105 protein-coding genes, 2 tRNA genes, 1 other RNA gene and 1 pseudogene (2 of these 109 only partly in view) are annotated in these 112302 nt (G+C 70.5%); 43 read left to right on the forward strand and 66 right to left on the reverse strand.

Annotated features, from left to right (window positions below; all coding sequences use genetic code 11):
• On the forward strand, positions 1–37 hold the end of the coding sequence (locus tag BM041_RS08665) for a histidine phosphatase family protein (RefSeq protein ID WP_092958416.1). Its footprint begins 542 nt before the window's first position; only the last 37 of its 579 coding nucleotides appear in the window; its start codon lies beyond the left edge, outside the window; the stop codon is at positions 35–37.
• Between the two features lie 3 nt (positions 38–40).
• Here BM041_RS08665 and BM041_RS08670 read toward each other — a convergent pair whose 3' ends face one another.
• The 4 genes from BM041_RS08670 to BM041_RS08685 are packed head-to-tail and all read right to left on the reverse strand — an operon-like array spanning position 41 to position 3990.
• Positions 41–1390 (reverse strand): LLM class flavin-dependent oxidoreductase, encoded by a 1350-nt coding sequence (locus BM041_RS08670; protein ID WP_092959001.1) that lies wholly within the window; start codon positions 1388–1390, stop codon positions 41–43.
• Between the two features lie 16 nt (positions 1391–1406).
• Positions 1407–2114 carry an ABC transporter ATP-binding protein gene (locus BM041_RS08675; RefSeq protein WP_092958418.1) on the reverse strand — a complete coding sequence of 236 codons (708 nt, stop codon included), beginning with the start codon at positions 2112–2114 and terminating at the stop codon, positions 1407–1409.
• Positions 2111–2977 (reverse strand): ABC transporter permease, encoded by an 867-nt coding sequence (locus tag BM041_RS08680; protein WP_092958420.1) that lies wholly within the window; start codon positions 2975–2977, stop codon positions 2111–2113. The genes BM041_RS08675 and BM041_RS08680 overlap by 4 nt, the downstream gene beginning before the upstream one ends.
• Positions 2974–3990, reverse strand: coding sequence for an ABC transporter substrate-binding protein (locus BM041_RS08685; protein ID WP_092958422.1), 1017 nt, complete (start codon positions 3988–3990; stop codon positions 2974–2976). Before BM041_RS08685 ends, BM041_RS08680 begins: the two co-directional genes overlap by 4 nt.
• Positions 3991–4261: 271 nt before the next feature.
• On the opposite strand from BM041_RS08685, the gene BM041_RS08690 reads away from it, so the two are divergent.
• Both BM041_RS08690 and BM041_RS08695 read left to right on the forward strand, forming a co-directional pair.
• Positions 4262–6154: a primary-amine oxidase gene (locus BM041_RS08690; protein ID WP_092958423.1), complete on the forward strand. Its 1893-nt coding sequence runs from the start codon at positions 4262–4264 to the stop codon at positions 6152–6154.
• 106 nt (positions 6155–6260) lie between these two features.
• Positions 6261–7334 (forward strand): branched-chain amino acid aminotransferase, encoded by a 1074-nt coding sequence (locus BM041_RS08695; protein WP_092958425.1) that lies wholly within the window; start codon positions 6261–6263, stop codon positions 7332–7334.
• Positions 7335–7367: 33 nt separating this feature from the next.
• Here the strand turns inward: BM041_RS08695 and BM041_RS08700 are convergent, their stop codons facing one another.
• Entirely contained in the window at positions 7368–8654 is a 1287-nt protein-coding gene (locus tag BM041_RS08700) for an ATP-binding response regulator (protein WP_092958427.1), read from the reverse strand.
• A 303-nt stretch (positions 8655–8957) separates the two neighbouring features.
• On the opposite strand from BM041_RS08700, the gene BM041_RS08705 reads away from it, so the two are divergent.
• The 3 genes from BM041_RS08705 to BM041_RS08715 are packed head-to-tail and all read left to right on the forward strand — an operon-like array spanning position 8958 to position 13202.
• Complete coding sequence (locus tag BM041_RS08705) at positions 8958–10463, forward strand: ATP-binding protein (protein WP_092958429.1); 1506 nt, start codon at positions 8958–8960, stop codon at positions 10461–10463.
• 43 nt (positions 10464–10506) lie between these two features.
• Positions 10507–12222, forward strand: a complete 1716-nt coding sequence (ggt, locus tag BM041_RS08710) for a gamma-glutamyltransferase (RefSeq protein ID WP_281244516.1) — start codon at positions 10507–10509, stop codon at positions 12220–12222.
• Between the two features lie 11 nt (positions 12223–12233).
• Positions 12234–13202 carry a 2-hydroxyacid dehydrogenase gene (locus BM041_RS08715; RefSeq protein ID WP_092958433.1) on the forward strand — a complete coding sequence of 323 codons (969 nt, stop codon included), beginning with the start codon at positions 12234–12236 and terminating at the stop codon, positions 13200–13202.
• Positions 13203–13283: 81 nt separating this feature from the next.
• Here BM041_RS08715 and BM041_RS08720 read toward each other — a convergent pair whose 3' ends face one another.
• The 10 genes from BM041_RS08720 to BM041_RS08765 form a co-directional block, all read right to left on the reverse strand.
• Entirely contained in the window at positions 13284–14096 is an 813-nt protein-coding gene (locus BM041_RS08720; RefSeq protein ID WP_245761985.1) for a creatininase family protein, read from the reverse strand.
• Between the two features lie 17 nt (positions 14097–14113).
• Positions 14114–15088, reverse strand: a complete 975-nt coding sequence (locus tag BM041_RS08725; protein ID WP_092958435.1) for an oligopeptide/dipeptide ABC transporter ATP-binding protein — start codon at positions 15086–15088, stop codon at positions 14114–14116.
• Positions 15085–16908, reverse strand: coding sequence for a dipeptide/oligopeptide/nickel ABC transporter permease/ATP-binding protein (locus BM041_RS08730; RefSeq protein ID WP_092958437.1), 1824 nt, complete (start codon positions 16906–16908; stop codon positions 15085–15087). The genes BM041_RS08725 and BM041_RS08730 overlap by 4 nt, the downstream gene beginning before the upstream one ends.
• Positions 16905–17855 carry an ABC transporter permease gene (locus BM041_RS08735; protein WP_092958439.1) on the reverse strand — a complete coding sequence of 317 codons (951 nt, stop codon included), beginning with the start codon at positions 17853–17855 and terminating at the stop codon, positions 16905–16907. The genes BM041_RS08730 and BM041_RS08735 overlap by 4 nt, the downstream gene beginning before the upstream one ends.
• Positions 17855–19387, reverse strand: a complete 1533-nt coding sequence (locus BM041_RS08740; RefSeq protein ID WP_092958441.1) for an ABC transporter substrate-binding protein — start codon at positions 19385–19387, stop codon at positions 17855–17857. Before BM041_RS08740 ends, BM041_RS08735 begins: the two co-directional genes overlap by 1 nt.
• A gap of 97 nt (positions 19388–19484) precedes the next feature.
• Positions 19485–20543 carry an ABC transporter ATP-binding protein gene (locus BM041_RS08745; RefSeq protein WP_092958443.1) on the reverse strand — a complete coding sequence of 353 codons (1059 nt, stop codon included), beginning with the start codon at positions 20541–20543 and terminating at the stop codon, positions 19485–19487.
• Positions 20540–21340 (reverse strand): ABC transporter permease, encoded by an 801-nt coding sequence (locus BM041_RS08750; RefSeq protein WP_092958445.1) that lies wholly within the window; start codon positions 21338–21340, stop codon positions 20540–20542. Before BM041_RS08750 ends, BM041_RS08745 begins: the two co-directional genes overlap by 4 nt.
• Entirely contained in the window at positions 21340–22521 is a 1182-nt protein-coding gene (locus BM041_RS08755) for an ABC transporter permease (protein WP_092958447.1), read from the reverse strand. Before BM041_RS08755 ends, BM041_RS08750 begins: the two co-directional genes overlap by 1 nt.
• A 28-nt stretch (positions 22522–22549) precedes the next feature.
• Complete coding sequence (locus tag BM041_RS08760; RefSeq protein ID WP_092958449.1) at positions 22550–23575, reverse strand: extracellular solute-binding protein; 1026 nt, start codon at positions 23573–23575, stop codon at positions 22550–22552.
• A gap of 6 nt (positions 23576–23581) precedes the next feature.
• A complete protein-coding gene (locus tag BM041_RS08765; RefSeq protein WP_175533824.1) occupies positions 23582–24532 on the reverse strand; it encodes an aminotransferase class IV in 951 nt (316 codons plus the stop codon).
• Between the two features lie 102 nt (positions 24533–24634).
• Between BM041_RS08765 and BM041_RS08770 the strand changes: the two genes are divergently transcribed.
• From BM041_RS08770 to BM041_RS08785, 4 genes are read left to right on the forward strand one after another with little or no spacing between them, the layout of a single operon-like run.
• Entirely contained in the window at positions 24635–26053 is a 1419-nt protein-coding gene (locus tag BM041_RS08770) for an amidase (RefSeq protein ID WP_175533825.1), read from the forward strand.
• Positions 26050–27024 carry a Bug family tripartite tricarboxylate transporter substrate binding protein gene (locus tag BM041_RS08775; protein WP_092958452.1) on the forward strand — a complete coding sequence of 325 codons (975 nt, stop codon included), beginning with the start codon at positions 26050–26052 and terminating at the stop codon, positions 27022–27024. The genes BM041_RS08770 and BM041_RS08775 overlap by 4 nt, the downstream gene beginning before the upstream one ends.
• A 1-nt stretch (position 27025) precedes the next feature.
• A complete protein-coding gene (locus tag BM041_RS08780; RefSeq protein ID WP_092958454.1) occupies positions 27026–27919 on the forward strand; it encodes an SMP-30/gluconolactonase/LRE family protein in 894 nt (297 codons plus the stop codon).
• Positions 27920–27964: 45 nt separating this feature from the next.
• A complete protein-coding gene (locus BM041_RS08785; RefSeq protein WP_092958456.1) occupies positions 27965–28939 on the forward strand; it encodes a Bug family tripartite tricarboxylate transporter substrate binding protein in 975 nt (324 codons plus the stop codon).
• A gap of 91 nt (positions 28940–29030) precedes the next feature.
• Here BM041_RS08785 and BM041_RS08790 read toward each other — a convergent pair whose 3' ends face one another.
• The 6 genes from BM041_RS08790 to BM041_RS08815 all read right to left on the reverse strand — a co-directional run bounded on the left by BM041_RS08790 (position 29031) and on the right by BM041_RS08815 (position 35615).
• Positions 29031–30827 (reverse strand): DEAD/DEAH box helicase, encoded by a 1797-nt coding sequence (locus BM041_RS08790; protein ID WP_092958458.1) that lies wholly within the window; start codon positions 30825–30827, stop codon positions 29031–29033.
• 98 nt (positions 30828–30925) lie between these two features.
• A complete protein-coding gene (locus BM041_RS08795) occupies positions 30926–31891 on the reverse strand; it encodes a tripartite tricarboxylate transporter substrate-binding protein (RefSeq protein WP_245761986.1) in 966 nt (321 codons plus the stop codon).
• Complete coding sequence (locus tag BM041_RS08800) at positions 31888–33309, reverse strand: amidase (protein ID WP_092958460.1); 1422 nt, start codon at positions 33307–33309, stop codon at positions 31888–31890. Before BM041_RS08800 ends, BM041_RS08795 begins: the two co-directional genes overlap by 4 nt.
• Complete coding sequence (locus BM041_RS08805; protein ID WP_092958462.1) at positions 33302–33511, reverse strand: hypothetical protein; 210 nt, start codon at positions 33509–33511, stop codon at positions 33302–33304. The genes BM041_RS08800 and BM041_RS08805 overlap by 8 nt, the downstream gene beginning before the upstream one ends.
• A complete protein-coding gene (locus BM041_RS08810) occupies positions 33508–34350 on the reverse strand; it encodes an HpcH/HpaI aldolase/citrate lyase family protein (protein ID WP_092958464.1) in 843 nt (280 codons plus the stop codon). Before BM041_RS08810 ends, BM041_RS08805 begins: the two co-directional genes overlap by 4 nt.
• Positions 34350–35615, reverse strand: a complete 1266-nt coding sequence (locus BM041_RS08815; RefSeq protein ID WP_245761987.1) for a CaiB/BaiF CoA transferase family protein — start codon at positions 35613–35615, stop codon at positions 34350–34352. The genes BM041_RS08810 and BM041_RS08815 overlap by 1 nt, the downstream gene beginning before the upstream one ends.
• An 86-nt stretch (positions 35616–35701) precedes the next feature.
• On the opposite strand from BM041_RS08815, the gene BM041_RS08820 reads away from it, so the two are divergent.
• Positions 35702–36628: a polysaccharide deacetylase family protein gene (locus tag BM041_RS08820; RefSeq protein WP_092958468.1), complete on the forward strand. Its 927-nt coding sequence runs from the start codon at positions 35702–35704 to the stop codon at positions 36626–36628.
• Positions 36629–36632: 4 nt separating this feature from the next.
• Here BM041_RS08820 and BM041_RS08825 read toward each other — a convergent pair whose 3' ends face one another.
• Positions 36633–37601: a Bug family tripartite tricarboxylate transporter substrate binding protein gene (locus BM041_RS08825; RefSeq protein ID WP_175533826.1), complete on the reverse strand. Its 969-nt coding sequence runs from the start codon at positions 37599–37601 to the stop codon at positions 36633–36635.
• A gap of 129 nt (positions 37602–37730) precedes the next feature.
• Here BM041_RS08825 and BM041_RS08830 point away from each other — a divergent pair, with 129 nt between their 5' ends.
• The 3 genes from BM041_RS08830 (at position 37731) to BM041_RS08845 (ending at position 40192) form a co-directional block, all read left to right on the forward strand.
• Positions 37731–38444 carry a cysteine hydrolase family protein gene (locus tag BM041_RS08830; RefSeq protein WP_092958471.1) on the forward strand — a complete coding sequence of 238 codons (714 nt, stop codon included), beginning with the start codon at positions 37731–37733 and terminating at the stop codon, positions 38442–38444.
• The gene (locus BM041_RS31775) at positions 38441–39190 is read left to right on the forward strand and encodes a GntR family transcriptional regulator (protein ID WP_175533827.1); all 750 of its coding nucleotides are present in this window, start codon (positions 38441–38443) and stop codon (positions 39188–39190) included. Before BM041_RS08830 ends, BM041_RS31775 begins: the two co-directional genes overlap by 4 nt.
• 63 nt (positions 39191–39253) lie before the next feature.
• On the forward strand, positions 39254–40192 hold the full coding sequence (locus BM041_RS08845) for a LysR substrate-binding domain-containing protein (RefSeq protein ID WP_092958473.1): 939 nt from the start codon (positions 39254–39256) through the stop codon (positions 40190–40192).
• Positions 40193–40195: 3 nt separating this feature from the next.
• On the opposite strand, the gene BM041_RS08850 is transcribed toward BM041_RS08845, so the two are convergent.
• Positions 40196–40978, reverse strand: coding sequence for a class II aldolase/adducin family protein (locus BM041_RS08850; protein WP_092958475.1), 783 nt, complete (start codon positions 40976–40978; stop codon positions 40196–40198).
• A gap of 13 nt (positions 40979–40991) precedes the next feature.
• Positions 40992–41960: a Bug family tripartite tricarboxylate transporter substrate binding protein gene (locus BM041_RS08855; protein WP_175533828.1), complete on the reverse strand. Its 969-nt coding sequence runs from the start codon at positions 41958–41960 to the stop codon at positions 40992–40994.
• 184 nt (positions 41961–42144) lie between these two features.
• On the opposite strand from BM041_RS08855, the gene BM041_RS08860 reads away from it, so the two are divergent.
• The 6 genes from BM041_RS08860 (at position 42145) to BM041_RS08885 (ending at position 49273) form a co-directional block, all read left to right on the forward strand.
• The gene (locus BM041_RS08860) at positions 42145–43263 is read left to right on the forward strand and encodes a type 2 periplasmic-binding domain-containing protein (protein ID WP_092958477.1); all 1119 of its coding nucleotides are present in this window, start codon (positions 42145–42147) and stop codon (positions 43261–43263) included.
• Positions 43264–43325: 62 nt separating this feature from the next.
• Positions 43326–45281 (forward strand): tripartite tricarboxylate transporter permease, encoded by a 1956-nt coding sequence (locus BM041_RS08865; RefSeq protein ID WP_092958479.1) that lies wholly within the window; start codon positions 43326–43328, stop codon positions 45279–45281.
• Between the two features lie 10 nt (positions 45282–45291).
• Complete coding sequence (locus BM041_RS08870) at positions 45292–46404, forward strand: 4-oxalomesaconate tautomerase (protein ID WP_175533829.1); 1113 nt, start codon at positions 45292–45294, stop codon at positions 46402–46404.
• Positions 46401–47441 carry an Ldh family oxidoreductase gene (locus BM041_RS08875; protein WP_092958481.1) on the forward strand — a complete coding sequence of 347 codons (1041 nt, stop codon included), beginning with the start codon at positions 46401–46403 and terminating at the stop codon, positions 47439–47441. The genes BM041_RS08870 and BM041_RS08875 overlap by 4 nt, the downstream gene beginning before the upstream one ends.
• Positions 47442–47469: 28 nt before the next feature.
• Positions 47470–48447, forward strand: a complete 978-nt coding sequence (locus BM041_RS08880; protein WP_092958483.1) for a Bug family tripartite tricarboxylate transporter substrate binding protein — start codon at positions 47470–47472, stop codon at positions 48445–48447.
• Position 48448: 1 nt separating this feature from the next.
• Positions 48449–49273, forward strand: a complete 825-nt coding sequence (locus BM041_RS08885) for an NAD-dependent epimerase/dehydratase family protein (RefSeq protein ID WP_092958485.1) — start codon at positions 48449–48451, stop codon at positions 49271–49273.
• Here BM041_RS08885 and BM041_RS08890 read toward each other — a convergent pair.
• Positions 49266–50027, reverse strand: a complete 762-nt coding sequence (locus BM041_RS08890) for an MBL fold metallo-hydrolase (protein WP_175533830.1) — start codon at positions 50025–50027, stop codon at positions 49266–49268. The genes BM041_RS08885 and BM041_RS08890 overlap by 8 nt on opposite strands.
• Complete coding sequence (locus BM041_RS08895) at positions 50024–51076, reverse strand: Ldh family oxidoreductase (protein ID WP_092958489.1); 1053 nt, start codon at positions 51074–51076, stop codon at positions 50024–50026. Before BM041_RS08895 ends, BM041_RS08890 begins: the two co-directional genes overlap by 4 nt.
• Before the next feature lie 206 nt (positions 51077–51282).
• Between BM041_RS08895 and BM041_RS08900 the strand changes: the two genes are divergently transcribed.
• On the forward strand, positions 51283–53283 hold the full coding sequence (locus BM041_RS08900; protein ID WP_092958491.1) for a PhoX family protein: 2001 nt from the start codon (positions 51283–51285) through the stop codon (positions 53281–53283).
• Here BM041_RS08900 and BM041_RS08905 read toward each other — a convergent pair whose 3' ends face one another.
• Positions 53284–54426 carry a MalY/PatB family protein gene (locus BM041_RS08905; protein WP_092958493.1) on the reverse strand — a complete coding sequence of 381 codons (1143 nt, stop codon included), beginning with the start codon at positions 54424–54426 and terminating at the stop codon, positions 53284–53286.
• Complete coding sequence (locus BM041_RS08910; RefSeq protein WP_092958495.1) at positions 54423–55271, reverse strand: sulfurtransferase; 849 nt, start codon at positions 55269–55271, stop codon at positions 54423–54425. The genes BM041_RS08905 and BM041_RS08910 overlap by 4 nt, the downstream gene beginning before the upstream one ends.
• An 86-nt stretch (positions 55272–55357) precedes the next feature.
• Here BM041_RS08910 and BM041_RS08915 point away from each other — a divergent pair, with 86 nt between their 5' ends.
• The 4 genes from BM041_RS08915 (at position 55358) to BM041_RS08930 (ending at position 61100) form a co-directional block, all read left to right on the forward strand.
• Positions 55358–56644 (forward strand): MFS transporter, encoded by a 1287-nt coding sequence (locus BM041_RS08915; RefSeq protein WP_092958497.1) that lies wholly within the window; start codon positions 55358–55360, stop codon positions 56642–56644.
• Between the two features lie 133 nt (positions 56645–56777).
• Positions 56778–58151 (forward strand): LLM class flavin-dependent oxidoreductase, encoded by a 1374-nt coding sequence (locus BM041_RS08920; RefSeq protein WP_245761988.1) that lies wholly within the window; start codon positions 56778–56780, stop codon positions 58149–58151.
• A complete protein-coding gene (locus tag BM041_RS08925; protein ID WP_092958501.1) occupies positions 58148–59725 on the forward strand; it encodes an ABC transporter substrate-binding protein in 1578 nt (525 codons plus the stop codon). The genes BM041_RS08920 and BM041_RS08925 overlap by 4 nt, the downstream gene beginning before the upstream one ends.
• 16 nt (positions 59726–59741) lie before the next feature.
• On the forward strand, positions 59742–61100 hold the full coding sequence (locus tag BM041_RS08930) for an LLM class flavin-dependent oxidoreductase (protein ID WP_092958503.1): 1359 nt from the start codon (positions 59742–59744) through the stop codon (positions 61098–61100).
• Between the two features lie 50 nt (positions 61101–61150).
• Here the strand turns inward: BM041_RS08930 and BM041_RS08935 are convergent, their stop codons facing one another.
• The 5 genes from BM041_RS08935 to BM041_RS08955 all read right to left on the reverse strand — a co-directional run bounded on the left by BM041_RS08935 (position 61151) and on the right by BM041_RS08955 (position 64485).
• Positions 61151–61471, reverse strand: coding sequence for a hypothetical protein (locus BM041_RS08935; protein WP_092958505.1), 321 nt, complete (start codon positions 61469–61471; stop codon positions 61151–61153).
• A gap of 79 nt (positions 61472–61550) precedes the next feature.
• Positions 61551–61623: transfer RNA gene (locus tag BM041_RS08940), tRNA-Glu, on the reverse strand.
• A 41-nt stretch (positions 61624–61664) separates the two neighbouring features.
• Positions 61665–62744: an NAD(P)/FAD-dependent oxidoreductase gene (locus BM041_RS08945; protein WP_092958507.1), complete on the reverse strand. Its 1080-nt coding sequence runs from the start codon at positions 62742–62744 to the stop codon at positions 61665–61667.
• Positions 62741–63424 carry a methyltransferase domain-containing protein gene (locus tag BM041_RS08950; RefSeq protein ID WP_092958509.1) on the reverse strand — a complete coding sequence of 228 codons (684 nt, stop codon included), beginning with the start codon at positions 63422–63424 and terminating at the stop codon, positions 62741–62743. The genes BM041_RS08945 and BM041_RS08950 overlap by 4 nt, the downstream gene beginning before the upstream one ends.
• A 2-nt stretch (positions 63425–63426) precedes the next feature.
• A complete protein-coding gene (locus BM041_RS08955; protein WP_092958511.1) occupies positions 63427–64485 on the reverse strand; it encodes a type III polyketide synthase in 1059 nt (352 codons plus the stop codon).
• A 383-nt stretch (positions 64486–64868) separates the two neighbouring features.
• Here BM041_RS08955 and rpoD point away from each other — a divergent pair, with 383 nt between their 5' ends.
• Complete coding sequence (rpoD, locus tag BM041_RS08960) at positions 64869–66674, forward strand: RNA polymerase sigma factor RpoD (RefSeq protein WP_245761989.1); 1806 nt, start codon at positions 64869–64871, stop codon at positions 66672–66674.
• A 44-nt stretch (positions 66675–66718) separates the two neighbouring features.
• Here rpoD and BM041_RS08965 read toward each other — a convergent pair whose 3' ends face one another.
• The 7 genes from BM041_RS08965 to BM041_RS08995 form a co-directional block, all read right to left on the reverse strand.
• Positions 66719–67099, reverse strand: a complete 381-nt coding sequence (locus BM041_RS08965) for an H-NS histone family protein (RefSeq protein WP_092958515.1) — start codon at positions 67097–67099, stop codon at positions 66719–66721.
• Between the two features lie 616 nt (positions 67100–67715).
• Positions 67716–67791, reverse strand: a tRNA-Lys gene (locus BM041_RS08970).
• Positions 67792–67875: 84 nt separating this feature from the next.
• A complete protein-coding gene (gene rodA, locus BM041_RS08975) occupies positions 67876–69027 on the reverse strand; it encodes a rod shape-determining protein RodA (protein WP_092958517.1) in 1152 nt (383 codons plus the stop codon).
• Positions 69024–70916, reverse strand: coding sequence for a penicillin-binding protein 2 (mrdA, locus tag BM041_RS08980; protein WP_092958519.1), 1893 nt, complete (start codon positions 70914–70916; stop codon positions 69024–69026). The genes rodA and mrdA overlap by 4 nt, the downstream gene beginning before the upstream one ends.
• Positions 70917–71088: 172 nt before the next feature.
• Positions 71089–71622, reverse strand: a complete 534-nt coding sequence (locus tag BM041_RS08985) for a rod shape-determining protein MreD (RefSeq protein ID WP_092958521.1) — start codon at positions 71620–71622, stop codon at positions 71089–71091.
• A gap of 112 nt (positions 71623–71734) precedes the next feature.
• Positions 71735–72598 carry a rod shape-determining protein MreC gene (mreC, locus tag BM041_RS08990; RefSeq protein WP_092958523.1) on the reverse strand — a complete coding sequence of 288 codons (864 nt, stop codon included), beginning with the start codon at positions 72596–72598 and terminating at the stop codon, positions 71735–71737.
• A 32-nt stretch (positions 72599–72630) separates the two neighbouring features.
• Complete coding sequence (locus tag BM041_RS08995; protein WP_092958525.1) at positions 72631–73674, reverse strand: rod shape-determining protein; 1044 nt, start codon at positions 73672–73674, stop codon at positions 72631–72633.
• A gap of 248 nt (positions 73675–73922) precedes the next feature.
• Between BM041_RS08995 and BM041_RS09000 the strand changes: the two genes are divergently transcribed.
• Together BM041_RS09000 and BM041_RS09005 are read left to right on the forward strand one after the other, a co-directional pair.
• On the forward strand, positions 73923–74159 hold the full coding sequence (locus BM041_RS09000) for a YMGG-like glycine zipper-containing protein (RefSeq protein WP_092958527.1): 237 nt from the start codon (positions 73923–73925) through the stop codon (positions 74157–74159).
• An 80-nt stretch (positions 74160–74239) separates the two neighbouring features.
• Positions 74240–74875 carry a hypothetical protein gene (locus tag BM041_RS09005; RefSeq protein WP_139226003.1) on the forward strand — a complete coding sequence of 212 codons (636 nt, stop codon included), beginning with the start codon at positions 74240–74242 and terminating at the stop codon, positions 74873–74875.
• Between the two features lie 8 nt (positions 74876–74883).
• Here the strand turns inward: BM041_RS09005 and BM041_RS09010 are convergent, their stop codons facing one another.
• The 4 genes from BM041_RS09010 to BM041_RS09025 all read right to left on the reverse strand — a co-directional run bounded on the left by BM041_RS09010 (position 74884) and on the right by BM041_RS09025 (position 78453).
• Positions 74884–76743 carry an ABC transporter ATP-binding protein/permease gene (locus BM041_RS09010; RefSeq protein ID WP_092958531.1) on the reverse strand — a complete coding sequence of 620 codons (1860 nt, stop codon included), beginning with the start codon at positions 76741–76743 and terminating at the stop codon, positions 74884–74886.
• A 4-nt stretch (positions 76744–76747) separates the two neighbouring features.
• On the reverse strand, positions 76748–77284 hold the full coding sequence (locus BM041_RS09015; protein WP_217648664.1) for a hypothetical protein: 537 nt from the start codon (positions 77282–77284) through the stop codon (positions 76748–76750).
• Positions 77285–77447: 163 nt separating this feature from the next.
• Positions 77448–77612 (reverse strand): DUF1328 domain-containing protein, encoded by a 165-nt coding sequence (locus BM041_RS09020; protein WP_092958535.1) that lies wholly within the window; start codon positions 77610–77612, stop codon positions 77448–77450.
• An 82-nt stretch (positions 77613–77694) separates the two neighbouring features.
• Complete coding sequence (locus BM041_RS09025) at positions 77695–78453, reverse strand: PhyR family response regulator anti-anti-sigma factor (RefSeq protein ID WP_092958537.1); 759 nt, start codon at positions 78451–78453, stop codon at positions 77695–77697.
• A 56-nt stretch (positions 78454–78509) separates the two neighbouring features.
• Between BM041_RS09025 and BM041_RS09030 the strand changes: the two genes are divergently transcribed.
• The 4 genes from BM041_RS09030 to BM041_RS09045 all read left to right on the forward strand — a co-directional run bounded on the left by BM041_RS09030 (position 78510) and on the right by BM041_RS09045 (position 81629).
• Positions 78510–79049, forward strand: a complete 540-nt coding sequence (locus BM041_RS09030; protein ID WP_245761990.1) for a sigma-70 family RNA polymerase sigma factor — start codon at positions 78510–78512, stop codon at positions 79047–79049.
• Between the two features lie 65 nt (positions 79050–79114).
• Positions 79115–79699 carry a sigma-70 family RNA polymerase sigma factor gene (locus tag BM041_RS09035; protein ID WP_092958541.1) on the forward strand — a complete coding sequence of 195 codons (585 nt, stop codon included), beginning with the start codon at positions 79115–79117 and terminating at the stop codon, positions 79697–79699.
• A 63-nt stretch (positions 79700–79762) separates the two neighbouring features.
• Positions 79763–79984 (forward strand): NepR family anti-sigma factor, encoded by a 222-nt coding sequence (locus tag BM041_RS09040; protein WP_139226004.1) that lies wholly within the window; start codon positions 79763–79765, stop codon positions 79982–79984.
• A 22-nt stretch (positions 79985–80006) separates the two neighbouring features.
• A complete protein-coding gene (locus BM041_RS09045; RefSeq protein WP_139226005.1) occupies positions 80007–81629 on the forward strand; it encodes a sensor histidine kinase in 1623 nt (540 codons plus the stop codon).
• On the opposite strand, the gene BM041_RS09050 is transcribed toward BM041_RS09045, so the two are convergent.
• Entirely contained in the window at positions 81598–83220 is a 1623-nt protein-coding gene (locus BM041_RS09050) for a 2-isopropylmalate synthase (RefSeq protein ID WP_092958547.1), read from the reverse strand. The genes BM041_RS09045 and BM041_RS09050 overlap by 32 nt on opposite strands.
• Positions 83221–83518: 298 nt before the next feature.
• Here BM041_RS09050 and BM041_RS09055 point away from each other — a divergent pair, with 298 nt between their 5' ends.
• Positions 83519–84496 carry an NAD(P)-dependent oxidoreductase gene (locus BM041_RS09055; RefSeq protein WP_092958549.1) on the forward strand — a complete coding sequence of 326 codons (978 nt, stop codon included), beginning with the start codon at positions 83519–83521 and terminating at the stop codon, positions 84494–84496.
• 6 nt (positions 84497–84502) lie between these two features.
• Here BM041_RS09055 and puuE read toward each other — a convergent pair whose 3' ends face one another.
• From puuE to miaA, 9 genes are all read right to left on the reverse strand, one after another.
• Complete coding sequence (puuE, locus tag BM041_RS09060) at positions 84503–85441, reverse strand: allantoinase PuuE (protein ID WP_092958551.1); 939 nt, start codon at positions 85439–85441, stop codon at positions 84503–84505.
• A gap of 33 nt (positions 85442–85474) precedes the next feature.
• Positions 85475–85834: a hypothetical protein gene (locus BM041_RS09065; RefSeq protein WP_139226006.1), complete on the reverse strand. Its 360-nt coding sequence runs from the start codon at positions 85832–85834 to the stop codon at positions 85475–85477.
• Complete coding sequence (locus BM041_RS09070; RefSeq protein ID WP_092958555.1) at positions 85777–86394, reverse strand: SOUL family heme-binding protein; 618 nt, start codon at positions 86392–86394, stop codon at positions 85777–85779. Before BM041_RS09070 ends, BM041_RS09065 begins: the two co-directional genes overlap by 58 nt.
• A gap of 52 nt (positions 86395–86446) precedes the next feature.
• Positions 86447–87070 (reverse strand): aspartate/glutamate racemase family protein, encoded by a 624-nt coding sequence (locus BM041_RS09075; RefSeq protein WP_092958557.1) that lies wholly within the window; start codon positions 87068–87070, stop codon positions 86447–86449.
• A 73-nt stretch (positions 87071–87143) separates the two neighbouring features.
• Complete coding sequence (gene ilvC / locus BM041_RS09080) at positions 87144–88160, reverse strand: ketol-acid reductoisomerase (RefSeq protein WP_092958559.1); 1017 nt, start codon at positions 88158–88160, stop codon at positions 87144–87146.
• 15 nt (positions 88161–88175) lie between these two features.
• On the reverse strand, positions 88176–89210 hold the full coding sequence (locus BM041_RS09085) for a zinc-binding metallopeptidase family protein (RefSeq protein WP_092958561.1): 1035 nt from the start codon (positions 89208–89210) through the stop codon (positions 88176–88178).
• A 55-nt stretch (positions 89211–89265) separates the two neighbouring features.
• Positions 89266–89790, reverse strand: a complete 525-nt coding sequence (gene ilvN / locus BM041_RS09090) for an acetolactate synthase small subunit (protein ID WP_092958563.1) — start codon at positions 89788–89790, stop codon at positions 89266–89268.
• A 71-nt stretch (positions 89791–89861) separates the two neighbouring features.
• On the reverse strand, positions 89862–91664 hold the full coding sequence (locus BM041_RS09095) for an acetolactate synthase 3 large subunit (protein ID WP_092958565.1): 1803 nt from the start codon (positions 91662–91664) through the stop codon (positions 89862–89864).
• Positions 91665–91730: 66 nt separating this feature from the next.
• On the reverse strand, positions 91731–92720 hold the full coding sequence (gene miaA, locus BM041_RS09100) for a tRNA (adenosine(37)-N6)-dimethylallyltransferase MiaA (RefSeq protein WP_092959015.1): 990 nt from the start codon (positions 92718–92720) through the stop codon (positions 91731–91733).
• Positions 92721–92768: 48 nt separating this feature from the next.
• Between miaA and serB the strand changes: the two genes are divergently transcribed.
• Positions 92769–93665: a phosphoserine phosphatase SerB gene (gene serB, locus BM041_RS09105; RefSeq protein ID WP_092958567.1), complete on the forward strand. Its 897-nt coding sequence runs from the start codon at positions 92769–92771 to the stop codon at positions 93663–93665.
• 83 nt (positions 93666–93748) lie between these two features.
• Here serB and BM041_RS09110 read toward each other — a convergent pair whose 3' ends face one another.
• From BM041_RS09110 to hflK, 3 genes are all read right to left on the reverse strand, one after another.
• Positions 93749–95284, reverse strand: coding sequence for a DegQ family serine endoprotease (locus BM041_RS09110; protein WP_092959017.1), 1536 nt, complete (start codon positions 95282–95284; stop codon positions 93749–93751).
• Positions 95285–95469: 185 nt separating this feature from the next.
• On the reverse strand, positions 95470–96369 hold the full coding sequence (gene hflC, locus BM041_RS09115; protein ID WP_092958569.1) for a protease modulator HflC: 900 nt from the start codon (positions 96367–96369) through the stop codon (positions 95470–95472).
• Complete coding sequence (gene hflK, locus BM041_RS09120) at positions 96366–97457, reverse strand: FtsH protease activity modulator HflK (protein WP_342713787.1); 1092 nt, start codon at positions 97455–97457, stop codon at positions 96366–96368. The genes hflC and hflK overlap by 4 nt, the downstream gene beginning before the upstream one ends.
• Positions 97458–97851: 394 nt before the next feature.
• On the opposite strand from hflK, the gene BM041_RS09125 reads away from it, so the two are divergent.
• On the forward strand, positions 97852–99012 hold the full coding sequence (locus BM041_RS09125) for an Mrp/NBP35 family ATP-binding protein (protein ID WP_092958572.1): 1161 nt from the start codon (positions 97852–97854) through the stop codon (positions 99010–99012).
• 4 nt (positions 99013–99016) lie between these two features.
• Here BM041_RS09125 and BM041_RS09130 read toward each other — a convergent pair whose 3' ends face one another.
• The 5 genes from BM041_RS09130 to BM041_RS09150 form a co-directional block, all read right to left on the reverse strand.
• The gene (locus BM041_RS09130) at positions 99017–99910 is read right to left on the reverse strand and encodes a ribokinase (protein WP_092958574.1); all 894 of its coding nucleotides are present in this window, start codon (positions 99908–99910) and stop codon (positions 99017–99019) included.
• Entirely contained in the window at positions 99907–100503 is a 597-nt protein-coding gene (locus tag BM041_RS09135) for an HD domain-containing protein (protein ID WP_175533831.1), read from the reverse strand. Before BM041_RS09135 ends, BM041_RS09130 begins: the two co-directional genes overlap by 4 nt.
• A 25-nt stretch (positions 100504–100528) precedes the next feature.
• A complete protein-coding gene (locus BM041_RS09140) occupies positions 100529–100756 on the reverse strand; it encodes a hypothetical protein (protein WP_092958578.1) in 228 nt (75 codons plus the stop codon).
• Positions 100746–101684, reverse strand: a complete 939-nt coding sequence (gene thyX, locus BM041_RS09145; protein ID WP_092959019.1) for an FAD-dependent thymidylate synthase — start codon at positions 101682–101684, stop codon at positions 100746–100748. The genes BM041_RS09140 and thyX overlap by 11 nt, the downstream gene beginning before the upstream one ends.
• A gap of 73 nt (positions 101685–101757) precedes the next feature.
• Positions 101758–102633 (reverse strand): alpha/beta fold hydrolase, encoded by an 876-nt coding sequence (locus BM041_RS09150; RefSeq protein WP_245761991.1) that lies wholly within the window; start codon positions 102631–102633, stop codon positions 101758–101760.
• Positions 102634–102702: 69 nt separating this feature from the next.
• On the opposite strand from BM041_RS09150, the gene ssrA reads away from it, so the two are divergent.
• The 4 genes from ssrA (at position 102703) to BM041_RS09170 (ending at position 105712) form a co-directional block, all read left to right on the forward strand.
• Positions 102703–103031: a transfer-messenger RNA gene (ssrA, locus tag BM041_RS09155) on the forward strand.
• Between the two features lie 74 nt (positions 103032–103105).
• Positions 103106–103615 (forward strand): SspB family protein, encoded by a 510-nt coding sequence (locus BM041_RS09160; protein WP_092958580.1) that lies wholly within the window; start codon positions 103106–103108, stop codon positions 103613–103615.
• Positions 103616–103855: 240 nt separating this feature from the next.
• The gene (locus BM041_RS09165) at positions 103856–105457 is read left to right on the forward strand and encodes a fumarate hydratase (protein WP_092959023.1); all 1602 of its coding nucleotides are present in this window, start codon (positions 103856–103858) and stop codon (positions 105455–105457) included.
• A 3-nt stretch (positions 105458–105460) separates the two neighbouring features.
• Entirely contained in the window at positions 105461–105712 is a 252-nt protein-coding gene (locus BM041_RS09170) for a DUF1272 domain-containing protein (protein WP_092958582.1), read from the forward strand.
• Here BM041_RS09170 and BM041_RS31170 read toward each other — a convergent pair whose 3' ends face one another.
• The 3 genes and pseudogenes from BM041_RS31170 to BM041_RS09185 all read right to left on the reverse strand — a co-directional run bounded on the left by BM041_RS31170 (position 105713) and on the right by BM041_RS09185 (position 107876).
• Positions 105713–106000, reverse strand: coding sequence for a BrnA antitoxin family protein (locus BM041_RS31170; protein WP_092958584.1), 288 nt, complete (start codon positions 105998–106000; stop codon positions 105713–105715).
• Positions 105981–106253: pseudogene (locus tag BM041_RS09180) on the reverse strand (BrnT family toxin); the annotation flags it as partial. The pseudogene BM041_RS09180 and the gene BM041_RS31170, both read right to left, overlap by 20 nt.
• A 75-nt stretch (positions 106254–106328) precedes the next feature.
• A complete protein-coding gene (locus tag BM041_RS09185; protein WP_139226007.1) occupies positions 106329–107876 on the reverse strand; it encodes an ABC transporter substrate-binding protein in 1548 nt (515 codons plus the stop codon).
• A 386-nt stretch (positions 107877–108262) separates the two neighbouring features.
• Between BM041_RS09185 and BM041_RS09190 the strand changes: the two genes are divergently transcribed.
• The 4 genes from BM041_RS09190 to BM041_RS09205 are packed head-to-tail and all read left to right on the forward strand — an operon-like array spanning position 108263 to position 110821.
• The gene (locus BM041_RS09190; RefSeq protein WP_092958590.1) at positions 108263–108661 is read left to right on the forward strand and encodes a RidA family protein; all 399 of its coding nucleotides are present in this window, start codon (positions 108263–108265) and stop codon (positions 108659–108661) included.
• A gap of 1 nt (position 108662) precedes the next feature.
• Entirely contained in the window at positions 108663–109073 is a 411-nt protein-coding gene (locus tag BM041_RS09195) for a VOC family protein (RefSeq protein WP_092958592.1), read from the forward strand.
• 60 nt (positions 109074–109133) lie between these two features.
• Positions 109134–110555, forward strand: coding sequence for a class II fumarate hydratase (locus BM041_RS09200; RefSeq protein ID WP_092958594.1), 1422 nt, complete (start codon positions 109134–109136; stop codon positions 110553–110555).
• Positions 110552–110821, forward strand: coding sequence for a ribbon-helix-helix domain-containing protein (locus BM041_RS09205; protein ID WP_092958596.1), 270 nt, complete (start codon positions 110552–110554; stop codon positions 110819–110821). Before BM041_RS09200 ends, BM041_RS09205 begins: the two co-directional genes overlap by 4 nt.
• A 34-nt stretch (positions 110822–110855) precedes the next feature.
• Here BM041_RS09205 and BM041_RS09210 read toward each other — a convergent pair whose 3' ends face one another.
• Positions 110856–112302: the 3' portion of an AsmA family protein gene (locus BM041_RS09210; RefSeq protein WP_092958598.1), read on the reverse strand. It continues 1397 nt past the right edge of the window; only the last 1447 of its 2844 coding nucleotides appear in the window; its start codon lies off the right edge, out of view; the stop codon is at positions 110856–110858.

Below are 112302 nucleotides of genomic sequence, written 5' to 3' on the forward strand. Positions count from 1 at the left end.
GCTGCGGCACGGCTGGCGGCCCATCGACCGGCGCTGAGGGTCAGGCCGCGGCGGCGATCCCGGTTGCGGGGAAGAACTGGCTGTCCGGCCGCCTCAGGCCGAGGTGGTCGCGCAGCGTCGTGCCGCTGTAGCCCTGCCGGAACAGGCCGCGGCGGCGCAGGATGGGCACGACCTCCGCCACGAAGGCGTCGAACAGCGCGGGCAGCACGGGCGGCATGACGTTGAAGCCGTCCGCCGCGCCGGTGGTGAACCAATCCTCGATCACCGCCGCCACCTGTTCCGGCGTGCCGGCCAGGCTGAAATGGCCTCGGGCACCGGACAGGCTGTGCAGCAGGGCCCGCAAGGTCGGGCGTTCCCGCGCCACCAGCGCGGTGATGACGGCGGCGCGGCTCTGCGCGGCCTGCACCGTCGCGGGGTCGGGGAAGTCCTCCACGCGCAGCACCTGGTCGAGCGAGAGGTGCGAGAAATCATGCCCACCGAAGCGTGCAGACAGCCGCGCCAGGCCGACGGCGGGGTCGGTCAGCTCGTTCAGCTCGCGTTGCAGGCGCTGCGCCTCTGCCTCCGTCCCCGCGATGACGGGGCTGATGCCAGGAAGGACCAGGATCTGGGAGGGATCGCGGCCGATGGCCCGCGCGCGGGCCTTGAGGTCCGCATGGAAGCCCTGCGCGGCCTGCTTCTCCAGATGCGCGGTGAAGACCGCCTCCGCATGCCGCGCCGCGAAGCCGCGCCCGGTGTCGGAGGAGCCGGCCTGCACCAGCACGGGCCTTCCCTGCGGGCCGCGCGGCAGGTTCAGCGGGCCGGCGACCTGGTAGTGCGGGCCCTGGTGGTCGAAGCGGCGGATGCGCGCGGGGTCGGCGAAGCGGCCGCCTTCCCGGTCATCCAGCACCGCATCATCCGCCCAGCTGTCCCAGAGCTTCTTGACCACGTCGAGGAAGTCATCGGCCTGGGCATAGCGTTCGGCATGCGGGGTCTGCTTCGCCTCCCCGAAATTGCGCCCGGCTTCTGGCAGCCAGGTGGTGACGATGTTCCAGCCGACGCGCCCGCCGCTGATGTGGTCGATGCTGGCGAATTGCCGGGCGAGGTTGAAGGGCTCCGTATAGCTGGTGGAGGCGGTGGCGATCAGGCCGATATGCGTGGTGGCGCCGGCCACGGCGGCGAGCGTCGTGATCGGCTCCAGCTGCCCCTTCGCGACATGCGCGGCCTCATCGCCCAGGGCCAGGTGGTCGGCGAAGAAGATGCTGTCGAAGGCCGCGGCCTCCGCGGCGCGGGCGAGGTCCTGGTAGTAGCGGATGTCGGTCAGCGCGCGCGGCGTCGCGCCGGGGTGGCGCCAGGCGGCCTCATGATGGCCGCGGCTGTTGATGAAGAGGTTCAGGTGCAAGTCGCGGGGCATGGTCATGCTCCTCCGGTCAGGCGTGTTCGGGAACGCCGAGGGCGTTGAGAAGAAGGCCGCGCAGCGCGTCGAAGCCGGCATCGCTGCGGCGGCGCGGCGGCGGCAGGGCGATGGGCAGGTCCCGCGTGATGCGGCCCTGGTCCATCACCAGGATCCGATCCGCGAGGGTCAGTGCCTCATCCACATCATGCGTCACCAGCAGGACGGTCGGGCGGTGGCGGGCCACCAGGGCGGCGAGCAGCGCGTGCATGCGCAGCCTGGTCAGCGCGTCGAGCGCCCCGAAGGGCTCATCCGCCAGCAGCAGCGCGGGTTCGCGCACCAAAGCGCGGGCCAGCGCCACGCGCTGCTGTTCGCCGCCGGACAGCGTGCCGGGCCAGGCATCCTCCCTTCCCTCCAGCCCCACGGCGGCCAGCACGCGGCGGGCGCGGGGTTCGGCATCCGCGGCAGCGAGGCCGAGGGTGACGTTGGACAGCACCCGCTCCCACGGCAGAAGGCGGCTGTCCTGGAACAGGATGGCCTTGCTGCGCGGCGCCTCCACCGTGCCGCCGCCGGCCACGCCGTCATCGAGGCCCGCGATGGCGCGCAGCAGCGTGGATTTGCCGCAGCCGCTGCGGCCGATCAGCGCCACGAACTCCCCGGGCTGGATCGCGAGGTCGATCCCGTCCAGCACCACGCGGCCGGCGAAGGCGCGGGTCAGCGCCTCGATCCTCACCGCGGGACTCATGCGCCGAGTGCCTTGCGCCAGGACAGCGCGCGCCGTTCCAGTGCCCGCACCGCCATGTCCGACGCCAGGCCCAGCACGGCATAGACCGCGAGGCCGACGACGATGACATCCGTCTGCCCGTAGTCCCGCGCACGGTTCATCAGGTAGCCGATGCCCTCCGTCGTGTTGATCTGTTCCAGCACGACCAGCGCGGTCCAGCAGGCCGTGACCGCCAGGCGGAGCCCGGTGAAGAAGCCCGGCAGCGCACCCGGCAGCGCCACGCGCCGCAGGAACTCCGCCCGGCCGAGGCCGACGGAGCGCGCGAGTTCGACGAAGCGCAGGTCGATGCCGCGCAGCGCCGCATGCGTGTTGATGTAGACGGGGACGAGGACGGAGGTGGCGATGAGGGCGATCTTCATCACCTCCCCGATCCCGAGCCACAGGATCGCCAGCGGGATCAGCGCCAGCGTCGGGATGGCGCGCTTCACCTGCACGACGCCGTCAATCGAGGCCTCGCCAAGCCGCGTCAGGCCTGAGGCCAGCGCCAGCACCAGGCCGATCGCCACGCCGATGCCGAGCCCGAGCCAGGCGCGCTGGGCGGAGGCGAGGAAATGCTCCTGCAAGGTGCCGGCCTGGAGCATGGCGAAGCCGGAGGTGACGGCGGTGGAGGGCGCGGCCAGCAGGCGGGGTGAGAGCAGGCCGGTCTGCGACGCGGCTTCCCAGACCAGCACCAGCACCAGCGGGCCGAAGAGGATGCCCCAGGCCGGCAGGCGCCGCGGCGCCAGCACCGGCGCCGCGCGGGGCGCCGGGCGGGGTTGCGGCGGATCGATCGGCAGCAGCACATCCGCCACCGAGATCAATTCGTAGCTGGCGCGATCGCTCATGCCGCGTGCTCCGCGATGACCGCGTCGAAGCGCAGGTCGAATTCCTCCCGCGCATCCAGGCGGCGGGGGATGTCGCCGGCGGCGTGGATCAGGTCGATCGTCGACTGGTGCGGGGCGATGAGGGTGGAGAGCGCGGGGAAGCGGTACTCGCCCTCGGAGGCCTCGATGGCGCGGCCATCCTCCGGGCGGAGGTTCTGCAGGCGCACGTAATAGGCCTGCACCCATTCCTCCGGCCGCGCCTTGGACCAGCGGCTGGCGGCGATCCAGCGGATGACGAAGTCCCGCAGCGCCGCGGCCTTCGCCGAATCATCCAGCGCGCGACCGCTGGCATAGAGGTAGCTGAGGCGCCGGGGCAGATCGGCATGCTGGTCAGCCGGCAGGGCGGAGGCCCCGCGATCCGCCCATTGCGCGAGGTAGCGGGAGAAATGCGGTTCGTTCAGCGGCGCCAGGTCAACCTGCCCGCCCCGCACCGCGTCGGGGAAGTCGGAGACACGCAGCGGCACCAGGCGCACGTCGCGGCGCGTCAGCCCCGCCAGTTGCAGCGCCCGCAGCACGAAGGGCTGGCGGCCCGTGCCCTCGGCATAGGCGATGCGCTTGCCGGCGAAGTCCTTGAGCGTCGCGACGGTCAGCCCCGGGCGCACCGCGAATTTGTAGTCCGGCTCGGTCGAGGTCCGGGCGGCGATGATGGGTATGCGCTCCCCCGCCGCATGGGCCTGGATGGGGGGCGTGTTGCCGACGATGCCGAGGTCGAGCGCACCGGCGCGGAACGCCTCCAGGATGGCGGGGCCGCCGAGGAAATTGGCGTAGTTCACGGTCGCGGCCAGGCGGCCATGTTCGCCGGAGGCCTGCATCATGGTCTGCAACGCCTGGTTCTGGTCCGCCGCCACCAGCCGCGTGCCGGGCGGCACCCGGCGCGGAAGATCGGCGGCGATGGCGGGCGATGCCAGCAACGCAGGCAGCAGGAAGGTCGCGCGGCGGCCGAGCACGGCGCGCCGGGATGGCACGAGAGGCATGAAGGACGGGTCCTTGCGCGGAGGGACGGCGCCGCCCGGCGGACCGGGCGGAAGGGGGCGGCGGGTCAGCCCCGACAGCAGGGCAGGATGGGCGGCATGGGGCGCTCCTCTGCGGCACGCGGATCATGCGATCATCGATCGCGTAGAGTCAATAATCACGATTCAATCGCAGTGAATAACCGATGCCTGCTCATTCAGCCGTTGAACCGGCCCACGCTTCCGTCCCCCTCCCGCCCCCGTTACCGTCCCCGGAGGCCCGAAGGACGACCCCATGCCCGCCCACCCGCTCGATCCGCTGACTCCCGCGGAAATCCGCCAAGCCACCGCGCTGGTCCGCGCCGCGCATGATTTGGGCGCGGGGATGATGTTCGAGACGATCAGCTTGGCCGAACCGTCCAAGGCCGAGCTCCGCGCGGAAACGCCCCCGCCCCGCCGCGCCTTCGTCTGCGCCTTCGATCGCCGCGATGGCCGGGTGTTCGAGGCGGTGGTGGACCTGGCCGCCGGCGCGGTGCTGTCCTGGCAGCACATCCCCGGCGTGCGGCCGCGCATCCTCTTCGACGACATCGAACTGGTCGGCCGCGTCGCCCGCGCCGATCCGGGCTTCCAGGCCGCGCTGGCAAGGCGCGGGATCACCGATATCGGGCTGGTGCAGGTGGACCCCTGGTCCGCCGGGAACTACGGACTGCCGGATGAGGAAGGGCGGCGCCTGTCGCACACCTTCTGCTGGCTGCGCACCTCGCCGGACGACAACGCCTATGCCCACCCCATCGAGGGTCTCTGCGCTGTCATCGACCTCGACCGCGCGGCCGTGCTGCGCATCGACGACCATGGCGCGGCACCGATTCCGATGCGGGATTCGAACTATGCGGCGCAGTTCCGCACGGTGTTCCGCGACGACATCCGGCCGCTGGAGATCATCCAGCCGGACGGTCCTTCCTTCGCCGTGGACGGCCAGGAAGTCCGCTGGCAGAAATGGCGCTTCCGCGTCGGCTTCAACGCGCGGGAGGGCCTGGTGCTGCACGCCCTGACCTATGAGGACCAGGGCCGCACCCGCCCCGTGATGCATCGCGGCGCGCTGTCGGAGATGGTGGTGCCCTATGCGCACCCCGGCGGCGGGCACTTCCGCAAGAACGCCTTCGATGTCGGGGAATACGGCATCGGCGTGCTGGCCAATTCGCTGACGCTGGGCTGCGACTGCCTCGGCGCCATCCACTACTTCGATGGCTGGCTGGCGGACAGCAAGGGAGATCCCTATTGCATCCCGAACGCGATCTGCCTGCATGAGGAGGATCACGGGATCCTCTGGAAACACACGGACCTGCACACCGGCAAGGTGGAGGTGCGGCGCGCAAGGCGGCTGGTGCTGTCCTCCATATCCACCATCGGCAACTACGAATACGGGTCCTTCTGGTACCTGCACCAGGACGGCTCCATCCATTTCGAGATCAAGGCCACCGGCATCATGAACACCGCCGGCCTCAAGCCGGGGGAGGAACCCCGCTTCGGCACCCTGGTGGCCCCCGGCGTCTATGCGCATCTGCACCAGCACGTCTTCAACATGCGGCTCGACATGGATGTCGACGGAGAGGCGAACCGGGTGGTGGAGGTCGATACCGTTGGCCTGCCGATGGGGCCGGAGAACCCCCACGGCAACGCCTTCATGCTGCGGGAGACGGTGCTGGAGAGCGAATTGCGCGCACAGCGCAACGTGGATTTCTACAAGATGCGTGGCTGGCGGGTGGAAAGCGCCCACGCCCGCAACGCCATGGGCCAGCCGACCGCCTATCGCCTGGTCGTCCAGAACCCCCTGCCCACCTTCTCCGCCCCCGAGGCCAGCGTGACGAAGCGCGCCGCCTTCATGACCAGGCAGCTCTGGGTCACGGCTTTCGATGCAGAGGAGATGTTCGCCGCGGGCCGCTACCCCAACCAGTCCAGCGGCGGCGATGGCCTGCCGGCCTGGACGGCGGCGGACCGGCCGCTCGTCGATGCCGATCTGGTCCTCTGGCACAGCTTCGGCCTGCACCACGTCCCGCGGCCGGAGGATTTCCCGGTCCAGCCCGTCATCACCGCCGGCTTCGCCCTGCATCCCGAGGGCTTCTTCGACGAGAACCCGGCGCTGGACGTGCCGCCCGGCCGCAGCGCGAAGAGCTGCTGCGTCGGCTAGCCCCGCGGGGCAGCCATGCAACGAAACTATGTCAGCCCCTCTTACCGTTTCTAAAAGAACGCGGCATGGTAGGGAACGCGCAAGGAAACGCTGGAGGACTCGCCTGATGAGCAATTTCCCGATCACCCGGACCAGCTCGCCCAAGGCGAAGCCCGCCGATGAGACCCTGTCCTTCGGCAAGGTCCTGACCGACCACATGTTCCTGATGAACTACGACGAGGGCCAGGGCTGGCATTCCCCGCGCATCGAGCCCTACGGGCCCCTCAGCCTCGACCCCGCGACCAGCGTGCTGCATTACGGCCAGGCGATCTTCGACGGGTTGAAGGCCTTCCGCGGCGATGACGGCCAGATCCGCCTGTTCCGCCCGGACCGCCATGCGGAGCGCTTCAACCGCTCCGCCCGCATCATGTGCATGCCGGAAGTGCCGGTGGACATCATCCGCCAGAGCTTCGACGCGCTGGTCGGCGTGGATGCGGATTGGGTGCCGCGCAAGGCCGGCACCTCGCTATATCTCCGCCCCACCATCATCGCGACCGATGTGATGCTGGGCGTGCATCCCGCGCACAGCTACCTGTATTTCCTGATCCTGTCGCCGGTCGGCAGCTACTACAAGGAAGGCGTGAAGCCGGTCCGCATCCTGGCATCCGACAGCCATGTGCGCGCCGTGCGCGGCGGCACGGGCGAGGCGAAGACGGCGGCGAACTACGCGCAGTCGCTCTCCGGCCAGCAGGATGCCGCCGCCGCGGGCTACACGCAGGTGCTCTACCTCGATGGCGTGCACCGGCAGTACCTGGATGAGGTCGGGACCATGAACATCATGGTCCGCATCGGGGATGAGGTGATCACGCCCCCGCTGGCCGGCACCATCCTGGATGGCGTGACCCGCGCCTCCACCCTCCAGCTCATGCGGGACTGGGGCCTCAAGGTTTCCGAGCGTCCCATCACGATCGACGAGGTGATGGCGGCCGGGCGCGACGGCACGCTGAAGGAAATGTGGGGCACGGGCACCGCGGCCGTCGTCTCCCCGGTCGGCACCCTCGGCTACAAGGGGGAGGATGTGCTGATCAATGGTGGCGTGACCGGGGAGCTGACGCAGAAGCTCTACGACAGCATCGTCGGCATCCAGTACGGCCGGACCAATGATGCGCATGGCTGGACCAGCGTGGTGCCGGTCGGCTGATCGAAGCGCGGGGGCGGCGATGCCGTCCCCGGTTCACCCCGCCGGCAGCAGCAGGCGCAAGGTCATCGCGCCATCAGCGCCGCCGGTGCTGGTCAGCCTGCCGCCATGGCGCTCCGCCAGGCGGCGGGCGATGGCGAAGCGCAGGTCTTCCTGGGTTCGCGCGAAATCGGACAGCACGGCGGCGGGGTGATCGGCCCCGGCACCGCCGCTGCGGACGGCGAAGCTGGCTTCCACCATGCCCGCCTGCACCGGCTGCGCCGCCAGCACCACGGTGGCGCCGGGCGGCGCCCAGGCCAGCGCGCTGTCGGCGCAGAGGTCGATGACCCGCCGCAGATCATTCGGCAGGCAGCGCACCAGGATGCCCGCGCCCGCCTCCACCAGCAGGTCGGCCGCCGGCGGCGGGTCACGCCGCCGCAGCCGCTGGGCCAGGCGCGCCATGGCGAGGGAGAGGTCGAGCGGCGCGACCTCCTCCTCCGGCGGGCTGGCATCGGTACGGTGCAGTTCCTCCACCAGCGCCACCGCCTCCACCGCACGCTGGACGCCATCCTGCAGCATGTCCATGTCGTCGCGCGCGGCGGCGTCATCCAGCGTCCCGCCCCGCAGCTTCAGCAGATCAGCGCCCCCAGCGATGGCGTGCAGCGGCGTGCGCAGCGCGTGGGAGATGGCGTGCAGTTCGCGCCGCAGCGCCTCGGCCGGGGCGAAGCCGACCGGCATGGCCGAAAGCCGGCCCTCCGCCCCACCGACCTGGCGTTCCATCTCGGCCCGGGCGCGCTCCGCTTCCTCCGTCCGCCGCAGCAGGTCGCGGCGCTGGGCGCCATCCGCGCGCCGGGACCGGGCGCGGGCCAAGGCGCGCTCCACGGCTTCGGCCGCGGCGTCCACCGTGAAGGGCTTGGGCAGGAAGTCGAATACGTGCAGGCGGATGGCGGCCGCGGCGTCCTGCACCGTGGCGTGGCCGGTGATGACCACCACCTCGACCGCCACCTCATCCGGCCGGCCGCTCATGATCGTCTGGGCCAGCTTGAGGCCATCCTCCCCCGGCATGCGGATATCGGTGATCACCACGCCGATATCATCCCGCCCCGCCATCACGGCGCGGGCCTGCGCCGCTGAATGGGCGGTCAGCACGGCATGGCCGCTGAGTTCCAGGCCCTCCGCCAGGTTCAGGACGATATCCTCGTCATCATCGACGACCAGGACGAACAGGGCGGGCTGCCCTGGCGGGTCGGCGGCCGCGATCATGGCGGGCAGGGCCGGCGGGACCGTCCGCTCCGGCATGTCCGCGATGACGAGGGGCCTGGCGGCGGGGTCATGCAGGGACATTGGCACGCGCTGGAAGTCCGGGACAGGTTTCGAATCGAAAGGAGCTTGCACCCGGCATGGTCAAGCCGCGCAGACAGCGGGATCAGGCGAAGCGATGGGGGGCATGGCGGCCATGGGGGCTTTGATACGCGGTCCGGGACTATCCCGCACCGCACTTAACCGTGCATGAACCGGCGCCGGGATCGCGCACCGCACCGCCGCGCCGAATTCCCGTCTTCCGCCCCCTGCCCCGCCGCGTTAGTCCTCCGCCGCCCCGCCCGGACCCCCGGCGGGCGAGTCCGCAACACCGGCCGGGATGAATGCATGACGATCGGGATCGAGATGGGACGCGCGCCGAATGGGGAAGCCGCGACGCTCGACCTGGAGGAACTGCTCTCCACCCGCCTGCTGGTCCAGGGCAATTCGGGGTCCGGCAAATCCCATCTGCTGCGGCGCCTGCTGGAGCAATCCGCCCCCTGGGTTCAGCAGGTGGTGGTGGACCCGGAGGGCGATTTCGTCACCCTCGCCGACAAGCACGGCCATCTGGTGATCGAGGCCGAGGACCACACCGAAGCCGCCCTGGCCCGGGTGGCTGAACGCGTCCGCCGCCACCGCGTCTCCGTGGTCCTTAATCTTGAGGGGGTGGAGGTCGAGGCCCAGCTGCGCTGCGCCGCGGCCTTCCTGAACGGGCTGTTCGAGGTGGACCGCGACGCCTGGACCCCCCTGATGGTGGTGGTGGACGAGGCGCAGCTCTTCGCCCCCGCCATGGCCGGCGACGTGTCGGATGAGGCGCGGCGGGCAGCGCTGGCCGCCATGACCAACCTGATGTGCCGCGGCCGCAAGCGCGGCCTGGCCGGTGTGATCGCCACCCAGCGCCTCGCCAAGCTCGCCAAGAATGTGGCGGCGGAGGCGTCCAACTTCATGATGGGGCGCACCTTCCTCGACATCGACATGGCACGCGCGGCGGATCTGCTGGGCATGGAGCGGCGCCAGGCGGAGATGTTCCGCGACCTGCAGCGGGGCAATTTCGTGGCGCTTGGCCCCGCGGTCTCCCGCCGCCCGCTGCCGATCCGCATCGGCGGCGTGGAGACGGCGTCGCGCTCCGCCGGCCCCGCCCTGGTGCCGCCGCCGGTGGCGAGCGCGGCGGAGGCGCGCGACCTGATCCTGAAGGCGCCGCAGGACGAGGCCCCCCGCCCCGCCCCCGTGCGCCGCGCGCCGAAGCCGCCCATGCCGGACATCCTGGTGCAGTTGTCCCAGTACCGCCCGCCCGCGGCGGCGGAGGCCGCGGAACCCCCGCCCCCGCCGACGCCCGAGCAGCAGGAGGACAAGCGCCGCCGGATGGACGCCATCCTCCGCCAGGTGCTGGCCGATGGGGATTCGGCCTTCCGCCCGGCCAGCGTGCTCTACCAGGATTTCCTGGTGCGGCTGCGCATCCATGAGGTGGAGGGCCCGCCCGACCTGCCGGCCTTCCGGCGCATGCTCTCCACCGCCCGCGCCGGCATCGACCCCGATGTGGCGGAGGGCGAGGCCTGGCAGGGCGCTGTGGCACGCGCGGATTCGCTGCCGGAGGATTCGCAGGGGGTCTATCTGCTGCTGGCACGCGCGGCGCTGGATGGCCTGCCCTGCCCGTCGGACGCCACCATCGCGCGGGCCTATGGCAGCCATTCGCTGGGCCGGGCGCGGCGCCTGCTGGCCTATATGGAGGAGCGCAAGGCGATCGTGCTGCGCGCGGAACGTGGCGGTCGGCGCGTTGTGGCGATGGTCGGCCTCGGCTGGGAGACCGCGCCGGGCGACCCCGATGGGCCCGCGGAGGATGCCGCGGCGGCGTAAGCCCCCCTTTCTCACCTCGCCATCGCGGCCCAGACTGCGCGGCATGACGAGGAAGGAGCCGCCGGCGATGGCGCAATCGGTGGGCCGCAACAGCTTCACCCTGGGGCTTGAGAAATCGCCCGCGACCGGCACGCGCGGCGTGGTGGCGACCAACCATCCCATGGCCTCCGCCGCCGGGGCCGAGGTGCTGCTGGCCGGCGGCAATGCCGTGGATGCCGCCATCGCCGCGCTCTTCGCCCTGACGGTGGTGGAGCCGATGATGGTCGGCCTGACGGGCGGGGGCGTCTGCCACCTGCGCATGGCCGATGGGCGACACAAGATCGTGGACGGGCTGAGCACCGCGCCCGCCGCGGCGACACCGACGATGTACACGCCCGCGCCGGGTTCAGCGCCGGAGGAGCGGGAGACGGTGGGCCGCGAGAACGCCATCGGCGCGCTCTCCGTCGCCGTGCCGGCGGCGCTGCGGGCCTGGTGCGTGACGCTCGCGGAATACGGCACCTGGCCGCTGGCCGATGTGATGGCGCCGGCCATCCGCCTGGCGAGCGAGGGTTTCCGCGTCACGCCGTATCTTTCGGATTCCATCGGCGATGCGGCGGCGGACCTCGCGAAGGATGCTGATCTGGCCGCGCGCTTCCTGGCGGGCGGCGGCAAGCCCGCGGTGGGGTCGAAGCTGGTGCAGGGCGCCTATGCGGAAACGCTGCGCTGCGTGGCGCGGGAAGGCGATGCGGCGCTGCATGGGGACGGATCGCTCGGCGGCATCGTGGCCGATGCCATCGCGCGCATGGGCGGCATCATCACGCGGGACGACCTCCGCGCCAGCCGGCCGATCCAGCGCGCGCCCATCGGTGGCGCCTACCGCGGCTACGACGTCTTCGCGCCGCCGCCCCCGGCCTCCGCCGGCGTGCATGTCGCGCAGATGCTGAACGTGCTGGAGGGCTTCGACGTCGCGGGCCTGGGCTTCGGCACCGTCGAGGGATTTCATCTGATTGCGGAGGCGCTGAAGATGGCCTTCGCGGACCGATCCGCCGCGACGGCGGACCCGGATTTCGTGAAGGTGCCGGTGGCGCATCTGACATCGAAGGAATACGCCGCGCTGCGCCGCGCGGAGATCGACATGGGCGTGGCGAAGGCGTGGTCCGCGCATCCGTCCCTGATGGAATCGAACTGCACCACGCATGTCACGGTGGCCGATGCGCAGGGCAACATCGTCGCCACCACGCAGACCATCAACGCGCTGTTCGGCGCCCGCATCGCCATCCCCGGCACGGGGCTGATCTGCAACAACTACATGCACAATTTCGACCCGCGGCCGGGCTTCGCGCTCTCCGTCGAGGCGGGGAAGCGCGTCTATACCTCCATGGCCCCGACCATCGCGCTGAAAGACGGAAAACCCGCCTTCGCGCTCGGCCTGCCGGGTGGCTTGCGCATCTTCACCTCCGCCTTCCAGGCCGTGCTGAACCTGATCGACCACGGCATGACGCCGCAGCAGGCGGTGGAGGCGCCGCGCATCTGGACGCAGGGCCAGGCGCTGGAACTGGAACCGGCCGTGCCGGGGGAAGTCGCGGATGCGCTGGTGGCGCGCGGGCACCGGGTGCAGCGCGTGCGCAGCATCGGCGGCGGCATGAATGCCATCGTGTTCAACCCCGATGGATCGATGACCGGCGCCGCCTGCTGGCGCGCCGATGGTTCGGTGGTGGCGCTTGGCGGCGGGCTCGCGCGCGCGGGCATCCGCTTTTCCGCCGATGCTCCCGTTCTGTAAGGAAAGACCTGATGACGACAAAGATTGCGCTTCTCCAACCCATCGCCGGCGAGATGGCCGACATCATCCAGTCCCTGCTGCCCGAGGGTTTTTCGGCGTCCGCCGTGAAGGGGCGGAGCGTGGAGGACCTCAAGGCGGAAGTCGCCGACGCCACCTACGCGCTGTGGTGGGACGTGCCCGTCCCGGCGGAGGTTCTGGCGGCGGGGCCGAAGCTCAAGCTCGTCCATAAGTGGGGCGTGGGGATCGACAATATCGACCTCGACTATTGCCGCGCGCACGGCATCAAGGTGGCACGCACCACGGGCAGCAATGCGGCGCCCGTCGCGGACTTCACCATCGGCCTGATGCTGGCCCTCGCGCGGCGCATCGTGCCCGCGCACAACAGCACGGCGGCCGGCGGCTGGGCCAAGAACGAGGTCTGGAAACAGTCCATCATGGTGTCCGGCAAGACCGTCGGCATCATCGGCCTCGGCGCCATCGGCAAGGGCGTGGCGAAGAGGCTGCAGGGCTTCGATTGCCGCGTGCTCTACTACAGCCGCACGCAACTGCCGCCCGAGCAGGAGAAGGCGCTGGGCGTCGAATACCGCACGCTGGACGCGCTACTGCCGGAGGTGGACATCCTGTCGCTGAACTGCCCGCTGACGCCGGAGACGGCGAAGATGATCGACGCTCGCGCCTTCGCGAAGATCAAGCGCGGCGCGCTGCTGATCAACGTCGCGCGCGGCGGCGTGGTGGTGGAAGCCGACCTGGTGGCGGCGCTGAAGGACGGCACGCTGCGCGGCGCCGCCGTCGACGTCTTCGACCAGGAACCGCCGCCCGCCGACCACCCGCTGCTGCACATGGACAACGTGATCGTCACGCCGCACTGCGCCTCCACGGCCTATGAGAACAGCCGGCGGAGCATCCAGCATTGGCTGGGCAACATGATGCGGGTGGAGAAGGGGGAGCCGATCCCGGAGCAGGATCGCGTGGTGGACTGAAGCGCCGCTCCCTCCCCCGCGCTTGCGGGGGGTCGCGGCACTGCCGCGACGCCCCCGGCTGGTCGGGATGGGGGTCCCGCGCTACTGCTGCGCGTAGTGGTGGCAGAAGCCGGCGCCGATCTCGGTCAGCCGATCCGCGATCAGCTTGCCGGATTCCGCGCTGCACAGCCGCGGATCGCCGGTGCCGAGGCCGTTCGGGCTGACGGCATCATATTCGATGGGCACGGTGACCTCCGCGCCCTTGAAGTCCAGCGCGCCCCAGCCGGAGAAGGGCAGGCCCAGCGCTTCCGGCTTGCCGCTGCGGGGTTCCGGCACCAGGTCGCCGCGGATGCGCTCGGGATACAGATGCATGCACAGGCTGGTCAGCGGATCGGCGCCGTGGCTCGACACAGCCTTCGCCTTCTCCGCCCCCAGCAGCTTCGGCATCTCCGCATAGGCGATGCGCCACAGGTACAGCGCCGGGATCACCAGGCCCGTCTTGTGCATCACGGCGCGCGTGGCTTCGTTGACGACGGTGACGTTGCCGCCATGGCCGTTGATGACGACCAGCTTCGTCAGCTTGTGGCGCAGCAATTCCGCGAAGACTTCGTCGAGCACGGCGCGGAAGGTGGCGGCGGACAGCGCGATGCCGCCCGGCATGGGGCCGAAGAAATCGCCCTTGCCGAAGGGCAGCACCGGCGCCACGACGGTGCGCGTGCCCTCCGCCGTCGCGCGCAGCGCGATCAGCTCCGCCATCTTCTCCGCCAGGAAATAGTCGCCCATGGGCGCGTGCGGACCCTGGTCCTCGTGGCTGCCCATGGGCAGCAGGATCACGGGGTTCTGGGCATAGAGCGCGCGAGCCTCCCCGCCCGTGATCTCCCCCATGCGCACCTTGGTCGGCGATACTGTCGTCATCTGGCGAATCCCCTGGTTCAGCCGATCTCTTCGGCCCGGATGCAGGCCACACGGTGCCCGCTTTGGTCGAGGCTGCGAAGCGGTGGAACCGCCTCCGCGCAGGCGGGGCGGGCATGCAGGCAACGCGTGCGGAAGACGCAGCCCGAGGGCGGGTTGGACGGGCTCGGCGGTTCGCCCGGCAGGATCACTCGCTTCGCCCGCCTTGCGGGGTCCAGCATCGGCGTCGCGGAGAGCAGCGCCACGGTGTAGGGATGCAGCGGCCGCGCAAAGACCTGCGCGACGGGCCCTTCCTCCATGACGCGGCCGAGATACATCACGATCACACGGTCACACAGGTGCCGCACCACCGGCAGGTCATGGCTGATGAACAGCATCGCCAGGCCCAGGTCGCCGCGCAGATCCGCCAGCAGCCGCACCACCTGCGCCTGGATGGAGACATCGAGTGCCGAGACCGGTTCATCCGCCACCAGGAAATCGGGGGAGGTCGCGAGCGCGCGGGCGATGCCGAGGCGCTGGCGCTGCCCGCCGCTGAATTCATGCGGGTAGGCGCCCATGCGCGTCGGGTCGAGGCCGACGCGGCGGAACATCTCCGCCACCTTCGCCTCCCGCTCCGGGCCGGACAGCGTGCCGTGTATGGTGAGGCCATCCATGACCTGCGCGCCGACGCTGCGCCTTGCATCGAGACTGCCGAAGGGGTCCTGGAAGACCAGGCCCATGCGCGCGCGCAGGCGGCGCCAGGCGGCGCTGCCGGGCTTGGGCAGGGCTTCGCCATCGAAACGCACGGAACCGCCCGTGGCGGCCAGCAGCCCCAGCAGCAGGCGGCCCAGCGTGGACTTGCCGCTGCCGCTTTCGCCGACCACGCCCAGCGCCTCACCCGCCGCGACGGTGGCATCCACGCCGGCCACGGCGCGCACCGGGCGGCCGCGGGCCATGATTCCGCGCGGCGCGAAGCTCATCTCCACCGCATCGGCCACCACCAGGGGCGCGGTCATGGCGCAAACTCCCGCCAGCGGATGCAGCGCACGGCGCGATCGCCTTCCGCTTCCAGCGCCGGCGGCGCCTGGTTGCAGGCATCCGTCGCATGGGCACAGCGCGGGGCGAAGCGGCAGCCGGGGGGCCACTGGTCGGGGCGCGGCACGACACCGGGAATGCCTTCGGGCTCCGCATCCCCATCCGGCACGGCGGCGAGCAGCGCGCGGGTATAGGGGTGCAGCGGGCGGGCGAAGACCTCCGCGACGGGGCCGCGTTCCACCACCTGCGCGGCGTACATCACCACCACATCCTCCGCGACTTCCGCGACGACGCCAAGGGAATGGGTAATGAGAACGACGCCCATCCCCTCCTCCCGCCGCAGATCCGCCAGCAATTCGAGGATCGCGGCCTGGACCGTGACATCGAGCGCGGTGGTCGGTTCATCCGCGATCAGCAGCCGCGGCTTGTTGGCGATGGCCATCGCGATCATCACGCGCTGGCGCATGCCGCCGGAGAGTTCATGCGGATAGGCGCGCGCGCGACGCTCGGGATCGGCGATGCCGACACGCTTCAGCAACTCCACGGCCTCACGCCGCGCGGCATCAGCCGGCACGTCGCGATGCGCGCGGATGGCTTCCGCCACCTGGTCGCCGACGCGGTGCACCGGGTTCAGGCTGCTCATCGGGTCCTGGAAGACCATCGCCATGGCGCCGCCCCGCAGCTTGCGCCGCTGGGCTTCCGGCATGCGGAGAAGGTCCTCGCCCTCGAACCGCGCGACGCCATCGGCGACGCGCGCGGCGGGCGGCAGCAGCCCCATGATGGAGGTCGCGGCCATGGACTTGCCCGACCCGCTTTCGCCCACGATCGCCAGCGTGCGGCCGGCCATGAGGGTGAAGGACATGTCCTGCACGGGCTTGATGATGCCGCCCGGCACGGCGATCTCCACCGTCAGCCCTTGCACGTCCAGCAGCGGCACCGGCGCGGCCGGCGGCGGGAACAGGCCGGGCAGCAGGCGATCCACCAGGCGCAGCCGCTTGGCGCCACCGCCGCCGCGCTTGTCGGCCACATCGCGCACGGCATCGCAGAGGATGTTCATCGCCAGGATGGTGAAGGTCAGCGCCACGCAGGGCCAGACCAGCAGCATCGGCGCCTGTTCCATGGTGGAGCGCGCGCCGCGGATCATCAGCCCCCAGGACGGCGTCGGCGGCACCACGCCGAGGCCGAGGAAACTCAGCCCGGATTCCAGCACCACCGCCGCCGCGACGGCGAGGGAGAACTGCACCAGCACCGGCCCCGCGATGTTCGGCAGCACCGTGCGCAGCAGGATGCGCGTGGTCGGCGCACCCAAGGCGCGCACCGCCTCCACATAATCCTGGCTGCGCGCCGACAGCACCTCCGCGAAGCTCACGCGGATGAAGCCCGGGAGATACAGCACCGACAGCACCAGGATCAGCGTCGCCGTCCCCGGGCCGAGCAGCGTGACGACCAGCAGCGCGAGCAGCACCGGCGGGAAGCACAGCACCACATCCGCGCCGCGGATCGCCAGGAACTCCGCCACGCCGCGGAACCAGCCGCCGAGCAGCCCCAGCATCGTGCCGATGATGGCGGCAATGGCGGAGGAGATGAAGGCCACCATCAGGGAGGATTGCGCCCCCCAGATGAGGCGCGACAGCACGTCCCGCCCGAATTCGTCCCGCCCCAGCGGGCTGCCGGGCAACCAGACCGCCAGCCGGTTCGCGACATCCTGCCGCACCGGGTCCGGCATCGGCAGCAGCGGCGCGGCGGCCGCGACCAGGCAGATGAACAGCACCGCGAGGCCGGGGAGGAGAAGGCGCCTCATGACCGGCTGATCCTCGGGTCGAGCGCCGCGTAGAGAAGATCCATCGCCAGGTTGATCAGCAGGAAGAGGCCCGAGACCGTGAGCACGATGCCGACCACCATCGGATAGTCCCGCCCCTCCACCGCGCGCAGCAGCGGCGTGGAAAGGCCGGGCCAGTTGAAGACGTATTCCACCAGCACCGTGCCACCGAGCAGCGTGCCCATCTGCAACCCGAGCACGGTGGTGACGGGGATCAGCGCATTGCGCACGACATGCCGGCGCAGCACGCGCTGCGGCGTGAGGCCCTTCGCGCGCGCGGTGCGGACATGGTCGCGCGACAGCGCATCCAGCACGGAAGCGCGCGTCATGCGGAAGACCGTCGCGGTCAGGCCCTTGGCGATGGCGATGGCGGGCAGCGACAGCAGCACCAGGTGCCGCACCGGGTCCTGCGCCAGCGGCACATAGCCGCCCGCCGGCATCCAGCGCAGCGTCTGCGCCAGCAGCAGGATCAGCAGGGTGCCCAGCACGAAGACCGGCACTGCCTGCAGCAGCGCCGCCAGCGACGACGCCACGCGATCGAAGGCCCCGCCGGCCCGCACCGCGGCGAAGGTGCCAGCGGGCAGTGCGATGATGACGGAGATGATCGTGCCGGCCAGGATGAGTTCCAGCGTTCGCGGCAGGCGCAACAGGATCTCATCCGCCACGGGATAGTCATCCACCAGCGAATTGCCGAGGTCGCCGCGCGACAGCCCCTCCAGGAAGCCCAGATACTGCTCCCACAGGGGCCGGTTCAGGCCCAGCTTCTCCCGCAGCTCCGCGATGGCGTAGGCGTCGGGCATGGCGCCGCCGGTGGACAGCAGCAGTTCCGCCGGATCGCCCGGCACCATGTGCAGCGCGAGGAAGACGACGGTCGCCACCACCCACATGAGCAGCAGCGAGACGCCGATACGCTTGACGATCCAGGGCATCAGCCGAAGGCCGCGAATTCCAGCAGGGCGCCGGAAGCGGTGGACAGCGCCGCGGGCAGGTTCGCGAAGCCCGTGATGCGACGGTCGAAGCCGTAGCCCTGTTCGCGCCAGGCCAGGCCGACCAGCGGCACTTCCTCCAGCGCCGCGCGCTGCATGTCGCGATAGATCTCGACACGCTTGGCCTGGTCGAATTCCTGGCGGCCCTTGGCCAGCAACTCCGTGGTGCGCGGGGCGCGCACACCGAAGGAACGGCCATGGGCCGGGGACAGCGAGGTGTCCATCACGACGCTCAGCCCGTCCGGGTCGTTGAACTCGGAGGACACGCCATGCACCGCCAGGTCGTATTGCCCGCGGATGCCGCGGCTGACACGGGTGGACCAATCGACCAGCTGCAATTCGGCGCGGATGCCGATGGCGGCCAGGTATTGCTGACTGATCTCCGCGCTGTCCTTGTGCATGGCGAATTGCGATGCCGCCAGCAGCGTGGTCGCGAAGCCATTGGGATGGCCCGCCTGCGCCAGCAGCGCCTTCGACCGTTCCGGATCATAGGCATGACCGCGCGCGAGCTCGGGGTCGAACCAGGGCGTGCCTTCGGAGATCGGCATCCCCTCCAGCACCTTGCCGCGGCCGGAGAAGGCGACGCGCACGATATCCTCCCGCTTCACCGCATGCGCGACGGCGCGGCGCACCAGCGGATTGTCGAAGGGCGGGCGCGTGCCGTTGAACAGGATGTCCATGAACGGGCCCATCTGCGTCGCGAGGGTGAGGCGCGGGTTGGCCTCCACCGCCGCCATGCCGGACCAGGGCACGTATTCGATCATGTCCATGTCGCCGGATTGCAGCGCGGCGAGGCGGAGATTTTCATCCGCATAGACGGTGAAGCGGATGGTGCGCGTCCGCGGCAGGCCGGGCACCCAGTAGTTCGGCGCGGCCTGCACCTCGATCCAGGTGCCGCGTTCCTGCGACGTGACGCGATAGGGCCCGCAGCCGATGGGCGCATTCATGTCGCGCGATCCGCGCCAGACGATCCCCATATTGTAGTTGGTGAACCAGAGCGGGACCGTGGCCGACTGTTCCTTCATCACCAGGCGCACGGTATGCGCATCCGGCGTCTCGACGCGCTCCACCTGCTGCATCTGCTGCCGGTAATAGGCGGTGGAGCGTTCGGCGGCCATCTGTTCGATGGTCCACTTCACATCCTCCGACGTCACCCGTTCGCCGTTATGGAACACGGCTTCGGGGCGCAGCCTGAAGACCCAGGCGCCCTGCGCATCCAGCCCCCATTCACGGGCGAGTTCGCCGCGCATCTCCCCCTTCTCGTCGAAGCCGATGAGGCGACGGTGGATCAGCAGCTTCACCGTGCCGGCGGAGGCACCGGTGGAGACCCAGGGCTGGAGATTGGGCGGCCAGGCGGAGAGGCCGAAGCGGATCGTGGTGGGCCGCTGCTGCGCGCGGGCGGGGTTGAACAGCACGGGAAGCGAGGCCGCGCCGGCGGCGGCGCCGAGAAGGGTGCGTCGGTTCAGCGTGGGCATGGCGGCATCCTGCGCTTCGGGGGACTTGTCCGGACACCACGATGGCACGGGACGGGGGCCGCGCTGTCAAGCTGAATGACGACGCAAAAATCACCTCTCAGGGTGACGATGCACGAAACACCATCACTGCCGTATCCGGGATGCCGAGAAAAACAGCCTCCCCCTGCCTCGGTACCGCCATGCCATCCTCGCTCGCGCGCTTCGCGAAGAAGTCCGGCAGCCCGGCGAAGGAGAGGCGGAGACGGCAATGATCGCCGAGATACACGACCTCCGTCACGGTCGCGGGATGACCCGCTTCCGCCAGGCGGACTTTCTCCGGCCGGATGCAGGCAAGTACATGCTCGCCTGTGGAAAAACCATGCGGCGCCGTCGGTAGCATCGTGCCATCCGCCAGCCGCAGCGTCGTGGAGTCGGCGACCACCGCCTCCATCCGGTTGTTCTCTCCGATGAAGCCAGCGACGAAGGCGTTGGCGGGGCGTTCGTAGATGGCGTCGGCGGTGCCGAGCTGCTGGATGCGCCCGCCCTCGAACACCGCGATGCGGTCCGACATGGTCAGCGCTTCCGACTGGTCATGCGTGACATAGACGATGGTCACGCCGAGGGTTGCGTGGATGCGGCGGATCTCCAGTTGCAACTCCTCCCGCAACTGCTTGTCGAGCGCGCCGAGCGGTTCGTCCATCAGCACGAGGGTCGGGGAGAAGATCAGCGCGCGGGCGAGGGCGACACGCTGCTGCTGGCCGCCGGAGAGTTGCTGCGGGCGACGGTCGCCGAAGCCGGACAGGCGCACCATCTCCAGCGCCTTCGCGGTGCGCGCCGCGATCTCGGCGCGCGAGGTGCCGCGGACAGACAGCGGGAAGGCCAGGTTCTGCGCCACCGTCATGTGCGGGAACAGCGCGTAGTTCTGGAACACCACGCCGATGCCACGCTTGTGCGGCGGCACGGTATCGATGCGCCGGCCTTCGAGTTCGATGCTGCCCTCGGACGGATCCTCGAACCCCGCCAGCATCATCAGCGTGGTGGTCTTGCCGGAGCCGGACGGGCCGAGGAGTGTCAGGAACTCGCCCCGCGCGATGTCGAGGTCGAGCCCCGCCACGACCTGCGCGCGGCCGTCATAGGATTTGGACACGGCCCTGAAGCGGACGATCGGCTCGCTCATGCACGGCCCCTTCGTTCGGCGCGCAGGCGGATGGCCTCGCTGACCAGCAGGAAGCCGAGGGAGCAGAGGAACAGCATGGTCGCGGCGGCCAGGATGGTGGGGCTCAGGAATTCGCGCACGCTGGCATACATCTGGCGGGGCAGCGTGAACTGGCCCGGCCCCGCCATGAACAGCGTGATGACGAATTCATCGAGCGAGGTGGCGAAGGCGAAGATGGCGCCGGCGGCGATGCCGGGCCAGATGTTGGGGACGACGACGCGCAGGAAGGCCGTGGCCGGCGATGCGCCGAGCGAAGCCGCGGCGCGCAGCAGCGTCGTATCGAAGGTCTGCAACGTCGCCAGCACCGACACCACGACGAAGGGCACGGCGACGACGGTGTGGGCCAGCACCAGCCCCGCCAGCGAACCCGTCAGCCCCACCAGCGAATAGGCGAAGAACATCGCGGCCGCGGTGACGATATAGGGCGTGACCATCGGCAAGGTCAGGATAGTCACCAGCACCGCCTTGCCGCGGAAGCGGCCGAGTTGCAGGCCGAGCGCCGCCATGGTGCCCAGCACCGTCGCCACCATCGTCGTGGCGCCCGCGACGATGAAGCTGTTCTTCATCGCCAGCAGCCAGCGGCTGGATTCGAGAAACTCGCCATACCAGCGCAGGGAGAAGCCACGCGGCGGCAGCGCCAGCAATTCGGTGGGGGAGAAGGACAGCAGCACCACCGCCACCATCGGCGCGAGCAGGAAGGCCAGCACCAGCACGGTCGCCAGGCGCAGCAGCAGGCGCGCGATCGGCCCCTCCCTCATCAGGCGCGCCCGCCGGATGTCGCGATGCCGCTGGTCAGCACCCGTGCCAGGCCAATGGCGGCACCGGTCATCGCCAGCAGGTAGGCGGACAGCGCCGCCGCCATGCCCCAATTCACCTCCCGGTTCATGAAATAGGCGATGAACCAGGCGACCATCTGGTCCCGGTCCCCGCCGACCAAAGCGGGTGCCGTGTACATGCCGACTGCCAGCAGGAAGACCATCGCCCCCCCCGCCAGCACGCCCGGCAGGCTCATCGGCAGCCACACCCGGAAGAAGCGCTGGAAGCCATTGGCGCCGAGCGAGGCGGCAGCGCGCAGATAGGTCTGGTCCAGCCGCTTCATCACGCTGTGCATAGGCAGCACCGCGAAGGGCAACAGCACATGCACCAGCGCCACCACCACGGCGATACGCGTGCCGACGATCTGCACCGGCACCTCCGTGAGGCCCAGCGCCATCATCGCCTGGTTCACCGGGCCTTCCCGTTGCAGCAGCACGAACCAGGCGGTGCTGCGCACCAGGACGCTCGACCAGAAGGGGATCAGCACCAGCGTGAGCGCGATGGAGGACCAGGGCGCGCGCAGCCTGGCGATGGTGTAGGCGACGGGATAGGCGAGAATCACGCAAAGCGCCGTCACGACCAGGCTGATGCCGAGCGTCCGCCAGAACAACATGCGGTACAGGGCTTCATCCGCGGCCACCGCCTCGATCCCCCCGCCGGCGGCGCGTTGCAGATCCATGGCGCGCAGCAGATAGAGCGGCGTCACCGGCCCGCCGGCGCGCTGGACCAGCAGCCAGGTCTCGGGCGCACCCCATCGCGCATCCAGCGTCACCATCGATGTGGCATAGGGCGCGGAAAGCCTGTTGGCCGCGCGCGCCGTGCGCAGCAGCAGGCCGCGCATGCCGGTGCGTTCGAAGTTGAGGCGCTGCGCCATGTCGCCGATGCGCCGATCCTCCAGCGCCTGGCCCAGTTCCTGTGCCATGGCGGCGAAGGCGGCCTCCGGCGGCAGGCCCTGGCCGTCCCAGGCCACCAGGGCGGCGCGCGTGCGGGGCAGCGTTTCCGCCACCTCCCGGTCCGCCACCGCGGTGAACAGCGCGAAGCCCACGGGCAGCAGGAAGCTGCCCAGGATCAGCAGCATCAGCGGCGCGATAAGAAGCGCGGCGAGCCAGTTGGTGCGTCGCATCGCCGCGCTTCTGTCAGGTCAGGGCAGGTCAGCGATTCACCCAGGCGGCGAAGCGCTGTTCCAGGTCCGGTCCGTATTCCAGCCAGAACTCGGTGTTGATCTCCAGCCCACCGGCCTGGTGGTTGGTCATCATCAGCGGGTTGCGGGCGCGCACCTCGGGGTCGTTGGCCACCGACGCTGTCGCGGGGTTGATCGGCCAGAGCTTCGTCAGTTCCGTCACCGGCCCGGGTTCCGTGATGTGCTGGATCAGGCGCATGGCCGCCGCGGCGTTGGCGGAGCCGCGCACCACCGCCCAGCTGTCATAGGCATAGAGCAGCGTGGACCAGCGGAGATTGTAGCGCGCACCGGCGCGGATGCCGTTGGCCGTGCGGCCGACGAAGCCCAGCGCATAGGCGACCTCCCCGGAATTCACCAATTCGATCGGCTGCTGCCCGCCGGTCCAGAAGACCAGGTTCGGCCGCAGCCGGTCGAGCGCCGCGAAGGCGCGGGCCTGGCCGGCCGGCGTCGCCAGCACGGTGTAGACATCGGCCGGCGCCACGCCATCGCCCATCAGCGCGGCTTCCAGCGTGATGCGGGCGCCGCGGCGCAGCGTGCGGCGGCCGGGGAAGCGCGTCGTGTCCCAGAATTCCTGGAAGCTGGCGGGACCGTTGGGGTTTCGGCCCTCATCGTAGAACACGGCAACGCCCCAGCCGATGGCGCCGGCGCCGCAGGTGGTCGCACCACCCGGCATGAACTTGGCGCGGTTGACCACGTTGTAGTCGATGCGTTCGAAGATGCCGTCCTCGCAGCCGCGGATCAGGTCCGGCGCTTCCACCAGCACCACGTCCCAGGTCACGTTGCGGGCCTGCACCATCGCACGGATGGGGCCGACATTGTAGTCATAGGCCGTGTCCACCACCGGCCCGCCGGCGAAGGTGGAGAACAGGGTGCGCCGCATATGGTCCTGCAGCGCGCCGCCGCCGGCCACCACGGTCAGGTCCCGTGCCGCGGCCGGCGATGCCATCGCCGCGACGCCGAGCACGAGCCCGGCCAGTTTTCCCAGCAAACGCCTCATCGCGCGCTAATCCTCATCCGTGGCCGTGACCGGTGTGATGTGCCAACCCGCATTCTTCTTGCGGTAATAGGTATTGAGCAAGCGCGTCGTGATCGGCCCGGGCACACCGGCCCCGATCGGGGTGCCATCGATCCGCGTGACCGGGAACAACCCGCAGGATGTGGCGGTGAGGAAGGCTTCCTCCGCGCCCAGAAGCGCCTCCGGCGTCAGGGCGCCGTATCGGGCGGGAATGCCGAGCTCGGCCGCGATCTCGAACATGGTGCGGCAGGAGATGCCCTCCAGCACGCCCGAATCGGGGCTGACCAGCCCGCCATCGATGACGGCCACGATGTTGAAGCCGGGGGCCTCCGCCACCAGCCCGTCGGTCGCCAGCAGGATGGGCGTGTCGAAGCCCGCATCCTTGGCGGCGAAGGTGGCGCGGATGAAGTCGCCCCAGTGGCTGTTCTTCCACACCGGGTTCACGGCGCTGCCGGGAATGCGGCGGATGTCGCGCACCAGCATCGCATCCTTGCCGCGCGCCATCTCCTCGGGCTGCCCGCGCAGCACCAGGGGCGTGACGGTGGCGAAGAAATTGTTCCGGGACAGCGTCGGGTCGCGGGATCCCGGCACCGCCAGGCCCCGCGTGCAGGCGAAATAGACCAGCGTGTCCGGCAGCCCGCTGCGCCGCACGAGGTCCATCAGCACCGCCCGCATCGCCGCGCGATCCATCCCGGCATCCAGCCGCAGCCCCTGCATGGAGGCGAAGAAGCGGTCGAGGTGATCCTCCAGCCGGAAGAAGCCGCCCTTCCAGGTATGGACCACGTCATAGGTCATGTCGGCATACATCAGGCCGAGGTCGCGGACGGAGATCTTCGCCTCCGCCAGCGGCACCACCGCGCCATCGATGAAGCCGAGCGCCTTGCTGAAATCGGCGTTCTCCACGGTCAGATGCGTGGGAACCTGCAGCGCCTCGGTCATCCGTCGCCCTCTTGTCCGGACAGGATAGGGAGGGGTTTCGCGCCGCGTCAAACCGGCGGGCCCCGGCTTTGCACGGTGGCCACAACGTCGCATGCTGCTTGTATGGAACCACCCGCCAGCCTGCCTGTCGATGACCTGGCCGAGGCCGTTACGGCGCTGGCGGAGGGCCGCACGGACCCCGAGGCCCTGCTGGAAGCCTGCCTGGCAAGGCTTTCCGCCCTCAATCCCAGGCTCAACGCCGTCATCGCCATGGACCTCCCCGCCGCCCGCGCGGCGGCCGCGGCCTCCCTGTCCAGGCGCCGGGCCGGGCGCGCCCTGGGCCCGCTAGATGGCGTTCCCTTCACGGTGAAGGACAACCTCTACGCCGCCGGCTTCGGCGCCAGCTGGGGGTCGCGTCTGTTCAAGGATTTCGCGCCGCGGGTGGATGACCTTTGCGTGGCCAGGCTGCGGGCGGCGGGGGCGGTGCTGGTCGGCAAGACCAACACGCCCGAATTCGCCCTGGCCGTGCACACCGGAAACCCGGTCTTCGGCACCACGCGCAACCCCTGGAACACGGCGCTGGTGCCGTCGGGGTCCTCCGGCGGGGCGGCGGCGGCGGTGGCCACGGGCATGGCGCCGCTGGCGATCGGCACGGATGCAGGGGGCTCCATCCGGCTGCCGGCATCCTTCACGGGGATCAGCGGCTTCAAGCCCAGCACGGGGCGCATCCCCCGCCTGCACGGCTTTCCGCCCTTGTCGCTGGACTACCAGGCCATCGGCGTCATGGCGCGGGATGTCGCCGGCATCCGGCTGGCGATGGCGGTGCTGGCGGGCGGCGATGCGCGGGACCGCGCCTCCCTGGCCTTCGGGGCGCTCGACGAAGCGCCGCTCGCCCCCGGCACCCGGGCGCGGCTGGTGATGGAGGCCGGCGGCGAAGGGGTGGACCCGGCCGTGGCGGCGCTGGTGCGCGATGCGGCCTCCGTCCTCGCGACGATCGGCTGCACCGTGACCGAGGGCGCGCTGCCCGGCGACGCCATCCAGCTTCGCGACGTCTCCGCCGTGCTCTCCGCCGTCGGCGTCGCCCGGGTGGTGGAGGCGCATCAGGGCTGGCGCGATGCCGTCACGCCGCCGATCCGCGCCACGGCCGAGCGCGGCCTGGCGATCTCCGCCACCGACTACGCCCGCGCGCAGGATGGCCTGGCCGCCTGGCGGGCCGCGGTCGGCGCCGCCATGGGCGATGACGATGTGCTGGTGACGCCCACCTGCCCCGCGCCGCCCTGGCCGATCGACTCCGGCCCGCCCGCCACGGTCGGCGGGCGCCAGGCCGGGCCGCGCATGCCCGTCGCCTTCACCGCCTTCGCGAACGCCATGGGCTGGCCGGCCATCTCCATCCCCTGCGGCCTGTCGCCCGACGGGCTACCGATCGGCCTGCACATCATTGGCCGGTACGGGGAGGATGCCCGCGTGCTCGCCCTCGCCGAGGCCTTTCAACAGCGCACCGCCTGGCACAAGGCGCGGCCGCCCCTGGGAGAAACGCCATGACCGTCACCCGACGCACCCTGCTCGGCGCCCTGCCGCCCGCGCTGCTGGCCGCGCCCGCCCTGGCGCAGGATGCCTGGCCGAGCCGCCCGATCCGGCTGGTCGTCCCCTTCCCGCCCGGCGGCCCCACCGACATCATGGGCCGGCTTCTCGCGCAGGCGCTGGAGGTCGATCTCCGCACCCCCGTGGTGGTGGAGAACCGCGCCGGCGCGACGGGTGCCATCGGCAGCACCGCGGTGATGCAGGCGCCGCCGGATGGCTACACGCTGGTCGTCGGCACGCTGGGCAGCCACGCGCTCCAGCCCCTGATCGCGAAGACCCCGGCCTATGACCCGCGGCGGGATTTCGCGCCTGTCGCGCTGTTCGCCACCATCGCCAATGTCCTGATGGTGCATCCCGGCGTGAATGTCCGCACGGCCGGCGAATTGGTGGCGCTGCTGAAGGCGGAACCCGGCCGGCATAATTACGGCTCCGCCGGCATCGGATCGCCCATCCATCTCTCCGCCGTGCTGCTGGAGGGCGTGGCCGGCGTGCAGGCGCAGCACATCCCCTATCGCGGCTCCGCGCCCGCCATCCAGGATTTGCAGGGCGGGCGGCTCACCTTCATGTTCGATGCGGTGCCCAGCGCCATGGGTGCCATCCAGGGCAATGCCGTGCGTGCGCTGGCGGTCACGACGCCCAACCGCATCGCCGCCCTGCCGGACCTGCCGACGATGCAGGAAGCCGGCATCGCGCCCTATGACGCCTATACCTGGAACGCCATCTTCGCGCCGCCACGGACGCCGGAGCCCATCGTCGCGCGCCTCAACGCCGCCATCGGCGCCATCACCGCGCGGCCGGAGTTCCGCGCCCGCGCCACCGCGCTCGGCGCCGATGCCGCGACCTCCACGCCCGAGGCCCTGCGCGCCCTGGTGACGGCGGAGATGGAGAAGTGGCGGGCCATCGTGGAAACCGCCGGCGCGCGGGAGAGCTGAGATGGACACGATCCGCTGCCTGGCCGACACGGCCGACGAACTCGGCGAGAGCCCGGTCTGGGACCCCCGCGACAACTGCGTCTGGTGGCTGGACAACCTCAAGCCCGCCATCCATCGCTGCGACCCGGCCACGGGGGCCCATGCCGAATGGAAGCTGCCGGAATTCGTCGGCTCCATCGGGCTGCGCGCCAGGGGCGGCTTCATCGCCGGCACGCTTCAGGGCTTCGCGATCCTCGATCCGGCAAAGGGCATCTTCGACACCATCGCGCGGCCGGAGCCCGACAAGCCCGGCAACCGCATGAATGACGGCAAGGTGGATCGCCGCGGCCGCTACTGGTGCGGCGGCATGAATGCCCGCTTCGTCGAGACCTATGAAGCCTCGGCCTCGCTCTGGCGGCTCGATCCCGATGGCAGCGTGCACCGGATGGAAACCGGCATCATCGTCGGCAACGGGATCGCCTTCAGCCCCGATGACCGGACCATGTACCTCTCCGACAGCAGCGCGAAGACCGTCTGGGCCTATGATTTCGATAGCGAAGCCGGCACCATCGCGAACCGCCGCATCTTCCTGTCCGCCACCAACTTCCCGGGCCACAACGGCAAGGTCGATGGGGCGGCGGTGGATACGGATGGCTTCTACTGGGCAGCGCTGCCCTATGACGGGCTGCTGATGCGCTACGCCCCGGATGGCAGGGTGGATCGCTGCTACCGCATGCCATCCTCCTGCCCCACCATGCCGAGCTTCGGCGGCGCGGGGCATGACGTGATGTTCGTCACCACCGCCCGGAAATTCCTGAATGGCTGGCAGCGCGGCGTGCAGCGCTGGGAAGGCGCGCTGCTGGAAATCACGGGGCTGGGCGTGAAGGCCCTGCCGGAACCCATGTTCGCGGGCTGACCGGCCTGTGCTTCACTGCCATCCAACAACGGGAGATTTCACACCATGCGTCGTCGCGATGCCCTGAGCCTGCTGGCCCTGCCCCTGCTGCTGCCGCGCCTGGCGCAGGCACAGGCCCCCTGGGCGCCGACGCGGCCGATCAGCATGGTGGTCCCCTTCCCGCCCGGCGGGCCGACGGATCTGGCGGGGCGCGTCGTACAGAACGGCATGCAGGCCGCACTCGGACAGCCCGTGGTGATCGACAACCGCCCGGGCGCCACCGGCGCCATCGGGTCCCGCTTCGTCGCGGGGCAGCCGGCGGATGGGCACACGCTGCTGGTCGCGGCCAGCGGCACGCTGACCATCAACCCCGTCATCATGCGCAGCCCAGGCTATGACGTGGAACGTGACTTCGCGCCGGTGACGCTGGTGATGACGGCGCCGAACATGCTGGTGGTGCATCCCTCCATCCCCGCGCGCACGGTGGCGGACGTGGTGGCCTGGATGAAGACCATTCCCGGCGGGCCGGCCTATGCCTCCTCCGGCGTCGGCTCCTCCGAACAGCTCGGCATGGAATTGTTCAAGCTGCTGACCGGCACGGATGCGGTGGCCGTGCCCTTCACCGGCGGGCCGGCGGCGGCGACCGCGGTGATCCAGAACCAGGCGCCGGTCGCGGTGCTGAACGCCGCGACGGTCGGCGTGCATGTGGCCTCCGGCGCGCTGCGCGGCATCGCCATCTGCGGGCCGACGCGCTTCAGCCAGTTGCCGGATGTGCCGACCATGGCGGAGCAGGGCCTGCCGGACCTGGTTTCGGGGTCCTGGACCGCCATCGTGGCCCCCGCCGCGACGCCCGCGCCGATCCTTGACCGGTTGAACGAGGTGATCGTCGCCGCGCTGAAGACGCCGGAGGTGACGGAGCGCCTGGCCCGTGTCGGCTTCGCCGTGGATGCGACGGACCGCCCGACGCTGGCGCGGCTGATCGCCGCCGATCTCGCCCGCTGGCGCCGCGTGGTGCGCGACGCACGGATCGACCTGATCTGACCTGAAGACGGCCACGGGCCGCTCATCAAGCGTTCTGCTGCCTGGGGCGGGCGACGCGTGGGGAAGGCAGCACCTTCCCCACCATCACGCGCTACCGCGGCGGCGGTGCCCGCCGCTTCGACACATAGGGCTTCCTCGGCCCCCGCGGCGGGCCGCGATCCTCACCACGCGGCGGGCCGCGATCCTCACCACGCGGCGGGCCGCGATCCTCACCACGCGGCGGGCCGCGATCCTCACCACGCGGCGGGCCGCGATCCTCATGCCTCGGCGGCCCGGAAGGCCGCGGCGGCGCGCGGTGCGGCGCGGCGAGGCCGAGCGGCTCCACCTTGATCCGGTCATCCTCGTCGCCCGTCGGGCGGGCGACGGCGGCCAGGAAGCGCTCCGCCGCCCAGGGGGCTATCTCCACCCGCGTCTCCCGGTCCAGCACATCGATCCGTCCGACCTCCCGCCGCGTCAGGTCGCCCCGGCGGCAGAGGAAGGGCAGCACCCAGCGCGGATCGGCCTGGGAATGCCGGCCGATGGACAGGCGGAACCACACGCCTTCCCCGCCACCCGTATCGCGGGGGATTCGGGGTGCGGGCGGCGGCAGGGCCGTGATCTCCTCGGGCGCCGGCAGGGTCGACCGCAGCGCGCGGAACAGCGCGGCCGCCACCTGTTCAGGGCTGCGTTCCGCCAGCAGCGCCTGGCCGAGCGCCACGTCATCCTCGTCCAGCGCCACATCCGCGGCTTCCCGCGCCTGGGCCGCCAGGCGTTCGCGGTCCTTGGCGTGGACGTCATCGGCACTCGGCGGGCCGGACCATTCGGCCTGGAGGCGCGCCATGGCCAGCAGCCGTTCCGCGATGCGCCGGCGCGAATGCGGCACCAGCATCACCGCCGTGCCCTTGCGGCCCGCGCGGCCCGTGCGGCCGGAGCGGTGCAGCAGCGTCTCCTTGTCCCGCGGCAATTCGGCATGGATCACCAGGCCGAGGTCGGGCAGGTCGATGCCCCGTGCCGCCACATCGGTCGCCACGCAGACCCGCGCCCTCCGGTCCCGCAGCGCCTGGAGCGCGCGGTTGCGCTCGGCCTGGGTCAGTTCGCCGGAGAGTGAGACGGCCGAAAACCCGCGCTCCGACAGGCTGCCATGCAGGCGGGCCACCTGTTCCCGCGTATTGCAGAAGACCAGCGCGCCGGAGGCTTCGAACCACCGCAGCGCGTTGACGACCGCGGCCTCGACCTCCCGCGGCCCCACCAGCATGGCGCGATAGGCGATGTCGCCATGGCGCTCGCCCTCCGCCGTCGCGGCGATGCGCATCGCGTCGCGCTGGTAGGAAGCCGCGAGGGCCGCGATCTCCCGCGGCACGGTGGCGGAGAACATCAGCGTGCGGCGCGTCTCCGGCGCCGCTTCCAGGATGGCTTCCAGGTCGTCCCGGAAGCCCATGTCCAGCATCTCATCCGCCTCATCGAGGACGGCGGCGCGAAGCTGGGACATGTCCAGCACATTGCGCTCGACATGGTCGCGCAGGCGGCCCGGGGTGCCGACGACGATCTCGGCCCCGATGGACAGCATCCGGCGGTCGCCGCGCACTTCCGTGCCGCCGACGCAGGCGATCACGCGGGCGCCGGTGCCGCTGTAGAGCCAGGCCAGCTCATCCCGCACCTGCTGGGCGAGTTCGCGGGTCGGCGCGATGATGAGGGCGAGCGGCGCGCCAGTGCGTGGCGCCTCCAGCACCTGCGCCGCCATGGCCAGGCCGAAGGCCACGGTCTTGCCGGAGCCGGTCTGGGCGGAGACGAGAAGGTCCCGGCCGATGGTTGCGGGGTCGAGGACAGCGGCCTGGACGGGGGTGGGTTCGGCGTAGCCGCGCTCGGCCAGGGCCTGGGCGATCGGCTTGGGCAGTTCGGGAAATGGCATTGTGTGCCCCCCCTAGCGCAGAAAGGGCGCGACCGCACGCATTACCGCAGCGCGGCGCCGCCCCACGCATGGCAGCACCGCGCGGCAGGCAGGGCGGCTCAGTTCAAGGCAACGCCGGCACGGCGGGCGACATCCGTCCAGCGCGTGACCTCCGACCGCACATGGGCCGCGAAGGCGTCGGGCGCCAGCGCGGCCATGGAGGCCCCGCCGGCTTCCAGCACCCGCTGGTATTGCGGCTCCGCCATGGCGCGGTTGATGGCGGCGTTGATCGTGGCCGTCAGCGCCGGTGGCAGGCGGGCGGGGGCGAAGACGCCCCACCAGACGCCGGTCACAAAGTCGATCCCCGTGGCCTCCCGCACCGTCGGCACGTCCGGCATCCGTGCATCCCGCGCGGCGGAGGCGGTGGCGAGCAGGCGAAGCTGCCCGGCCTCGATCAGCCCCCGGGCGGAGGCGAGCGTCGTCACCACCAGGTCGATCCGCCCGGCGGCGGCATCGGTCTGCGCCTCCGTGATCCCGCGATAGGCCACCGCCTCCATGTCCAGGTTGGCGGCCATCTTGAGGAGTTCGGTCGCGAAGAAGGACGTATCCCCTGGCCCCGCGCCGCCGAAGCGCAGCATCCCCGGGCGTTCGCGCGCGATCCGCACCAGATCCGCCATGGTCCGCGCCGGGCTGTCCCGGCCGACCGTGACGATCATCGGCGCCACGGCGGCCTGGGCGATGGGGGTGAAATCCGCGACGGGATCGTAGGGCAGGCGCTGCACCGCGGCGTTGGTCGTCAGGGAGGACGACATGAACAGCAGCGTGTAGCCATCCGGCGCCGATTTCGCGACCTGGTCGGCACCGATCGCCCCCCCTGCCCCCCCGCGGTTCTCCACCACGAAGGGTTGCCCAAGCTGCGCGCCCAGCCTCTCACTCAGCGCGCGGCCCAGAACGTCGTTGCTGCCGCCCGGTGGGAAGGGCACCACCATGCGCACGGCCCGCGACGGCCAGGCCGGCTGCGCGGTGGCAAGGCCCGGCAGCGCACCCAGCGCCGCGGCGGCCAGAAGCGTCCTGCGATCGATCATGCAGCGTCTCCGTGAATTCGTGCCGGCAGCCCCGGCGTGAAGGACCAGCCCAGCGCGGCCGAGAGACCGGCGCCGAGCGCGAGAAGCCGCGCCTCCCCGAAGGGGCGCCCAACCAGCTGCGCGGCCACGGGCATGCCGTTGCGGTCCAGGCCGATGGGCACGGTCAGCACGGGCAGGCCGAGATAGGAGAAGGGGCGCGTCCAGCTGGTCAGCGCCGCGACCACCGGGAAGACGCGGCCGGCGGCTTCCATGTCGGCCTCCGCACGCGTCGGCACCGCGATGGGGATGGCGGGGCAGACCAGGGCGTCGGCATCCGCCATGACCGTCGCCAGAAACTGGTCCAGCATCCGTCCCCGCAGCGCCAGCGCTTCCAGGTAGCGCTGGGCGGGGATGTGCAGGCCGGGCTCCGTGCGGGAATGCACGGCGGTCGAGTAGTCCCCGCCCCTCGTCGCCATCCAATGGCCGTGGAGGGTCGAGGCCTCGACCTTGGACAGCACATCGCCCAGCGCGTCGCAGGCGCCGAATTCCTGGAAGGCGCGCCGCGCGATCGGGCCGTGCAACTCGGTGGCCACGCGCAGCAGATCCTCGATCCGCGCGGCGATGTCGGGCTCCATCGCGCCGGGATCGGCGAGGGTGACGATGCGCGATCCCGCCGCGGCCGTGGCGATGCGGGCCGCATAATCCGGCACCGGCGCATCCAGCGATGTCGGGTCACGCGGATCGGCGCCCGCGAGTGCGCCCAGCATCAGCGCGGCGTCCTCCGCCGTCCGCGTCATCGGGCCCACGCAATCCAGGCTGTGCGCGCGCGGGAAGCAGCCAGCGCGGCTGACGCGCCCGTAGGTCGGCTTCAGCCCGAACAGCCCCTGCATGGCGGCGGGCAGGCGGATGGAGCCGCCGGTATCCGAGCCCAGCGCCCCATAGACGGCGCCGGACGCCACGGCGGAGCCGGAGCCGGAGGAGGAGCCGCCGGAGACACGATCGGCATCCCAGGCATTCCGGCAATCGCCGAGATGCGGGTTCTGCCCCGTCGGCCCCGCGACGAATTCATTCATGTTCAGCCGGCCGAGATCGACCGCGCCCGCCGCTTCCAGCTTCGCGAGCGCCGTCGCGTCCCTTGTGCCGGGCGCGCTTTCCGCCAGCAGCCTGGACCCCACGCCCATCACGGCGCCCGCGCGTTCGAAGCAATCCTTGTGCGCCAGCGGCACGCCGTGCAGCGGGCCGCGGATATGTCCCGCGCGCAGTTCGGCATCCAGCGCCCTTGCCTGGTCCAGCGCGCGATCAGCGAAAATCTCCACGAAGGCGTTGGTCAGGGGCTGCGCCGCCTCCGCCTGCTCGATCGCGGCGAGGGTGACTTCCAGGCTGCTGACCTGGCGCGCGCGGATGGCCGCGGCGATCTCCGCCAGCGACAGCTCAAGCATTGGCGGGGTCGGCGTGGCGCAGCAGGGCGGCGGGGAAATCCGCGGGCTGGTCGCTGAAATGCAGCGCCGGGCGAGCAATGTCCCGCACCGCCGTGTTCAGCCGGAGAACCTCCCGCGCCACCGCCGGCGCGCCGGCCCGGCTTGCGATGCCGTGCAGGTCGCGGATGGAAATCTCCACCAGCCGGGTGATCTCCTCGCTCATGCCTGGCCTGCCAGCGCGAGGATGCGACGCGCGCGGATCAGGATGGGCTCATCGACCATCATGTCGTCCACGGTGAAGGATCCGCGGCCGTCGCGTGCCGCTTCCTCCGCCGCCGCCAATTGCCGCCGCGCGAGGTCGATTTCCTTCTCGCTCGGCGAGAATCCCTCGTTCAGCACGGGCACCAGCGCCGGGTGGATGCAGGTGGCGCCGACGAAGCCGGACCGCTTCGACCGCGCGACCAGGTCGCGGATGCGCGCCGCATCCCGGTAATCCGCCACGGTGCCGAGCGTGCCGAGCGGCGCCACGCCCGCCGCCACCGCCGCCAGCACCATCTGCCGCTTGGCCAGCACGATGAGGTCGTCATCCGAGGCCGCGTTGCATTCCAGCGCCAGATCCTCCGCCCCCACCAGCAGCCCCGCGACCATCGAGGATGCGCGCGCGATCGCCTCCATCTGCGGCACCGCGGCCGCCGTCTCGATCATCGGCACGATCACCATCTTTTGCCGGGCGCCGGCCAGCACTTCCGCCGCCAGCCGCACATGGTCCGGCCCCATGCATTTCGTCAGCAGGATGCCATGCGCGCCCGCTTCCGCCGCCGCCTCCATGTCCGGCACCGCCAGTCTCAGCGGCCGGTTGATGCGCACCAGCACCTCCGCCCCGCCCGATCCCGCCATCGGCACCGCGTCCTTCAGCGCCGCGCGCGCTTCCAGCTTGCGGTCATGCGGCACGCTGTCCTCGACATCCAGCACCACCGCATCCGCGCCGGCACCCGGCGCCTTGGCCACGAAGCGCGGCACATTGGCGGGCACATAGAGCATGGAACGCCAGACGCGGGTCATCAGACAGTCTCTCCGTGAAGGATCACGCCGGAAGCGCGCAGCCGCGCGACCTCGGCCTCGCCCAGCAGGGGCACGAGCAGCGCATCATTATCCTGGCCGAGCCGCGGCGCGGCATTGCGGAGGATGCCCGGCGTGACGGAAAGCCGTGGCACCTCCCCATGCATGGGCAGCCAGCCATCCGGCATCTCCGGGTCCGGCACCTCGATCAGCGCCTCCCGCTGCGCGGCATAGTCGTCGGCGTCGATATCCTCGACATCCATGATGGGGCCGATGGTGACGCCGTCGCGGTCGAATTTCGCCAGCGCCTCCTCCCGCGTCATCGCGGCGATGGCGTCGCGGATGACGCCGTCGATCGCCTCGATATGCTTCAGGCGGTCGGGGTTGGTGCGGAAGCGCGGGTCATCCACCAGCTCCGCCCGCCCGATGCTCTGCATCAGGCGCACGAAGACCGCCTGGGTGGAGGTCGACAGGCTGAGCCAGCCGCCATCCTTCGTGCGATAGGCATTGCGCGGCGCGGTGTTGGTGCTGCGGCTGCCGGTGCGCGGCTTCTTCGTGCCCATCATCCGCCAGTTCGCCATCTGCGGTTCCAGCACGGCGAAGATCGGCTCGAACAGCGACAGGTCGATGACCTGCCCCTGCCCCGTGCGCTCCGCGTGGTGCAGCGCGATCATGGCGGCGGAAGCGCCATAGAGCCCCGCATAGGCATCCGCCATGAACATCGGCGGCAGTACCGGTTCGCGGTCCTCGAAGCCGTTGATGGCGGCGAAGCCCGAATAGCCCTCCACCAGCGTGCCGAAGCCGCCCTTGTGACGGTAGGGGCCGGTCTGCCCCCAGCCGGAGACGCGCACGATCACCAGCTTCGGGTTCAACGCCAGCAGCGTTTCCGGCGCGAGCCCCATTGCCTCCAGCGTGCCGGGCTTGAAGCTCTCCACGAACAGCGACGCCGTCGCGGCCAGGCGCTTCACCACCGCGATCGCCTCGGCATTGCGGAGATCCATGCAGGTGCTGCGCTTGTTGCGGCACCAGGTCTTCCACGCCGTCTCCACGCCGCCGACCTTCCAGGCGCGCAGGCTGTCGCCCGCCGGCGGCTCCACCTTCACCACTTCCGCCCCATGGTCGGCCAGCACCTTGGTCAGCATGTTGCCCGCGACCAGCCGCGCCAGGTCGATCACGCGCACGCCGTCCAGCGCGCCCTTCGCCGCCGGGTCGAAATCCCGCCGCCGCTTGTTGGATCGCGGCTTGTGCCTCAATGGGGTATCGCCCACGTGCCTGCCTTCAGGTAGTGTTGTTGTCCGTACAACGGTAGGCGCGGGGCCCGGCTCGGGTCAATGCGCAGGCAGGCGGGGGCAGCATGACCTACCAGGTGAAGCGGGACTTCGTCGGCTATGGCCGCCATACGCCGGACCCGCGCTGGCCGAACGCGGCGCGCATCGCCGTCAACTTCGTCCTCAATGTGGAGGAAGGCTCCGAACCCTCCGTCCAGGACGGCGAGGGTTTCACCGAGAACAACCTGACCGAGGCCGCCGCCCGCGCGCAGATCCCGCGCGGCCGCGACCTGGCGGCGGAGGGCATGTTCGAATACGGCAGCCGCGCCGGCTTCTGGCGCATCCTCCGCGCCTTCGAGGACCGGAAACTCCCCCTCACCTTCTTCGCCTGCGCCCTCGCGCTCGAACGCAATCCCCCCATCGCGGAAGCGATCCGCGACAGCGGCATGGACATCTGTTCGCATGGCTGGCGCTGGGTGAAGCACTACGAAATGGATGAGGCCGAGGAGCGGTCTCAGATCGCCCGCGCCGTCGCCAGCTTCAAGGCCACCACGGGCATGACGCCGGAGGGCTGGTACTGCCGCTACGGACCCAGCGTGAACACGCGCCGCCTGGTCGCGGAACACGGAGGTTTCCTCTACGACAGCGACTATTACGGCGACGAATTGCCGCATTGGGTGACGGTGCAGGGCAGCCCGCATCTGGTCGTGCCCTACACCATGACGACGAATGATGCGCGGCACTTCGGCGCCGCCACGACCGCCGACGACTGGTTCCATTTCTGCCGCGACCATTTCGACGTGCTCTACGCCGAAGGCGCGGCGGGACGGCCCCTGATGATGTCCATCGGCCTGCATTCCCGGATCACCGGCCAGCCCGCGCGCGCCGCCGGCCTTCACCGCCTGCTGGATCACATGGCGGCGAAGGAGGGCGTCTGGATCACGCGGCGGATCGACATCGCCCGTCACTGGGTGGCGACGCATCCCTATCCCGGCCGTGGCCTGAACGAATAGGCATTCAGTCCGGCCGGATATTCGCCTCCCGGATCACGCGGGTCCAACGCGCGCGGTCGCGCTCGATCAGCGCGCCAAAGGCGGCCGGCGTCATCGGTGCGGGATCGGAACCCTGGGCGAGCAGCTTTTCGCGGAAGGCGGGGCGCGCCAGCAGCGCATTGACCTCGGTGTTCACGCGATCGACCACCGCGGCGGGCGTGCCTGTCGGCGCCGCGATGCCGTACCAGCCCGTGGCCTCATAGCCCGGCACGCCGGATTCCGCGACGGTCGGGATGTCCGGCAGCGCCGCGTTGCGCGTCGCCGTCGTCACCGCCAGGGCGCGGACGCGGCCTTCCCGGATATGCGGCAGGGCCAGCGGCAGCGTATCGCACAGGATCTGCACGCGCCCCGCGATGGTGTCCGTCATGGCCGGGCCGCCCCCGCGGTAGGGGATGTGCTGGATGTCCACGCCCGCCATCTGCTTCAGCAATTCGCCAAAAAGATGTTGGGCCGTGCCGTTGCCGCCGCTGGCATAGGAGAGCGCGCCGGGCTGCGCCTTTGCCAGCGCCAGCAGCTCCGTCATCGTCCGCGCCGGCACCGCGGCATTGACGATGAAGATGGAGGGCACGATCGCCACCATCGCCACGGGCGTCAGGTCGCGGGACGGATCGATGTTCAGCCTGAACAGGCCCGGATTGATCGCGAAGGGGCCGGTGCTGGCCAGCAGCAACGTGTAGCCATCCGGCGTGCTGCGGGCCGCGTGTTCCGTGCCGATGGCGCCGCCGGCGCCGACGCGGTTCTCCACGAAGACCGTCTGGCGCAGCGCCGCCGTCAGCTCCTCCGCCATCAGCCGCGCCGTGAGGTCCGCGGCGCCACCTGGCGGGAAGGGGGAAACCAGCCGCACCTGGCGGTTCGGCCATTCCGCGCCCTGCGCCAGCGCCGGCATGGAAAGCCCCGCCATGCCGCTGGCCAGCAGCGTCCTGCGTCGCATCATCGGTCCGTTTCCCTTGGCTGATGCCCGGATGCGCCGCTCGCGATACGCGGCGCCCTCGGTTATCATGTTGTCCGGACAAGGCTATGCGGCCCCCCCAACGGGGTCAACGCCGCAGGCAGGAGGACCCGCATGCCGAGTGACAGCGCACGCCCTTGGGACATCTTCCTCACGGACGCGGATCGCGCCGTCCTGTCCAAGGGGCGCTTCGGCCGTCGCATGGGCTTCGGGCGTCGCGCGGCGGTCCTCGTCATCGATGCGCAGCGCTACATGGTGGGGGCGGAGGGTGATGACGCATCCTGGCCTTCAAGCTGCGGCGCGATCGGCCGCGCCTCCCTCGCCGCCGCCGCGCAGGTGGTGCGCGCCGCGCAGGATGCGGGTGCCCCCTGCATCTTCACGCGCTTCGAACTGGACCCGGAAGGCCGGGACATCGGCGTCTACGGCCGCAAGCGGGACCTGCTGTCCAGCGACCATTGGTGCCTGGCGGGCAGCACCGGCGCGGAACTCGCGGACGGCATGGCCCCCCATCCGCGCGACCTGGTCTTCGTGAAGAAGAAGCCCTCCGCCTTCCACGGCACGCCCCTTCTGGGCTACCTGATCGACCGCGGCATCGACACCGTCATCGTCACCGGCGGCGCCACCAGCAACTGCGTGCAGGCGACGGTGTTCGACGCCGCGTCCTACAATCTTCGCGCCATCGTGCCGCAGGAAGCCGTGTTCGACCGCATCCCCATCTCCCACGCCATCGCACTCTTCGACATGGACCGGCAATTCGCCGATGTCCTGCCGATGGAGGAGGTGCTGGCCTGGCTCGGCACGCTGCGCGACGGGACCGCGCCGGCGTGACCAGGCGCAGCGCCACGCGCCTCGGCCCGCGCTACGCCGCGCTGGCGGAAACGCTGGCCGCCGCCATCGCCGCCGGCCAGCCCGCGGTGGGGGAGAACCTGCCCACCGAGGCGAAGCTGGCGGACTCCCACGGCGTCAGCCGCGCCACGGTGCGCGAGGCCCTGCGTCGCCTGCGCGACCAGGGGCTGGTGGAGCCCGTGCACGGCGTCGGCACCCGCGTCATCGCCCGCCGTCCCCGCCCGACCTATGAGATGGCGGTGCGGTCCCTGGCCGATCTGATGGGCTATGGCGGACCGACGCAGCTTGCCGTGACGAAGCGTGACCGGCTGGTGGTGGACCCGGCGCTTGGCGCCCTCCTGGGCGATGGCGCGGGGGTGGAGATGCTGCGCATCACCGGCATCCGCACCGCCGCCGGCGCGGACCCCACGCCCTTGGCGGCGGTGGAGATGTTCATCCCCGCCCCCTTCGCCGCCGCCGCCGAACGGCCGGAGGTCGGCCGCACCCCGATCTACCGCCTGATCGAACGGCAATGGCGCATCCCCGTGGTGGATATGCGGCAGGAGATCGCGGCGCTCTCCCTGCCCCGCGCCGCCGCCCATGCGCTGGGCGTTCGGGCGGGCACGCCGGGCCTGCGGATCGTGCGCCGCTTCTACGGGCCGCAGGCCCTGCTGCTGGAAGCAACCGTCAACCTCCACGCCGCCTCCCCGCGCTTCGCCTACGCCATCCGCCTGTCATCGCCGGAGTAGCATCGGGCCTGGACCTTCACACGCCGGGCGCGATATTGCGCTGGCATTCGCGAAGGACCCGCCATGACCCTCGCCGGCCTTTCCCTGCGTGACCTCGAATACCTGCTGGCGGTGGCGGAGCATCTGAGCTTCGGCCGCGCCGCCCAGGCCTGCGCGGTCAGCCAGCCCACCCTCTCCGCCCAGATCCGCAAGGTGGAGGAATTGCTGAAGATCGAGGTCTTCGAACGCGCCCCCCGCGGCGTGCTGGTGACCTCCCGCGGCGCCGAGGTCGTCGCCCAGGCGCGCCTCGTAGTGGCAGAGGCGCGCCGGCTGTTCGAGGTTGCGGCCGCCGGCAACGCGCCGCTGGAAGGCACCTTCCGCCTCGGCGTCATCGCCACCCTCGGCCCCTACCTCGTCCCCTTCCTGCTGAAGCCGCTGCGCGCGCGCTTCCCGCATCTGCGGCTGCTGCTGTCGGAGGGCTATACGCGGCAGCTGGCGCGCCAGGTTGAGGAAGGGGAGCTGGACGCCATCCTCGCCGCCTCTCCCCTCCCCGGCCCCGAACTCACCGAACTGAAGCTGTTCCGGGAGGAATTCGTCCTGGCCGTGCCGCGCGACCATCCGCTGGCGCGCGTGGAGCAGGTGCGACGGGAGGATGTCCCGGTCCAGGACCTGATCCTGATGAGTGAGGGCCACTGCCTGCGCGAACACGCCCTCGCCTATTACGCGGAGCGCCTGTCGGTCGACCGTCCCGACTTGCAGGCCGCGAGCCTGGAGACGCTGCGCCAGATGATCGCGGCCGGCGTCGGCGTCTCCCTGCTGCCGCAACTCGCCGTGCAGGTCGGCGCGCTGCTGGATGACATGGTGGCCTATCGCCGGATCGGCGATGGCAGCATCTCCCGCGACGTCGCGCTGTTCCACCGCCCGGGTTTCAGCCGCATCCGGGACGTGCGGCTGCTCCGCCAGGCGGTCCAGCAGATCCTGGCGGAGCAGAGCGCGGTGAAGGTGGCGGCGACGCTGGCGTGACGTCTATTGCCGCCAGCTGCTGTCCACCTGGTCCAGCTTCCGCAGCAGCCCCGGCCATTCCAGCAGGCCGTAGCGGCGGGACTGGGTCAGGTCATAGGCGGCGCAGGACCGCGCCACGACCTCGGGCGAGGGCATCTCCAGCTCCGTGTTGCAGGCCATGGCGGCAAGCTGCGCCTGGCAGGCGCGCTCCATCCCCCACATCGCGATGAAGGCCTCCGGCACGCTCTCCCCCAGCGTCAGCAGGCCGTGGTTCTTGAGGATGCAGTAGTTCTTCTCCCCGATGCTCCGCGCCAGCAGGTCACGCTCGGACGGATCACGCTCCGGCCCGCGGAAATCATGATAGGCGACGCGGCCATAGAAGCGCGTCGCGGTCTGCGTCAGCGGCAGCAGCCCGCATTTCAGGGCGGATACCGCCATGCCCGCGATGGTGTGGGTGTGCATCGCCGCCATCGCATCCGGCCGAGCGCGGTACAGCGCGCTGTGGATGGTGAAGCCGGCCTTGTGCAGGCCATAGGGAAGCTCCGGCTTGTACAGCACCTCACCCTCGATCGTGACCTTGAGGAGGGAGGAGGCCGTGATCTCCCCGAACAGCATGCCGTTCGGGTTGATCAGGAACTGGTCCGGCGCATCCGGCACCCGCGCGGAGATGTGGGTGTAGATCATGTCGGACATGCCGTAGCCGTCGCAGAGCCGGTAGGCGGCGGCGAGGTCGAGCCGCGCCTTCCACTCGGCGTCGCTCACGGAAGCCTGGATGGGCGCAATCTCAAGCGGGCCGAACTGGGTCATGGTCGTGGTTCCTTCAGGAATCGCCGCGGATGCCGGCGCGCTGGATCACCTCGCGCCAGCGGGGGATCTCGGCGGAAAGCTGCGCCGTCAGCGCGGCGGGCCCATCCATGCGCACGATGGCCGCGGCGGAGCCGAGGCGGTTGAGCAGGTCCTCGTCATGGCGCATCGCCAGAAGTTCCGCGACCAGACGGCCATGCAGCGCCTCCGGCAGGCCCTTCGGCGCGAACATCGCGAACCAGTTCGGCGCGGCGTAGCCGGGGACGAATTCGGCGATGGCTGGAATCTCCGGCACGGCCGGCACGCGGCCCGGCATCGTCATGCCCAGCAGTCGCGCCCTTCCCTGGCGGTAATGCGCCAGCACTTCGACGGTGCTGCCGAAGACGAAGTCGATCTCCCCGGTATAGACGGCATTCACCGCCTGGCTGACGCCGCGATACGGGACATGGGTGATGTCGATGTTGGCAAGCGCCCCGAACTGCGCCGCCGCCAGGTGGTTCGCCGAACCGACGCCGCCCGATCCGTAGGTCAGGATGCCCGGCTGCGCCCGTGCCGCGGCCAGCAGGGCGGACAGGTCCGCGAAGCGGCTGTCGGCGCGGACCATCAGGCCGGCCGGCACGTCGCACACCACCGTCAGCGGTGCCAGGTCGCGCAGCGGGTCGAAGTTCAACTGGGCCTGCAGCGTCGGCAGGATGGCGATGGAGGAGGAGATGAAAAGCAGCGTCGCGCCATCGGGCTCGGCTCGGGCAACCTGCTGGGCCCCCAGCCCGCCGCCGACGCCGGGCCGATTCTCCACGATGAAGGTGGCACCCATCCGGCGGCTGAGTCGGTCCGCGATGATGCGCGCGGGCACGTCCTGCGGGCCACCGGCCGCGAAGGGGATGATGATCCGCACCTGGCGCACCGGCCAGGCTTCCTGGGCATGGACGAGCGACGGCGCCGCCAAGGCGCCTGCCGCGAGAAGCAGGGCCTGCCTGCGTTGCATGACGATTCCTCCGGTTCGGGCGCGGTGGACCGCGCCCCTTGCAGGCATTTTGCCCCGCCAGGCCGCCGCCGTCACCCCGGCGGTGAGCAAGGCGTGACGAGCGGGGCTTTGCCTTCGCCTGAAAAAGGGTTCTATCGTTCCCATTAGGTGGGACAAACTCGCCAGAATTTCGGGAGAGACGACCATGGCTGACCGCGAAGGCGTGCCGCACGCCGGGAGACGCGACCTGATCCGGCTCGGCGCCGGGCTTGGCCTGGCGGCGGCGCTGCCGGGCGGCGCCAGCGCGCAGGATTTCACCGGGCGCACCATCGAATGGATCATCCCCATGTCGGTCGGCGGCGGGTCCGATACCTGGGCGCGCTTCCACCTGCCCTTCATGAACCGCCACATGCCGGGCAACCCCACCATCGTCATCCGCAACATCACCGGCGGCGGCGGCATCAACGGCACGAACCAGTTCGCCGCGCGGGCGCGCCCGGACGGGCTGACCATCCTCGGCACCACCGCCTCCATCCAGTTCCCCTTCCTGCTCGGCGATCCGCGGGTGCGCTACGACTATGCGAACTGGGTGCCGGTCCTCGCCTCCCCCACCGGTGGCGTGATGTACATCCGGCCGGAGATCGGCGTGCGTGGCCCCGGCGACATCGCCCGGCTGCGCGCCACGACGGGCCTGAAATTCGGCAGCCAGGGGCCGACCTCGCTCGACATGGTGCCCGCGCTGGCGTTTGATCTGCTGGGCATCGACGTGCAGGTCGTCATGGGCATGCAGGGCCGCGGCCAGGGCAGGCTTGCGTTCGAACGCGGCGAGACGCCGATCGATTACCAGACCAGCTCCGCCTATATCAGCCAGGTCATGCCGCTGGTGCGCGAAGGCAAGGCCGTGCCGCTGTGCAGCTGGGGCAGCCTGAACGACGCGGGCGAACTCGTCCGCGACAGCAATTTCCCGGACCTTCCGCATTTCGCGGAATTCCTCCAGGCCGCCACCGGCCGCGCGCCATCCGGCCCTGCCTGGGAAGCGTGGAAGGCACTGTTCATCGCGGGCTTCGGCGCGCAGAAATTCGTGGTGCTGCCGAAGACCACGCCGGCCAATCTGGTGAACGCCTACAAGGAGGCCTTCCGCAAGACCATCGCGGATGCGGAATACCGGGAAAAGCGCGGCCCCGTCATCGGCGAGTACAACGAGACGGTCGGCGAGCCCGCCGACCGCGCCTACGCCGCAGCCACCACCATGTCGCCCGAGGTCCGGCAATGGACGCGGGACTGGCTGCAGCGCCGCTTCAACCACACCCTCGGTCGCGAATAGCGCGTCAAGGCGCCCGCATCGCCGATGCGGGCGCACCTGCCTCTGCCCATGGATGACGCGCGATGATCGAAGCCCTGCTCTCCGCCCTCGTGCAACTCTCGAGTCCCGACCGGCTCGCCTACATGGCGCTGGGCGTGGCCATCGGCTACGCGATCGGCGTGCTGCCCGCGCTCGGCGGGCTTGCGGGCCTCTCTCTCGTGCTGCCCTTCATCTATGGGCTCGACCAGGTCGCGGCGCTCGCGATGCTGACGGGGCTCGTCGCGGTGGCGGCGACGGCGGATACCTACAGTTCCATCCTGATGGGCATCCCCGGCTCCTCCGCCAGCCAGGCGACGATCCTCGATGGCTTCCCGATGGCGAGGCGCGGGGAGGCCGCGCGCGCGCTCTCCGCCTCCTTCATCGCCTCCATGATCGGCGGGCTGGTCGGCGCCATCATCCTGAGCTGTGCGGTGCTGGTGGCGCGGCCTCTGATTCTCGCGCTGGGCACGGCGGAGTTGTTCATGCTGGCCGTGCTCGGCCTGTCCATGGTGGGCGTGCTGGCGGGCCGCAGCTTCGGCAAGGGGCTCGTCGCCTGCGGCCTCGGCCTGGCCCTCGGCACCATCGGATCGGCACCCGCCACGGCGGAATATCGCCTCGATTTCGGCACGCTCTACCTCAGTGACGGCCTGCCGCTGCCGGTCCTGGTGCTGGCGATCTTCGCGCTGCCGGAGATCGTGGACCTGGCGCGCGGCGGCGGCACCATCTCCAAGACCGCGGAGCTCGGCAAGGGCTGGATCGCGGGGCTGCGCGACATCGCGCGGCACTGGTGGCTGCTGCTGCGCACCTCCACCATCGGCAGCCTGCTCGGTGCGATCCCGGGCCTGGGCGGCAGCGTGACGGACTGGATCGTCTATGGCCACGCCGTGCAGACGGAGAAGAACGGCCAGTTCGGCAAGGGCGATGTCCGCGGCGTCATCGCGGTGGAGGCATCGAACAACGCCCGCGAAGGCGGCGCCCTGGTGCCGACGCTGTTCTTCGGCATCCCCTCCTCCGGCTCCATGGCCGTCTTCCTCGGCGGCATGACGCTCATCGGGATCGAGGCCGGGCCGCAACTCGTCGGCGAACGCCTCGACCTCACCTATGCGATCATCTGGTCGCTGGCCATCGCGAATGTCATGGGCACGGCGCTGTGCTTCGTGACATCGCCGCTGATCGCCAGGCTGACCACGATCCGCTTCGGGCTGATCGCGCCCTTCATGGTGATGATCGTCTGCTTCGGCGCCTTCAACACCAGCCGGGACGCCGCGGACCTCTATCTGCTGCTAGCCGTCGGCGTGCTCGGCCTGTTCATGCGCCGCTTCGGCTGGCCGCGGCCACCCTTCGTGGTGGGCTTCGTCCTCGCGCAGCCGATGGAGACCTACCTGTACCAGGCCGTGCAATTCTATGGCTGGGGCTTCGTCGAACGGCCGGGCGTTCTCATCATCGCCGCCATGATCGCGGTCTTCGTCTTCGTCGGCGCCCGCCAGCGCCGCCTGGCCGATACGGATGACGAAAGCGAGAAGCGCGGCCAGGCGCGACCGCAGGCGATCTTCGCCCTTGTCCCGGTGGTGATCTTCGCCGCCGTGCTGCTGGACGCCACGAAGCACAGCTTCCTCGGCGCCGTCTTCCCCGCCATGGTCGCCGGCGCGATGCTGGTCATCAGCATCCCCATCGTGCTGAAGCTGTTCTTCGCGAAGGATCCAGGTTCCCTGCTGCATGATGGGGAGGAAGGGTCGGATGAAAGCCAGGGCGGTTTCTGGACCTACCTGTTCTGGTTCGCAGGCCTGATCCTGGGCTCCGCCTTGGTCGGCTTCCTGCTCGCCAGCATCGTCTTCTTCCTGGCCTTCCTGCGGGTCGCCGCGAAATGCTCCTGGACGAAGACGCTGGTGCTGACGGCCATCGCCAATGGCGGGCTGGTGGCGGTGGCGAATGTCCTGGTGCTCGACTTCCCCAGTGGCCTGCTGCAATCCATGATCGACCTGCCATGGCCGCTCCGATAAGGCGATTCTGATGAAACCCGTTCTGCAGACTGCGATCCCCTGCACCTTCATGCGCGGTGGCACCAGCCGCGGTCCCTATTTCCTGCGCAGCGACCTTCCGGCGGACCGGGAGGCAGCAGGCCGCGTGCTGCAGGCCGTCATGGGGTCCCCCGATGCGCGGCAGATCAACGGCCTCGGCGGCGCCACGACGCTGACCAGCAAGACCGTCATGGTCAGCAAGGCGGAAGCGGGCCAACCGCAGCAGGTGGACTACCTGTTCGCCCAGGTGAATGTGGACAAGGATCTCGTCGACTGGGGCCCCACCTGCGGCAACATGCTCGCCGGCATCGGCCCCTTCGCGATCGAGAACGGCCTGGTGCCGGCCGAGGACGGGGAGACGAAGGTCCTCATCCGCGCCGTCAACACCGGCGCGCTGATCGAGGCCGTGGTCCAGACCCCGGGCGGCCGCGTGACCTATGATGGCGACACCGCGATTGCCGGCGTCCCCGGCAACGCCGCGCCCATCGTGCTGAATTTCGCGGATGCCGTCGGCGGCGCCACCGGCAAGCTGATGCCCACCGGCAATCCGAAGGACGTGATCGAGGGTGTCGAAGTCACCTGCCTCGACGTCGCCATGCCTGTCGTCATCGCCCGCGCGAAGGACCTCGGCAAGACGGGGCATGAGACCAGCGCCGAACTCGATGGCGACAAGGACTTCATGGCGCGCATCGAACGCATCCGCCGCGCCGCGAGCCTGGCGATGGGCATGGGCGACGCCGAAGGCCGCGTCATCCCGAAATTCGCCATCGTCGGCGAACCGAAGGGCGGCACCGGCGTCGCCGCGCGCTACTTCACGCCGCTGGCGCTGCATGAGGCGATGGCCGTCACCGGCGGCATCTGCATCGCCAGTGCCTGCAAGCTGCCCGGCACCGTCGCCGCCGGCATCGCCGTGGTCAACGACGAGGCGCGGGAGAATGTCACCCTCGAACATCCCTCCGGCGTCATGGATGCCGTCATCACCATCGGCACCGCGGCCGATGGCAGCGCCACCATCCTTGGCGGCGGCACGCTGCGGACGGCGCGCCGCATCATGAAGGGGGAGGTCTATATCCCCGCCCACGTCTGGGCCGGCCACGGCGCATGACTGACGCCACCATCGCGGAAGACGCGCTGCTGTCCCTGGCCACGCGCGCCCTGGTCGCCGGCGGGATGCGGGAGTATGAGGCCGCGCTGGCCGCGCGCGTGCTGGTGCTGGCCGATCTCTTCGGCCTGTCCACCCACGGCATCAGCCGCGTGCCCCAGTATCTCGGCCGCGTGAAGGTCGGCGGCATCGATGCGGCCGCAGACGTCCAGGTGGCGCGCGTGATGCCCGCGCTGGCCATGGTGGATGGCCGCAATGGCATCGGCCCGCTGGTCGGCATGAAGGCGCTGGAGGCGGCGCTGGAAGGGGCGCGCGCCTGCGGCATCGGCGCCGCCTTCGCCCGCGGCAGCAATCATTTCGGGCCGATCGCGCCCTACGCCATGATCGCCGCCGAACAGGGCTTCGCGACGCTGATCGCGAGCAACGCGACGACGACGATCGCGCCCTGGGGCGGCAAGGATACGCGGATCGGCAACAACCCCATCGGCATCGGCGTGCCCAATCCCGGCGGCGATCCCGTGCTGCTGGACATGGCGCTGTCCGTCGCCGCCCGGGCGAAGATCCGCAGCCTCGCGGCTTCCGGCCAGCCCATGCCGGAAGGCTGGGCGACGGACGCGGAAGGCCGGCCGACAACGGACCCCAAGGCCGCGCTGGCGGGCTTCCTGCTGCCGGTCGGCGGACACAAGGGCTATGGCCTGGCGGTGATGGTCGATCTGCTGGCGGGGCTTCTGTCCGGCGCCTCCTACCTCACCCGCGTCAGCGCCTGGGACAAGGCGCCGGAGGTGGCGCAGGACCTCGGCCATGTCTTCATCGCCATCGATGCGACGAAGCTGGCGCCAGTGGAGGTGCTGCGGGCGCGCATGGCGGATTTCATCGACATCATCCACACCACGCCACACTCCGATCCCGCCCGCCCCGTGCTGCTGCCGGGGGAGCGGGAGATGCAACTTCTCCATCGGCAGCGTGCCACCGGCGTACGGGTCGCGGGCGCGGACCTCGTGAAGCTGCGGGAACTGGCGGGGGATGCGGAGCGGGGCTAGGCTTCCTCTCAAATAGGAGGAAACATTCATGCTGACGCGCCGCATCCTGCTGGCCAGCGCCACCACCGCGCTGGCCGCGCCCGCCCTGTCCCAGGGTGGCTATCCCAATCGCCCGATCCGCCTGCTGGTTCCCTATGCCGCGGGCGGCGGGCAGGACATCTCCGCGCGACTGCTGGCCGAACCGCTGCGCGCCGCGCTCGGTCAGACCGTCATCGTGGAGAACCGCACGGGCGCCAGCGGCATGATCGCCGCGCAGGCCCTCGCGACCGCCGCGCCCGATGGCTACACGCTGATGCTCGGCGGCGCGGGCGAGACGGCGATCAACCATCACCTGTTCCGCGGCCGCATGGCCTACGACCCGATGCGCGACATCCGCGCGGTGATGGTGGTGGTGAAGGTGCCGAATGTCCTGATGGTGAACCCGCAGGCGCCCTTCAGCACGGTCGAGCAGCTCGTCACCTATGCGAAGGCGAATCCGGGACGGCTGTCCTATTCATCCTCCGGCATCGGCAACCCGCAGCACCTGGCGGGTGCGCTGTTCGACTTCATGGCGGGTATCCAGACCGTGCACGTGCCCTATCGCGGGTCGGGCCAGGCGGTCGTCGACATCGCCGGCGGCCAGGTGCAGTTCGGCTACAACAGCCTGGCCTCCGGCCTGCCACTGATCCGCGAAGGCCGCATCAAGGCCATGGCCGTCACCAGCAAGGAGCGCATGCCGCAACTGCCGGACAGCCCCTCCGTCTCCGAATACGCGCCGCTGGCGGCCTATGAGCTCGTGAATTTCTTCGGCGTCTTCGCCCCCACCGGCGTGCCCGATCCCATCATGCAGCGCCTGCATGAGGTGATTGCCGCCGCCGTGCGGGAACCCGACCTGCGCGGCCGCTTCGAAGGCCAGGGCCTGCTGGTGCAGTCGATGAACCTGGAGCAGTCGCAGGCCTTCGTGACGAACGAAGCCGCGAAGTTCGGCCGCATCGTGGATGAGGCGAAGATCACGGTGGAAAGCTGAGATGCCGCACTGGAACCGCCTTCTCGTCACCGGCGCGGCCGGGGAGATCGGCAGCGTCATCCGCCCCGCACTCCGCGGCGCCGCCAAGCATTGCCGCTGGCATGACATCCGCCCGGTCACCGATGCCGCGGCGGCGGAGGAGGTGATGCAGGGCGACCTCGCGGAGCCCGGTGTCGCGCTCGCCGCGACGCGCGACGTCGATTGCCTCATCCACCTCGCCGGCATCCCGCGGGAGACCGGTGGCACGGTGGAGGACATCCTGCGCGCCAATGTCATCGCCTGCCATGCGGTCTTCGAGGCCGCGCGGCAGAATGGCGTGAAGCGCTTCGTCTTCGCCAGTTCCAACCACACCATCGGCTTCCACCCAGCCGATGCGCTGGTGGGCACGGAGGAACGCCCGCGCCCATCGGGGCAATACGGCGCGAGCAAGGTGTGGGGCGAAGCCCTCGGCCGGCTCTACGCCGACAAGCACGGGATCGAAGTCGCTTGCATGCGCATCGGCGCCTTCCGCGCCCGCCCCGGCAATGCGCGCGAACTCGGTGGCTGGATCAGCCATGGGGACATGGCGAGCCTGGCGCGCGCCGCGGTCGATGCGGCACCCTTCCACTTCCTCGTCGTCTATGGCGTCTCGGCCAATCGCCGCGCGCTATGGGGGAAGGATGAGGCCGCGCGCGCCGCGCTCGGCTGGTGGCCGAAGGACGACGCCGAAGCCTATGCGGCGGAGCTCGAGGACAAGCGCCCGCCCGCCGGCAGCGTCGCCGCGCGCTTCCACGGCGGCGTCGTCTGCGAATACGGCTTCTCGGGTGATCCGGACCGGATCAGGTAGCGCCGGTCTCCGTCACGTCGAACTTCGTCACCTCATCCAGGCTGGCACCGAACCAGGCCTGGATGTCCAGCACGCGCTTCTCCATCGCCTCCGGCCGGCCATCCGCGCCGATGCGCAGCGCCACGTCATGGCCGGGCAGCAGCACGGTCCCCGGAAGTTCGCGCCACATTGCGTTGAGCCGCGCGATGGAGGCGCAATGCACCGCCGCATCCATCGTCATGTCCGCCACACCCGTCGCCAGCTCCGCGCGGTTCTTGGCGACATCGGCGGAGAAGATCGTCCGCACGGCGCCCTCCAGCACGAAGACCAGGTGGTGCGGCGAATGGCCCGGCGCCTCGAAGCAGGTGATGCCGGGGATGCCTGTCTCGCCCCCCACCAGCCGCCGCATCCGGGGGTTTTCGGCCAGCGCCCGCAGGCAGAATTCGGGCCAGAGCGGCGCGCCCTCGGGCTGGCGCAGCGCGTAGTCGAGTTCCGCCCCCGGCACATGGATCAGCGCCTTGCGGAACATCGACCAGTTCTCGACATGGTCGTAGTGGAGATGCGTGACCAGCACATCCGTCACCGCATCGGCGGCGACGCCCACGGCCTGCAGCCTGTCGAGGATCAGCCGCCGCGCGCCACTGCGCCCGGTGTCCAGCACGGCGATGCGGCCATCCGGCCCGCGCGCCAGCGCCACGGTGCTGAAGCCGAGCCCGCCCTGCTGCTTGGACTTGCCCGGATAGCCCTGGATGAGGGTCTCGACCGTCCAGTTCACGCCACCAACTCCTCGGGAAACGCCACGCCCCAATGCGTCGCGGCCTGGCGCAGGTCCAGCACCGTATTCTCCGGCAGGTCGATGCCCTGTGCCAGGTGCCGGGCCTCGGCCCTGGCCTCCATCTCGCCGGGATAGAAGATCTCATCCACCCCCTCGGCGCGCGGCGCGGCCTTGAGTTCCGCGATCATGCGCTCGATCCGGTCCTCGAACACCGGCAGCAGGCCGAAGGCGGCGATGTTCAGCGCCATCACGAAATGGCCGCTGCGGCTGCGCCTTTCCGCCTGGTAGGGGCCGGCGACCTCCGTCAGCATCCCGCTGCCGGACAGCGCGCCCGCCAGCACGTCCATCATGGCGGAAATCGCGTAGCCCTTGTGCTCCCCCATCGGCTGGATCACGCCTTCCAGCGCGGCCATCGGGTCCGTCGTGCGTCGTCCTTCCTTGTCCAGCGCCCAGGAATCCGGGATGGGCTGCCCCTTCTGCCGCGCCAGGAATATCTTGCCGCGCGCCACGCTGGTATTCGCGATGTCCAGCATCATCGGCGCATGGCGGCCGGCGGGTGCCGCGATGGACCAGGGATTGTTCCCCACCACCTTCTTCCGCCCACCCCAGGGCGCCATGGCGGGGCTGCCATTGGCCACCAGCATGCCGATGCAGCCCGCAGCCGCGGCCATGCGCGTGAAGTAGCCCAGCGCGCCGTGGTGGTTGCTCTCCCGCACGGAAACGATGCCGACGCCGTGCTTCTTCGCCCGTTCGATGGCGCTGTCCATCGCCTGCTTCGCGATCACCTGGCCGACGCCGTCATGGCCATGCAGCACGGCGATGGCGCCGCCATCCACCAGGTATTCGGCCTGCGTCCGCGCCTTCATCACGCCGGTCCGGATGCGGTCGAGGTACCAGGGAGCCCGCATCACGCCATGGGAGGAATGGCCCCACAGATCGGCCTTCACCAGGCTGTCCGCCACCAGCAAAGCATCAGTCGTCGGCAGCCCCGCCGCGCGATACAGCGCGGCCACGAAGTCACGCAATCCGTCAGCCCGCACCAGCGCCATCTTGGTCGTCGTTCCCCTGCCTCTTGCCGTCGATCATGGGCGGCACATCGCAGGCGCGCCAGTCCGCCGGCACGCGGCGGGCGTCGGGGCAGCCATGCAACCGACACGGATGCTTCACCGGATCGTCATCGGCCTTTCGCGCAGCCTGTCTATGCGTCCCCGCGACCGCCGCGCCATTCCGCGCGGTGCCGGAGAGATGAGTGACCATGCCCGACACGATCCAGCCCATCGCGGAGCCAGCCGGCCACGGCAAGCCGATCGAGATCGAGGATATCGGCAGCAACCCCGCACCGCGTGAGACGATCGGTGAACTGATGGAACGCCGCCTGTCCCGGCGCGCCGCGATGCTCGGCCTGGGCGGCGCCGCCGCGGCCGCGACGCTGGTGGACCAGATGGTCGCCGCCGCCGACGGTGTCCTCGCCCAGGGCGTCGTGCCGATGACGGATGGCCCCTCCACGCTCGGCTTCGCCGAGATCCGCCACGGCATGGCGCAGCGTGATGCGGTGGCCGAGGGCTATGAGATCCAGACGGTGATCCGCTGGGGCGATGCCGTCGTGGGCGAAGCGCCCGCCTTCAACCCGCTGGCGCAGACCCCCGCCGCGCAGGAAGTCCAGTTCGGCTACAACAACGACTTCATCGATTTCCGCCCGCTGCCGCAGGGCAGCCGCAACAGCGACAGCGGCCTGCTGGTGGTGAACCACGAATACACCGACACGCAGCTGATGTTCGCCGGCATCGGTGCCGGCCGCACCGGCCGGATGCGCGCCACCGCCGACCAGTCGCGCATCGAGCTGCTCGCCCATGGCCTCAGCGTGGTGGAGATCCGCAAGGCCGATGGTCGCTGGGCCGTCGTGCCCAACAGCCGCTACAACCGCCGCATCACCGGCGAGACGCCGATGCGCGTCAGCGGCCCGGCCGCGGGGCATGACCTGCTGAAGACCTCCGCCGATCCGACCGGCACGCGCGTGCTCGGCACGCTCAACAACTGCGCGGGTGGCAACACGCCCTGGGGCACCGTCATCACGTCCGAGGAGAACTTCAACCAGTACTTCTCCGGCAGCGCCGCCACCACCGGGGCCCAGGCGGAAGCCTATCGCCGCTACGGCATCGCGGCGGAGGGCACCTATGGCTGGTTCCGCTTCATGGATCGCTTCGACCTGAACAAGGAACCGAATGAGCCGAACCGCTTCGGCTGGAACGTCGAGTTCGACCCCTACGACCCCACCGCCACGCCCGTGAAGCGCACCGCCATGGGCCGCTTCAAGCATGAGGGCGCGACCCATGCCATCAGCGCCGATGGCCGTGTCGTCTTCTACCAGGGCGATGATGAGCGCTTCGACTACGTCTACAAATTCGTCACCGCCCGCCCCTGGAACCCGAACGACCGCGCCGCCAATCGTGACCTGCTGGATGAGGGTACGCTCTATGTCGCCCGCTTCCATGATGATGGCCGCGTGGAATGGCTGCCGCTGGTGCATGGCCAGGGCCCGCTGACCGCGGCCAACGGCTTCGCCAGCCAGGCGGAGGTGCTGATCAACACCCGCCGCGCCGCCGACCTGCTGCAGGCCACGCCGATGGACCGTCCGGAGGATGTGGAGGCCAACCCCGCCACCGGCCGCGTCTACGTGATGCTGACCAACAACAGCAACCGCACGGCGCAGCAGGTGAACCGCGCGAATCCCCGCGCGGCCAACACGCATGGCCATGTGGTGGAGATCATCCCCCCCGGCGCCGGCACCAACGCCGCGGACCACGCCGCGACGGAAGCGCGCTGGGCGATCTTCCTGATGGCCGGCAAGCCCGGCACGGATGCCGGCGCCCGCTACCACCGCGCCACGACCGATGCCGGCTGGCTGTCCTGCCCGGATAACTGCGCCTTCGACAGCAAGGGCCGCATCTGGATCGCGACCGATGGCGCGCCTTCCGCCGCCGGCGTCGCCGACGGCATCTGGGCCGCGGATACCATGGGTGCCGGCCGCGCCCTGACGAAGCAGTTCTACCGCGCGCCGACGGGGGCGGAGGTCTGCGGCCCCTGCTTCACGCCGGATGACCGCACCCTCTTCCTCGCCATCCAGCATCCCGGCGATGATGCGGGCAGCACCTTCGAACGTCCTTCCACCCGCTGGCCCGACTTCGCCGAGGGGATGCCGCCGCGCCCGGCGGTCATCGCCATCGTCAAGAAGGATGGCGGCGAGATCGGGTCGTAGCTACCGCGCCGCCAGCGCGGCCTGGAGGCGGGCGACCCCCGCCTCCAGCACCGACCGCGGGCAGCCGAAATTCAGCCGGGCGCCGAGCGGCGCGCCGAATTCCGCACCCGGGCTGAGCGCGACCTTCGCGCGGTCCAGGAACCAGGGCTGCGGTTCCCCAATGCCGATCGCGCTGCCATCCAGCCAAGCCAGGAATGTCCCCTCCGGCCTGTGCACCGTCACGCCTGGCAGGCGCCCGCGCACGGCTTCGACCAGCCAGTCCCGATTGCCCTGGAGGTAGCGCAGCAGCTCGGCCTTCCACGCTGCGCCATGCTCCAGCGCGGCGAGCGTCGCCTCCAGCCCCAGCACATTCACGCTGTCCACCATGCCGGCCTTGCTCGCCAGGAAGCGATCCCGCATCGCCGCATCGGGGATGATGGCGCAGGCGGTCTTGAGGCCGGCGATGTTGTAGGTCTTGCTCGCTGACATCAGCGTGACGGTCCGCGCCGCGACCTCCGACGACAGGGACGCGATCGGGATGTGGCGCCGCCCGTCGAACAGCAATTCGCAGTGGATCTCGTCGGAGACGATCACCGCGCCGCTGTCCAGCGCCGCCGCCGCGATGCTCCCCAGTTCCGCCCGCGTGAACACTTTGCCCAGCGGATTATGCGGGTTGCAGAACAGCAGCGCCCGGGATTTCGCCAGTGCGGCCCGCAATGCGTCCAGGTCGCACAGCACATCGTCGCCACGGACCGCGAGCGGCGCGTCCACGCGTCGCAGCCCCCAATGGCCCGGCGCCGCCAGCATCGGCTTGTAGGCCGGTGTCTGCACCACCACGCCATCGCCCGGCGCCAGCAACGCGCGCAGCGCCATGTTGAAGCCGGGCTCCACGCCCGGCAGGAAGCACACGGCCTCCGGCGCCACATCCCACCCGTATTCCCGCGCCAGCATCGCCACCACCGCATCCCGCAGCGCATCCCGCGCCACGCCATAGCCCAGCACGGGATGATCGAGCCTGGCGCGGATGGCATGCAGGATCGGCGGCGCCACCGCGAAATCCATGTCGGCCACCCACATCGGCAGCACGTCGTCGCCGTAGCGGCTCCATTTGGAACAGCCGGTGCCGCGGCGGTCGATCGGCGTCTCGAAGTCGAAGTCCTTCATCCCGGCAGCCCGCCCACCACCACGGGCCGGTCGGGATCGGCGATCCAGGCGGACCAGGACCCCGGATACATCGACGCCTCCACCCCGATCGAGGCCAGCACCGCCACCGCATGCGCCGCCGAGATGCCCGCGCCGCAGGACACGCCCACGGGCCGGCTGCCATCCGCCCCCAGCGCGGCGTAGAGGTGCCGCAGCGTCTCCGCCTCCGCGAAGGTCCCGGCCTCCGTCAGATTGTCGATGGCCGGCGCGCTGACGGAACCCGGGATGTGCCCCCGCCGCGCCTGCCCGGGCGCCACCGTCGCGCCGATGTAGTTGGGCCGCACCCGCGAATCGAGCAGCAACCCTTCCCGCGCCAGCGCCGCCGCCCCATCGGCATCCAGCACGCCGAGATGCCCCGGCGACAGCACGACATCCCCCGGCGCCGGCGCCCCCGGCGTGGTCGCCACGGGCAGCCCCGCCCCCTGCCAGGCCGCGAAGCCCCCATCCAGCAGCCGCACATCGGCGATGCCCGCCCAGCGCAGCACCCACCAGCCGCGCCCGGCCACCAGGCAACGGTCATGGTCATGGACGACGACGGCATCCCCCTGACGGATGCCCCAGCGCCGCGCGGCCTCCTGCAAGGCACCGATGTCCGGCAGCGGCCGGCTGCCCCTGGTGCCGCCACCCGGGGAGGCCAGTTCCGTCGGCAGGTCCACATCCACCGCGCCCGGAATCCGCGACGCCCCCGCCATCTCCGCCGTCCGGGGATTGCGCACGCACAGCACCACCGGCGGCCTCGGTCCCTGCAGCAGCGCGGCCAGGGCAGGCGCGGTGACGAAAACCTGGTCGCGGGGGTCGGTCGCCATGGAGTCTCCGGGATCTTGCGGCGCCGCCATCCTGCCGCGCGAAGGCCAGGGTTGCGAAGCGGGGGGGCGGGATGCTCCCCTGCGCCATGCCCGATCCCTCCCCTGGCGTGGCGTCGCTGCTGCGCCAGACGCCCTTCGCCCTCTTCCTCGCCTCCCGTGTCATCTCGGCGATGGCCGTGCAGGTGCAGGTCGTCGCGGTGGGGTGGCAGGTCTATGACCTGACGGACAGCGCCCTGGCGCTCGGCCTTGTCGGCCTGGTGCAGTTCCTGCCCGTGCTGCTGCTGACGCCCTTCACCGGGGAGGTCGCCGACCGCTTCGATCGCCGCCTGGTGGTCGGCATCTGCCGGATGCTGACGGGCCTCGCCGCGCTGGCCCTTACCTTTGCCAGCCATGGCGGCTGGGTGACCAGCACCACCATCTTTGCCTTCGTCGCCGTCATCGGCGCGACGCGGGGGTTCGAGATGCCGGCCCAGCAGGCGCTGCTGGCCGGCGTCGTGCGTAACACGGATCTGGCGCGCGCGACCGCCTTCTCCTCCTCCGCCAGCCAGGTGGCCACCATCGCGGGGCCGGCGGCGGGTGGCTTCCTCTATGCGCTGGGCGGGCCGGAGATCGCCTATGGCACCGCGGCCGCGGGCTTCCTGGTCGCGGCGCTGATGGCCTTCGCCATCCAGGCCGCCCCCCGCCAGGGCATCCGTGGCCGCGTCACCATCGAGAACCTGCTCTCCGGCCTCGTCTTCGTGCGCACGCGGCCGATCCTTCTGGGCGCCGTGTCACTCGACATGGTGGCGGTGCTGCTGGGCGGTGCCGCGGCGCTGCTGCCGATCTATGCGCGGGACATATTGCAGACCGGGCCCTGGGGCCTCGGCATCCTGCGGGCGGCGCCGGCGGTGGGGGCGCTGGGCATGTCGCTGCTGCTGGCCTGGGTGCCGCTCGGCGGCAATGCCGGGCGGAAGATGTTCGCGGGCGTCATCCTGTTCGGCGTCGCCACCGTGGTCTTTGGCTTCTCCACCAACCTCTGGCTCTCCGCCACGGCGCTGGCCTTCATCGGTATGGGCGATGTCGTCAGTGTGGTGGTGCGGCAGACGCTGGTGCAGCTGGCCACGCCGGATGAGATGCGGGGTCGCGTCGCCGCGGTGAATTCCCTCTTCATCGGCGCGTCCAACCAGCTCGGCGAATTCGAATCCGGCGTCGCGGCCGCCCTCATCGGCCCCGTCGCCGCGGTGGTGCTGGGCGGCATCGGCACCGTCGCCGTCGCGCTGCTCTGGATGCGCATCTTCCCGGCGTTGCGGGACATCGACAGGCTGGAAGACATCAGCCCGGACAGCGAGGCATCGCGCCGGCGATCCGCTGCGGGCAACGCGGCGATGCCGTAGCGGACGGCGAAATCCGCATTGCAATAGTCCCACCGCGTGACATGCTTTCTCCAGTCGCGACGGCTTCGCTGAAATCGTCGCATTCCCGGCATCACGTGCGGCGTGGTGGGGGTGGGGTGAAGGAGTGCGCGGCGTGGCCGACAGACGAAAAATCAAGCTCGGCGTCTCCATGGTCGGCATGGGCTATCACCTCGCCGCCTGGCGCCACCCGGACGCTTCCGCCGGCGGCAACATGGAATTGCAGCACTTCGTGAAGACCACGCAGGTGGCCGAACGCGGGCTGCTGGACATGGCCTTCCTGGCCGATGGCGTCGGCATCCGCTTCAACGACCGTCCGCCGGGCGCGCTGAGCCACACCTGCAAGAACGTGCAGTTCGAACCGCTGACGCTTCTCTCCGCGCTCGCGATGGTGACGGAGCGCGTCGGCCTCGTCGCCACCGCCTCCACCACCTACAACGAGCCCTATCACGTCGCGCGGAAATTCGCCTCGCTGGACCATATCAGCGGCGGCCGCGCCGGCTGGAACGTGGTGACGAGTGCGACCGACATGGAGGCGCAGAATTTCGGCCTCGACGGCGCGCCGGCGAAGGGCGGCCGCTACGACCGCGCCATCGAATTCGTCGATGTCGTCAGGGGCCTCTGGGATTCGTGGGAGGATGATGCCTTCGTCCGGGACAAGGAGAGTGGCGTCAACTACGATCCCGCCAAGCTACATATCCTGAACCACCAGGGGGAGCATTTCCGCGTCCGAGGCCCGCTCAACATCCAGCGCACACCGCAGGGCACGCCCGTCATCGTCCAGGCCGGCGCCAGCGAACAGGGCCGCGAACTCGCCGCCGCCACCGCCGATGTCGTCTATGCCGCGTCGCAGACGCTGGAGGAGGCGCGCGCCTACTACCAGGATGTGAAGCGCCGCATGGCGCGCTACGGCCGCCATCCCGACAACCTCAAGATCATGCCCGGCCTGATGGCCGTGCCCGGCCGCACGCGGCAGGAAGCGCAGGACCGGTACGAGGTGCTGCAAGAGCTCGTCCAGCCCGTCGTCGGGCTTGGCGCACTCGCCAATTATCTCGGCGACCTCTCGGAATACGATCTGGACGGCCCGCTGCCGGAGCCGAAGGACCGCCGCGACCACAGCCGCGGCCAGATCTTCATCGACATCGCCCGCCGCAACAACCTGACGATCCGCCAGCTCTACCTCTCCATCGCCGGCGGCAATGGCCACCGCATCGTCATCGGCACGCCCACCGACATCGTCGATGCGATGGAGGAGTGGTTCCACGGTGGCGGGGCGGATGGCTTCAACATCCTGCCGACCTGGCTGCCCGGCGGGTTGGAGGAGGTGGTGGAGATGGTGGTGCCGGAGATGCAGCGGCGCGGCCTGTATCGCACCGCCTATGAGGGCCGAACGCTGCGCGAGAATCTCGGCCTGGCCTACCCCGAACACCGCAGCATCCTTGCCCGCCGTGCCGCCATCGCCGAAACCCTTGGGAGTGCCGCTGAATGATCCGTCCGACCCTCGCCCTGCTATGTGCCCTCGCCGCGCTGCCCGCCGGCGCACAGACGCTGCGCATCGGCATGAAGGCGGCGATCGACGGATCCGACCCGCACCAATCCTACAGCCCCAACCGCAACGTGCAGATGCATGTCTATGAATCGCTGGTGGAGCAGGACCCCAACATGCAGGCCCTGCCAGGGCTCGCGGAATCCTGGCGCGTGGTGGACGACAGCACCTGGGAATTCAAGCTGCGCCCGGGGGCGACCTTCCATAACGGCACGCCGCTGCGCGCCGCGGATATCGCCTTCTCCTTCGCCCGCGCCGGCGATGCACGGGGTCTTCGCACCTACAGCGCGCAGATGCGCGCCGTGGCGGGGGTGGAGGAGGTGGATGCGAGCACGATCCGGATCCGCACCCATGGACCCTCCCCCCTCCTGCCCTACAACCTCGCGTCCATCATGATCGTCTCCGCCGCCGCGGTCGGCGACAACGCGACGGAGGAGGATTTCAACGGCGGCCGCGCCGCCATCGGTACCGGCCCCTATCGCTGGGTGCGCTTCAACCGCGGCGCCGACGTCACCATCGAGCGTGTCCAGCGCCCTTCGGGCCGCGCGCCCGAGCCATGGGAGCGCGTGGTCTTCCGCTTCATCCCGAATGACAGTGCGCGCGTCTCCGCCTTGCTCGCCAACGATGTCGATGTGGTCGATGCCGTGCCGCCGGCGCTCTATGGCCGCGTTCGCACGGATGCGCGCTCGCGCCTCGTCACCTCGACCTCCGGCTTCAACTTCTACATGTATATCGACAGCGGGCGCGAACGCTCCCCCTTCGTCACCGCGACGGATGGCCAGCAGCTGGACCGCAACCCGCTACAGGACCGCCGCGTGCGGCTCGCCCTCTCCCACGCGCTGAACCGCACGGCGCTGGCGGAACGCGCGATGGAAGGCGGCGCGGAGCCTGCGGGGCAGATCGCCCCGGCCGGCTTCATCGGCCATGTGCCCGATCTTCCCGTCCCCGCCTTCGATCCCGCCCGCGCCCGCGCCCTGCTGGCGGAAGCCGGCTACCCCAACGGCTTCGGCCTCACCATCCACTGCACCGGGGACCGCTTCGCCGGCGATGCGCGCAGCTGCCAGGCGATCGGCCAGATGCTGACCGCCATCGGCATCAGGACGGAGGTGGAGGCCCTGCCCTCATCCATCTTCTTCCGCCGCGCCAACCGCAACCCGGCCAATGGCGGGCCGGAATTCTCCGTCTCCCTCAGCATGTTCTTCACCACCACCGGCGCTGCGCCGGAGGGCATGAGCACGATCCTCCGCACCTACAACGCGCAGCTCAGCCACGGCGCGTCCAACCGCGGCCGCTATTCGGACGCCAATCTCGACCGCCTGCTGGGCGCGATCGAGACCACGCTGGACGACACGCGGCGGGAAGCACTGACGCAGGAAGCCGTGCGCTACGCGATGGCGGAGGCGGCCATCGTGCCGGTCTTCTTCGTCCGCTCCGCCTGGGGCACGGCGCGCAACATCACGCTGACGCCGAGAGGCGACCAGTACACCATGGCGACCGGCATCCGCATCGCCCGCTGAACGGACCATCTCCACCATGACCACGAAGAAGAAGCAGCTGAAGCTCGGCGCCTTCCTGTCCGTGCCGGGCAACCACCTGGCGGGCTGGCGCCACCCCGATGCCGTGCCCGAATACGACATGGATTTCGCGCTCTACATGCGCCTCGCCCAGACGGCGGAGCGCGCACTGTATGACACCATCTTCTTCCAGGACACGGTCGCGGTCGGCGGCAGCGATGCGCTGAAGGCCGGCGACCTGACGCGCACGCGGCTGTCGCGCATCGTCAAGCTGGAACCGACCGCGACGCTGGCGGCACTCGCCGTTGGCACGAAGAACATCGGCCTGATCGCGACGGCGACGACGACCTTCAACGAGCCCTACAACATCGCCCGCCGCTTCAGCACCATCGACCACATCAGCGGCGGGCGCTGCGGCTGGAACCTGGTGACGTCCCAGATCGAGGACGAGGCCGGCAACTTCAACCTCGACACCCATGTGGACCACGCGCTGCGCTATGAACGCGCGATCGAGTTCTACGAAGTGGTCGCCGGCCTCTGGGATTCCTGGGAACACGACGCCTTCCTGCGGGACAAGGAAAGCGGCGTCTGGTTCGACCGGGACAAGATGCATTTCCTCGACCACCACGGGAAATACTTCAACGTCCGCGGCCCGCTGAACTCGCCCCGCACGCCGCAGGGGCGCCCCGTGGTGGCGCAGGCGGGATCGTCGGAACCGGGCCGCGAACTCGCCGCCCGCACGGCGGACATCGTCTTCACCGCGCAGACCGAACTTGAAGCCGCGCGGGAATTCTTCGCCGATGTGAAGGGCCGCACCGCCCGCTACGGCCGTACGCCCGACGACATCAAGATCATGCCCGGCATCACCCCGGTGATCGGGCGGACGATGGAGGAGGCGCAGGAGAAGTACGACGCCCTCCAGGCCCTGCTGCCGGATGACGTGGCGCTGGCCGCCCTTGCCCGCTTCACGCGGGGAATCGACATCTTCAGCTACCCGCTGGACGGCCCGATGCCCGACCTGCCGGAGGCCAACTCCGCGAAGTCGCGGCAGAAGCTGATCATGGACATGGCGAAGAAGCAGAACATGACGCTGCGCCAGGTCGCGCGCTCCGTCTCCGCCGCGCAGGGGCATCGCGTGCTGGTCGGCACCGTCGGCTACATCGCGGACCAGATGCAGGAATGGCTGGAAGCCGATGCCTGCGATGGCTTCAACGTGATCTGCAACTACTACCCCGGGCCCTTCGACGATTTCGCCAACCAGGTGATCCCGGAATTGCAGCGCCGCGGCATCTTCCGCACGGCCTATGAGGGTCCGACGCTGCGCGACAACCTCGGCCTTCGCGTGCCGGAGAACCGGCACACCGCCGCGCGGGGCTGAACGCCGGCGCGCCTCCGGGCGCCCTACAGCCCCGCGCGCCTCCGGGCGCCCTACAGCCCCGCGCGCCTCCGGGCGCGACGCATCAACCAGCCCGCAACACCGGGCGCCTTGTCGATGAGGTCGCTCAAGGCGCGGCGCTCGGCCTCCGCCTTCGCCCGCGCCGCGGCGGCTTCCAGCGCCTGGCCGCGCGCGACCAGACGCGCCTCGTCCATCTCCGCCATCCGGCGCTTCATATAGGCATCGGCGCCCTCGGCCTCGATCCGCCGCAGCGTCGCCTCCATCGCTTCCAGCGACTGGCGCAGCGAATCGACATCGGTGGACGCGGCGGGCTTCTGGCTGCGAAGGGGCGGTTTCTGGCGGCGCCGGCTCATGGCTTCCTCCCGCCCCACCGCGAGGCAGGGCGCACTGCAGAAGGGGTGGGGAAGGCGATGGCTCCCCAGGGAAGGGGTATGCCCCGTACGGGATTCGAACCCGTGTTACAGCCTTGAAAGGGCCGTGTCCTAGGCCTCTAGACGAACGGGACAGCCGGAGGTGGGGGGCGTATGGCCGCGCCGGCGCCACCGGTCAAGCCCTGGGATCACCCAAGCGGGTGCGCCGTGCCGCCCAGCGGGCCATCCCGGGCAGCCATCCCGCCGCCAGCGCCACCGCGCCGGGCGCCCGCGCCAGCGCCACATCCATCGCGCGCGCCACGCGCATCCCGGGCTGCACATGGCGCGCCCAGCCGGCCTGGTGCATCGCCGCCCCCTGCCCCGCCAGGATCGCCTGCGCAGCAAGCCTGCCGGACCCCAGCGCCATCGCGATCCCGTCCCCGCAGAGGGAGGGGATGACCGCCGCCTGGTCCCCCACGCGGAACACGCCCGATTCGGCCGGCGCAATGTACCCGTAGGGCACCGCCGCCACCGCCAGCGGCCGCGCCCAGACCGCCACGGCATCCCGCAGCAGGTCGCGCGCCACTGCGCTGCCGCCGGCCACCAGGGCCAGCAGCGCCGCCGGATCCCGCGCCGCCGCCGCCAGGCCCGGCGTCCCGGCCGGCAGCGCCAGACAGAGATTCGCGCCGCCCCCCGCCCGCGGCTGCAACCCCGCATAGCCGCCCGCGCAGGCCAGCACGGCGATGGCATCGCCGATCGGCACGCCCTCCAGCGCCAGCTTCAGCCCGACCGACCCGCCCGCCGCATCCCGCGCCAACCCGCGCAACTCGTGCTTCCCCGTCGCTAGCACCACCGCGCCGGCGGCCTCGACCCGCCCATCCCCCAGCCGCAGGCGCCAGCCGCCATCGCCCCAGGCCGCGGCGGTCACGGCCACCCCGCGCCGGACCTCCGCGCCCGAGGCTTCGGCCAGCGCCAGCAGCGCCTCATCCAGCACCAACCGGGGCAGGCTCCAGGCCGCGAAGGGCAGGTCGAACCGTCCCTGCCGCCGTCCGGCCGCGAAGATCGCCCGCCGCACCGGCACCGCCCCCAGCGCCGCCAGGTCGATGCCGAGTCCCGCCAGCGCCGCCGCCGCATCGGCACCCAGGAATTCGCCGCAGACCTTCTCCTGCGTCGCCGCACTGCGTTCCAGCAGCAGGGGGCGGGCACCCGCGCGGGCCAGGGTGATGGCGGCCGCCGCGCCCGCCGGCCCGCCGCCCAGGATCACCAGCGGCCTCATGGGCCCCCCGGCCCCTCCACCGCCCAGCGGAAGGGCAGCACCCAGCGCGCCTCCGCCGCCACCCCGGCCTCCGCCGCCAGCCGCTTCCAGTCCTCCCGCTTGAAGCCCCGCGCGATGGAGATCGGCCCGTCATGGCTCACCATCGGGTGCATCCGCATCAGCCGCGTTCCCGCCCAGACCGCCGCCCAGGGAATCCAGTGGCGGTGCAGGTCCAGGATCAGCCAGCGGTCCCGCGCATGGGCCGGCAGCCAGCGCAGGAAGCGAACCAGCGTCGGGTCATCCAGGTGATGCGCGAAGAGCCCGCAGATCACGACATCGAAGCGCCGCTCCGCCGGCAGGTCGAACAGGTCCGCCGTGATCCAGCGCGCCGGCGTGCCCTTCGCCATGGCGTGCCGCTCCGCCCAGGGGCTGCGGTCCAGGCCCCAGAGTTCCGTCTTCACGCCGCGGTCCCGTCCCCACCGCGCCACCGCCCGCAGCGCATCGCCCCCGCCCGCGCCCACATCCAGCACGGAGATCGACCGCCGCGGCCGTGCCGCCACCACGCGGTCCAGGAAGCGCAGCAGCGGCGCGTAGGCGAAGGTGATGCGGTTCAGTGTCTCCAGGTCCCGCAGCGCGGCGGCGAAATCGGCCTCCGTCTGGCCCGGGTCGTCCATGATCTCGGCCTGCTGGCTGCGGGGCATGGTCAGGCTGCCTCGAACCGCATCGCCTCGGCCGACAGCCCCGGCCCGAAGGCCAGCGCGCAGCCCCGCCCCCGCCGCCCTGCCCGCATCATCCGCTCCAGCACGAACAGCACGGTGGCGGAGGACATGTTGCCATGGTCGGACAGCACCCCCCGGCTGGTCTCCAGCGCATCCCCGGGCAGGTCGAGCCCATGGGCCACCGCATCCAGGATGCTCCGCCCGCCCGGATGCACGGCCCAGAGATCCACGCTGCTCACCGCCCGCCCCGCCAGCATCCGCGGTGCCAGGTCCGGCAACGCATGGGCCAGGGTGAAGGGCACCATGCCGGACAGCGTCATGTCGAAGCCGGCATCGCCGATGCGCCAGGTGATCTGCTCATGCGCCTCCGGGATCACCACGCTGCTGAACCCGTCCAGCCGCAGCCCGGTCGCCTCGGCGGAGACGAGGGCCGTGGCACAGCCATCGGCGAACAGCAGGAAGCACAATAGCTGTTCCAGCGCCGTCGTGCCCTGCAGGTGCAGCGTGCAGAGTTCCAGGCAGACCACCAGCACCCGCGCTTCCGGTTGGCTCCGCACCGTGTGCCAGGCGAGCTTCAGCGCGTTGATGGCGGCCTGGCAGCCCATGAAGCCCACGGTGGTGCGTTCCACCGACAGTGGCAGCCCGAACCGGGTGATGATGTGCCGATCCATCCCCGGGGCCACGAAGCCGGTGCAGGTCGCGACGATGATGTGGGTGATCCCCGGCCCTTCGTCCCGCAGGCCGAGCCGTTCCAGCGCGGCATCCGCCAGGCCCGGGGCCTCATCCTCCCACCGCCGCATCCGCGCGCGCGTCGTCGGGAAGGCGCCCCCCTGGCGGTAGAAGCCGCAGGTCGTGCCGGACCCCTCCGGCTCCGACGGGGTCAGGACGGAATGGCGGCTGGCGATCCCGGCGCGCGACGCCATCCTGGCGAAGGCGGCGCGGTCCCGGCCCAGCGCCTGCGCCATGGCGAAGGCCGAAAAAGCGCCATGCACCTGATGGGCCGGCGTGGCGGTGGCGATGCGATTCAGGAAGACCTGTGTCATGCCCACCACCTTGGTCGGGCGGGCCAGCCGGTAAGGCCTGGCTGACCGGACACCCGATCATGTGACGCGACTCCGCCATGCGCCAGAGTCAATCCTGGGCAGCCCATAACGCAGGCCTGCCGCCAAGCCCTGCTTTTCCCAGGTTTTTCCTGGTCCTGCCCGGCGTTCTGAACATGACAGGTTTCTTGTGATTTGGGGGTGTGTTGGCCGCCCGACTGGCCCATATGGTGCCGGCGGCCGAATCGCGGCCCCTTCCCAACCGCATGACCTCTGTCCCGCCGGTGAACCCGCGCGGGCCATCGGCCGTGCCGGGCCCGGGATCGGGACGCGGCTTCGGGCACCGACGTGATGGCGGCAGGGACACGGGCTGACAGATGGACGGGATGTTCGGACAGAAGGCGACCGACCGGGACGGGCTGGAGGCGGAAGCCCCCAGCTTCGCGGCCCTGATGCGCCGCGATGGCTCCGACGATGCGGGCCATGACGACATGCGCCCGGGCGTCTCCGCCGAGGCCCTGATCCCCGAGGATGACGAGGACGCGGTCGTCGGCCTGGTGGATGATGCCGGGCTCGACGTGCTGCCCGAGGAGGAGGCCGAGGAGCAGGAGGGCATGGCCCCCCTCGGCTTCGCCGCGGGCGCTGGCGATGACGATGCCGCCCCCGCCGCGGGCAACATCAACCCCGCCTCCGGCAGCCGCAACGACGACAGCGTCACCATGTTCCTGCGGGAGATGGGGCAGGCGGAGCTGCTGTCGCGCGAGGATGAGATCGCGATCGCCCAGCGCATCGAGGCAGGGCGCGAAGCCATGCTATCCGCGCTCTGCGAAAGCCCGACGACCATCGCGACGCTCACCGCCTGGCGTGACGCGGCGGAAGCCGGCCGCCTGCCGCTGCGCGACCTGATCGAGCTGGAAGCCGCCGCCGCCGCCCATGGCGCGGAGGAGCCGGTGTCCGAGGGCGTCGAGGAAGCCTCGGCCGACCTGCCCGTCATCTCCGTCGAGGCGCGGATGCGCCCGGAAGTGATGGAATCCTTCGCCACCGCCCTGGCGGCCCTGGCGGCGCTGCGCGCCCCCGGCCTGAAGGCGGCGGAGCTGGTGCGCCTGCGGCAGGAGGCCGTCGCGCAGGTCACCGCGCTGCGGCTGCGTCCGGCGAAGACCGAGGAACTCCTCGGCAAGCTGCGCGACATCCACCGCAGCCTGGTGGCGCTGGAAGGCCGCGCGCTGCGCCTGGCCACGAGCGCGCGCATCAGCCGCGACGAATTCCTGAAGGTTTGGAAGGGTGGCGAGGCCGGGTGCGGCGCGCGGCTCGAAAAGGCCGTCGGCGCCACCAAGGCGGCCGCCAGCCTGCGCGGCGACATCGCGGAGATCCGGGCCGAACTGGCGCGGATCGAGGATGAATCGGGCGTCCCCGCCGCGGTTCTGCGCCGCCTCTACGCCGAAGCCGCCCGGGCCGAGCGCGACCTGCGCCAGGCGAAGGATGAGCTGATCCGCGCCAATCTGCGCCTGGTGGTCCACCTGGCCCGCAAGTACCGCAACCGCGGCCTGATGCTCGGCGACCTGATCCAGGAAGGGAATATCGGCCTGATGCGCGCGGTCGAGAAGTTCGACTGGCGCCGCGGCTTCAAATTCGCGACCTACGCGACCTGGTGGATCCGCCAGTCCTTCACCCGCGCCATCGCCGACCAGGCCCGCACCATCCGCGTGCCCGTGCACATGACGGAGACGGTCGGCAAGGTCGTCCGCGTCGGCCGTCGCCTGGCCCAGCAGACGGGGCGGGAGCCGACGCCGGAGGAACTGGCGGAGCGCCTCGGCATGCCGCTCGACAAGGTCCGCGCCGTGCAGGGCCTGGCGAAGGAACCGGTCAGCCTGGAATCCCCGATCGGGGAGGATGGCGATGCCAGCCTCGGTGACCTGATCGAGGACCGCAACGCCGTGCTGCCCTTCGACAGCGCGGCCCAGGCCGGCATGCGGGAAGCCGCCGGCCGCGTCCTGGCCGACCTGACGCCGCGTGAGGAACGCATCCTGCGCATGCGCTTCGGCATCGGCACCAATGGCGAGCACACGCTGGAAGAGGTCGGCAAGACCTTCGGCGTGACCCGCGAACGCATCCGCCAGATCGAGGCGAAGGCGCTCGGCAAGCTGCGCTCCTCCGGCCAGGGCCGGGCGCTGCGGAGCTTCCTGGAAGCGTGATCTTGAAGCGCCGGCGGGGCTGATCCCCGCCGGCGTCTTTCGCCTCAGACGGCGTAGTCGTTCCGGCTGCGCCCCTCGGCCTCTACCGCCTGCACCCAGCGCGGCGGACGCCCACGGCCCGACCAGGGCTCCCCATTCGGCCCGCGATACTTCACCGCCGCGCTCGCCCGCGTCTTCTTCTCGGGCTTCGCATTGCGGCGGCGGCCGGAGGAAGTGGGTGCGATCTCGCCCAGCACTTCGGTCAGGCTGATGCCGAGCGAGGCGGCCTTCTTGCGGGTTTCCTCGATGAAGCTGCGGCGTTCGACCTCGCCCCGCTCCTGCGCCAGGCGTTCGGCCGCTGCAGCCACTTCCCGCAATTCAGCGACGCCCAGGGTATCCAGCGCGGCCAGGGCCGTGGCCAGTGCGGTTTTTTCAGTTGCGGTCATGATGTTGCCTTTATCAAGCCCGCCCGGGGCGTTTCGATCCGGGCAGATGACACAGGCATAACGCGTAAAACCGCCGCTGGAAACGAATTATACCAACGGCACGATGGAGTGACCTGCGGCCAGCAAAGCCGGCCGAGGCCGCGAACGCGGCACGCCGGTCGTCCGGCGAGCCAAGGCCGCGGAGCGGCCGCCCGGCGCTTGAGGGCAGCAAAACAATACCAACGGCACGATGGAGTGACCTGCGGCCGGCAAAGCCGGCCGAGGCCGCGAATGCGGCCCGCCGGTCGTCCGGCGAGCCAAGGCCGCGGAGCGGCCGCCCGGCGCTTGAGGGCAGCAAAACAATACCAACGAGTCGCTGAAAGCGGCCGTTGGTATTAATCGCGAGCACCGGGGCCGCCGGCTTCCCGAAAAGGATTAATGCTGCCGGCGCCCGGGCCTTTTATTCCGACGCCGGTCTTAAATTCGCCTCGCGCCCCTGGGTCTCCAGCGTCCGGAAAATGACGGGTTCGGCGATCATGCGCCTCCCGGCGCACAGCCTGGACCGCGAACAACAAGCGATGCCATCCGACCGTTGGGGTCGAGGGCGATCGCAGGAATGATAGGCCTGGGGGGGGTTTGGTGGGCGCTGTAGGGCTCGAACCTACGACCCGCTGATTAAGAGTCAGCTGCTCTACCAACTGAGCTAAGCGCCCGGGCGGTAACCGCCGGTGGGGGGCGTTTAAGGGGTGGGACGGGGTTTGGCAAGCCCATGCAGTCATGGGAGACCTGCATTTGCGTCAGGTCTCGTCGCGCTCGGCGCCCATCTCCGCATCCCGGTGCACATGCGCCGACATCAGCAGCCCGAAGCCGATCATCACGGTGATCATCGCGGACCCGCCATGGCTGATCAGCGGCAGCGGCACGCCACCCACGGGGATGGACCCCGTGACCATGGCGATGTTGACGAAGACGTAGAGGAAGTAGTTCGTCGCCAGCCCCACGGCGAGCAGCCGGCCGAACTGGTGACGGCTGCGCAGCGCGACGAGGAAGCCGAAGGCGATCACGCAGGCCAGCAGGCCCAGCACGGACAGGCCGCCGACCAGGCCGAATTCCTCGGCCAGCATGGTGAAGATGAAATCCGTCTGCTTTTCCGGCAGGAAGTTCAGGTGGCCCTGCGTTCCTTGCAGGAACCCCTTCCCCCAGAAACCGCCGGAACCGAGCGCGATCTTCGACTGGATGATGTTGTACCCCGCCCCCAGCGGATCACTTTCCGGATCCAGGAAGGTCGTGATCCGGGCGCGCTGATAATCGTGCAGGTTTTCGTAGACGATCGGCGCCACGATGGCGACGGCGCCGACCACCAGGGCGAATTTCCAAAGCCGGACCCCGGCGGCGAAGAATACCGCCCCGCCGATCATCAGCGTGATCAGCGATGTGCCGAGATTAGGCTGCTTGAAGATCATCGCCGCCGGAACCAGCACGGCGATGATCGGCGGAATCAGGAAAAGCGGATTGCCGATCCTTTCCCAGGACGCCTTGTGGAACCAGGATGCCAGCGCCACGACCAGCATGATCTTCATCAGCTCGGAAGGCTGCAGCTGCACCGGCCCGATATCGATCCAGCGCTGCGCCCCCTTCCCGACCTGGCCATGCAGCGCCACCAGCACCAGCAGGCCGACACCCATCGCATAGCCAACCCAGGCGAAGCGGGCGATGAGCCGGATATCCACCAGCGCGATGGACAGCATCATCACCAGGCCGAAGCCGAAGCGGATGGCATGCCGCCCCGCATAGGGATCGGGCGATCCGCCACCCGCCGAATACAGCGCCACATATCCCACGCCGGCGACGGCGCAGAGCAGCAGCACGAAAACCCACGGAATCTGCCAGAGCTTCTCGAAAACCCCGCTGCCCCGCTCCCGCAGCAGCAGCCGCCGTTCGAACTTCATGGCCGTACCGGCGGTATGGCGGATCGCGGCGCTTCCGCCACCCGCGCGGGCAGGCCGCCGGGGCCAGGCCGCAGGCGCTGGAACGCCTCCACCAGCACATCCTTCGCCAGCGGCGCGGCGGCGGCGGAGCCGCTGGTCCCGTGCTCCACCACCACGGAGACGGCGAAGATCGGGTTCTCCATCGGCGCGAAGGCCACGAACAGCGCATGCGGCCGCCATTCCCGGGGCATCTGGTCCACCCGGAAGCCGCGTTCCCGCTGTTCGCGGCTGACGCGTCGCACCTGCGTCGTGCCGGTCTTGCCCGCCATGGCGCCGAGTTCGGGCGGCAGCCTGGCGATCCGCGCCGTCCCCCCCTGTTCGTTCACGACCGCCCACATGGCTTCCCGCACCAGCCGCAGGTCACGTTCCGGAATGCCGAGGCTCGGCCAGTCCTCCGCCCGCACGCCCCGCACCGGCCGCCCGCCGATGGAGCGCGTGAGATGCGGCTGCACCGCGCGGCCGGTCGCGAGCCGCGCCGTCATGGTGGCCAGCGACAGGGGCGTCAGCTGGTAGAAGCCCTGCCCGATGCCATGCACCACGGTGTCGCCCAGTGCCCAGGGCCTGCCCTGCGCCTGGCGCCATTCCCGCGTCGGCACCAGCCCGGGCCGCGTGCCCGGCAATTCGATCTCCAGCGGCACGCCCAGCCCGAAGCGCCGCGCCATGGCGGCGATGCGGTCCATGCCGACGCGCTTCGCGACCTCATAGAAATAGACGTCGCAGGACACTTTCAGCGCCGTCCGCATGTCCACGCCGCCATGGCCAGGCCGGTGCCAGCAATGGAAGCGGCTGTCGCCGAGGTCCATGTAGCCGGGGCAGGTCACACGCTCCCCGGGCGTCACCACCCGCGCCTCCAGCCCCGCCAGCGCCACCACCATCTTGAAGGTGGACCCTGGCGCGTAGAGCCCGTTGGTCGCCTTGTTGATCAGCGGCGTCGCCCGGTTGGCCGTCCATTCCCGCCATTGCGCGGCGGAAACGCCCGAATTGAACACATTGGGATCGAAGCTCGGCTGCGTCGCCATCGCCAGCAATTCGCCGTTCCGCGCATCCATCAGGACGACGGAGGTGCCTTCCTCGATCTTGCCGCGGATCGACTTCTGCAGTTCCGCATCCACGGAAAGCTGCACATCCTGGCCCTGGACGCCCTCCCGCCTGTCCAGCTCCCGGATCACCCGGCCGACGGCATTGACCTCCAGCTGCACCGCCCCGGCGCGGCCACGCAGCGCCAAATCGTGGTGCCGCTCGATCCCCGCGCGGCCCACGCGGATGCCGGGCAGTTCCAGCAGCGGGTCGCCATCCATGTCGCGCTCCGCCGGCGGCGCGACATAGCCGACGATATGGGCCAGGTGCTCGCCCTCCGCATAGATGCGCGTGGTGCCGACATCGACGCTGATGCCCGGCAGGTCCGGCGCGTTCAGCTCGATCCGCGCCATCTCCTCCCAGCTCAGGAATTCGCGGACCACGACGGGCACGAAGCGGCGGCGGCGGCGGACCTCGCGTTCGATCCGCGCCCGCTCGGCATCCGTCAGGGGGATGATTTTCGTCAATGTCTCCAGCGTGGCGCCAACGTCGGAGGTCTGCTCCGCCACCAGCAAGGCGCGCCAGTTCAACTGGTTGCCCGCGATGACGCGCCCTTCCCGGTCCAGCACCCGGCCCCGCGGCGGCGCCAGCAGCCGGGCGGACAGGCGGTTCTCCTCCGCCAGCGTCGCGTAGCGCTCGCCCTCATCCACCTGGAGCGTGTGGAGGCGATGCGCCAGGAAGCCCAGCAGCCCCATCTGCCCCGCACCGAGCAGCAGCGCCCGCCGGCCGAAGATGCCGCGGACCCGCTCCTCCTCCCGCTGCTTGCGGCTCATAAATCCATGCCCTCAAGCGTCGTGCCGAAGGCACGCCGATGGCGTGACGGGCGCGCGCTCCGCGCGCTTGCCTGCGCGCCTACGCGCTGTGGCGTTGGGCCATGCAGGCGGTCTGTGCGCGGGGCCGCATTCGCGGCCGGAACTTCGGCGGGATGCGAGATGCAGGGCCGGCTCACACCGTCTCCTCCGCCTGCCGCATCGCCGTGTGGATGCGCCCCAGCACGAAGGCGAAGGCAGGATAGAGCCCGGCGGAGAGCGCCGCCTGGTGCAGGGATGGCGCCGGCGCCGGCAGGTCCCAGGCCAGCAGCGCCGTCAGCATCCAGCCGAGCCCCGCCGTGCCGATCGCGAAGCCGCAGAAGGCCAGCCAGACGAAGACGAAGCTCTGCCGCACCAGGAAGCGCCGCCAGGCCACCGCCAGCCCATGCGCCACCAGCAGCGTGACGACCCCGGTGCCGAGCGGCGCCAGCGTCAGCAGGTCCTGCAACAGCGCCAGCACCGCCACGGCCGGCGGCGGCATCGCGCCCGGCCGGAAGATGGACCAGAAAATGATGCAGGGAAGCGCCACCGCCGGCACCAGAGTGGGCAGCCCGGTCGGGCCGGAGGCCATGATCATCAGGACGGCCGCGCAGACCGCGGGGAAGGCCGCGCGCGCCAGATCGTCCAGCCGGCGCAGCAATCCGGGCGATGGTTCGGGCCGCCCGACCATGGGGGATGACCTCAGAGCCTGTGAAAGAATCGAGCTTGAGCATTAATGCCCGTTGAAATCATTGGGCTTTTTCCTCGGATTCCAGCGCTTTCGGGCATTAATTCACAAGCTCTCAGCGCCGGCCACGCGGTTCGGGCCGCGCCACGGCTTCCGGCGGCAGGATGCCGCCCAGGCCGAAATCGAACAGCCGCACCACGTCCAGCCGATCCAGCCGCGCGAAAAGCTCGACCTCCGCCGTACCCGATTCCGTCCAGCGCACCACGCCGATCGGCAACCCGGCCGGGAAGGCCACGCCCTCCGCACTGGTGACGATGCGCTCGCCCTCCGCCGGGCGGCTGCCTTCCGCCCAATGCTGCAGGCGGGGCCGCGCGCCATTGGTGCCCACCATCATCGCCCGCGCCCGGCTGCCTTCCAGCGTCACCGGGATGCGGCTGTTCATGTCGGTAGCCAGCAGGACACGGGCGGAGCGGTTGCCCACCTCCGTCACGCGCCCGACGAAGCCCCGTTCATCCAGCGCGATCTGGCCTCGCCGCACCTGCATCTCCGGCGGGATCGACAGCAGCACCGCCCGGGCATAGACGCCGCCGCCATCCGCCACGACCCGGGCGGTGTGGTAGGCCGGCGCACGTTCCGGGACGAAGGACAGCTGCCGCCGCAGCATCGCATTCTCGGCTTCCAGGGAGAGGGCGGCCGCCTGCCAGCGACGCAGCCGCTCATTCTCCTCCCGCAGGCGGGCATTCTCCTCCCGCATGACGAAGAGCTGTTCCAGTTCCTCGATCGCGTCGCGCACGGCATGGGCGGGTTCCGCGAAGGCGGCGTAGAAGGGCATCAGCGCATCCGCCAGCGCCGTCCGCGCACGTTCCGCCAGCAGCGCATCGGCCTTGCCGAGCAGCATGGTGCCGAACGCCACGGCGATCAGCACGGGCAGCGACAGGCGGGACAGCGCCTGCCGGAGCGGAATGCTGAGACGGATCAACCGACGCCCCCCCGCACGAAGCTAATCCCCCATCAATACATGGAGGTGAGGACGTGGCGAAGCCGCTTCATCTCCTCAAGGGCCCGCCCCGTGCCAAGAGCGACGCAGGACAAGGCATCCTCCGCCACCACAACGGGCAGGCCGGTGGCATCCCGCAGCACGCCGTCGAGCCGGTGCAGCAGGGCGCCGCCGCCGGTCAGCACGATTCCCTTGTCCACGATGTCCGCCGCCAACTCGGGCGGCGTGTTCTCCAGCGCCACCCGCACCGCCTCGACGATCGCGATCACGGGCTCATAGAGGCTTTCGGCGATCTGCCGCTGGCTGACGATCACCTCCCGCGGCACCCCGTTCATCAGGTCGCGGCCCTTCACCTCGGTCATCGGCCCCTCCTCCCCATCGGGCGGGGGCGCCGCGGCGCCGATCTCCATCTTGATGCGCTCGGCCGTGCTCTCGCCGATCAGCAGGTTATGCTGGCGGCGGATGTAGCTGATGATCGCCTCATCCATCTTGTCCCCGCCGACGCGGACGGAGCGCGCATAGACGATGCCGCCCAGCGAGATGACGGCCACTTCCGTCGTCCCGCCGCCGATATCGACCACCATGGACCCCGACGGCTCCGTCACCGGCAGCCCGGCCCCGATCGCGGCCGCCATCGGCTCCTCGATCAGCAGCACCTTCCGGGCGCCGGCGGATTCCGCCGATTCCTGGATGGCGCGGCGTTCCACGGCGGTGGAGCCGGACGGGACGCAGACGATGATCATGGGGGAGGCGAAGGAGCGGCGATTATGCACCTTGCGGATGAAGTGCTTGATCATCTCCTCCGCCACCTCGAAATCGGCGATCACGCCGTCCCGCAGCGGGCGGATGGCGGCGATGTTGCCGGGGGTGCGGCCCAGCATCTGCTTGGCCTCCTCCCCCACCGCCAGCACCTGCTTCTTGCCGCGATGGTCGGAAATGGCGACGACCGAGGGCTCATTCAGCACGATCCCGCGGCCCTTGACATAGACCAGCGTATTCGCGGTGCCGAGGTCGATGGCCATGTCGGCCGACAGGAAGCCGAACAGGCGGGAAAACATGCGGCGGGGACCTTCCAGGCGTCGATGCCAGCGGACCCGCCCGCCATCGGCCCGGCGCGCCACGCCAGGGGGCCCCTGATGCATGGCGCCGCCCGGTCCTCACGGCGCCGCGGGGTGGCGAGAGGCGCTTCCGATAGCCCTCCCCCGCCCCTGGCTCAAGCCCTGATGCGCATCCGGGACCGCGCCCGGGCGAACCCGGCGCCATCCGCAGCGTTTCGGACGGCATACGAACCCCGAAGGAGGTCACGATGCGCCGTCTTCCCCTGCTTCTCCTTGTCGCCGGCGGCATGGCCGGCTGCGGCCAGTCCACCGGCGACCGCGCCGTCTCCGGCGGCCTGCTCGGCGCCGGCGCCGGTGCCGCGATCGGCGCCGTCTCCGGCGGCGGCGTCGGCACGGGGGCGCTGATCGGCGGCGCGGCGGGTGCGGCCGGCGGCGCGCTGACCAGCCCCGGCAGCGTCAACCTCGGCCGTCCCGCCTGGCGCTGACCATGGCGGCCTCCCCCGCCGGGGCTTGACCCCGGCGGCCAGGCCCAGGCCATCATTCCGCCATCGGGCGGAGATGATGGATGCGCGCGTTGGTGGCGGTGGCTGCCCTGATGCTGCTGGCGGGCTGCGGCGCCCCGCCCTCCAAGCCGGAGGTGCGGGCCAGCGCCGGCGTCAATTTCCGGGCCGAGGCGGCGCTGCTGGATGCCCTTCCCGCCGCCATCGCGGGATTCGAGCGGCGCGGCCCGGCCGAGCCGGACCCGACGCCCGGCATGGTCACCGGCGCCCTCACGCGCTTCGCCCGCCAGGGCGCCTTCGCCACCCTCTATCTGTTCAACCGCGGCACAACCACGGTGCCCGAGGGTCCGGCCTCGTCCCAGGCCATGGCGGAATTGCGGGACACGCTGCTCGCCGCCTCGGTGTCCCTGGCCAGGTTGTCGCCCACCCCCCTGGCCTGGCAGCACTTCACCATCGGCAACCGCCAGGGGCAGCGGAGCGGTGGGCCGGAACTGGCCTGCGCCCGGGGCGTGCTGACGCTGCCCACGGGCCCGCGGGTCGAGATGGCCTGCGTCACCGGCCTTGATGGCCGCATGCTCAAGATCCGCATCACGGCCATGCCCGCCGCGGGCCAGGACGCCGCGGTGCAAATCGTCCTCGACAGCCTGGCCGGGCAGATGAGGGATGCGCTGGCCGGTGTCCGCCCGACCGTGCGGGCCTGACTGCCGGATCAGCTCCGCCGCAGCATCCGGCGCAGGGCACCCCGCCCCGCCGCCACCAGCGGCCCCGCCTTGCCCTTCGGCCGCGGCGCGGGCCCGACGCGCCGCCGCACCTCCAGCCTCGCGCCATCCGGCGCGCGGGACAGGTGCAGGGTGCGGTCGTGATAGGCGTCGAGCCCCGGGCGATGGCCGATCGAGACCAGCGCGCTCTCCGCCAGTTCCTCCCGGAACAGGTTCATCATCACATCCTGGTTCTCCTCGTCGAGCGCGGCCGTCGCCTCGTCCAGGAACACCCAGCGCGGCCGGTGCAGCAGCAGGCGGGCGAAGGCCAGGCGCTGCTGTTCGCCCAGCGACAGCACGCGGTCCCACCGATCCTCCTCCTCCAGCCGCGGCACCAGATGCGGCAGCCCGCAGCGTTCCAGCGCGGCGGCCAGCGCGGCATCCGGGAATTTCTTCGGCGCGGCGGGATAGGCCAGCGCGGCGCGCAGCGAACCCAGCGGGATGTAGGGGCGCTGCGGCATGAACATCATGCGGTCGCGCGGCGGGATGCGGATCTCCCCGGCGCCCCAGGGCCAGAGGCCCGCAATGGCGCGGAACAGCGTGGACTTGCCCGTCCCGCTCTCCCCCACGATCAGCACCTTCTCCCCCGCCTTGATCTCCGCATTGGCTTCCTGGATCACGACATTGCCGTCGGAATGGCCGATCTGGAGGTCGCGGAAGGCCAGGATCTCCCGCCCCTGCTCATCCGGCCCTTCCGTGACCGTGATGCGCTGCTCCGCCTCCATCGCCTCGGCCTCGTCGAAGGTGTCCTCCAGCGCGGCCACGCGCTCCACGTGGCTCCGCCAATCCGCCAGGATCGGGAACTTGTCGACGAACCAGTTCAGGCTGCGCGTCACCTCCAGGAACGCCTGGGTGATCTGCATGAGGACACCGAGCGTGATGGCACCGGCGAAGTAGCGCGGGCTGGCGACCAGGATCGGCACCACCCCCGCCGCCATGCCATAGGCCGAGGTCAGCCACATCAGCCGCCGCTCGCTGCCATAGAGGTCCTTCATCACGGCGACGACCTGGCCGAAGGCGCGCTTCAGCCCGCGCTCCTCATCGGCCTCGCCCCGGATCAGCGCGATGCCCTCGCTGCTCTCCCGCATCCGGATCAGCGCGAAGCGGTGATTGCTCTCCGCCTCGTTGCGCCGGATGTTGATGTCCACCATCGGCCCGCCGATGAACCAGGTGAGCACGGAACCCACCACGGCGTAGAGCAGCGCGGCCCAGACCATGTAGCCGGGGATCTCGAACTCATTCGCACCGAAGGCCATGTGCAGCGGCCCCGACAGCGTCCAGAGGATGCCGAGGAAGGAGGCCAGCGTCAGGATCGATCCCAGCAGGCCGACCAGCAGGTCCACCGCCATCGCCGTCGCCCAGCGCGTATTCTCGCTGATGCGCTGGTCGGGATTGTCCGCGGCATCGGGCATGAAGTTCAGCTGGTAGTGCCGCCCGCCTTCCAGCCAGCGCCCCTGCAGCCGGTGCACCAGCCAGCGCCGCCAGTCCAGCATCAGCGCCTGGCGCGCCCAGAGCTGCGCCACCGCCGTCACCATCGCGGCGACGATCAGCGCGCCGAACATCCACATCTGGCCGAAGAAGGCCGCGCGGTCCCGGTTCTCCAGCGCGTTGAAGAAATCCCTGTTCCACAGGTTGAACCGCACCTGCACCAGGATCTGCGCCAGCGTCAGCACGATGACGGCGATGGTCAGCAGCCAGGCGCGCCTGCGGTCCTGCGGCGAGGCATAGTAGCCGCGCGCCAGGCGCCAGAAGCGCTGGAGAAAACCCCGCCGCGGCGCGGTCTCGGCTTGCGCCTCGGTGGTATCCGCCATGGGATCAGCGCCTGCGTTGGGGGTCGGGAACCGGGACGGGCTTCAGGGTTTCGGCGGTCTCGCCCAGCCGGTCGGCGGCCAGCGCCCGGCCATGGTCGCCGGCCACGCCGGGCCCCTCGGCCGCCAGCCGCGCCCCCGGGCGCAGCAGGTCGCGAAAGCCGTCGGAAGCGCCGGGGGGCAGGGTGATGACCGTGCCATCATCGAGGATGGCGCCCGCGATCTCTCCCTGCGGCGCGAAATAGGGCGCCTTCACGGTGCCGGAGACGCTGATGCGCTCCGCCCGTTCCGCCGCGCTGCGCCCGCCGAGCCGCCAGTAGAAGCGGTCCACCACGCCGGGCACGCTGTCCGCATTCGGCGCGAAGGCCAGCATGGTGATGACCGGGGCGTGGCGTGCCCGGATGCCCCAGACGATGATGGGTCGCCCCACCGGCGCGGCCTCCCGCACCGCCTGCGCGACATCGGGTGGGAAGACGATCTGCGGTCCCTCCCGGAACAGCAGCGCATCCGTCTCGCCACGCGGATTGATGAGGTATCGCTCCACCGTTCCGGTGAAGGAGGGAAGCTGCGTCGGATCGAACCAGAGATCCGATTGCGGCCGCGGTGGCGGCCGGTCCTGCGCGATCGCGGGCGCTGCAAGGCAAAGGCACGCGGCCAGGCCCAAGACGATGCGGCGCGGCGCGCCCTTCCCCCTGCTGCGCATCCCGTCAGACGCCGCGGATGGCGCCGAAGACCAGGCTCACCAGGAACAGCACGATGAAGATGCCGAAGAGGATCTTCGCGATGCCGGCCGATGCGGAGGCGATGCCGCCGAAGCCGAACAGCCCCGCGATCAGCGCAACGACAAGGAAGATGAGGGTCCAGTAGAGCATGAGCACCTCCCGCTTGTGGGAACCGCCCCACGAACGCGAGAAGGCGTGACCGGTTTCCCCACCGGAACGGGAAGAGGCCAGCTCAGACGGGGTCGAGATGCACGCCGCGCGTCACCGCCTGGTAGGTGGCGACGGCCAGCGTGGTCGGCTCGAAGGGCTTGGTGATGATGAAGGCGGGCTCCAGGTCCTGCCCCGTCAGCAGGCGCTCCGGATAGGCGGTGACGAAGATGACCGGCACGCGATGGCGTGCCATGATGCGCGCGACGGCGGTGGCGCCATCGCCCCCCGCACCGAGGTTGACATCCGCCAGCACCAGCGTCGGCAATTCGGCGGCCGCGATCGCCACGGCCTCATCCTCGCTGGCCGCGATGCCGACCACCTCATGCCCCGCATTCTCGACCAGTTGCTGCAGGTCCATCGCGATGATCGGCTCATCCTCGATGATCAGGACGCGCGCCACGGCCCCGGCCCGCAGATGCGCGCGCGCCGCCTCCACCGCCTGCGCCGCCGCCATCACCGGCAGGCCGACGGCGATCGCCGCATGCGTCGTCTCCAGTTCCTCGAGTGAGGTGAGCAGCAGCAGCATGCGCTGCGTCGGCGTCAGCGCACCATCCTCGTCATCGCCTTCGGACAGGTCGGCCGCCTTGCGGCCGATCGCCGCGTAGAAGGCCACGCGTGCCGCCAGGACCGGCTCCAGCGCCGCATCGGGCGGCACAAGGCCGGCACGCAGCGCATCCGCCACCATGGCGTCGCCGCGCGCCTGCGAACCCGTCAGCGCGCGCGCATAGCGTCGCGCATAGGGGAGCGCACCGATCAACGCCGTCCGCCCGATCTCGCTCATCACCTTGTCATCTCCGATCCGACAGAGTGCGGTGCCGCATCCGCCCGGTCGTTGATATGCAGCGCATCGTGATTGAACAAGCCAAAGACACGGCAATGCGCGGCGCTATCGCGCAGTTGTTGCCGGAACTCCGTGCCGCCGCCCGGATGCTCACGCGTTCGAGAGCGGAGGCCGATGATCTCGTGCAGGACGCGGTGCTGCGGATGCTGCGAAACCTCGATGCCTTCGAACCGCAGGCGGAACTCGCGCATGACCTGCGGCTGGCCGTTCGCCCCTGGGCGTTGACCGTGCTGCGCAACGCGTTCCGCGAGGGCTGGCGCCGCGCGAAGCGCGAACAGCTGCACCGCGATGCCGCGCCCTTCGACATTCCCCCGCAACCCACGGAGCAGGAGACGGCGCATGAATTGCGCGACCTCGCCCGTTCGCTCGCCCGCCTGTCGCCCACGCTGAGAGAGGCGCTGGTGCTCGTGGCGGCGCGCGGCCTGAGCCATGAGGAAGCGGCCGCCATCTGCAACGTGCCCGTCGGCACGATGAAGGCGCGCGTGTCCCGCGCGCGAAAGGCACTCGCCGATGATCTCGCTCCCGTGATCGAGTAACGGAAGCGAGATGCAACCGGATACGTCGCCCGGTCATTCCCCCTGTATCCAGGACGGAGTTGACCATGCCAAACGAGTTCCACAGCCAGTTGATCACGCTGCTGCCCCGCCTGCGGGTGCAGGCCCTTGCGCTGACGCGCAACCGGGCCGCGGCGGAAGACCTGGTGCAGGACGCGGTGGCGAATGCACTGGCAGCGCAGAACAGCTTCACGCCCGGCACGAATTTCGCCGCGTGGATGCATCGCATCCTGCGCAACCGCTTCATCAGCACGCTGCGCAAGCAGCGCGAGACGACGGATATCGAGGATCTTCCCGCCGGCGCCTTCGCCGTCAGCGCCACGCACGAGGATCGGCTGGTGCTGAAGGAACTCGGCCACGCCGTGAACCGCCTGCCCGCCGACCAGCGGGAGGCCCTGTTCATGGTGGTCCTGCAGGGCATGTCCTACGAGGATGTGGCGGAGGCCACGGGCTGCGCGGTGGGTACCGCGAAGTCCCGCGTGTTCCGTGCGCGCCGCCAGTTGCAGACCTGGCTGATGGGCGAGGAAAGCGCGACCCGCAACGAGGCGACGCAGGCCGAGGATCGCCTCCAGGAGGCGCGCAGCGCCAGGGATCGTCGCGCGGGGCTTGGCGACCAGCAGTTGTTCGCCTAAGTCCAGCCGGCACGGCGCCGCAACGGCTCAGTCTCTGGTGCGGCGCCGCTGGCGGCGATGGACATGGACACAAGCGACAGCAGGACCCCTCCCCCGAAGCCGTCCCGAGCCCCGCGCCATCCGGCAACGGGCGGGGATGGCACGCCCGACGATCCCTTCGGCCTGTGGCTGCAGCGCGGGCTGCATCAACTCTACGACAGCGTCGCGAACGAACCCATTCCGGCGGAACTCCTCCGGCTGATCGAAGCCGACCGGACCGCCGACAAGTCCAGGGACGGCGGCTGAGGCGGCGGGGTGCGGGATGAAGATGCCCGGCCCCGACCACCTGCCCGCGGAGCCTGCCGCCAGCAAGACACGCTGGCCCCTCCCACGTCCCCAGGCGACCATCCGCGGGCGCCTCATCGGCCTGCTGCTGCTGGCAGCAACGCCCGTCGTCGTCATCGCCCTCGCCGGAACCGTCAGCGACTTCAACGCATCGCGCCGCGCTGCGCGCGAGGGGGTGACGATCCAGCGGGACCTGCTGGCCGGGCGCGTCGCCGCGCGGCTGGACGTGGCGGAAACCGCGCTTAACGTCCTCGGCGCCCTGGCCGATATCGACACGGCCTGCCGCACCCTGGCGGCGACCACCCTGCCCCCCGGCCTGACGCTGCGCCTGGTGCAGGAGGACGGCCGCGGCGGCTGCGCGGCCGGCGAGGTCCTGGTCGATGCCCCCGATGCCGCCATGCAGCGCCCCGTCCTCATCCAGCGCGCCATGGCGAGGCTGACGCGAGAGGTCGCCGGGCGACGCCTTTCCGCCGATGTCACCCTCCCCCTGCCGCCGGCCGGACTCGATGCCTGGATCGTGGATGAGGCGGGCGATGCCTGGCCGATCGCCGCCGATGGCCCGGCCGCGCCCCGGGGCTGGCGCGCGGATGCGCCAGCCGCGACCGATGCCATGGGCCATGCGGTGCTGCTGTCCCATGCCCCCATCGCGGAAGGCTTGGCGCTGCTGGTCGCGCAGCCCGCCGCCGCGGCCCGTGACGCGGCCATCATGGCCGCGCTCCAGCGGCTCGGCGAAATCCTGGCGCTGCTCGCGCTCAGCATCGGTGCCGTCATGCTCGGCTCCGGCTACGCCGTGACACGCCCGCTGATGCAGCTGCGCCGCATCGTCACCCAATGGCGCCAGCGCGGCGGCCCCTTCGAGACACCCGACCGCGCCGGCATGCCCGACGAGATCCGGGAACTCGCCGAGAGCTTCGTCGCGGGTGCGGAAGCCCTGGCGGCGCGGGAGGCGGACCTGAAAGGGGCGCGCGAACGCGCGGAGATCCTCGCCTCAGAGGTTCATCACCGCGTCAAGAACAACCTCCAGATCGTCAGCAGCCTGCTGGCGTTGCAGGCGCAGCGCGTCGTGGACCCGGCCGCGCGCGCGGAGTTCGAGGCCGCGCGCGACCGCATCGGCGCCATCGCGACGCTCCATCGCCACATGTATGCGCATCACGACCCGGAGGCGATCGACCTCGGCGCCTTCATCGAGGAACTCGGCGTGCAGCTCTTCGCCGCGGTCGGGGATCGTCCGGGGCGGCGCATCATGCTCGATGTGTCCGCGCCCGCGCTCCGCATCTCCTCCGACCAGGCGGTGCCGCTGGCCCTCATCATCACCGAAGCGGTCTCGGCGGCGCTGAAGCAGGGCTTCCCGCCGGGCCGCGGCGGCCGCATCACCATCCGCGTGGAGGCCGATGAGCGTCGCGCCAACCTCGCGATCAGCGATGATGGCGTGACGCCGCGCAGCGACGACCAGCTGCGCGCCATGCTGCTGCGCGGCCTGGCGCGGCAGCTCGGCGGCGAGTTGAAGCGGCAGGAGGCGGGGCTGACGCTGGACTTTCCCCTGCGCGCGCCCCTGCCCCGCCCGCCGCCTTCCGTCAGGCCGCCCCCTGCACCTGAGAGGGCGTGAGGGCCGCCGGCGCGGTGCGCTGGCGCTTCACCAGCAGCTTGTTCAGCGCGTGCACATAGGCGCGGGCGGAAGCGACGATGGTGTCGGTATCCGCGCCCTGCCCATCCACATGCTTGCCTTCCTCCTCCAGCCGCACGGTCACGCGCGCCTGCGCATCCGTGCCGCCGGTGACGGACTGCACCGCATAGAGCTTCAGGTTGACCTCATGCGGGAAGGCCTGGCGCAGCGCGGCGAAAGTCGCGTCCACGCCGCCATCGCCACCGGCCACGCCTTCACGCGCCTCCCCATCCACTTCCAGCGCGATGGAGGCGATGGGCCGCGTGTGCATGCCCGTGGAGACACTCAGGCCCACCAGCTTGATGCGGTCATTCGCGCGGACGACCTCATCATCCACCAGCGCCACGATATCCTCGTCGTAGACGACCTTCTTGCGGTCAGCGAGGTCCTTGAACCGCTTGAAGGCGTCGTTCATGGCGTTGTCGCCGACATCGTAGCCCAGCGCCTTCAGCTTGTCCTTGAAGGCAGCGCGGCCGGAATGCTTCCCCAGAACCAGTGACGACTTCGTCCACCCGACACTTTCGGGAGTCATGATTTCGTAGGTCGAGGAATCCTTCAGCATGCCGTCCTGGTGGATGCCGGATTCATGCGCGAAGGCGTTGCGGCCGACGATCGCCTTGTTCGGCTGCACGTCGAAGCCCGTGATCGTCGCCAGCAGACGGGAGGTGCGCAGGATGTTCGGCGTGGCGACGCCATTCGCGAAGGGCAGCGCATCATGCCGCGTGCGCAGCACCATCGCGATCTCCTCCAGGCTGGCATTGCCCGCCCGTTCGCCGATCCCGTTGATGGTGCATTCCACCTGCCGCGCGCCGGCGCGGATCGCCGCGATGGTGTTCGCCACCGCGAGGCCCAGGTCATTGTGGTTGTGGGTGGAGAAGATGACGCGCTCCGCCCCCGGCACGCGGTTGCGCACGGTGGAGAAGATGTTCGCCATATCCTCTGGCACCGCATAGCCGACGGTATCGGGGATGTTGATGGTGGTGGCACCGGCCTTGATCGCGGCCTCCACGCAGCGGCAGAGGAAGTCGATCTCCGTCCTCGTGCCGTCCTCGGCGCTCCATTCCACATCCGCCGTCGCGTTGCGCGCGGCGGTGACGGAGGACGTCACCAGCGCCAGCACATCCTCCGGCTCCATCCGCAGTTTCACGCGCATATGCAGCGGGCTGGTGGAGACGAAGGTGTGGATGCGGCTGCGCGCCGCGGGCTTGATGGCTTCCGCCGCCCGCGCGATGTCACCCGGCGCCGTGCGCGCCAGGCCGCAGACCACCGGCCCGTCCTTGCTGAACTTCTGGGCGATGGCGTGCACGCTCTCGAAATCGCCGATGCTGGCGATGGGGAAGCCCGCTTCCAGCACATCGGCGCCGAGTTCGTGCAGCGCCTCCGCCATGCGGATCTTCTCCTCCAGGTTCATGGAGAAGCCGGGGGATTGCTCCCCGTCGCGCAGCGTGGTGTCGAACACGATGATGCGGTCGGGGTCCATCGTCCCGAAGGACGGGTGATTTATCGTCCCGAAGGACGGATGCGTGATGGCCATGGGGTGCGTTCCTTCGATTCGTCATTGAGCCATGCGCGAGGGCAAACCTGCCCTCAGGGTCCCCTGAGCGGTGCCAGCCGTTACCGGCTGGGCGTTACGCCCAGGGGTGGCTAAGTCGAAGAAGGAGAAGCGCGCGCGCGGAGCACCGGCCCTGGAGGGCGTCGGTCGGCTCGAAAAGGCGCGCGCGGGGCGTCATGGCTGGCCGCACCCTAACCGCCTGCGCGCGCCCCTGCAAGCACTGGCGTGCCGGCCGCGCCCGCTTCACCATGGCGGCGTTAAGGGTGGGGAAACACAGGCGATGACGTTCAAGGTGGTGGTGGGCCGCAGGCTTTCGGATGCCGGGATGGCGGTGCTGGAGGCGCGGCGCGACCTCGACATGCAGGTGCTGCACGACCCCACGGAGGCCGAATGGCACGCCGCCCTGGCCGAGGCCGAAGGCTGCATCGCCTGGACCAACCGCGTGGACCGCGCCGCCCTTGCCGCCGCCCCCCGCCTGCGGACCGTCTCCCGCATCGGCGTCGGCTACGACACGGTGGACATCACCGCCTGTTCGGAACGCGGCATCGCCGTGATGGTCGCGAACGGATCGAACGACCTGTCCGTCGCCGAACACGCGATGATGCTGCTGCTGGCCGTGGCGCGGCGGGCCGTGGACATCCACAACCATGTCGCCCGCGTTGGCGGCTGGTGGCCGCCGGAAGGGCTGCGGATGGTGGACCTTGCGGGCCGCAAGGCGCTCGTCGTCGGCTATGGCCGCATCGGCACCCGCGTCGCGCAGTATCTCAAGGCCTTCAAGCTGGATGTCGCGGTGCTGGACCCCAACTTCGCCCCCCACCGCATCGCCGCCGACGGTTTTCGGTGCGCGCGCGATCTTCACGCGGCGCTCGCCGAGGCCGATGTGGTGACGCTCCATTGCCCCCTCATGCCCGCCACCCATCACCTGATGGATGAGGCCGCCTTCGCCGCCATGAAGCCCGGCGCCATCCTGGTGAACACCGCCCGCGGCCCGGTGGTGAAGCAGGATGCGCTGGTGGAGGCGCTGCGGTCCGGCCATCTGATGGGCGCCGGCCTCGATGTGCTGGAGGTTGAGCCGGCGATCGCCGGCAACCCCCTCCTCAGCCTCCCCAACGTCGTCATCAGCCCCCATTCCGCCGCCAGCACGAAGGAAGGGCTGGACCGCATGGCCGCCTTCGCCGCGCAGAACATGCTCGACGCGCTGGATGGCAAGCCGGACCCGGCGATGATGGTGAACCCCTGGATATTGCAGAAGGGGTAGCGCCCATCAGGTGGGCGGATGCACCGCCCACCAATGCCGCGCGATATCCGCCCGCCGCGCCACCCAGACCTCGTCCCGGTGCTTCGCCACATGCGCCAGGAACCGCTGCAACGCCCGCGCGCGCCCTGGCCTTCCCACCAGCCGGCAATGCAGCCCCACCGACATCATCTTGGGGCTGCCCGCGCGCCCTTCCTCCAGCAGCAGGTCGAAGGCGTCTCGCAGATGCCGCTCGAACCCATCGGGATCGCCGAAGCCGGGCGGCACCGCGAACTTCATGTCGTTGTTGTCGAGGGTGTAGGGGATGACGAGCACGTCCTTCCCCTCGACCTTCACGTAATGCGGCAGGTCGTCATCATAGCTGTCGCTGTCGTAGAGGAAGCCGCCATGCCGCGCGACCAGGCGGCGCGTCATCGGGCTGAACCGCCCGGTGTACCAGCCGACCGGCGGCGTGCCTGTGAGCCGCGCGATCGTCTCCACGCAGCGGTTGATGTGCTCGACCTCCTCGGCCTCGCTCATCGAATGGTAGTCGAACCAGCGCCAGGCGTGGGACGCGACTTCATGCCCGGCGTCGGCGAAGGCGCGCGCGACATCGGGGTTCAGTTCCAGCGCCCGGCCGACGCCATAGACGGTGAAGTTCAGCCCCTGCTGGGCGAACAGCCGCATCACCCGCCACACGCCGGCCCGCGCGCCATAGTCGAACTGCGTCTCGGTGCTGCGGTTGCGCTCGCCGACCGTGGGCGACCCGCCAGGCACCTCATGCAGGTACAATTCGCTGCCCCGGTCGCCATTCAGGACGGTGTTCTCGCCGCCCTCCTCGTAGTTAAGCACGAAGGAGATCGCGAGCTTCGCGCCCCCCGGCCATTTCGGGTCGGGCGGGTTGGCGCCATAGCCACGGAGGTCGCGAGGATAGCCGGAGCCGTCATCGGGGAAGCGGATGTCTGTCATGCCCGGCACAGTGGCAAGCACGGCGCCTTGAGGTCAATCGCGGCAGATGAAGGGCACGAAGCTGCTGGCCGTGCCCGCATTCATCGCCGCGATGGTCATCACATCCGCCAGGGCGATCTCCTGCGGCGACCGCGGGCAGACATCCCGCGTCCGGCAGCCGGAGGCAATGAACGCCTCATGCTGCGCCAGGAATTCCGGGGAGAGCCCCACGCGCCCGAACCGCGCCAGCGCCTCCGGCCAGACCTGGCCGTAGCGTCTGCATTTCTCCGCGGTCCAGTCGCGGGATTGCGCCTCGGCCGGCGACGCCAGAAGCACCAGCAGCAGCGCCAGCGCCGTCACCGCGGCACCACCGGCACCGCGACCTCGTTCCGCCGCAGCGCCGGGATGGTCCATGGCGGATCGTAGAACCAGGCCACCGCCTCGCCCGCCGCCACCCAGCGCGTGGCCGGCAGCGCCGCTTCCAGCCGCCGGCGCGCCTCCGCCACCGCCTCCGGGCTCGGCAGCCCCGTGAAACGCTGCACCGCCACCGTCTCCGCCGGCACCTCCACCACCGTCACCCGCGCATCCAGCGGCGCCGGCGGGTCGCGCAGCGCGGCCGGCAGGAAGAAGCGGATGCGATAGCCTGATGGCGTCGCCGCCTGCGCCACGGGCGCGGTCATGGCGATGCGCATCGAATCCTGCGCCACCGGCGCCGTCATCGCGATCCGCGCCGATCCCTGGTTGCCCCCGAAGATGTAGCGCGCGAGGCGGGAGAAGCCCTCGCTCCGCGCCGCCTCCTCAGGCGCGGGCACCACCGTCTCCGCTGCCAGGCGCGGCGCGTAGCGGCGGAACTCCAGCCCCGCCTCCGTGCCCAGCGCCTCGAAGCGCGGCTCCTCCGTCCCCGACCTCACGCCGAAGACCGAACAGGCGGAAAGGGCGAGTGTGGAGGCAAGGGCCGCGACGTGCTTGAGCATGGAAGCATGGCTATCACCCCGGCCTCGCCATCGCGAGCCAATCCGGCCGGGGTCACGCGCTTGCGAGCGCGGCGGCCAGCCCCACCGGCGGGCTCGCCAGCGGCTGGCGGCCGCGCGCCATCGCGACCGCGCCCGCCATGGAGGCCTGCGCCAGCGCGACCTCGGCCGCCCCTTCGGCGAAGGCAGCGTCGGCCGCCTCCGCCACCAGGCGGTGATATCCCGTCACATCGCCACCGCGGAAGGCAGTCCAGGCGCCGGGCACCAGCCGCACCTCCAGCGTCGCGCCATGCCGCGCCGCCGGCCCTTCGAACACCTTGCGGCTCGGCTCCATGGTCGTCTCCACGGCGCAGAGCACCACCACGCGCCCGCCGCCCTTCGTCGCCGCCTCCGCCAGCGCCGCATCCACCCGCAGCACGGGCACCGTGGCGCGGGCCAGCGCCACCCCCGGCCCCACGGTCGAGCAGGTGAGCAGCACCGCATGCACGCCCGGCCCTGCCAGCGCCTCCAGCGCCCGCGCCGTGCGCGCCGCGATCGCGTCCGTCAGGCCACCCGCTGCTTCCGCGTCCCTGAGCAGCGCCTCATCGACGGTATGGCGCAGCACGACGCCCGGCGGGCAGGCCGCGTCGAAGACGGCGACGTTGCTGGCCGCGGTGTGCAGGCAGGCGATGGTGTGCATTCCAGTTCCCCCATGAACGCAAAAGGGGCGGCGGGTTGCCCCGCCGCCCCCCGAGACGGCGTTCCCGCCAGCCTCAGTTCTTCGCCTTGTCCACCAGCTGGTTCTTCTTGATCCAGGGCATCATGCCGCGGAGCTTCTCGCCCACTTCCTCGATCGGGTGTTCGGCCAGGCGGCGGCGCGTCGCCTTGAAGGAGGCCTGGTTCACCTTGTTCTCCAGCATCCAGTCGCGCGCGAACTTGCCGGACTGGATGTCGTTCAGCACGCGCTTCATCTCGGCCTTGGTCTCGGCGGTGATGATGCGCGGGCCCGTCACGTACTCGCCGTATTCGGCGGTGTTGGAGATGGAGTAGTTCATGTTGGCGATGCCGCCCTCATAGATGAGGTCGACGATCAGCTTCACCTCGTGCAGGCACTCGAAATAGGCCATCTCGGGCGCGTAGCCGGCTTCCACCAGCGTCTCGAAGCCCGCCTTGATCAGCTCGACCAGGCCACCGCAGAGGACGACCTGCTCGCCGAACAGGTCGGTCTCGCATTCCTCCTTGAAGGTCGTCTCGATCACGCCCGAACGCCCGCCGCCGATGGCGGAGGCGTAGGAGAGCGCGATTTCCAGCGCATTGCCCGAGGGGTTCTGGTGGACCGCCACGAGGCAGGGCACGCCGCCGCCCTTCTGGTATTCGCCGCGCACCGTGTGGCCGGGGCCCTTCGGCGCGATCATGAACACGTCGATGTCGGCGCGGGGGTCGAGCAGGTTGAAATGCACGTTCAGGCCATGCGCGAAGGCCAGCGCGGCGCCGGGCTTCATGTTGGCGTGCAGGTGGTCCCGGTACAGGTCGCCCTGCAGTTCGTCCGGCGTCAGCACCATGACCACATCGGCCCACTTGGCCGCATCGGCGGGCGTCATCACCTTGAAGCCGGCCGCTTCCGCCTTGGTCCAGGACCCGCCCGGGCGCAGCCCGATGACGACATCGGCCACGCCGCTGTCGCGCATGTTCTGGGCATGGGCATGGCCCTGGCTGCCGAAGCCGATGACCGCGACCTTCTTGGCCTTGATCAGGTTCACATCCGCATCGCGGTCATAGTAAACGCGCATTCTCAGTCTTTCCTTCTAGCTGACCCGGGTCTCGGGCCTGTGATGCACCAATTCATGGATGAACCCAAGCTTCCGCGCCACGGGGGCAGACAGGACGAACGGGTATAGGTCCGGCGTCCCCATGCTGCGGTTGATCTCGTTCATCGCCACCGTCAGCGGCGTCCATGCCGCGAGGATCTCATTCATGCTGGCGCGGTAGGGGTTGAAGTCCACCTCCGTCTCCAGCACGCCCTGCCGGTCGAGCCGCGGCCTGACGCGCAGGCCGACACTCGCCGCCGTCTCCAGGCTGTCCACCATGTGCAGGTAATGGGCGAAGCATTCCGCCCAATCCTCATGCGGGTGGGCCGCCGCATAGGCAGAGATGTAGGCCCCCCGCCAGTCGTCATTGGCGCCCTTCGCATAATGCGCCTGCAGCGCCGCGCCGTAATCCGCGCTCTCATCGCCGAACAACTGCCGAAAATCGGCCGTGCGGCCGGCGCGCTCCACCAGCACGATGAAGTACCAGTGCCCCACCTCATGCCGCAAATGGCCGAGCAGCGTGCGATAGGGCTCGTTCATCAGCCCGCGGCGCCGCTCCCGCTCCGCATCATCGGCTTCCCGCAGCGCGATGGTGATGTGTCCGTCCTCATGCCCCGTCATCGCAGGCTGGCCGTCCACATCCCCGAGGAAGAAGAAGCGCAGTTCCGACGTCTGGTGCGGCAGGCCGAGGCGATCCAGCGTGTAGAGCAGCCGGCGCTTCGCCCCTTCCAGCTTGCGCCACAGCGGCAGGTTCTCCGCCACCGTCAGGTCCGGCACCACCTCATTGTGGCGGCAGGAGGGGCAGAAGCTCTCTGCATCATCGGCCGCGAGGCGCCAGTTGCACGCCTCCTGCGCCGCATTGGCGCAGGGCTTCCATGCCTGGCGGTCCAGCATGGCAGTGACGCCATCGGCCTCGAAGGCGGACAGAAGGCCGTGCCGGGGCAGGAACCCCAGCGCCGACCCGCATTGCTCGCAGGAGGTGTTCTCGAAATGCAGCAGGTTGTTGCACTTCTGGCAGCTGAAAAGGCGCATGGCTCGGGCTCCGCGGTCGGTTCGCGCAGCGAACGGCGGGAGGCCCAGCAAGGTTTCAGCCCATCAGTGCCGACGTGCCGCGCGCGATCGCGACGGCGCCGGTGCGGGAGATCTCCTTCAACCCGATCGGCCGCATCAGCGCGCAGAAGGCGTCGATCTTGTCGGCATTGCCCGTCATCTCGAAGACGAAGCTCTCGGTCGTGGCATCGACCACCCGCGCCCGGAAGGCATCGGCAAGGCGCAGCGCCTCCACCCGGTGATCCCCCGTCCCCACCACCTTGATCAGCGCCAGTTCACGGACGAGGTGCGGCCCCTCCAGCGTCAGGTCGCTCACCTTGTGCACCGGCACCAGGCGGTCGAGCTGCGCCTTGATCTGCTCGATCACCATCTCCGTGCCGGAGGTGACGACGGTGATGCGGGACAGGCGGCCCTCCGCATCCACGGGCGCGACCGTCAGGCTGTCGATGTTGTAGCCGCGGCCGGAGAACAGGCCGATGACGCGGGCCAGCACGCCGGCCTCATTCTCGACCAGCACCGCGATTGTCGCGGCGCGCAGGGCGGTTCCGGTTTTGTCGGACATGGGATTCGATCTTGATCAGAAGGAGGAGATGGCGGGGCGCGAACGCCCCGCGGCGGCAGCGTGACGAAGGCTCAGACGAGGACCTTGCCCTCATCCGTCACGCCGGCGACGCCACCTTCCTGCCCCGGGCCGAGGATCATCTCGTTATGCGCGGCGCCCGAGGGGATCATCGGGAAGCAGTTCTCGTCCTTCGCCACCGCGATGTCCGCGATCACCGGGCGGTCGGTCGCCAGCATCTCCCGGATCACGTCATCCAGCTGGTCCGCGTTCGTCGCGCGCAGGCCAACACCGTGAAAACTTTCCGCCAGCTTCACGAAGTCCGGCAGCGCGGCAGAGTAGCTCTCCGAATACCGGCCGCCATGCAGCAGTTCCTGCCACTGGCGCACCATGCCCATGTATTCGTTGTTGAGGATGAACACCTTCACCGGCAGCCGGTACTGCGCCAGCGTCGCCATTTCCTGGATGTTCATCAGGATGCTGGCCTCGCCGGCGATGTCGATCACAAGCGCGTCGGGATGCGCGATCTGCACACCCATCGCCGCCGGCAGGCCGTAGCCCATGGTGCCGAGGCCGCCCGACGTCATCCAGCGGTTCGGCTTCTCGAAGCCGAAATACTGCGCGGCCCACATCTGGTGCTGGCCGACCTCGGTCGTGATGTAGGTCTCGCGCCCGCTCTCCCGCGTGATCTCGTACAGCCGCTTCACCGCGTGCTGCGGCTTGATGATCTTGCCCTGCTGCACGTAGCGCAGGCAGTCCTTCGCGCGCCATTCCTCGATCTGGCGCCACCAGCTGGCCAGCGCCTCCCGGTCCTGCGGCGTGGTGTCTTCCTTCCACGCCTGGATCATCGCCGCCAGGATGCGCGCCGCATCGCCGACGATCGGCACGTCCACCTTGACGTTCTTGTTGATGGAGGAAGGATCGATATCCGCGTGGATCTTCTTCGAACCCGGGGAGAAGTGGGACAGCTTCCCCGTCACCCGGTCATCGAAGCGGGCACCCATGTTCAGCATGACGTCGCAGCCATGCATCACGAGGTTCGCCTCGTAGGTCCCGTGCATGCCCAGCATGCCGATGAACTGCTTGTCCTGGGACGGGAAGGCGCCCAGGCCCATCAGCGTGTTCGTGCAGGGGAAGCCCGTCATGTGCACGAATTCGGTCAGCAGGCGGGACGCTTCAGGCCCCGCATTGATGACGCCGCCGCCGGCATAGACCACCGGCTTCTTCGACGCCTTCAGCAGCGCCACCGCCTTGCGGACCTGGCCCATGTCGGGCTCCGCCTGCGGGCGGTAGGACCGGTGCGGCTGGCTGGCCGGCGGCGCTTCCGCATAGGGCGCCTTGTTGATCAGGATGTCCTTCGGCAGGTCGATGACGACCGGCCCCGGGCGGCCGCTGCGCGCCACGTGGAAGGCCTCATGCACCACCCGCGCCAAATCGTCCGACCGCTTCACCAGGTAGTTGTGCTTGGTCGCCGGCCGCGTGATGCCGGTGGTGTCGGCTTCCTGGAAGGCGTCGTTGCCGATCAGGTGCGTCGGCACCTGGCCCGTCAGGCAGACCAGCGGGATGCTGTCCATCAGCGCGTCCAGCAGGCCCGTCACCGCATTGGTGGCGCCGGGGCCGGAGGTGACGAGCACGCAGCCCACCTTCCCCGTCGACCGCGCATAGCCTTCCGCCGCATGCACCGCGGCCTGTTCGTGCCGCACCAGGATGTGGCGGATGGCGTTCTGCTGGAAGATCGCGTCGTAGATCGGCAATACCGCGCCGCCGGGATACCCGAAGATGACCTCGACGCCCTGATCCTTCAGCGCGCGGAGGACGACCTCCGCACCCGACATCGTCAGGGGCGTCGAATCGGCGTGCTGGATGGTGGCGGACATGGGGTGCTCGGCTTTCCTGTGTCTGAGGGGCACCGGCATGGCTGCGCCTTGCCGGTCCGCGTCCCTCTACGCCCCCGATTCACCTCCGTCAACGCGCCGATCAACAAAAGCGATGATTTTTGCCAATTCACATTCCGAAAGTTGCTCCAGGCCCTCGCATCGCGCATGGATGCTATGCACATGCGCAGGGGGCGCCAGCGCATGGTGCCGGAACCAAGTCGCCTGCCGCTTGGTGTATTGCCCCGTATTGAGGATCGCGCGCGTCGACGCCGCCGCCAGCGTCATCCGCCCGGCCAGATGCGCCAGCAACTCCGGCACCCCATGCGCCCGCATCGCCGGCAGCGCGGGGTCCAGCCCCTGCGCCCCAAGCGCCCGCACCTCCTCCAGCGCCCCGGCCCGCAGCATCGCCTGCCACCGCCGCCCGATCGCCGCCCGCAGCGCCGGCCGCGGCGGGTCCAGCACCACGGCCGCGAACCGCCAGGGCGCCGCCGCCGCCCCCCCTTCCCGCTGCCAGGCGCGGAGCCCCTTCCCCGTCCCCGTCACCACCTCATAGGCCCGCGCCAGGCGCTGGCTGTCGGAAGGCCGCAGCGCCGCCGCACTCTCCGCATCCAGCACGGCCAGCCTGGCATGCAGCGCCGCAGGCCCCTCCGCCTCCAGCAACCGCCGCGCCTCCGCCCGCGCCTCCACCGGCACCGGCGGCACCTCCGCCAACCCCTCGGTCAGCGACAGGAAGTACAGACCCGTGCCCCCGCAGAGGATCGGCACGCGCCCTGCCGCCCGCGCCTCCTCCATCGCCGCCAGCGCCGCACCCCGCCACCACGCGACCGTGCCCGCCTCCGCCGCCGGCCGCACGCCATAGAGGGCATGCGGCACCACCGCCTCCTCCTCCGCCGTCGGCCGCGCCGTCAGCACGCGAAGCTCCCGATACACCTGCATCGAATCGGCATTGATGACGGTGCCGCCCAGGCGCCGCGCCAGCCCCAGGGCGAGCGCGGTCTTCCCGCTGGCGGTCGGGCCGGCGACGATCAGGGCGGGGGGCAGCGCATGCGTTGTCATGGCCCTGATGTTGCACAGCCCGGGCGCCAATGGCATGGGGCGCCCCGCATGCCCCACATCCTGACCCTGATCGCCGCCCCCGGCGCTCTCGACCCCGCTTTGGTTTCCAAGGTCCGCGGCGCGCTGGACGCGCTCGGCGCCGCCCCCGGCACGCCGGATTGGCTGGCGGAGCGCGAGGCCGTGGACATCCCCTTCGCGGACGCCGCCGCCGAACAGGCCGCCGCCGCCGCCCGCGCTGCACTGGCCGGCGCGCCGGTGGACGCCATCGCCATGCCGGCCGAGGGCCGCCGCAAGCGGCTCCTCGTCGCCGACATGGACAGCACCATCGTCACCAGCGAGACGCTGGACGAGATCGCCGCCTTCGCCGGCCTCAAGGAGAAGATCGCGGAAATCACCCGCCGCTCCATGAACGGCGAACTCGATTTCCGCCAGGCGCTGGTGGAACGCGTCGGCATGCTGGGCGGCCTCGATGTCTCGGCGCTCGAAGCCACCTGGGCGGCGACCGAGATGATGCCCGGTGCCGCCGAACTCGTCGCCACCATGCGCGCCAACGGCGCCACCTGCTGCCTGGCCTCCGGCGGCTTCACCTTCTTCACCGGCCGCGTGGCGGAAAAGCTAGGCTTCCACCACCACGTCTCCAACATCCTGCTGATCGAGGACGGGAAGCTGACGGGGAAGGTCGTGGAGCCCGTCTTCGACCGCAACGCCAAGCTCTCAACGCTCAAGCAGCTCGCCACCGAGAACGGCCTGGCCCTGGCGGCGACGCTGGCGGTGGGGGATGGGGCGAACGACCTCGACATGATCCAGGCGGCGGGGCTGGGTGTCGCCTATCGCGCGAAGCCGGTGGTGGCCGCGGCGGCGCGGGCGCGGGTGGACCACACGGACCTGCTGGCGCTGCTCTTCATGCAGGGGTATCGGCGGGCGGAGTTCGTCTCGAACACCTGAAAAACAAAAAGGGGAGGGCGCTGCCCTCCCCTTGACCCCACCCGCCAGGGGCGAACCGCCCCTGGACCGTCGTCAGTGGAAGATCAACCCGGGGCGCCGGGCGGGCGCGCCGGGGTCAGGCGCAGGGGGACCCAGCGCTGGCCCTGGGGGCCCTCGATGAGGAGCAGCGCGGTCGCCCGGTTCTGGCGACGCAGGCGCTCCAGACGCTCCTGCACCTCCTGCGGCGTGTTCACCCGCTCCTGCTGCACCTCGACGATCACGTCGCCCGGGCGCAGTTCACGCTCCGCCGCCGTGCTGCCGGGCGAGACCTCGGTGATCACCACGCCCCGGCTTTCCGCCCGCAGGCTGAAACGCTCCCGCGCCTCCGGCGTGATCGGGCCGACCCGCAGGCCCAGGCCCGAAAGCTCCAGCGTCTGCGGCCGCGCCGCCGGCGCCGGGGTCGCCGCCGCCTGCTGCGCCTCGGACGGCAACTCGGCCACCGTGATGGTCACGGTCCGCTCGGCGCCATCTCGCCACACCACCACCGGCACGGAATTGCCGACATTGGTGTCCGCCACGATGCGCGGCAGGTTGCGCATCTCCCGCACCTCCTGCCCGTTGAAGCGCAGGATCACGTCGCCAGCCTGGATGCCGCCGGCCGCGGCCGGGCCGCCTTCCTGGGCACGGGCCACCAGCGCGCCCCGCGCGCCGCCGCGGATGCCGAGGCTTTCCGCGATCTCATCCGTCACCTGCTGGATGTTCACGCCCAGCCAGCCGCGCCGCACCCGCCCCTGTTCCCGCAGCTGGTTCGCGATGTTCCGCGCCAGGTTGGACGGGATGGAGAAGCCGATGCCGATCGACCCGCCCGACGGCGAATAGATCGCCGTGTTGATGCCGATCACCTCCCCCGCCAGGTTGAACAGCGGGCCACCCGAATTGCCGCGGTTGATGGCGGCATCCGTCTGGATGAAGTCGTCATAGAGGCCCTGGCGGATGTCACGCCCGCGGGCGGAGACGATGCCCGCCGTCACGGACCCGCCAAGCCCGAAGGGATTGCCGATCGCCAGCACCCAGTCGCCGACCAGCGCCGTGTCGCTGTCCCCGAAGGCAACGGAGGGCAGCGGCCGTTCCGGGCGCACGCGCAGCACCGCCACGTCCGTACGCGGGTCCGTGCCGACCAGCTCGGCCCGCAGCGTGGTGTTGTCCTGGAGGACCACGTTGATCTCGTCGGCGCCGTCGATGACGTGGTTGTTCGTCACCACGATGCCGGACGGGTCGATGATGAAGCCCGAACCCAGGGACTGCGCGCGGCGCTGCGGCTGCTGCTGCTGCGGCTGGTTGGGCCGCCCCTGCTGGCCGGGCGGGCGGTTCCGTTCCAGGAAGTCCCGGAAGAATTCCTCGAAGGGGCTGCCGGGGGGCGCCTGCGGGGTGTCCGGCGCATCGGGCCGCTGGGCCCGGCCGGGCGAACCCGCGGCCTGGGTGGTCTGGATGTTCACCACCGCCGGCAGCAGCCGCTGCGCCAGCGGCGCGAAGGACGAAGGCGCCCCGGGCGGCGGGATCTGGGCATGGGCCGGCGCGGGTGACAGCGCCGCGAAGGGTGCGGCGATGGCCGCGGCCATCAGGAAGGGGGCAAAGCGCACGGGCGGCACCTTTTCTCAGATCGGACCGACAGGGTGGGCGCGGACGCCCGATACGGCAAATTGGGCGCGGGCGCCCCACACCGCAACATTGGCATGCCATGCCGCGATCGGAAGGCCGCCGATCAACACGAAGTGTCACCGGTCGGGCGGGGCGGCCGGAAAGGCCGCCCCGCCCTGTCGTCACGTCACCGCGGCGTCGTCGGGTTCAGCGGCGCGCCGACCGACGGCATGCTCTCCCGGAAGAAGCGGAAGAACTCGCTGTCGGGCGACAGCAGCAGCCGCGTCTCGCCCTCGCTGAACGCCTCCCGATAGGCCTGCATGGTCCGCCAGAACTGGAAGAACTGGGGGTCACGCTGGAAGGCATCGGCGAAGATGCGGATCGCCTCCTGCTCGCCCTGGCCGCGCAGGATGTCGGCGCTCGCCTGGCCCTCGGCCAGCAGCACCGTGCGTTCACGGTCGGCGCCGGCGCGCACGCGCACCGCCACTTCCGCACCCTCGGCGCGGGCCTCGCGGGCCACGCGCTCACGCTCGGACTGCATCCGGTTGAGGATGGCCTGCGTGTTCTCCTCCGGCAGGTCGGCGCGGCGGATGCGCACATCCGTCACCTCGATGCCGAAGCGGCGGGCCTCGTCATTCACCTGCCGGCGGATCTCACCCATGATCCGGGTGCGGTCCGTGGACAGGACGCTCAGCAGCGGCTCGTTGCCCAGCACGCGGCGCAGCGCGGAGGTGACGATGGAGTTCAGCCGCGCCCGGATGCCGGTCTCGGCCGCGCCCGCCGTCTGGAAGAACAGCAGCGGATCGACGATGCGGTAGCGCGTGAAGCTGTCCACGATCAGCCGGCGCTGGTCGCCCAGGATCAGTTCCTCGCCGGGCGCGTCGTAGTCCAGCAGGCGCCGGTCGAAGGTGATGACGGCGTCGAGGATCGGCACCTTCGCATGCAGGCCCGGTTCGCGGATCACGCGCACCGGCTCACCCAGCCGGGTGATCAGCACCTGCTGCGTCTGGTGCACCGTGAACAGCGTGGAGGAGGCCACGACAAGGCCGATGGCGGCGATGACCGCCAGGATGAGGGCGCGGTTCATCGGGGCACTCCGGCCGGACGGTTGTTGCCGAAGCCCTGGCCGGGCGCGGGCTGGGGCGGCTGCGGCGGCGGCGCCTGCTGGCGCATCACCTGCGGCACGGCACCCGCCACGCCACGGCCCTGGTCGCCAAGGTTCAGCAGCGGCACGACGCCCTGCAGCCGGTCATCCACCAGCACCTTCGGATTGCGGCGGAGGATCTCCTCCATCGTCTCCAGGTACATGCGGCGCACCGTCACGTCCTGCGCGGCCTGATAGCCCGTGAGGACCGAGACGAAGCGCTGCGCCTCGCCTCGGGCGCGGGCGATCTGGCTCTCGCGGAAGCCCTCGGCCTCCTGCACCAGGCGCTCGGCCTCGCCGCGGGCGCGGGGGATGATGTCGTTGCGGTAGCTCTCGGCCTCGTTGCGGGCGCGTTCGCGGTCCGCATTGGCGCGCTGCACGTCGCGGAAGGCGTCTACCACCGTGGCCGGCGGGTCCACCTTCTGCAGCTGCACCTGCGTCACCTCGATCCCGGCGCGATACTGGTCGAGGATCGCCTGGGTGCCGCGGCGCACATCCTGCTCGATCTGCGCGCGCGCTTCGGTCAGCGCGGGCTGGATCGGCGTGCGGCCGATGACTTCGCGCATCACGCTCTCGGCCGCGGACTTCACCGTGGCTTCCGTGTTGCGGGTGTTGAACAGGAAGTCGGCGACATCGCGGATCTGCCAGAAGACGGCGAAATCGATGTCGATGATGTTCTCGTCGCCCGTCAGCATCATGCTTTCCTCAAGCACGTCGCGGGACGGGATGGGGCGCACCGCCTGGCCGGTATCGGCCGGCGCGCGGAAGCCGACATCGACACGGTTGATGCGCGTGACGCGCGGCTTGGACACCGCTTCCACCGGCCAGGGGATCGCGTAGCCCCAGCCCGGCGGGGTGGTGCGGTTGAAGGCGCCGAATCGCATGACAACGCCCTGCTCGTCCGGCTGCACGCGGTAGAAGCCGGAGGCGCCCCAGATGCCCACCAGCACGACGCCGATCAGCGCCAGCCCCATGCCCCCGCCGCCGCGCGGCAGGTAGCGGCGCACCGTGTCCTGCGCCTGGCGAATCACGTCATCCAGGTCAGGCCCGCCGCCGCCGCCGCGGCCACCGCCGCCACCGCCGCCGCCCTGGCCCCCGCCCGAAGGCGGCTGCGGCGCCCCCCATGGCCCGCCCGGCCTGGGATTTCCCCAGGGGCTGGGTCCGCCGCTGTTGTTCCACGCCATCGGGGTTTAGGCCTCCTCCAGTACGGGCAAGACATGTGCCACGTCCCTTCCCGGCAAGGGAGGGGTGCAGCGGTCGCGTCGTCGGTCCATATGGGGGCCATATGGGGGCCGCGCCGGTTCAGGTCGACCCGGTCTTGTTGACGCCGGGACAACCTGCACGGGCTTCCGCCACGCGGTAAACCGCATGACGGGGCCGACTTGGCCGGCGCGATATCGGATGGAACAGGGGGTTTTTCAAGCGATGGGCGAGATGCTGGAACAGGCGGTGCGCGCCGCGCTGCGATCGGTGCGCGACCCCGTGACCGGCCAGGACGTGGTCAGCGCCGGCATGGTGGATGGCCTGGCGGTCAAGTCGGGCATGGTCCAGTTCGCGATCCAGGTGCCGCGGGAACGGGCGCGGGAGAGTGAGCCGCTCCGCGCCGCCGCCGAACGCGCCGCCGCCGCCGTACCCGGCGTGCTGTCCGCCACCGTGGTGCTGACTGCACATCGGGCGCAGCCCGTGGCTGGATCCGTGGCGGAGCCCGCGAAGCCCGCCGCCCAGCCTTCCGCGCCCCCGCACGCCCATGGCCCCGCCCCTGGCGGCAAGACGCCTGCCGGCCAGGGGCCGATGCTGCTGCCCGATGTCGGCGCCATCGTCGCCGTCGCCTCCGGCAAGGGCGGCGTCGGCAAATCCACCACGGCCGTGAACCTCGCCGTGGCGCTGGCCATGCAGGGCCAGCGCGTCGGCCTGCTGGATGCCGACATCTACGGCCCGTCGCTCCCCCAGATGCTCGGCACCCATGAACGCCCGCGGGCGGAGGGCAGCCGCATCATCCCGCTCAGCCGCTGGGGCCTGAAGGCCATGTCCATCGGCTTCCTGGTGGAGCAGGAGACGCCGATGATCTGGCGCGGCCCCATGGTCATGGGCGCGCTGGAACAGCTGATGGGCCAGGTGGAGTGGGGTGCCCTCGACATCATGATCGTCGACATGCCGCCCGGCACCGGCGATGCGCAGTTGACGATGAGCCAGCGCGTGCCGCTGGCCGGCGCCGTCATCGTCTCCACGCCCCAGGACGTGGCGCTGATCGACGCCCGCCGCGGCGTCCGGATGTTCGAGAAGGTGAACGTCCCCGTCCTCGGCCTGGTCGAGAATATGAGCTTCTTCTGCTGCCCGAACTGCAACCACCGGACCGACATCTTCGGCCATGGCGGGGCGAAGGCGGAGGCCGCGCGACTCGGCGTGGAGTTCCTCGGCGAATTGCCGCTGAAGCTCGCCATCCGCGAACTCGCCGATGCCGGCACCCCCATCGTCGCGGCAAAGCCCGACTCGGAGGAGGCGGCCGCCTACCAGCGCATCGCGACCCGGCTGCGGGAGAAGCTGGCCGAGCGGGCGGGCGCCGGCCCCAAGATCGTCATCGACTGAATCGTCATCGACTGGCGAGCAGCGCGTCCGTCTCCGCCCCGGTCGGCATGGCACTCGCCGCGCCGGGGCGGGTGCAGGCGATGGCGGCGGCGGCGCAGGCGCGCCGCATCGCCGCATCCAACGGCAGGCTGCGATCGAGTGCCGCGGCCAGCACCCCGCACCAGCAATCCCCCGCCCCCGTCGTATCCACGGGCTTCACCGGGAAGGCGGGGTAGCGGAACAGGCCCGCGGCGGTCGCAGCGGTGACGCCCGACGCCCCCATGGTCAGCGCCACATCGGTGCCGAGCGCCGCGCGGATCGCCGCCGCATCCGGCGCGGTCCCCAGCCGGCGGGCGACCATCATCGCCTCATGCTCATTCACCACCAGCAGGTCGAGCGCCGCCAGGATGTCCCGCGGCAGGTCGGCCGCCGCCGGCGCCAGGTTCAGGATCACCCTGGCGCCGCGCGACCGCGCCCGCATCACCGCCACGGCCACTTCCGCCGGGGGCACTTCCATCTGCAGCAGCAGGACGGCGCCGGGGCGCAGCATCGTGTCGTCGATCTGCTGGGCGCTGGCCAGCAGGTTGGCGCCGCTGCCCACCGCGATCTGGTTGCCGCCATCGGGGCCGACGCAGACCGCCGCGCAGGCCGTCGGCGCCTTCACGGTCGCGAGGCGGGACAGGTCCACCCCCGCGCCCCGCAGCCCTGACAGCGCGATATCGGCCATCGCATCCGCGCCCACCGCGCCCACGAAGACCGTCCGCGCCCCGTCCCGCGCCGCGGCCACCGCCTGGTTCGCGCCCTTGCCCCCCGGCAATGCCCGGTAGCCCGGCCCCAGCACCGTATGCCCGGGTCGCGGCAGTTCCGGCAGCGAGAAGACGAGGTCCGCCGTGACGGAGCCGAAGACGATGACGGTCATGCCGCGAACATGCCCCCGGCGCGTGCCCGTTCGTAGAGCAGGCCGATCAGCGCCTCGAAGGCCGGTGCGACCTCCCGCGCCGGGTTCATCCGGCCCCGTGTCTGCTCCTCCCGGATGCCGGCATGGCGCCAATGCCCGGTGCCGATCACGCCCTGCATCATCCCCTGGGCGCGGTCGCAGGCCATGGCGAAGCGGGCTTCCTTGGTCGTTCCCTCCTCGAACTCCTCCCACAGCGCGCGCAGGCGCTGGCCGAGGTCGGGCGGCAGCACGCCGAAGACCACATCCGCCGCCGCGCGCTCCCGCGCCGCCTGGGTCAGCAGATGCGCCTCGTCATAGGCGAAGGTGTCGCCGGCCTCGATCTCCACCAGGTCATGCGCCGCGATCATCGCCAGCACATGGCCGAGATCCGGCTTGTCCTCCACCTCCCCATGCAGCAGCACGGCGACGAGGGCGACGTTCCAGCAATGCTCCGCGCTGTTCTCGTTGCGGTCGGTGCCGTCCGGCCCGCGCGTGCGGCCGCGCCGCTCGACATGCTTCAGCCGGTCGGCCAGCGCCATGAAGTCCAGCAGCGCCGCGGTGCGGTCGGGGGTCATCGATCGGTCCTCATCACCGCGGAGATCACCGGGGCGCCGTCCAGCGGCCGAGCAGGAATCCGAACAGGATCGCCCCGCCCAGCAGCGCCGCGACTTCCCCGAACAGCGCATGCGCCACCGGCAGGCCGATGGTCACCAGCGCCACCAGCAGCGCCACCTTCCACCAGCGATGCAGCCAGGCGAGGCGGGTTCCGCGTCCCGCCGCCTTGCCCCGCGGCTTGCCGCCACGCTTCGCGGCGGCGCTATTCGCCACGCCCGAGAGTCTCCATCAACTCCCGCCATTCACGCTTGGACAGGCCCGACCCCGCCTGCTCCACCGCCTCCCCCGCCAGCATCCGGCGAAGGATAGCCAGCATCTGGGCGGAAAGCGTGACGGCGCCCAGGCGATAATCCCGGAAGGCGCCGGCGGCGATCGGCACCCAGGCCTCGGCCATCGTCATCATCGCCTCCGCATAGACGCGGATCTCGTACTGCGCATGGGCGTCGGCGCGCAGCGACAGGAAGTGGAAGAGGTTATGGAGGTCCGTCTTCCAGTACCATTGCGTATAGGCGTTCAGCGTCAGGTTCATGCGCGCGAGTTCCCGCGCCAGGCCCTGTCGCCCGGGATCGGCGGGCTGCCCGCCCTCATCCTCGTTCAGCATCTCGATGTAATGGTCGTAGTTGCGGGTCGCGTCCTCCCGCAGCAGGTCCAGCACCCGCGCGGCTTCCTCGCCCTGCAGCACGTCGCCGCGGCCCTGGCGGTTCATCGCGGATTGCGCGGCCAGGTGCTCCGGCGCCGGGATGTAGAATTCCCGGTCCAGGATCGAATAGCGGGCGCTGTATTCGTTCACATTCGCGGTGCGGTGGCGGATCCACTGCCGCGCCACGAAGATCGGCAGCTTCACATGGAACTTGATCTCGCACATCTCGAAGGGGGTCGAGTGCCGGTGCCGCATGAGGTAGCGGATCAGCCCCTTGTCCTCATTCGCCGCCCTGGTGCCGCGGCCGTAGGACACGCGCGCCGCCTGCACGATGGCGGCATCGTCGCCCATATAGTCGATGACGCGCACGAAGCCGTGGTCCAGCACCGGCACGGCGTGGAACAGCATGGCCTCCAGCGCCGGCACCGTGGGCCGCAGGGTCCGGCCCTCCGCGGCGCGCGCGGCGTCGATTTCCTGCTGCTGTTCCGCGGTCAGCGCCATGCCCATTCCCCATCCACCGGGCCGTCGTCACGGCCCGGTGCGGCGATACCGGGGCCAGGCCCCCGCGTCCAGCCTAACCGACCAGCCCCGGATGAGCCTGCAGGAACCGCAGCAGCCCCGCCCGGAATTCGGGCGTGCCAGGCGCGCTGCCATGGCTCGCCCCCGGGATCGTCACCAGCTCCAGCCGCGGCATGGCCGCCTTCAGCCGCTCGAAATCCCGCAGATAGGGGTCCGCCGTGCCGACGAGGCCGAGCGTCGGCATCGGCACCCGCGCCAGCGTCTCCACCGGCACCACCTGGTCGGGGTTGGAACGGCGCACCGCGGCCAGCGCACGGGCATCCTGCCCGGCCAGGCGACGCTCCGAATCGGCACGGATCTCGGCCTCGCTCGGCGGCGGCCGGTCCCGCGGCCACAGCCGGAGGAACTGCGACCGCAGCAGCCCCTGGTCCATCTCGGCGCTTTCCTCGTCGACGCGCTTCTGGTCCTCCGCCGTCCAGCCGAGCCGCCCGGCGGCGCCCCCCAGCGTCAGCGTCGCGAAGCGGCCGGGGTCCAGCACCGCGAGCTGCGCCACGATATGCGCGCCCATGGAGTAGCCCACGATATGCGCGCGCCGCAGGCCCAGATGGTCCATCAGCCGCGTCACGTCGCGGCCCATCTCCGGCCCATAGGCCGCGCGGTCATGCGGCTTGCCGCTCCGCCCATGGCCGCGGGCATCGAGGGCGATGGTCCGGAAATGCGGCGACAGCGCGCCGAAGACCCCGGTGCGGACGAACTGCCCTTCCAGGTTGGTGGTGTAGCCGTGCAGGAGGATGACGGGCTCCCCCTGCCCTTCCTCGATGAAGCGGATGGGCACGCCGGCGCTGTCGAAGCGGCGATCCTCCGCAGCCCGGGCGCTTCTGGCGACGAACGGCATGGCAAGCGTCGCCGCGACGACGGCTCGACGATACATGGCGCGTTTCCCTTTCCCTGGGGGTAGCCCCCGGGGAAAGCGCATCACCGCCGCGCGTCCCGGTCAAGCAGGCTGGAACTCGCCGTACCGATGACCTATATGTCCGGCGTCGGCTTGCCGACTATGGCGATAAACACGGTTCGGAATAAGCGTTGCGGACCCGGGGGCAGTGCCCGGCGCCTCCACCATCATCCCATGCGGCCCCTGGGCCGGGCGGGACGTTCGGGGGCGAAACAGCTTCGACGCGCGTAGTAAAGGGATCGCTTTTGCCCGGCATTGTACCGCCGTTATCGGGCTAATCCTACAAGTGCGAACGATAACAGCCGTGAGGCTGTCGCACTCGCTGCCTAACAGGTAAGCGCGGTTCGGGGGGCACCGGGCAACAGAAGCCCCCCACTTTCCTCGATCATCGCCGGCGCCTCTTTCCCGACCAGCGGCGTCATCTTATGGTTGTATGCGAAGGGGTGCACCCATGAGCGACGACGCCCGCCCGTCCCAGGGCCAGATACCGTATGAACGTTGGACGGATGACGCGCTGCGCGAAGTCGTCGCGCGGTCGCTCGACCTTGCCGGCGCCCAGGGCCTGCCCGGCGAGCATCATTTCTACCTGACCTTCCGCACGGACCATCCCGGCACCCGCGTGCCTGGCCACCTCAAGGCCAAGTACCCCCAGGAAATGACGGTGGTGCTGCAGCATCAGTTCGAGGCGCTGGTGGTGGACCGCGCCGCGGGCTTCTTCTCCGTCCGCCTCTATTTCGGCGGCGTGCCGTCCACGCTGGTGGTGCCCTTCGCCGCCCTCACCGGCTTCGCCGACCCCTCCGTCCGCTACGGCCTGCGCTTCCAGCCGCAGATGGACGCCCTGCCGGCCGCCGCGGCCGAGGACCCCCCCGCGCCCGCCCCCACCCCCGCCCCCGCGGCGGCCGAGGCCCCCGCGCAGGTCGTCAGCCTCGACGCGTTCCGTCGCCGCCCGGCGCGGGATTGAGTCGCCGCCCGGCGCGGGATTGAGTCGCCGGCCGGCGCGGGACTGAGTCACCGCCCGGCGCGGGGCTGAACCGCCCGGGCCAGCCGTTGGCGGCAGCCCCGCCCTGCGCTACGACCCGCGGACAACGTCACGCGCCCACCCCTGGGGCGCCGCCCACGGAGACCGCCCGTGACCGCACCGCTCGACATCGACAGCCCCGTCATCGCGCCGACACGGCCGGAGGGCTTCCGCTACTCCCCCATGCTGCCGCTGGGCGAAGACACGACGCCCTACCGCAAGCTCGACATCGCCGGCGTCTCCACCGCGACCTGCGATGGCCGGACGGTGCTGAAGGTGAAGCCGGAGGCGCTGGAACAGCTCGCCTTCCAGGCGTGCAAGGACGTCTCCCACCTGCTGCGCCCCGGCCACCTGGCGCAGCTGGCGAAAATCCTCCAGGACCCGGAAGCCAGCCCGAACGACCGCTTCGTGGCGCTCGACCTGCTGAAGAACGCCAACATCGCCGCCGGCGGCGTGCTGCCCATGTGCCAGGACACCGGCACCGCCATCGTCTTCGGCAAGAAGGGCCAGCGCGTCTGGATCGAGGGCGATGAGGAGGAGGCGCTGAGCTACGGCGTCCACCGCACCTATACCGAGACCAACCTCCGCTATTCCCAGATGGCCCCCCTGACCATGTGGGATGAGGTCAATACCGGCAACAATCTGCCGGTCGAGTTCTCCATCATGGCGCAGCCCGGCGACCACCACGCCGATGAGCTGCACCTGATGTTCATCCTCAAGGGCGGCGGATCGGCCAACAAGACCTTCCTGTTCCAGCAGACCCGCGCCGTGCTGTCGCGGGAGAAGCTGCTGAAGTTCCTGGAAGACAAGATCAAGACGCTCGGCACCAGCGCCTGCCCGCCCTATCACCTGTCGATCGTCATCGGCGGCACCAGCGCCGAGATGAACCTCAAGACCGTCAAGCTCGCCTCCACCAAGTGGCTGGACGCGCTGCCGACCGAGGGTTCCAAGGCCGGCCACGCCTTCCGCGACACGGCGTTCGAGGCCGAGGTCCACAAGCTGACCCAGAACCTCGGCATCGGCGCGCAGTTCGGCGGCAAGTATTTCTGCCACGACGTCCGCGTGGTGCGCCTGCCCCGCCATGGCGCGTCGCTGCCCATCGGCATCGGCGTCTCCTGCTCCGCCGACCGCCAGATCAAGGCGAAGATCACGCCGGAGGGTGTGTTCCTCGAACAACTGGAACATGAGCCCGCGAAGTACCTGCCGGAGGCGACGGACAGCATCCTCGGCGGCGATGTGGTCCGCATCGACCTGAACCAGCCGATGAGCGCGATCCGCGCCGAATTGTCGAAGCACCCGGTGAAGACCCGCGTGTCGCTGACCGGCACGGTGGTGGTCGCCCGCGACATCGCGCATGCGAAGCTGCAGGAACGCCTCGACCGGGGCGAGGGCCTGCCCGACTACCTGAAGAACCACCCCGTCTATTACGCCGGCCCCGCCAAGACCCCGACCGGCATGGCCACCGGCAGCTTCGGCCCCACCACCGCCGGGCGCATGGACAGCTATGTCGAGGCCTTCCAGAAGGCCGGCGGTTCGCTGGTGATGCTGGCCAAGGGCAACCGCTCCAAGGCCGTGCTCAACGCCTGCAAGAGCTATGGCGGCTTCTACCTGGGCTCCGTTGGTGGGCCTGCGGCGCGGCTGGCGCAGGACTGCATCCGCAAGGTCGAGGTTCTGGAATACCCGGAGCTCGGCATGGAAGCGGTCTGGCGGATCGAGGTCGAGGACTTTCCTGCGTTCATCGTCGTCGATGACAAGGGCAATGATTTCTACGAAGGGCTGGAATAGGCCATGCTGGAGCTGCGCCCGAACTGCGAATGCTGCGGCACGGATTTGCCGCCGGAGTCCGACCGGGCGCTGATCTGCTCCTTCGAATGCACCTGGTGCCGGGACTGCGCGGCCACGCGCCTGCCCGGCGGGCTGTGCCCGAATTGCGGGGGCAACCTGGTCCCCCGCCCGATCCGCCCGGCGGGGAAGCTGGAGCGTTTTCCGGCGAGTACGGTGCGCAAGCGCAGCACGCTGCCGGCCTGCACGGGGGGCTGATCAGCCCGCCTTGCGCTCCCGCTGCGTGCCGACCCATTCGCGAAGCGCGGCGTTGATGCGGGTCTGATACCCCTTCCCGGCCGCCTCGAAGAAATCCAGGAGGTCGGCGTCCAGCCGGAGCGTGATCTGGCGCTTCACGGGCCGGTACATCCCGCCCCGCACCGCATCGCTCCAATCCAGCACTTCCGGAATGTCGGAGGTGTCGATGGTCTCATCCGGCATGGCCGCCAGTGCGCGGAGCCTTGCCTCAGCCTCGCGTGTCAGCGGCTCAGAACCGTCCAGCTTCATACGCACGTCGCTCTCGCGGTGTCGCTCGTCGAGCCGAGATGATCCTGATTTCTTCATGGCCGTCGTCCTCGCTCACCCAATCCACATGCACGACGAGCAGGACCATGGGGAAGGCGCCGCTCGGGATCCCGATGGTCTGCCACCGCTCCTCATGCGGGTGCTGGTCAAGGCGCGTGGCACGACGCGGGTCGTTGAAGACCAGCGCCGCGTCCTCGAACGCGACGCCATGCTTCCGCAGGTTCTCCGCAGCTTTCCAAGGGCTCCAGCGGAAGCTGACCGTCTCGTCCCTACCGCATTGTAGTTACAGCGCGTCCCGATCTCAACCCCCTCACCGCGGCCTGATCTCCACCGCCAGCACCTCCTCGTCCGCCCGCGCCCTGGTCACCAGGTTCGCACTCCCCGCATGGGCGGAGTGGACCAGTCCGACGCCGATGATCAGCGCCTCATCCACCGTCCGCTGCACCAGCGCCCGCAGAAGGCGGTTGCGTTCCGCATCGTCCAGCGTGGCCCGCGCCCGCGCGATCTCCGCATCCACCGAAGCCACGCCGTAGCCCGTGAAGTTCAGCGTCCCCAGCCCCGGCACCGTGCCGCTGGTGTGGATCTGGGAACTCAGCAGGTAGGACGTCTCCCCGGTCAGGGATCCGAAGACGGTGACGAAGACGCCGTATTCCCGCCGGTTGCGCCGGGTCAGGAAGGTCGCCTGCGGCACCACCTCCACGGTCGTGCGGATGCCGATGCGCGTCCAGGCGGAAGCGATCGCCTGGCAGATGCGCGGTGTCCGGTTGGGGGAGCAGAACAGGTTCAGCCCGAAGCCCTGCCCCCAGCCCGCCTCCGCCAACAGGGCGCGGGCGGCGTTGATGTCGGCCGCCGGCAGGGCGCGGTCCGGGATGGCGCCGAAGACGAAGGGCGGCACGGGCTGGTCGGTCGGCTCCGCATAGCCTTCCATGATCTGGCGCGCGATCCCCTCCCGGTTCAGGGCGAGCGACATGGCGCGGCGGACGCGCACATCCCGCATCGGGTTCTGGCCGTTGGCGTCCACGCCGGGCGGGCTGGCGCGTTCCACATCGGGGTAGATGTTGACCGCATAGATGGAGGGCGCGGTGAACAGCGCCAGGCGCCGGTCCGCGCCGATCCGCCCCGCATCCTGCAGGGGTACGTTGTTGATGAAATCCACATCGCCCGCCAGCAGCGCCGCCACGCGCGCCGGGTCGTTCGGGATGGGCGTCAGCACGGCGGATTCCCACGGCACCCGCCCGCCCCACCATTCCTCGTTGCGGCGCAGGACCAGCGGCGCGTTGGTGGACCAGGATCCCAGCTTGAAGGGCCCGGTCCCGATCGCCGCCTGGCCGCTGTTGAATTCCGGGTTGCCGAGGCCCGCCACCGATCTCGGCACGATGAAGATCTGCGTCAGATTGGTGGGCAGGATCGGCAAGGGCCCGGATGTGCGGATGCGGAAGGTCAGCGCATCCACCACCTCCACCCCCGTCACCCCCGACAGGTAGATGGAATAGGGGTTCGGGTTGCCCGGCACGTTCGGCACGCGCTGGAAGCTGGCGGCGATATCCTCCGACGTCAGCGGGCTGCCGTCATGGAAGCGCACCCCGGCGCGCAGCCGGAACTCCCAGGTCGTGTCATCCACCACCCGCCAGGACTCCGCGAGCCCCGGCCGCAGCGCCATCTGGTCATCGCGCATGACCAGCGTCTCATAGATGTTCCGCAGCGCCCCGGTATTGGCCAGGTTCAGCAGCCAATGCGGGTCCAGCGTGCTGGGCGGCGCCTGCATGCCGATGCGCAGCGTCTGCGCCGAGGCCGGCGGCAGCGCCGGCACCGCCAGCACGAGGGAAAGCCCGAAGGCCAGCCGTTTCACGAATCCCATGCAGCCCGATCCCTTCCGCGCCGGCGCCCCCGGCATTGCCGCCGTGGAGAGTGCCACCCACGGCGCGGCCTCGGCCAGGGGCGACGGGCGATGAAATCCATGGCGCAGGCGGTCGTGTTTCTGCTACGTTCTCGCCGTCACCGACCCTGCGCGCCGCCTCCCTGCCCCGATCCCCAGGAAAACACCCCCCGAAAATCGCGACTAAATGCGCATAAACGGCATAAACGGCTTAATGTCCTAAAGGCTTTTAGTGGCAATCCTGCCACAGGCCAGCACCACCTTCGGTTGTTCCGCGATGCGCCGGGGTGCGCCCTGGCCCTTCCGGCGGGCTTCCCGCTGGGATATGGCTTCCGCGACCAGCACCTCCCCCGGGAACCCACCGCCCCATGGCCCGCCTCCGCTTCTCCTCCGGGAGCCGATTCGAGGAAGAGATCGGATATTCCCGCGCCGTCATCGATGGCGACTGGATCTTCGTCTCCGGCACCACCGGCTTCGACTACGCGACCATGACGATCGAGCCCGGCGTGATCGAGCAGTGCGACCAGGCGTTCCGCAACATCGAGGCCGCGCTGAAACAGGCCAATGGCCGGATCGAAGACATCGTGCGCGCCAATTTCATCCTGCCGGACCGCGCGGATTGGCCGCCCTGCTGGCCGGTGGTGAAGAAGTGGCTGGGCCGCGTGCGCCCGGCCTCCACGATGATCGTGGCGGGGCTGCAGGCCCCGGAAATGCGGATCGAGATCGAGGTGACGGCCCGTCTGCGCCGTCGCGAAGGGGACAAGTAGCATGCGCTTCGCGGTCGACCGCCTGGACCACCTGGTCATCACCTGCCGGGACGTGGAGACCAGCGCCGGCTGGTACCAGCGCGTGCTGGGGATGGAGCGTGAGGAATTCGGCGAACAGCGCCGCACCGCGCTGCGCTTCGGCGGGCAGAAGCTGAACCTCCGCCCGAAGGAGGCGACGCAGCAGGCCTGGTTCTCCTCCGTCGTGGCGGAACCCGGCACGCAGGACATCTGCTTCATCGTGACGGTGGACGCCGACGACATCGTCAGCCACCTCCGCGGCTGCGGCGTGCAGGTCGAATTGGGCCCGGTGCCGAAGCAGGGCGCGCTGGGGCCGATGACGTCGGTCTATTGCCGCGACCCCGATGGCAACCTGATCGAGATCGCGACCTACGGGGACCGATTCCCGGAATAGCCAAGCGTGATGGGCGGCCGCGCCCGCGGCTGCCTATGTTGCGGGGCGGAGGGTCCCAGCATGACCGATACACCCGCTACACGCACGGAAACGGACAGCCTCGGCACCATCGACATCCCCGCCGACCGGCTGTGGGGCCCGCAGACCGAACGCGCGCGCCGCCTGTTCCGCATCGGGACGGAGCGTTTCCCCGCTGTCCTGATCCGCGCCGTGGGCCTGCAGAAACAGGCCGCCGCAGAGGCCAATGCGCGGCTCGGCGAACTGCCCGCCGACATCGCCGCCGCCATTGCGCAAGCGGCGGCGGAGGTCGCGGAGGGCCGCCACGATGCCGAATTCCCGCTGCCGGTCTGGCAGACGGGCTCCGGCACCCAGACGAACATGAACGCCAACGAGGTCATCGCGAACCTCGCCAACCAGGCGCTCGGCCAGCCGCTTGGCAGCCGACGGCCGGTGCATCCGAACGATCATGTGAACCGCGGCCAATCCTCCAACGACAGCTTCCCCACGGTGATGCATGTGGCGGCGGCGGAAGCGGTGGCGCGGCGGCTGATCCCGGCGCTCGGCGTGCTGCTCGCCAGCCTGTCGCGCCGCGCGCGGGACTGGCAGGCGATCGTGAAGATCGGCCGCACCCATATGATGGATGCGGTGCCCGTGACCCTCGGCCAGGAAGCGGCCGCCTGGGCGCGCCAGGTGGAACTCGGCATCGCGCGGCTGGGCGATGCGCTGCCACGCCTGATGGAACTCGCCCAGGGCGGCACCGCGGCCGGCACCGGGCTCAACCGCCACCCCGACTTTCCGAGGGTCTTCGCGGAGATCATCGCCGCGCGCACCGGCCTGCCCTTCCGCCCCAGCCCCAACCCGTTCGAGGGCATGGGCGCGCATGACGCGCTGGTCGAACTCTCCGGCGCGATGAACACCATCGCCGTCTCGCTCACCAAGATCGGCAACGATGTCCGCCTGCTCGGCAGCGGGCCGCGCGCCGGCTTCTCGGAACTCGTCATCCCCGCCGACGGGCTGTCCAGCAGCATCATGCCGGGCAAGACCAACCCGACGCAGTCGGAGGCGCTGACGATGGTGGCCGCCCAGGTCATGGGCAACCACGTCGCCGTCACCATCGGCGCGGCGCAGGGTCACCTGGAACTCAACGTCTTCAAGCCCGTCATCATCCACAATGTCCTGCAATCCGCGGCGCTGCTGGCGGATGCGGCGGAAAGCTTCGCCGCCAACATGATGGACAAGCTCGAACCCAACCACGCCCGCATCGCCGACAACCTCGCGAAGTCCCTGATGCTCGTGACGGCGCTGAACCCCCGCATCGGCTACGACAAGGCCGTCGCCATCGCGAAGCTGGCGCTGGCGGAGGACATCACCCTGAAGGCCGCCGCCGCGCGGCTCGGCCATGTCAGCGAAGCGGATTTCGACCGCTGGGTGGTACCGGCCGACATGCTGCGCCCCGGCACCACGCTGGATGGCGGCGGATGAGCGAAAGGGCCGCGCGCCACCTCCGCAAGCGGTCCTTCCGCCTGGCCGGCCACCGCACCTCCGTCGCGCTGGAACCGGCCTTCTGGGCCGCGCTCGAAGCGATGGCGGCAGGCCGGGGCACCAGCCTCGCGGGCCTGGTGGCGGCGGTGGATGCGGCCCGCACCGACATCGCCATCCCCCTGTCGAGCGCGCTGCGGGTGGAGGCCCTGCACGCAGCCCGTGACGGCGCCGAACGGGATCTTCCCCCCCCTCCCCCACACCCGTGACCGGATCGAGGACCTGATCTCGATGACCTGAGGGCTACCCGCGCTCCGCCCGCCAGCGGGCCCAGGCCGCGGTCTCGGGCAGCGCGCGGGGGCCATCGCCCGGGCCGGTCAGGCGCAGGCCGAGGTCGGGGGCCTCGGGCGCCGCGGGGCGCGACAGGATATGCAGGTCGAGCGCGGCGCGGGCCAGGTCGATCTCTCCCCGGAGGGTCGCAGTGGCCCCGCCCTCCGCGGCCAGCCTCGCCTCCTCCAGCCGCAGCCGGCCCGCCGTGAGCCTCGCCGTCGCATCCAGCCGGTCGAAGGCCGTGGCACCCTCCAGCAGCGCCCGCCGCGTGCCGCGTTCCGCCGCCACCGGATCGGGCAGCGCCGTGGCCTGCGCGGCCGCCGCCAGGTCGAATCCCGCCAGCACCCCGTCCCGCAGCCCGATGCCGACCTGGCCTTCGAGTGTCCCCAGCAGCGCGGCCGGGGCATGGCCGCTGGCGGCGACCGCGAAGGTGAGATCGCCGCGCCCGGCGGTGAGGTCGACCGGCACAGCGAAGAGCGGCGCCGCGATGCTGGCACCCGTCAGCCGCCCCTCCGCCGCCAGGCGGGGCGGCGCCTGGGGATCCAGGTCCAGCGTCACCAGCGCCTCCAGCGACCCGCCCGCCAGGCGGGCGCGCATGCCTTCCAGCCGCAGGCGGCCGTCCGCCAGCCTCAGCATGGCCGTCACCTGGTCGGCCACCGTGCCACCGACCTCGATGCGCGCGGCCTCCAGCGCCAGTTCGGCGTCGAAGCCCGCCAGCGCCTCCAGCCCCAGGGGATTGCCGCTCCGCCACCCCGCGAAGGGCAGCGGCAGGCGTTCGGCGGCGAGGCGCCCGGTCAGCCTTGGCCTTCCCGCCAGCGAAAGGGCCAGCGCGCCCCGCGCCCGCAGCCCGCCGGCCACCACCTCGAAGCTCTCGGCCGCGATGCCCTGCGGCCCGGCGGCGAGGGTGGCGATGAGGGAGAAGGACCCCTCCCCCAGCCAGGCCCCGGCATCGCTGCGGAAGGCTTCCGCCAGCAGCCGCGGCGCGCCGGGATGGCGGAGCGTGACGCTGGCGCTCCCCCGGCGCTGCGGCAGGTCCAATGTGCCGGAGGCTTCCAGCCGAAGTTCCCCGACATCCGCGCCGCCGCGCAGCGCCAGCGCATCCAGCGTGCCGCCGCCGGACAGGCGCAGCGCCAGCGGCATGCCGGCGATCGCCGTGCGGTCCGGCCATTCCCCCGGCACCAGCGCCAGCAGCCCGCGGCCGGAGGAGCCGCTGGCCTCGATGGTCAGGTCCTGCAGGCGCAGCTGCGGGCCGAGCATCAGGACACCCGAGGCCGTCAGATCGGTATCGGCCAGCCGGCCGGACAGGCGCCGCAGCGTCATCCGGCCATTCTCCAGCGCGCCATCCAGGGAGGCCCGCTCCATCAGCGCGCCCCCCAGGATCACGCGGTCCGCGGCCAGGCGCAGATTGAGGTCCACGGCC

Origin of the sequence: Falsiroseomonas stagni DSM 19981 (genome assembly GCF_900114315.1) — a bacterium.
GTDB classification, from domain to species: Bacteria; Pseudomonadota; Alphaproteobacteria; order Acetobacterales; family Acetobacteraceae; genus Falsiroseomonas; species Falsiroseomonas stagni.

Excerpts from the sequence above, each read along its gene's own strand:
- BM041_RS08670 (WP_092959001.1), bottom strand. The coding sequence starts at position 1,390 with ATGCCCCGCGACTTGCACCTGAACCTCTTCATCAACAGCCGCGGCCAT.
- BM041_RS08675 (WP_092958418.1), bottom strand. The coding sequence starts at position 2,114 with ATGAGTCCCGCGGTGAGGATCGAGGCGCTGACCCGCGCCTTCGCCGGC.
- BM041_RS08680 (WP_092958420.1), bottom strand. The coding sequence starts at position 2,977 with ATGAGCGATCGCGCCAGCTACGAATTGATCTCGGTGGCGGATGTGCTG.
- BM041_RS08685 (WP_092958422.1), bottom strand. The coding sequence starts at position 3,990 with ATGCCTCTCGTGCCATCCCGGCGCGCCGTGCTCGGCCGCCGCGCGACC.
- BM041_RS08690 (WP_092958423.1), top strand. The coding sequence starts at position 4,262 with ATGCCCGCCCACCCGCTCGATCCGCTGACTCCCGCGGAAATCCGCCAA.
- BM041_RS08695 (WP_092958425.1), top strand. The coding sequence starts at position 6,261 with ATGAGCAATTTCCCGATCACCCGGACCAGCTCGCCCAAGGCGAAGCCC.
- BM041_RS08700 (WP_092958427.1), bottom strand. The coding sequence starts at position 8,654 with ATGTCCCTGCATGACCCCGCCGCCAGGCCCCTCGTCATCGCGGACATG.
- BM041_RS08705 (WP_092958429.1), top strand. The coding sequence starts at position 8,958 with ATGACGATCGGGATCGAGATGGGACGCGCGCCGAATGGGGAAGCCGCG.
- ggt (WP_281244516.1), top strand. The coding sequence starts at position 10,507 with ATGACGAGGAAGGAGCCGCCGGCGATGGCGCAATCGGTGGGCCGCAAC.
- BM041_RS08715 (WP_092958433.1), top strand. The coding sequence starts at position 12,234 with ATGACGACAAAGATTGCGCTTCTCCAACCCATCGCCGGCGAGATGGCC.
- BM041_RS08720 (WP_245761985.1), bottom strand. The coding sequence starts at position 14,096 with ATGACGACAGTATCGCCGACCAAGGTGCGCATGGGGGAGATCACGGGC.
- BM041_RS08725 (WP_092958435.1), bottom strand. The coding sequence starts at position 15,088 with ATGACCGCGCCCCTGGTGGTGGCCGATGCGGTGGAGATGAGCTTCGCG.
- BM041_RS08730 (WP_092958437.1), bottom strand. The coding sequence starts at position 16,908 with ATGAGGCGCCTTCTCCTCCCCGGCCTCGCGGTGCTGTTCATCTGCCTG.
- BM041_RS08735 (WP_092958439.1), bottom strand. The coding sequence starts at position 17,855 with ATGCCCTGGATCGTCAAGCGTATCGGCGTCTCGCTGCTGCTCATGTGG.
- BM041_RS08740 (WP_092958441.1), bottom strand. The coding sequence starts at position 19,387 with ATGCCCACGCTGAACCGACGCACCCTTCTCGGCGCCGCCGCCGGCGCG.
- BM041_RS08745 (WP_092958443.1), bottom strand. The coding sequence starts at position 20,543 with ATGAGCGAGCCGATCGTCCGCTTCAGGGCCGTGTCCAAATCCTATGAC.
- BM041_RS08750 (WP_092958445.1), bottom strand. The coding sequence starts at position 21,340 with ATGAGGGAGGGGCCGATCGCGCGCCTGCTGCTGCGCCTGGCGACCGTG.
- BM041_RS08755 (WP_092958447.1), bottom strand. The coding sequence starts at position 22,521 with ATGCGACGCACCAACTGGCTCGCCGCGCTTCTTATCGCGCCGCTGATG.
- BM041_RS08760 (WP_092958449.1), bottom strand. The coding sequence starts at position 23,575 with ATGAGGCGTTTGCTGGGAAAACTGGCCGGGCTCGTGCTCGGCGTCGCG.
- BM041_RS08765 (WP_175533824.1), bottom strand. The coding sequence starts at position 24,532 with ATGACCGAGGCGCTGCAGGTTCCCACGCATCTGACCGTGGAGAACGCC.
- BM041_RS08770 (WP_175533825.1), top strand. The coding sequence starts at position 24,635 with ATGGAACCACCCGCCAGCCTGCCTGTCGATGACCTGGCCGAGGCCGTT.
- BM041_RS08775 (WP_092958452.1), top strand. The coding sequence starts at position 26,050 with ATGACCGTCACCCGACGCACCCTGCTCGGCGCCCTGCCGCCCGCGCTG.
- BM041_RS08780 (WP_092958454.1), top strand. The coding sequence starts at position 27,026 with ATGGACACGATCCGCTGCCTGGCCGACACGGCCGACGAACTCGGCGAG.
- BM041_RS08785 (WP_092958456.1), top strand. The coding sequence starts at position 27,965 with ATGCGTCGTCGCGATGCCCTGAGCCTGCTGGCCCTGCCCCTGCTGCTG.
- BM041_RS08790 (WP_092958458.1), bottom strand. The coding sequence starts at position 30,827 with ATGCCATTTCCCGAACTGCCCAAGCCGATCGCCCAGGCCCTGGCCGAG.
- BM041_RS08795 (WP_245761986.1), bottom strand. The coding sequence starts at position 31,891 with ATGATCGATCGCAGGACGCTTCTGGCCGCCGCGGCGCTGGGTGCGCTG.
- BM041_RS08800 (WP_092958460.1), bottom strand. The coding sequence starts at position 33,309 with ATGCTTGAGCTGTCGCTGGCGGAGATCGCCGCGGCCATCCGCGCGCGC.
- BM041_RS08805 (WP_092958462.1), bottom strand. The coding sequence starts at position 33,511 with ATGAGCGAGGAGATCACCCGGCTGGTGGAGATTTCCATCCGCGACCTG.
- BM041_RS08810 (WP_092958464.1), bottom strand. The coding sequence starts at position 34,350 with ATGACCCGCGTCTGGCGTTCCATGCTCTATGTGCCCGCCAATGTGCCG.
- BM041_RS08820 (WP_092958468.1), top strand. The coding sequence starts at position 35,702 with ATGACCTACCAGGTGAAGCGGGACTTCGTCGGCTATGGCCGCCATACG.
- BM041_RS08825 (WP_175533826.1), bottom strand. The coding sequence starts at position 37,601 with ATGATGCGACGCAGGACGCTGCTGGCCAGCGGCATGGCGGGGCTTTCC.
- BM041_RS08830 (WP_092958471.1), top strand. The coding sequence starts at position 37,731 with ATGCCGAGTGACAGCGCACGCCCTTGGGACATCTTCCTCACGGACGCG.
- BM041_RS08845 (WP_092958473.1), top strand. The coding sequence starts at position 39,254 with ATGACCCTCGCCGGCCTTTCCCTGCGTGACCTCGAATACCTGCTGGCG.
- BM041_RS08850 (WP_092958475.1), bottom strand. The coding sequence starts at position 40,978 with ATGACCCAGTTCGGCCCGCTTGAGATTGCGCCCATCCAGGCTTCCGTG.
- BM041_RS08855 (WP_175533828.1), bottom strand. The coding sequence starts at position 41,960 with ATGCAACGCAGGCAGGCCCTGCTTCTCGCGGCAGGCGCCTTGGCGGCG.
- BM041_RS08860 (WP_092958477.1), top strand. The coding sequence starts at position 42,145 with ATGGCTGACCGCGAAGGCGTGCCGCACGCCGGGAGACGCGACCTGATC.
- BM041_RS08865 (WP_092958479.1), top strand. The coding sequence starts at position 43,326 with ATGATCGAAGCCCTGCTCTCCGCCCTCGTGCAACTCTCGAGTCCCGAC.
- BM041_RS08870 (WP_175533829.1), top strand. The coding sequence starts at position 45,292 with ATGAAACCCGTTCTGCAGACTGCGATCCCCTGCACCTTCATGCGCGGT.
- BM041_RS08875 (WP_092958481.1), top strand. The coding sequence starts at position 46,401 with ATGACTGACGCCACCATCGCGGAAGACGCGCTGCTGTCCCTGGCCACG.
- BM041_RS08880 (WP_092958483.1), top strand. The coding sequence starts at position 47,470 with ATGCTGACGCGCCGCATCCTGCTGGCCAGCGCCACCACCGCGCTGGCC.
- BM041_RS08885 (WP_092958485.1), top strand. The coding sequence starts at position 48,449 with ATGCCGCACTGGAACCGCCTTCTCGTCACCGGCGCGGCCGGGGAGATC.
- BM041_RS08895 (WP_092958489.1), bottom strand. The coding sequence starts at position 51,076 with ATGGCGCTGGTGCGGGCTGACGGATTGCGTGACTTCGTGGCCGCGCTG.
- BM041_RS08900 (WP_092958491.1), top strand. The coding sequence starts at position 51,283 with ATGCCCGACACGATCCAGCCCATCGCGGAGCCAGCCGGCCACGGCAAG.
- BM041_RS08905 (WP_092958493.1), bottom strand. The coding sequence starts at position 54,426 with ATGAAGGACTTCGACTTCGAGACGCCGATCGACCGCCGCGGCACCGGC.
- BM041_RS08910 (WP_092958495.1), bottom strand. The coding sequence starts at position 55,271 with ATGGCGACCGACCCCCGCGACCAGGTTTTCGTCACCGCGCCTGCCCTG.
- BM041_RS08915 (WP_092958497.1), top strand. The coding sequence starts at position 55,358 with ATGCCCGATCCCTCCCCTGGCGTGGCGTCGCTGCTGCGCCAGACGCCC.
- BM041_RS08925 (WP_092958501.1), top strand. The coding sequence starts at position 58,148 with ATGATCCGTCCGACCCTCGCCCTGCTATGTGCCCTCGCCGCGCTGCCC.
- BM041_RS08930 (WP_092958503.1), top strand. The coding sequence starts at position 59,742 with ATGACCACGAAGAAGAAGCAGCTGAAGCTCGGCGCCTTCCTGTCCGTG.
- BM041_RS08935 (WP_092958505.1), bottom strand. The coding sequence starts at position 61,471 with ATGAGCCGGCGCCGCCAGAAACCGCCCCTTCGCAGCCAGAAGCCCGCC.
- BM041_RS08945 (WP_092958507.1), bottom strand. The coding sequence starts at position 62,744 with ATGAGGCCGCTGGTGATCCTGGGCGGCGGGCCGGCGGGCGCGGCGGCC.
- BM041_RS08950 (WP_092958509.1), bottom strand. The coding sequence starts at position 63,424 with ATGCCCCGCAGCCAGCAGGCCGAGATCATGGACGACCCGGGCCAGACG.
- BM041_RS08955 (WP_092958511.1), bottom strand. The coding sequence starts at position 64,485 with ATGACACAGGTCTTCCTGAATCGCATCGCCACCGCCACGCCGGCCCAT.
- rpoD (WP_245761989.1), top strand. The coding sequence starts at position 64,869 with ATGTTCGGACAGAAGGCGACCGACCGGGACGGGCTGGAGGCGGAAGCC.
- BM041_RS08965 (WP_092958515.1), bottom strand. The coding sequence starts at position 67,099 with ATGACCGCAACTGAAAAAACCGCACTGGCCACGGCCCTGGCCGCGCTG.
- rodA (WP_092958517.1), bottom strand. The coding sequence starts at position 69,027 with ATGAAGTTCGAACGGCGGCTGCTGCTGCGGGAGCGGGGCAGCGGGGTT.
- mrdA (WP_092958519.1), bottom strand. The coding sequence starts at position 70,916 with ATGAGCCGCAAGCAGCGGGAGGAGGAGCGGGTCCGCGGCATCTTCGGC.
- BM041_RS08985 (WP_092958521.1), bottom strand. The coding sequence starts at position 71,622 with ATGGTCGGGCGGCCCGAACCATCGCCCGGATTGCTGCGCCGGCTGGAC.
- BM041_RS08995 (WP_092958525.1), bottom strand. The coding sequence starts at position 73,674 with ATGTTTTCCCGCCTGTTCGGCTTCCTGTCGGCCGACATGGCCATCGAC.
- BM041_RS09000 (WP_092958527.1), top strand. The coding sequence starts at position 73,923 with ATGCGCCGTCTTCCCCTGCTTCTCCTTGTCGCCGGCGGCATGGCCGGC.
- BM041_RS09005 (WP_139226003.1), top strand. The coding sequence starts at position 74,240 with ATGCGCGCGTTGGTGGCGGTGGCTGCCCTGATGCTGCTGGCGGGCTGC.
- BM041_RS09010 (WP_092958531.1), bottom strand. The coding sequence starts at position 76,743 with ATGGCGGATACCACCGAGGCGCAAGCCGAGACCGCGCCGCGGCGGGGT.
- BM041_RS09020 (WP_092958535.1), bottom strand. The coding sequence starts at position 77,612 with ATGCTCTACTGGACCCTCATCTTCCTTGTCGTTGCGCTGATCGCGGGG.
- BM041_RS09025 (WP_092958537.1), bottom strand. The coding sequence starts at position 78,453 with ATGAGCGAGATCGGGCGGACGGCGTTGATCGGTGCGCTCCCCTATGCG.
- BM041_RS09030 (WP_245761990.1), top strand. The coding sequence starts at position 78,510 with ATGCAGCGCATCGTGATTGAACAAGCCAAAGACACGGCAATGCGCGGC.
- BM041_RS09035 (WP_092958541.1), top strand. The coding sequence starts at position 79,115 with ATGCCAAACGAGTTCCACAGCCAGTTGATCACGCTGCTGCCCCGCCTG.
- BM041_RS09040 (WP_139226004.1), top strand. The coding sequence starts at position 79,763 with ATGGACACAAGCGACAGCAGGACCCCTCCCCCGAAGCCGTCCCGAGCC.
- BM041_RS09045 (WP_139226005.1), top strand. The coding sequence starts at position 80,007 with ATGCCCGGCCCCGACCACCTGCCCGCGGAGCCTGCCGCCAGCAAGACA.
- BM041_RS09050 (WP_092958547.1), bottom strand. The coding sequence starts at position 83,220 with ATGGCCATCACGCATCCGTCCTTCGGGACGATAAATCACCCGTCCTTC.
- BM041_RS09055 (WP_092958549.1), top strand. The coding sequence starts at position 83,519 with ATGACGTTCAAGGTGGTGGTGGGCCGCAGGCTTTCGGATGCCGGGATG.
- puuE (WP_092958551.1), bottom strand. The coding sequence starts at position 85,441 with ATGACAGACATCCGCTTCCCCGATGACGGCTCCGGCTATCCTCGCGAC.
- BM041_RS09065 (WP_139226006.1), bottom strand. The coding sequence starts at position 85,834 with ATGGACCATCCCGGCGCTGCGGCGGAACGAGGTCGCGGTGCCGGTGGT.
- BM041_RS09070 (WP_092958555.1), bottom strand. The coding sequence starts at position 86,394 with ATGCTCAAGCACGTCGCGGCCCTTGCCTCCACACTCGCCCTTTCCGCC.
- BM041_RS09075 (WP_092958557.1), bottom strand. The coding sequence starts at position 87,070 with ATGCACACCATCGCCTGCCTGCACACCGCGGCCAGCAACGTCGCCGTC.
- ilvC (WP_092958559.1), bottom strand. The coding sequence starts at position 88,160 with ATGCGCGTTTACTATGACCGCGATGCGGATGTGAACCTGATCAAGGCC.
- BM041_RS09085 (WP_092958561.1), bottom strand. The coding sequence starts at position 89,210 with ATGCGCCTTTTCAGCTGCCAGAAGTGCAACAACCTGCTGCATTTCGAG.
- ilvN (WP_092958563.1), bottom strand. The coding sequence starts at position 89,790 with ATGTCCGACAAAACCGGAACCGCCCTGCGCGCCGCGACAATCGCGGTG.
- BM041_RS09095 (WP_092958565.1), bottom strand. The coding sequence starts at position 91,664 with ATGTCCGCCACCATCCAGCACGCCGATTCGACGCCCCTGACGATGTCG.
- miaA (WP_092959015.1), bottom strand. The coding sequence starts at position 92,720 with ATGACAACGCATGCGCTGCCCCCCGCCCTGATCGTCGCCGGCCCGACC.
- serB (WP_092958567.1), top strand. The coding sequence starts at position 92,769 with ATGCCCCACATCCTGACCCTGATCGCCGCCCCCGGCGCTCTCGACCCC.
- hflC (WP_092958569.1), bottom strand. The coding sequence starts at position 96,369 with ATGAACCGCGCCCTCATCCTGGCGGTCATCGCCGCCATCGGCCTTGTC.
- BM041_RS09125 (WP_092958572.1), top strand. The coding sequence starts at position 97,852 with ATGGGCGAGATGCTGGAACAGGCGGTGCGCGCCGCGCTGCGATCGGTG.
- BM041_RS09130 (WP_092958574.1), bottom strand. The coding sequence starts at position 99,910 with ATGACCGTCATCGTCTTCGGCTCCGTCACGGCGGACCTCGTCTTCTCG.
- BM041_RS09135 (WP_175533831.1), bottom strand. The coding sequence starts at position 100,503 with ATGACCCCCGACCGCACCGCGGCGCTGCTGGACTTCATGGCGCTGGCC.
- thyX (WP_092959019.1), bottom strand. The coding sequence starts at position 101,684 with ATGGCGCTGACCGCGGAACAGCAGCAGGAAATCGACGCCGCGCGCGCC.
- BM041_RS09150 (WP_245761991.1), bottom strand. The coding sequence starts at position 102,633 with ATGTATCGTCGAGCCGTCGTCGCGGCGACGCTTGCCATGCCGTTCGTC.
- BM041_RS09160 (WP_092958580.1), top strand. The coding sequence starts at position 103,106 with ATGAGCGACGACGCCCGCCCGTCCCAGGGCCAGATACCGTATGAACGT.
- BM041_RS09165 (WP_092959023.1), top strand. The coding sequence starts at position 103,856 with ATGCTGCCGCTGGGCGAAGACACGACGCCCTACCGCAAGCTCGACATC.
- BM041_RS09170 (WP_092958582.1), top strand. The coding sequence starts at position 105,461 with ATGCTGGAGCTGCGCCCGAACTGCGAATGCTGCGGCACGGATTTGCCG.
- BM041_RS31170 (WP_092958584.1), bottom strand. The coding sequence starts at position 106,000 with ATGAAGCTGGACGGTTCTGAGCCGCTGACACGCGAGGCTGAGGCAAGG.
- BM041_RS09185 (WP_139226007.1), bottom strand. The coding sequence starts at position 107,876 with ATGGGATTCGTGAAACGGCTGGCCTTCGGGCTTTCCCTCGTGCTGGCG.
- BM041_RS09190 (WP_092958590.1), top strand. The coding sequence starts at position 108,263 with ATGGCCCGCCTCCGCTTCTCCTCCGGGAGCCGATTCGAGGAAGAGATC.
- BM041_RS09195 (WP_092958592.1), top strand. The coding sequence starts at position 108,663 with ATGCGCTTCGCGGTCGACCGCCTGGACCACCTGGTCATCACCTGCCGG.
- BM041_RS09200 (WP_092958594.1), top strand. The coding sequence starts at position 109,134 with ATGACCGATACACCCGCTACACGCACGGAAACGGACAGCCTCGGCACC.
- BM041_RS09205 (WP_092958596.1), top strand. The coding sequence starts at position 110,552 with ATGAGCGAAAGGGCCGCGCGCCACCTCCGCAAGCGGTCCTTCCGCCTG.